This window comes from Nocardia carnea NBRC 14403 (genome assembly GCF_000308515.1).
Taxonomy (GTDB): Bacteria; Actinomycetota; Actinomycetes; order Mycobacteriales; family Mycobacteriaceae; genus Nocardia; species Nocardia carnea.
In genome coordinates this window covers 1-105,128 of sequence record NZ_BAFV01000001.1, presented here as the reverse complement: position 1 = coordinate 105,128, position 105,128 = coordinate 1, and the positions used below count along the sequence as shown (strand labels likewise).

Below are 105,128 nucleotides of genomic sequence, written 5' to 3'. Positions count from 1 at the left end.
GGTGTCCTCAACGGCAGCTCCCAGGTTGCAGAAACGGCGAAGGCCGCCCTGGATCTGCGAGCCGCACTCACTATGGAGACCTACGAGGCGGCCATTACGGCGCTGGTGCTGACACCGGGCGAATTCCTCAACCCGCCGCCGATCGCCAACGGCGCCGGCACGGCCGATCCGGGTCCCGCCGAGGATGCCATGAAGGAAGCCAACGGCGATCCGGTGAAGATGCTGGCCGCGGCGGGTAGTGCGCTGGCCCAGAACCCCGGTGTCGCGAGTGCGGTTACCCAGGCCGCGAATGTAGCAACGTCGGTGGCGGGCACCGGCGTCACCACCGTCGGCAATCTCGGCGCGAATGCCATCGCCGCGGCCACCACCACATCGGCGCCGGCCTCGGTGGCGCCGATGCCCGGCATGGTGACCGGCGCGGCAGCGGCATCCACCGCGGCGGCCGCCACCCGGGCCGGTGGTGTGCCCAGCTCGGCCCTGGGGCTGAACAACGGTGGGCTGAAGGTGCCCGAGGGTTGGGGTGCCCCACCCGCGGGCGGCGGCGCACCCGCCACCGAATCCGTCGCCGTGACGCGTAGCGAGACTGCCCCCGTACGTCCGACCGGCCCCGGCACCGCCGGGAGCCCGCTGATGGGTAACGCCCGTGGCAACGGCGAGGACGAACAGGACCACGACGCGGCCGATTATCTGCGCGGTGATCATTTCGCCGACGGGCGCTACATCGCGGACGGCGTCATCGGCGCCGAACCCCAGCGGACGGACAAGTGACGGTGCTGGGTGGGGGGCGCGGGGCGTCCATGCTCGCGGCAGTGACGCTATCGCTCGACGAAATGCAGTATCTCCTGGAAAAACTGGAGATCGACGAGGTCCCGGTCGTGCTCGACGCACGGGGTCGCTACGACAACGAGGCCGACCACGACAGAGCTATGAAAGCCGCCGAGCAGTTGCTGATCGAACGGGAACTGCTCGACGGCGATCGTATCCACCCGGATCTCGCCGACCGGCTACGCGGCCTGTACCGGCCGCACTGGGAGGTCGCACTGCGACTCTTCGTGGGTGGCCAGGCGAGCCGGATGTGCCTGGCGAAGGGCGACGATTTGGTGACGGTCGCCCTGCGTGGGCCGACCTCCTACATCGTCGATGAGGCAGGCGAAGATCTACCCGGACCGGTGATGGCGGCCCTCGGCCCCGGCCAACCGCTGGAACTGACCGGAATGAATGCGCCCACCGAACAACTCGTGCCGATTTTCGACGACACCGGGGATCCGGCAGCCACCGCCGCTCGGCTGGCGAAGGTCGGCAATCCCACCCGGGATGCGCAGGCCATCGCCTCGGCCATGGCGCATTGTGAATCGCATGCCGAAATCGTCGGGGTCGTCTACGGGGACGCGAGTCGCGATGTTGCCGACAACCATATCGCCGTATTCAATACCCGGGCGGGCCGTTTCATCGGCACCGCCAGCATCGCGGACGACGGAACCAAATGGACGTCGTTCAGCAGCGGTACGGATGCCCGGCTGCGAATCGCCTTGCAGGATCTGATCAATTCACTGCCCGAACGTTCGGAATTCCCGACCAACCCGGCGCTGGCCTGACGGCCCGACCGGTCGAAGCCGATTCACCCCTGTGCGTTGCCTACGCACAGGGGATCGGTGAGTAACAAGGACAGAGTTCTGGGCGTCTCCGGACACGGCCGGGGCTGGGCCCATGGCAGTGAGCACCCGAGGCTCGCTCGCTACCCCATGGGATCGTCGGCGCCGAATTCGGCTTTACCGCCGAACGGCGGAGCGAACCGGCCCCAGCGGACACATTCCCAGCCACCGCCGGGCCGGGCGACCAGTTCGATCGTCTCGGTGTTGTCCAGATGATTATTGGTGGTGAAAGGCGGGGCCACCCCGGCCAGTTCGCGGCCCAGCAGCCGCATGGCCGCGCCGTGGGTAACCACCAGAACATCGCCGCTGTCGCCGGCTTCCAGCAGGTATTCCGCACGCAGATCGGCGATTGCGGGCAGGAAGCGGTCGAGTACATCGCGACCCGATTCTCCGCCGGGAACACGCTCGGTCAACCTGCCCTCGTGCCAGGACCGGTAGACCGCCTGGAAATGTTCGTGGGCTTCGGGACTGGCCGATCCGTCCAGGTCACCGAGCTGCACCTCGTGGACATCGTCGCGGGCTATCGCCCGCACTCCGGTGGCCGCCTCGATATAACCGGCCGTTTGGCGGGCCCGTAGCGCATGCGAATGGAAGAGGGCGCGCGGCGGGGTCAGTAATCCCTCGCCGAAGGCCTTGGCCTGGGCGGCGCCGCGTTCGGTGAGCGGCAGGCCGGGCAGTTTAGTGTCCAGGATCTTGGCGACGTTTCCTTCGGTTTCGCCGTGCCGGACCAGGATGAGTTTGGCGGTCACAGGTCGGCCACCCCTTTGCGTAGCTGGGTCAACCAGAGCGCTGCATCCTCATCCGACGGCGGCGGTGTGCCGTTCGCGGAGGTGGCCGGCCAGGAGCCGAGGAATCGGATATGCGCCGTGCGGTGCAGCGCCTTCAATGCCTCGGCCACCGCGGCGTCTTCGATATGGCCGACGCAGTCGAGGTAGAAGCGGTAGGTGCCCATACCGGTCCGGGTGGGGCGGGATTCGATCCGGGTGAGATCGATTCCGCGGGTGGAGAATTCGGCGAAGGCCCGCATGAGGGAGCCGGGCATGTTCGGCAGTTCCTCGATCACGATCGAGGTGCGGTCGCTGCCGGTGGGGGCCGGTGCCACGCGCGGCGCGGTGACCAGTACGAAGCGGGTGACGGCCTGGTCGTGGTCGGCGACCCCGGCGGCGAGCACCGTCAAGCCGAGCCGTTCTCCCGCCAGTGCGGTGGACACCGCGGCGTCCGCCAGGCCGTCCCGGACATCTTCCGCGGCCGCGGCATTGGAGTTGGAGGTGTGGATCGAGATATCGGTCCAGGTATCGGCCACCCAGTTGCGGACCTGCGCCAATGCGACCGGGTACGCGGCCAGTGACCGGACGGCGGCGATATCGGTTCCGGGCCGGGCGAGGATGGTGAACGTCACTTCCAGTTCGGTTTCGGCGACGATCTGCAACCGCGGCCCGATGGCCAGCGAGTCCAGGGTCGCCGAGATGGAACCTTCCACCGAGCTCTCGATCGGCACCACTGCCGCGGCCGCGGAACCCGCACGCACCAGGTCCAGGGCGGCTGCCTGGCTGGGAGCGGCGATCCGCTCGACCGGCCCGTCGAAGGACCCCGAGCTCTCGAATTCGGCGAGGGCCATCTCGGTGAATGTTCCGGACGGACCGAAATAGGCGATACGCGGCACGTCTACGAGGGTACTTGTGCGGGCGGTGTGCTCGCCCCCGGTATCGGGTACCCGGATGCGCGGACGCGGAACGCCACACGGAGGCACCCGCGGGTCAGTCTCCCGTCTCCGCGGGGCGTAGCGCCGCACGTAGCGCGCGCTCTGTCTCCACCGGCGTATCACTCTCGATCCCGAGCAATATTTCCCGGACGGCGTCGGCTGCGCCACTGGAAAGACCGGCCAGGAATACGATATCCGGGCTGTTCAGCGCCTTACGGATATCTTCGCCGCACAGTGCGGCAACCGTGCCGGCAAGAACCGCCAGGGCCTGTGTGCCGTCCTCGGCGCGGGCTACGAAACCATCCGGGCGGTGCGCGGCCTCGGCCAGGAAGTCGGCGATGCGTTCGTCCGGCAGGGCCGGGTCCAGCCGGCGTTCGCCGGTGAATTGCCCCGCCGGTACGACCAGGCCGTCCACCAGTCCGCGTTCGACCACGCGTTTGGGAACGCTCAGTTCCACCAGTACCGGTTCGGACTCGCCTGCGACCACTCTTCGATCGTAGGCAGGGCGGCGGCGTAGCCACCGGGCACCCGGCCCTGCCGCCTGCTTACGCGGCGATCCTCTTGCGCCGCACCCGACTTTAACTTAGCTTAGGTTTACCTAATTCTCGATCGTGAAGCCGGGTCCGCCCGCACTGGAGGTACCGATGGCGCCGACCGCCCCTGCCCCGTCCACCGCCGAACGCGTCCGCAGCGCCTGCGCACACGCCGAAGAGGCCGTTCTCGCGCTGCCCGGCGCCGATCCGACCCCTGTACCGGTGCACTATCTGCGCCAGTGCGGCGATGTGGTGATCGCGGTACCGAACGAGAGCGCCGCGGTCTACGCCGCTCGGGAACAGGTCGCCGGCGCCCCCGCCGTTCTCGAACTCACCGATCACGCCCCGCTGCCGCTGCGCGAACCGGTCCGGGCGCTGGTCTGGCTGCGCGGCTGGATCCGTGCGGTGCCCGCCCGCGCCCAGCGCACCCTGGTCACTGCGGTCGCGGAGGAATATCCACATCCCGGTCTGCTCGATATCGGCCACACCACCACCCTGCTCCGGTTGGTGCTGAACTCGGCGGTCGTCGCAGATTCGGCCGGCGCGGAATCGGTCTGCGTCGACGATCTACGACTCGCCACCCCCGACCCGTTCTGCGGGATGGAATCGGCATGGCTGCAGCATCTGGACGCCGATCACGCCGATGTGGTCGCACAGTTGGCCCGGCACCTGCCGGCCCGGCTGCGCCACGGCCGGATCCACCCGCTGGCCATCGACCGCTACGGCCTCACCCTGCGCATCGAAGGAATCGAAGGCGATCACGATTTCCGTCTGCCCTTCGCCACACCCGCCGAAGATGTCGAGGCGCTGAGCCGGGCGGTCCGCACCCTCGCCGGCTGCCCATTTCTCAACGGTTTGCGTTCCATCTGAACCCGGCGGCCCGCGCATCGGCCGGTCCGTGCACCTCGGACCGCGCGTCCGGACACTGGGCCATAAGTTCGGTACATGAGCGAAAGCGGTTGGACGGTCGGTGACCGGCTACGGGAGCAGCGGGCTGTCCGGCTCGAAATTCTCGTTGTCCTCGGTGTCACGTTCGGCCTGAGCGGGATGAATGCCGCGCTGTCGCTGCTGGAGAGCGCGCTGGCGCCGGGCGGTGTCGGCGAGCAGACCGTCGCGTTGAATTCGTCACGGACGAGTCAGTCGGTGCTGGACCTGCTGTTCCAGCTGCTCGGTGTGGCGCGTTTGGCCGCGTGGGCGGGGCTCGGGCTCTACCTGCTGTGGCGCAGCGGGCTGGGGCCCCGGGCGATCGGTCTGGCCCGGATGCGTTTCCGGCCCGATGTACTGCACGGGCTGGTGCTCGCCGCGGTGATCGGGCTTCCCGGTTTGGGGCTGTATCTCATCGCCCAGAGCCTGGGGATCAATGTGACGATCGTGCCGGACGCACTGGCCGACCATTGGTGGCGGATGCCGGCGCTGGTGCTTTCCGCCTGCGCCAATTCGGGCGCCGAGGAGATCGTGGTGGTCGCCTATCTGCTGACCAGGCTGCGCACGCTGGGCTGGTCGGATAATTCGGCCCTGGCGGCTTCGGCGCTGCTGCGTGGCAGCTATCACCTTTACCAGGGGCTCGGTGGCGGGATCGGCAACGTGGTGATGGGCGTGATCTTCGGGCGGTATTGGCAGCGCACGGGCCGGCTGTGGCCGTTGGTGATCGCGCACGCGGTGATCGATGTGGTGGCCTACATCGGCTACGGAGTGTTACGTGGGCGGGTGTCGTGGCTGCCGTGAGGTCCGCCGCGTAACCCGGCTGGACACGATCGGCGCCCTCACCTGGGATGCAGTCCGGCCGGTCCGGCGCTAACGAACAACGGCGACAACGATAAGTACAGTCTGATGATGATGAACGGCGACGACCCACGGATGCGCCGGGTGCCGCCGCAGAACGGAGCACCCGGACGAGGCCCCGCGCGCCGGCCCGCCCCACCCCCGCCGCCCGGCGGGCGCCCACCGGCCGAACCGCCGCAGGTCATCCGCCGCGGTCCGGGCCCGGCCCGGGGCGGCCGGCCCACAGAACGCTATGAACCGCCCCGGGCGTACTCCCAGGCCCCCGAGGGAAGGCAAGCTGCGCCCGCGCGCCCGCCGGCGCCGGGACGTGGCGGCAAACCCGGTCCGCACACGCATGCACCCACGCAACGTCCGGTGCCCTACCGCGAATCCGAGTACGCACCCAGCCGGCGTCCGGCTCCGGACCGCGGAGGTCGCAGGCGGCCACCGCCCCCGGGCCGGGATGCACCGTACGGCGGTGCCGCCCCGCGGCCGCGAAGCCGCCGGAAACGCCATATCGGCCGGTGGGTTCTCGTTTTCCTGCTGGTACTGGTCACCGCGCTGGTGTACGCCGTCGTGAAACTCGACGGTTCACTCACCAGAATCGACGCGCTCGGCGATTATGAGGACCGGGTCGGCAATACCGCGGGTACGAACTGGCTGCTGGTCGGATCGGACAGCCGGGCCGGGCTGTCCGACGACGAGGCGCAGGGCCTGGCCACCGGCGGTGACGTCGGCGACCCGCGCACCGATACCATCATCCTGGTGCATATCCCGCCCTCGGGGCGCACCACTTTGGTGAGCCTGCCGCGCGATTCCTATGTCGGTATCCCGGGCTACGGCCAGGACAAACTCAATGCCGCATTCGCTTTCGGCGGGGCGCCCCTGCTCACCCAAACCGTGGAGATCGCTACCGGATTGCATATCGATCATTACGCCGAGATCGGTTTCGCCGGTTTCGCGGGTGTGGTGGACGGGCTGGGCGGTATCGATGTGTGCGTACCGCAGGCCATCAACGATCCGCTGGCCGGGATCGATATTCCCGCGGGCTGTCAGGAATTGAACGGTCCCCAGGCGCTGGGCTTCGTGCGCAGCCGGGCCACCGCACTCGCCGATATCGATCGCATGAACAATCAGCGACTGTTCCTCTCGGCCCTGCTGGAGAAGGCGACCAGCCCGGCCACCCTGGCCAACCCGTTCGCGCTGTGGCCCATGGCCAGTAATACCGCGCGCTCGCTGACCGTCGATTCCGACGACCATATCTGGGACCTCGCCCGGCTGGGCTGGTCGTTACGGGGCGATACCCTGGCGACGAGCGTGCCGGTAGGTGGATTCACCGATACCGCCAGCGGCAACGTCGTGTTGTGGGCGAAGCCCGATGCCAGTCGGTTCTTCGAAGCGCTGGCCAACGGCGATCCGGTCCCGGCGGAGCTCACCACCGAGTGAGCCCGCCTGGCCCGGCGACGACCACTCGTCGCAGCCCGGGCGCCCAGCCTGTCTTCGAACGCGCGATAATCGATATATGCACGACAGCGACCTGGCTCAGCCGTTCACCGCCCTGCTGCGGGCCCAGGTGCAGCACGGGCTCACCGCTTCGCAGCAGTATCTGGCCGCGGCGGTGTACTTCGATATCCAGCGGTTGCCACGGTTGGCCGCGCATTGCTACGGCCGGTCGGAACAGCAGCGCGGACATGCGCTGCGGATCGTCCAGTATCTGATCGACCGAGATCTCGAGATCAGCATCGGCGGCCTCGGCGAAGTGCGCCAGACCTTCGAATCACCTCATGCCGCAGTGGCTTTCCTGCTCGCCCGCGAGCAGACTCTGACCGATCAGGTCACCGAACTCGCCAAGGTGGCCCGGGAATGGGCGGATTTCCTCGGTGAGCAATTCATGAGCTGGCTGCTCGAGTGCCAGCAACAGGATGTGGCCGGTATGTCGACCTTGCTGGCTGTGATCGATCGCTCAGCCGGGAATTTGTTCGATGTCGAAGACTTCGTGGCCCGGGAGCTGCCCACGGTCGCACCGCAAACGAACAGCTCGGTGCCGAAAATGGCCGGAGCCGGCCGAAATAAATAAGGCAATACTATCCTCATTCGAATAAGGCAACACTAGCCTCAATAAGGCTGCACTTGGATGACATAGCCCCTTTCCGGCGTTAATGTCAAGGCATGTCCAATCATCCGGAGAGCCCCCGCAGCAAATTCCACGGTTTGCTGCACGATCAAATTCGGCACGAGTTCAACGCCGAGCATCAGTACATCGCCATCGCCGTGTGGTACGACAACGCCGACCTGCCTCAACTCGCGAAACGGTTCTACGCGCAGGCCGTCGAGGAACGCAATCACGCGATGATGATCGTCCAGTATTTCCTGGATCGGGATATCAGCGTCGACATTTCCGGCGTCGATGCAGCAAAGTCGCATTTCGAGAATTCCCGCGAGCCGATCGCGCTGGCACTCGATCAGGAGAAGACCGTTACCGACCAGATTGTCCAGCTGGCGAGTACCGCCCGCGAAGAAGGCGATTATCTGGGCGAACAGTTCATGCAGTGGTTCCTCAAGGAGCAGGTCGAGGAAGTTGCGAAGATGACCACGCTGCTCACTGTCGCCGACCGCGCCGGTTCGAACCTGTTCGATCTCGAGGAGTTCATCGCCCGCGAGATGAGCGATGACCCGACCTATGCGCCGGGCTCGCCCTCGGTGGCCGGCGGCCATATCTGATAACTGGACAGTCCGCCCCGCCGAGTAACCGCCGCAATGCGGACGGCTCGGACGAGGCTCGTGGACTGTTTCCCGGGTGATGAATAGGAGCATCGGCCGTCCCGGCCTACTGCGCCGAGGTCGGGCGGCCGATGCTCCAGCACGTCAGCCGGCGCCGGGTCGTGTGTCGGCTGACGTTCGTCGCCGGGGGGTTCCAGAAACGGCGACCTCTGAAACCTAGCGGAGATCAGCTTCGGAAAGAAGGGTTTTTCGGAAATTTCTCCGTTTTATTCAGCGGAGGGTCACCTGACGTGACCGCAGCCCGTCCCGTGAGCGCCGCTGATCCGAGGTCAGCGGCGCATCGACCGCCAGCGCCTCGGCCAAACGTTCGCCGAATTCCGTTGCCGGTGTAGCCCATTCGCTCACATGGCGCTCCGGATCGAGATCGAAGACCGGAACCAGCAGCCCGTGCGTACGGAACGAACCGGCAAACCGCGACCCCTCACCGAGATGCAACCCACCCGCCGCGTGCAACCGGGCCAGCGCCAGCATCAGATCATCTTCCGACTCCGGCCGGACCCAGCGCAGATGGGCCTTCTCACCGGCATCCACCCACCAGGGCGCACCGATCGCCGCGGGCCCGAGATCCAGCCGATCCGACGGCATGATGGCCTCTTTGGCCTGCTCGATGGTGGCGGCGATCTGCGGATCGGGTTGCACCCCTTCCGGCACCCACCAATCGAAATCCTGGTGCACCACCAGATCCAGCGCCGCATCCGCCACGATCACATCGGAAAGCGCGGGCCCGCCCGGCGCGGCATGCGCCACGGCCAGCGAATCACCGGGTTCGGCGGATTGCGCCCACAGAACCGACGCCGCGATATCCGCGGCCGGGTCCACCGTCGGGGCCTGTACCTGCACACCGATATATCCGGTCGGTGTATCGACGGCGCGTACCAGCGCGGCCACCGCACCCGGCAGCACAGTCGCCAGGACTACCGGTCGCTCGGCGGCGATACCGGGAGCAAGCGTCAATTCGGCAGTCGCCGACGGGACGAACTCGCGCAGCGCGACCAGATCGCATTCCGCGGCCAGCCCCTCGAAAGGACGGGCGACGGCAGATTCGGCCTCCTGCAATGCCGCTCGCCGCTCGGCCAGACGCTGGGCCCGGTTGCCTCCGGGTTTCGGACTATTGCGTTTGCTCTTACCCACGGCTGGTCAAATTACACGGCATACCGGTCCACCGGCGGCAGGCCACTCGGTTCGGAGCCCGGCGAGTAGCCGCTTCAGCGGTTGGCGAGGACAGCCTTCGCCCGCCCCGGGTGGTTCGTCGCCACCCAGCTCACCCCGAGATCCGCGCACAGCGCGATATCGTCGGGTTCGTCGACCGTCCAGCAGTAGGTCGCCCGGCCGGCCGCCGCAGCCTTGTCCACCAGCTCCGGATGTTCGCGCAGAGTTTTCACCGAGGGCCCCACCGCGGTCGCACCCACGGTCGTCGCCGCACTTCCGCCCAGGTAGCGGGAGGATTCGCCGAGCAGCACGGTCGGCAGCAACGGCGCCGCCCGGCGGATCCGCCAGACCGCGGTGGCCGCGAACGACATCACCACCGCCCGCGAATGGGCCGCCGACGCCGGGGTGGCGATCCCGAAACGCTGCAGTTCGGCCAGGACTTTGTTCTCCACCAGCGACCCGTATCGGACCGGGTGCTTGGTCTCGATGAACAGTTTCGTCGGGCGGCTACGCCAATCCAGCACCAGTCCGATGAGTTCGCTCAGCGTGAGCACACCGGCCGGGGAGCCGTCACCGAAGTCCAGTTCCTTCAGCTCGGCCAGCGTCAGCTCGCTGACCAATCCGGTACCACTCGAGGTGCGGTCCACCGTACGGTCGTGCACGCAGACCAGATGACCGTCGCGGGTGAGCCGCACATCGCATTCGACCCCGTCGGCGCCCTCTTCCAGCGCAAGTTCGTAGGCCGCCAGCGTATGTTCCGGACGCGCGGCCGAGGCGCCGCGGTGCGCGACCACGAACGGCGCACGCGGGCCCTGGACCGACTGGTCGCTGTGCTCGCTCACTGGGCCACAACCTCCTGTGCTGCTCGGCCGGCACCGTCCCGGGACTCTGCCGACCCGGCGTCCGGCGCCGTGCTCACCGTAGCGGCACCGCCGGGATGCACCGGTTCGATCAGCGGGGTGGCCGGATCGACGGCCACCACCCAGCGGTGGGCGAGCCGGTCGCGGCCGCGCAGATCGCGGCCCTCGACCGTGCGCACGACCCAGAGTGTCAGTACGGCGACAGCGGCCGCGGCCAGATCGGTCAACGCGGTGAACAGCACGCCGTCGGCCTGGGCCTGCAGCGAATCGGCGGTCCGCCAGTACAGCGCCGCCACCGCGAGCAGGCCGCCGAGAACCCAGACCGCCCACCAGATCCGCACCGCCCGCAACGGGCGCGGATCACCGCGTTCGGCCAGGATTTCCGAGAGGAATACACCGGGCCAGATCAGGTTCACCACCGGAATCAGGCAGCCCAGCGCAAGTATGCGCGGTGACCGCGGGTCCCGGCGACCGGTCGCGGCGAAGGTGGCGCGACGCGCCTCGATCAGCCAGCCCAGCGCGGCCACCGCGGCGACCAGCGCCATGATCAACGCGAATAGCGCGGCGGTGTTCACGAGTGCGTCGGAGAACCACAGCAGCGGCGGTTCGATCAGCCGGGTGCGATTGCGCAGCAGAAGCAGGTATCGGCCGAGTTCGGCCACGGCGGCCAGACCGAACAGCACGGCGGTGGCCGGCAGCGCGGTGTACACCCAGCGGGTGAGCGTGCTCAGCGGACGGGGTTGGTCGCGGTCGTGCGCGGCTACCGGGCGGTCCTGTAACCCCCAGCGCGGAATCTCGGTGTATCGGGGCGTCGCCGCGGATACCCGGCCCGTTCCGGCGGTACGGCCGGAACGGTCGAGACGACCGGGCCGGCGGGCGACCCAGCGGTAATTACGGCGCTGCGGCGGGGCGTCGATCGGGCCCGGGGACAGCAGAACGCCGCGGCACCGCGGGCACCAGTGCATCGGCGTACCCTGCACCGCCCAGCGTGTACCGCAGCGGGCACAAGGCTGCACCACCGTACTCACCGCGCACCTCGCAATTCGTCAGTAGATCGTCGCGGGCCCGGGGCCCTCGCCGGCCAGCGGACGGCCGAGCTGCTGCCAGGCCACCATGCCGCCGGCCACGTTGACCGCAACGCATCCGATGTTCACCAGATACTTGACCGCCTCCATCGAGCGGCCGCCCTGCCGGCAGATGACATACAGGTCGGCGTCCGGATCCAGTTCGCCGTAGCGCGCCGGGATATCGGACAGTGGGATGTGCACGGCGCCCGGCGCATGGCCGAGCTGCCACTCGTCGTCTTCACGCACATCGAGCAGGACGACGGCAGCCGCCTCCGCCTGCCCGGGCGGCTGATCGAATTCGGCCGGTACGGCCTCGACCGATACCGACGGGACCCCGAAGCTCGTCACGTTACTGATCCTGCCACAACCGCCGGTACTGCCGCCGGGTCCGGGGCGAGCGTCCGCAGGCACGCCCGGTCACTGCCGGCCGGCGGTCCACAACTGTCCGGACCGGACCGACACGCCGGGCGCTGCCGAAGATTCGCCGGATCGGGATACCGCTGCGATCCGATCGTGCGCCGGCCATATCCATGGATGGCCCCGTGATGAGTAATATGCATAATTCGCACCGTGTTCCGGCGCAATCAGCTACCATTCAGCGCACCATTATCCCAGGTTCCCCGGATCGACGGCTCGACCTGCGGTAACGGTGGACCCGAACGGCCGATCCGGTACTCCCCTCCAAAAAATCCCGGAGCGGCCGTCCGGCCACTGCATCGCGCCGCGCCCCGTCGCGACCCGATAACCAGTTGGACGCCGCCGGTGCCGAATCGGTTCCACCGGAACCGGAAAAATCGAAAATCCCCTGATCCCCGTGCTGATCTCGGTAATCTGGCGCCATGACATCGACCAGGGGGTTACTCGAAGAATTGGACAAGGCCGGTCTCGACAAAGCACTTTCGGAGGCCGGCTGCCTGGGATCGACAGTCGATTCCGAGGCCAAACGACTGATACTCGACCTCGAGGTACTGAGCCTGCCGGAGCAAACCACCGGCATCGCCACCGGCGACGCCACACCGGGCACCCATACGGAACGGGTGCAGCTCATCTTCCACGGGGTCACAAGAATTGCCGCATCGTTGCGGATGCAGCGGTGGGACGATCTGGAACCGCGAATCCTGCCGTTGGAGCTCACCGGCCTCGACGCCGCGATCGCCAGTTTCGGCGGTAGCCGGCTACACGGCTGGGAATTCGTCGACCTGGACGACAGCAGCTGGACGCTGTGGAGCGAACTGCTCAGCTTCGACACCACCATCGATACCCGGATCTCCCGCCATGTCCTGGAGTTCTCCCAGGAAGAAGGAGTCGATCCGCGCGAACTCGATATCCGGGTCTGGTTCGATTCGGTCACCGCACAGCGCGCCGACGGGGCACCCGTACCGCTACCGGAGCTGGTCTCCGGTTCTCAGCGCTGGTGGGCGGCCCACGACAAGGGTGACCCGCGCGCATCGCATCCGGGTATCGCACCGCCGTTGTGAACCATCGCCGAGCGGTCCGCAGCGGCGGCCGCCGGTAAACGTCTGCTGCGCCGCTGCTTCCGCTGCTCGGGTAGCGCGGTGGATGGTCGAGGGCCGGCGCCGATGGCCCCGGTGCCGAGTCCGGTGACCGTGCTCGCCTTCCGCGCGAGACGGGCCGCCGACTCGCATCCGGCCAGGTCGGACCGGGCAGGCGGCGGCGGATGTATCACAGGACCGGAACAAAAATGGTCGGTTTCGCCTCCGTGTGGAATGGTGGGGTGTCGGGGCGAGTTGGACCGATCGGGTGTACGAATGGTCGGGAGCCTCCCGTAAAGGACGCGCTCGACCCGACAAGGAAGGGACATCGTGGCTGAGTACACGCTGCCAGATCTGGATTACGACTACGGCGCCCTGGAGCCGCATATCTCCGGGCAGATCAACGAGATTCACCACTCGAAGCACCACGCGACCTATGTCGCCGGGGTGAACACCGCACTGGAGAAGCTCGAAGCCGCGCGCGAAGCGGGCGATCACGGCGCCATCTTCCTGCACGAGAAGAACCTCGCATTCCACCTGGGCGGTCACGTCAACCACTCCATCTGGTGGAAGAACCTCTCCCCCAACGGCGGCGACAAGCCGACCGGTGAGCTGGCCGCCGCCATCGACGACCAGTTCGGTTCGTTCGACAAGTTCCGCGCGCAGTTCACCGCCGCGGCCAACGGTCTGCAGGGCTCCGGCTGGGCGGTGCTCGGCTACGACACCCTCGGCCAGAAGCTGCTGACCTTCCAGCTCTACGACCAGCAGGCCAATGTTCCGCTGGGCATCATCCCGCTGCTGCAGGTCGATATGTGGGAGCACGCGTTCTACCTGCAGTACAAGAACGTCAAGGCCGACTACGTGAAGGCCTTCTGGAACGTGGTCAACTGGGCCGACGTCCAGGAGCGTTTCGCCAAGGCCACCAGCCAGGCGAAGGGCCTCATCTTCGGCTGATCGCCGCGTCGAGATCACCGGCCGAACTCTGGCCGGAAACGACGTAGCCCACCGAGCCCGCGGACCTCGAGGTCCGCGGGCATTTCGGCGTTTGCCGGTGAACTGGCACTCTCTGGTACTTGTGTGCCAGACAACTTCTGGGAGATGCTCGAACTTCACACAACTTGCGGTATGAGCGAGTCAGGCCCGAAGGCGGTAGCGAAGCGTAACCACGCAGGGCCCTCGCTCATGCCGAGTAGATACAGACGGGCAAGGCCGCCCCGGTATCCGTACGGGAGGCATCATGCGCGGCAACGGTCAAATCGGCGTGACGCCGTTCCACGCCGGCGGAACACTGCGCGGTTTCGTGATCTCCGGCCGCTGGCCGGATACGACCAAGGAATGGTCCCAACTGCTGGTGCTCGCGGTACGCGTGGCCTCCATGCCCGGCCTCCTCACCACCTCGACGGTTTTCGGAGTGCGCGAGGACCTACCCGATGATCCGGCACCCGATACGGTCGGGCTGGTGATCGCAGAAGGCCCGGTACTGGGCGAGGAAAGTGTGCAACCGGGACTTTTCGGCGAACACACACCGCCTGCCCTGTTCATGCTGCATCCCCCGGCGGAAACCAATCCCTCACTACCGGAGTGCACGGGCGCTGCTTCCGGGTGCGTACTGCTGCCAGGGCTGCCGCACCTCGGCCTGGAACACCGGGCCGCCTGGGCCGAAGCCGAGGCGGACGGGACGGTCACTTCCCTGGTCAGCAGGGTGGGACTGGACCCGATCAGCGATCCCGACACCGCCGTGCTGGCCATGTTGCTGGCCGCCTGATCCGGTGCCGAGCCCGGCGGTTCCCGGGCTCGCGTCGATAGCGCTATCAGCCTGTCGAAACCGACGAGGGCACCACTCAGCTGGTTACTGCAGCTTCGACAAGATCTGCGCGAGCTTGTCCATGACAGCTTGCTGGCCTTGTTGCAAGGTGGCAACGTCGGCGCGCAACTCCGCCTGCCCGGTTTCGAGCTGAGCCTGGCCGGTTTCGAGCCGAGCCTGGCCGGTTTCGAGCCGAGCCTGCCCCGCCCGCAGCTCCTGAACATCGGCACGCAGCTTGGTCTGCCCGGCTTCGAGCCGAGCTTGACCGGTCCGCAGATCCTGGACGTCCGCATGCAGGCTGCCGAGCTCCCCCACGACCGCATTGTGGTTGCTATCGATGCGAGCTCGGAGACTCCGGACCGATTCCGGTTCCCGATCGCGCTCGTTGATTGTCTGCACAACCTGGGCTTCCAGTACAGCCAAGCGGTTCTCGATCGACATCTGACGTGATCCTCTCGTTGGTCGGTAGTGTACCGATCGACCGGACCCATCAGGCTCACGTTCGGTCACACGGCTCACGGTTCTCGGTGATCCGGCCGCTCACCGGCCGGAAGCATTTCCCACAACTCGCAAGGACCCACACCCCCGGTCCGACCTTCGAGCACCCCCCGTTTCGGTTCAGGGCTCGCGATCTGATTGCTGGAGCGATGCCGTCGAACCATTCCGGATGACCGGACAATGGTTATCAGGGTCCCCTAACTATGCTGCTACCTTACCCAAACTTATTGCTGTAAGCCATATTTCACTGTTGCGCAATTGCGACACCGGCAGAGGTGCGATAAGGTTGCCAACAGCGAAGGGGAGTAGCCCCCAATTACGCGGTCGACATACTGATCACGCCGCCCCGGCGGTGGATCCGGTCGCGTGAACCGGTACCCCGGTGGGCGAGACCTTCGGCCGGACAGCTATTGCGGTGCCGGCCGGAGGCATCCTGTCTCCGGCCGGTGAACCGGAGGATCGGGAGCCCCTCGGATGATCGCCACCATCGGACTCGCCATCGGTATCGTTTTTCTTGCCGAACTGGGTGATAAGTCCCAGCTCATGGCGTTGACCTTCGCTCTGCGTTATCGCTGGTGGGTGGTGCTCGGCGGGATCACCGTGGCCACCGCCGCCGTGCACGTACTCTCGGTCGCCATCGGACATTTCCTGGGTGCCGCCCTGCCCACGACGGCCATCGCCTGGGTCGCGGCGGTGACCTTCCTCGCAGTCGGTGTCTGGACACTGCGCGAACTCGTCGGCGACGACGACGGTGAACCTTCACCACCCAGGTTCGCCGCCGCCGCGCCCTTCTTCGTCGTCCTCTCCGCCTTCCTACTGGCCGAACTCGGCGACCGCACCATGTTCGCCACAGCCGCGCTCGCCACCGACAACAACTGGGCGGGGGTCTGGCTGGGATCGACCATCGGCATGGTCGCGGCCGACGCGCTGGCTATCGCCGCGGGCATTCTGCTGGGCAAGCACCTCCCCGAACGGGCCATCGGATTCGGTTCGGGGCTGCTGTTCCTGTTCATCGGCGCACTGACCGCACTGAACACCGCGGCCCCGGCCCTCGGCCTGCTACCGGGAATCGGCCTCGCCCTGGCGGCGCCCGCCGTGGCAGCGGTGACGCTGTGGTGGCTGCGTACCCGCCGGATGGCCCGGGAAATGGCGGTGACCTCGGCAGACACCGCGGATATCGGCGACCGCCCGGTTGGTGGGCAGCACTAGCATCCGGTGACCGATCCGCGCAAGGGGACCGTCCACGACCCCGGTGTATCCACGGGCTAGGGTGCAATTGACGTTAGGCCAACTGGCTTGTCACGAACGAGAGGACCATCGTGGAGATTTCGGGTTCCGCCGCCATCGTCACCGGGGGCGCGTCCGGTCTGGGCGCCGCCACCGCCAAGCGTTTCGCCGATCTGGGCGCCACCGTCTTCGGGCTCGACGTACCGCAGTCGATCGAGCGCGCCGGCGACAATGTCCCCGACGGGGTCACCCTGCTCGCCGCCGATGTCACCAGCCACGACGAGGTCGCCGCCGCCGTCGCCAAGGTGGTCGAATCGGGTATCCCGCTGCGTATCGTGGTCAACTGCGCCGGTGTCGGCTGGGCCGGGCGCATCCTGTCCAAGAACGGCCCGCACGATCTCGAACTGTTCCGCACGGTGATCACCGTCAACCTGCTGGGCAGCTTCAACGTCATGCGGCTGGCCGCCGATGCCATCGCCAAGACCGACGCGGTCGACGAATCCGGACAGCGCGGTGTCGTGATCAACACCGCTTCCGTCGCGGCGTTCGAGGGCCAGATCGGCCAGATCGCCTACTCGGCGTCGAAGGGCGGCGTACACGGTATGACCGTTCCGGCCGCACGTGACCTCGCGCAGTTCGGTATCCGCGTCAACACCATCGCCCCCGGCATCATCGATACCCCGATGCTGGCCGGTGTCACCGAGGAATACCGCCAGGGCCTCGAGGCCGGCGTGCCGTTCCCGTCGCGGCTGGGCCGCCCGGACGAGTACGCGCAGCTCTCGCAGTACATCGTCGAGCACGACTACCTCAACGGCGAGACCATCCGCATGGACGGCGCGCTGCGCATGGCGCCGCGGTAACCACCTCCCCTGACGACACGACGCCCGCCCTCCGAAGCCGGAGGGCGGGCGTTCGTCCTGCCGCGGCAGCGGAGAGCTAGCCGGCGCTCCCCGTCGGGAGCCGGAGCCCGTTCGCACGCTCGGCCCGCCATGCGTCGCAGATCGCGCGATCGGCCCATTCCCGATCCACACCGTCTGCACGGCAACCCTGGCGCGTGTAACCGTCACGGTCGAGGCCGAGCCGGTCGTATCCTCCCCGGTCGTATCCCTGCCGGTCGTAACCCCACCGGTCGTAACCGAAGCGATCGAAACCGTTGCGGTCATAACCGAAGTCGTCGTAGCCGTCGGCATCGTAGGGATCGTCCGGGCCGTTTCCGACACAGTGTGGGGCGTGCTCAGGTATGCCGTCGGGACAATCGGCGGGTAGTGGCGGCCGCACCGGCGTCGTGGTCGGCGGCACCGGCGTCGTGGTCGGCGGCACCGGCGTCGTAGTCGGCGGCACCGGCGTCGTAGTCGGCGGCACCGGCGTCGTAGTCGGCGGCACCGGCGTGCCAGTGGGAGCAGGCGGCAGGGTCGGCGTGTTCTGGGTCGGCACCGGCGGTTCTGCGGCATCCGGCACCGCATAAGCGGAGGCGGCCAGAATTACGGGCGCGACCACGGCGCTCAACAGTGCGGCCCTGATGGCGGTACGGCGCCGGCTCCTGCCACTCGTAACGGCTGTCGACATCCTCGATCTCCAATCCGAGCGCTCTCCCGCGCTTCGACCGGACTATCGCCGCTCCGCACGATTCCTGTACAAACTGCAGGTCCATGTAGACGAGGGCCGGCCGACTGCCCCGAGGCGGAGCGGAACACACTGCCGCACAGCCGAACCCGGTAACGGATATCTTGCCGCCCCATCAGCTCTGCCCCCTTCGGCCGAATTCACGGTGCTGCACAGGCGTTCGGTGGATTCGGGAACCTTACCCGTTCGACATTCCTATTTCGGTTGTCGTAGGTATCCCGCAGTCCCGCTACAACCGCTCCCGCCGGCCGGCCGGAAAGCCGGGCGGCGGGCGTGCGCCTTCCAGGTGCGCCTATTACAGGAGGCCGGTTCGATCGGCGAAGGGTCCGGCAGCCGCCACGCGTGCCCGCCAGGCATCGCAGATCCGGCGGATTGCCCACTTCTCATCGTTGCCGTCGATACGGCATCCGTCGCGCGTGGAGTCCCACCGGTCGTAACCGTCCTCGTCGTAACCGTCCTCGTCGTAACCCCACGTGTCAAAGCCGTCGCGGTCATAGCCGTCACGGTCATAACCCCACCGGTCGAAACCCTCCTTGTCGTAACCGCGCTTATCGCGACCGGATCGGTCATAGCCGTCACGGTCATAGCCCCACCGGTCGTAGCCGGAGGAGTCATAGTCATCGGAGACGGGGGCGAGGTGCGTCGTGATCGGACCTATCCCTGGTTCCGCCGACGCCGGTGCCACTGCCAGGACGGGGGCCGCGAGCAGCGCCCCGAGCAGCGCGATCCGAAGCGAGGTGGAGCGCAATCCACGGCGCGCCGCAGTGGTAGTCGACATGATCGATCTCCTATCCGGAACACGATTCGCGTATTCCGGATGATCCATCGGCCGTACCCCTTGACGAATTACAAACCGCAGGTCAAAGTCCTGGCGAAAACCTTTGCGTCCAAAGAGGGTTCGGATGGTACGCCGGTCAACCCATACTGCGTACCGGCCGAGCACGACCTGCCGGTGCCCCGGCCTCGGGCATGCGGTGGCCGCAGCAGCGAAATCGTGGAAGCCGCGTACTCCTCGGCCACCTCGTCCCACAGGTGACCGAGGCGGTTCGGGCCTCCGTTCTGCGGCCGGCACCGACGGGGCCGGGAGGAGGCCGCGGGGCAAGCCGCGGCCTCCGGAGCAGTCAGAGCGTACGCGTCAGCCGGTCGGCGAGGATCTGCGCGAATTTGGCCGGATCCTTCAGTTCCCCGCCTTCGGCCAGCACAGCCGTCCCGTACAAGAGCTCGGCCGTCTCGATCAGCTCGGGGACCTTACCCTCGTCCGCATCGTCCTTGCGGGTGTCGTAGGCATCGCGCAGCCCGGTCACCAGCGGATGGGTGGGGTTGAGCTCGAGGATCCGCTTGAACTGGGGCAGTTCCTGACCCGAAGCCCGATACATACGTTCCAGCATCGGGGTCATATCGAAGACATCGCCGACCAGGCAGACCGGCGAGGAGGTGAGCCGGGAGCTGAGGCGGACCTCCTTGACGCTGCCCTCGAGGGTTTTACCCAGCCAGGTCAGCACCTCGGCGAAATCCTTGTCCTGCTGTTCGCGCAGGGCCTCGGATTCCTTCTTCTCCTCCTCGGTTTCCAGATCGACCTCGCCCTTGGCGATCGACTGCAACGGTTTGCCGTCGAACTCCGTCACCGATCCGACCCACATCTCGTCGACGGGATCGGTGAGGATCAGCACCTCGCGGCCCTTGGCTCGGAACGCCTCCAGGTGCGGTGATTTCTCCACCTGTTCCCGGGATTCGCCGGTCATGTAGTAGATCGCGTCCTGGCCCTCGGGCATCCGCTCCACGTACTGCGCCAGTGTGGTGGCCTCGGTATCGGAGTGGGTGGAGGCGAACGACGACACCTCCAGGATCGTCGCCTGGTTGTCGAAATCGGAGAGCAGGCCCTCTTTGAGGACCCGGCCGAATTCCTGCCAGAAGGTGCGGTACTTGGTCTGATCCTCGGCGCCCTGCAGCTCCTTGACGGTGCTCAGCACCTTCTTGACCAGGCGTTTACGGATCATCTGGATCTGCCGGTCCTGCTGCAGGATTTCGCGGGACACGTTCAGCGACAGATCCTGTGCGTCCACCACCCCCTTGACGAAACGCAGATACTCCGGCATCAGCTCTTCGCAGTTGTCCATGATGAACACGCGCTTCACGTAGAGCTGCACACCGCGTTTGTGCTCCCGGGTGAACAGGTCGAACGGCGCCTGCGACGGCAGGAACAGCAGCGCCTGATATTCGAAGGTGCCCTCGGCCTTGAGCGGGATGGTCTCCAGCGGCTCGTCCCAGGCATGGCTGACATGCTTGTAGAACTCGTGGTACTCCTCCTCGGAGACCTCGCCCTTGGGGCGGGTCCAGAGGGCCTTCATCGAGTTGAGCGTCTGCTCCTCGACAACGGTCTTCTCCTGCTTGTCTTCGCCTTCGCCCTCGGTGACGGTCCGCTCGACCTGCATCCGGATCGGCCAGGCGATGAAATCGGAGTACTTCTTGACGATCTCGCGGAGCTTGTGCTCCTGCGTGTAGTCGAAGAGGTGATCCTCGGTGTCGGCCGGTTTCAGATGCAGCGTGACCGCGCTGCCCTGCGGCGCCTCGTCGAGGGTTTCGATGGTGTAGGAACCCGAGCCGGCCTCGGACTGCCAACGGGTCGCGGTGGTCTCACCCGCGCGGCGGGTGGTCAGCTCGACCTTGTCGGCCACCATGAACGTCGAATAGAAGCCGATACCGAACTGGCCGATCAGCTCCTCGGCGGCGGCATCGGATTTGGCCTCGTTGAGTTTGCGACGCAGTTCGGCGGTACCGGACTTCGCCAGGGTTCCGATCAGATCCACCACTTCGGCACGCGACATGCCGATGCCGTTGTCCCGGACCGTGAGGATCCGCCGATCGGCGTCGACCTCCAGCTCGATATGCAGGTCGTCGGTGTCGACGTGCAGATCCTTGTCCCGATAGGACTCCAGCCGCAGCTTGTCCAGCGCGTCGGAAGCGTTCGAGATCAGCTCCCGCAGGAACGTGTCTTTGTTGGAGTAGACCGAGTGGATCATCAGCTCGAGCAGCTGATGGGTCTCGGCCTGGAACTCGAGTTGTTCGACGTGCTCTGTCACGCTGTCACATGGTAATCAAGCCTGCGCCGGGCTGGGGCTCAGGTCGGTCGGAGCAGTCGGTGCCTGCGCGAAATCCGCGAGTGTGGGCACCTCCCGGTCGGCGCAATGCTCGGTCGGGGTCCGCGGATTCATCCATTCGCGCAGGACAGCTGTCGCGCGGACATCGTCTTCGTTGTATTCGAAAAGGCGGGTGCGCTGGGTGAGATCGGGCGCGGCGTCGTAACCGACCGCCCGCCGATACCAGCTCATCGACGCCTCACCCCCGGCCTCCGGATCGCGCCAGGCGAATCCGGCGACGGGCGCGATCTTCTTCAACCCCTTACCGCTCGGGCAGATGAACTGATCGGTGACGGCCTGGAACATATCCACCCACTGCGCCGAATCCACGAACTGTGTCACCTGCGCCGCGGTGGGCACCCCCGGCCGGCCGGCGAACCGGCGTGCGGACTCGTAGAGCCATTTGTCCTCGGCCGAGCGCGAATAGCAGTAGGCGGCAAACGTTTTACCGGCGGCCATGGCCTGTTCGCGGACCCCCATCAACCAGGTCCAGAATTCGGCGAAGGACCGGCCCTCGTCCTCGGTCGGCAGCGGATCCCAGGTGACGAACGGCCGGTACCTGCCGTCGAGCAACGTGCCCCAGAGGTAGGCGCCGTCCTCCTGATAACTCTCCAGATCCACATCCACCTCGACATCGGCGCGGCGCACCCACACGCGGTCGGACCGGCGTACCAGCGGCGCGTCCACCAGCCAGGCCCGCGCGGTGACCACGGCCTCTTCGAACGGCCCGTGCTGCCAATCCTCCGGTTCGGGTTCGGCCCAAGCGGCGAGTTCGTCGATTGTCCGCACACCGTGCGCACGCAGCACCTCGGCCCGCGACCCCGGCGCCACCACACTCACATCGCGGTGCTCGTTGAGCCATGCCTGGCAGCCACCGGCGGCGCCGCGCGTCCACCACGGGCACTGGCGGCATTCGGGAACCTTCGAGGGAACGGTGGCGACCTCGCCACGCAGCACCGCGATCCGGTCCGCGTAGCGGTTGTCGTAATCGGTGAGCACGGCGGACAGATCGTGCACCAGGATCCGGTCGAAGTGGAAGCCGATAACGCCGCCGACCGGGGTGGCGGTCGCCAGGCCGCGGCGTTGCAGCATCCGGTACACGTGGGCCAGGCGCTGCTGATCGCGGGGTTGCTGGCGGAGTTTCCGGGCCCGGTCGGGTTCGGGGCGCCAATGCAGCAGATCGGAGGTCAGCGGGTGGAATTCGGCCGGTTCGGGACGGCGTGGATCAGTGACCTTGTGGTTGACCACGATCACCGGGATATAGCCGCCGCCCACGTCCCGCAGCAGGATCTCGGCGCCGCCCCGGCGGCCGGTATCGGATTCCTGGGGAAGCAGCCCACCCCAGATCCGGGCCGCCCCCGCCGCGCACGCCCGCAACGTGGCCTCGGCGCGGGCACGGGCGGGCTGCGCCGGATCGATGATGACCCAACTATCCGGGTCCTCGGCGACGAGGGTGTCGCGAACCCGGTCGCGATGGGCCTGCGCGGCCGCACGCCGCTGCTGCACCCCGGGGTCCTCCCGGACTTCGGCCAGTTGTTCCGGATAAGTGGCGTCGAGCCCGAGCCGATGCCGGCAACCGATCAGGCCGCGGGCATCGAGAAATACGGTGCGGCCGCGGTCCGCAGCATCTCCGGCAGGCACACTGCCATCGTCGGCACCTGCTACGGTGCCGTTCCCGGCACCCACGCGGGCATCGGCGGCGCCTATGGCGGCGTCGCTTTCGGCACCCACGCCGGCGCCGGTTTCGGCACCCGCGCCGGCGGGGTCTTCGCGGTCGATACTGCCCGGTTGCACGCAAGCAGTATGGTCTCTACCCCCGACAGTCCGACTAATCGAGTCCCGTTCGACCCCGCTCACCCACATCCGCCACGACACCATTCCGCGGTAACCCGGGTGGCGTGTCTCGCCGGTTGGGCGGGGAACCCGATAGGGTGTCGGCGAACCGTGTGACACGGGTGGACGATGCGGTTTCCGTGTCGTATCGCCGCAGCGAACCAGCATGACGGAGGGCCTTCGATGGGGTTGTTCACCAAGCGCAAGCGGCGGCCGAATCGGCGGGCCGAGGCAAAGGCCCTCAAGCACAAGGCCGCAATGGAGGCCAAGCTCGGCGCCAAGAACGAGCGCAAACGGCACCGCACCGAGGCCCGCGCCCAGCGCAAGGTCGCCAAAGCGCAGGTCGCGACGCTGCAGGCCGAGGAGAAGGCCGCCCAGAAGACCGCCGCGCGCGCGGAACGTGACCCGTTCAGCCCGGGACAGGTCAAGAAGTACATCGGGGTGGCGCGGGTGCTGGTTCCGGTACTCGCTCCGCTGGCCTACCGCGGCGCCACCTATGTGCGCGGACAGCTGGACGCCCGGAAGGCGAAGCAGCTCGGGGTGGGTGTGAATCAGCTCGGCGACTACGCCGGCCACGGGGGCCGGCTGCAGGCCCGGATCACCAATACCCGAGCCGCTCTCGACAAGATCGCGAACGGCGACGCGGGCAAGGACACCCAGCAGTTCTTGACCAGTGCCCGCAACCGGCTCGAGGCGCTCGATTCGGCCGTCCGCACCGCCGATCAGATGCCCGCGGCGCGCCGGCGTTCGGTGCACGCGTCGATCGCCACCGAACTCTCCAAGATCGAGGCGGACGTCCTGGCCCGCCTCGGCGTCGCCTGAGCCCGGACGCCCAGCGCGCCACCGCGGGGGCGGCGTCGAGGCCGGACGGGCCGCCGACGATGATGGACGCCGACCAGCCGTCCCGCCGCGACCTCCCGAAAGTGCTCGATGTCCAGCAACCCGTACACCGGCCCCGCACAGTTGCGGGGTTGCGTGGTGGGCGTGGCGACCGGAGCGCTGGCCGTGGCCGCCCACGGCGCGGCGGGTGGCGGGTATCCCACGTCGGCCGGTACGGCCCTGCTGTTGCTGACCACACTGGTCACCGGGTGGGTCTCCGGATCCGTCGTGACCGGGGCACGCGGCCGGTTCGCACATCGGGCCGCCGTACCGGGGTTGAGTATTTTCCTGCCGCTGGCATCGGGCCAGTTCATCGGTCACTGGGCGCTGGCCGGGCTCACCGGTCACCACACCGGTACGGGTAGCGCGGTCGGTGAATCACCGACCGGCGGCCCGCTCTCCGCGGCGATGTTCGCCGCCCATCTGCTCGCGGTGCTGCTGTGCACCCTGATGATCACCGTGGCCGAACGGCTGTATCGGGCGGCCTCGGCGGTGTTGCGCGTGCTGCTCATGCCGGTGCGCCGCTTTCCACCGGCACCCCGGGTCTGTATCGCGGCGATCGTCACGACTCCGCGGAATCACGCTCCGAACGGGGCGTCGGGTCCACGCGCGCCACCGCGCCGTGTGATCGGCGACGTTCCCACATCCTTCGGAGAGAAAGTCTTCCGCCCATGTCCCACGGGTTTTCCCCACCCCTGCGCCGCGGTCTGACCGCCGCCGTCACCGCCGGTTTCCTGCTGGCCGGTGCCGGTACGGCCGCCGCGCATGTCAGCGTATCGGCGCCGAACGCGACCCCCGGCCGGTCCACCGTCGCGACGTTCAGTGTGCCCACCGAATCCGATACCGCCGCCACCACCGCGCTGCGGGTCACCGTGCCGGAGATCGCGACGGCACGCACCGAACCGGTCCCCGGCTGGACCGCGAAGATCGAACGCGACGACGAAGACCGCGTAGTGGCCGTGACCTGGACCGCGAATCCCGGCGGGCCCGGTATCCGACCGGGTGAGTTCCAGCGTTTCGTGGTGTCGCTGGGCCCGCTGCCCGAAACCGATTCGATCAGCTTCCCGGCCGAACAGTCCTACAGCGACGGCACCGTGGTGCGCTGGAACGACACCGGCGACCACGATTCGGCGGAACATCCGGCACCCGTCCTGACTCTCGGCGCGGAGAACGGCGACCAGCCCGGCCACGAACACGGCGAACAAGCCGCGGCCGAGCCGGGCGAGGGTACCGATACCACCGCCCGCTGGCTCGGCGGCCTGGGCCTGGCGCTGGCGGCGCTGGCCCTGGGGGCCGGTGTGGGCGCCGTGGTCAGGGGGCGGCGATGAACCGCCGGACGCCCCTGGTCGCCCTGGTCACCGCACTGCTGTGGCTGTTGCTCGGACCGATCGCCGGTACCGCCGGCGCGCATTCCACCGTGGTGGGCAGCGATCCGGCCGACGGCGCCACTGTCGATACCGGCCCCGCTCGGGTGACGGTCAGCTTCAACGAACCCCTGCAACCGAACTTCCCGGCCATGACCGTGGTGGGTCCGGACGGGAACCTGTGGTCCAAGGGCGATCCGGTCGTCGAGGGCCGCGATCTCAGTGTGGCGGTCGGCGAACTCGGTCCGGCCGGGGTCTACCGGGTCGCCTTCCGGGTCACCTCGGCGGACGGCCATGTCGTCGACGGCGAACGGACCTTCACGCTGAGCACCGCAGGCCAGGGCACTCCCGGTCCGGCGGTGGGCGCACAGGAGTCCGGGGACGAGTCGGGCGGCGGAGTCCCGGTGTGGGTCTATATCGCCGGTGCGGTGGTCCTGTTCGGCGCCGGTCTCGCATTCGCGCTGTTCGGTTCGAACCTGGGCAAGGGTAAGAACGAGCGGTGAGAAGTGGTCTCCCGGGCGGGCTCGACCGCCGGGTCGCGTTCGGACTCGCTGTTCCGGCGGGCCTGCTCGGGGTACTGGTGGCCTGGGCGCTCGGCGATATCCCGGCCGCCGCGACGGTGCGGTTGTGTGCGGATCTCGCCGGGGCCTCCGTGCTCGGCCTGGCCGCCCTGCCGCGGCTGAACGACCGGCTCGATATCCCGTGGCGCATGCTGGCAGTGCTGGCCGGGCTCTGGTGCTGCCTCGAATTCGCGGTGGTGGTATTCGCCGCGGGCGATGTGGTCGGCTCGGGCGTGACCGCGCTGAGCCCGGCGGATTTCGGCACCTATCTGGTGCGGATCAGCGGGGGTCAGATCGGCTTGGCCATCCTGGCCGGTACGGCGGTTGTCGCAGGCTACAGCACGCTCGCCTTCCGCCGGCCCGGCGGGCACACGGCCGATCTGGTGCTGGTGTTCGCCGCGGTTACCGTGACCCTGCGCCCCATCACCGGGCATATGTCGCAGCAGGTGTTCGGTTCGGTTCTGGCCGGGGTGCACGCGCTGGCCGCGGCGATGTGGCTGGGGCTGCTGCTCGCGCTGGGGCTGGTGGTCCGCGGACGCCGCGATTGGGCCGAGACCCTGCCCCGATACTCCGCGGTCGCTGTACCGATGGTGGCGGCGGTGGCGGTCACCGGAGTGATCAACGGTTCGGTCCGGCTGGGCGGGCTCACCCCGTTCTTCACAACCGGTTACGGCCTGATCATGGTGGCCAAATCGGTCCTGCTGATCGTGTTGCTGGCGCTCGGCTGGTGGTGGCGGCGGAGCTGGGTCGCGGCGGCGGCAGCACATCGGATGAGCGCCGAGGCGTCACTGCGGCGCGCGGTACTGGAGGTCGCGGTGATGGCGGCGGTGTTCGGGCTCGCCGCGTCGCTGGCCGTTGCCGGATAGCGGGGCCGATGCGGGCTGCCATGATCCGAACGGCACAATCAGAAATGTGACTGAATCAGAGCAGCAGGTGGCCACCGCGGATCTCGCCGACGAAATCGGCCCCGATATCCGCAGTTGCGATACCCAGTTCATCCAGTTCGGCGGCCGGCCGGTGTTCGCCGGGCCGATCACCACGATTCGGTGCTTCCAGGACAACCTGCTGGTCAAACAGACGCTGAGCGAGCCCGGTAACGGCCGGGTGCTGGTGGTCGACGGTGCTGCGAGCGTGCACACCGCACTGGTGGGCGATATCATCGCCGGCCGCGGAGTCGACAACGGCTGGGCCGGGGTCGTGGTCAACGGCGCCGTCCGGGACTCGGCGATTCTGCGCACACTCGATATCGGCCTGAAGGCCCTGGGCACGAACCCGCGCAAGAGCACACAGACCGGGTCGGGCGAGAAGGACGTCCCGGTGGAATTCGGTGGGGTGACCTTCCACCCCGGCGAAATGCTCTACAGCGACCACGACGGCGTCGTGGTCCGCGCCGAGGACTGATCCTGCGGCCGGATCATCCGGTGCTCACCCTGGCCTGATGACCGGCGATCGTCACCACATCGCCCGCTTGGAGCTGGCGACCGCGGCGCAGTTCGACCTCGTCGTTGACCCGTACCAGCCCGGCGGCGATCACTGTCTTGGCTTCCGACCCGGATTCGATCAGATTGGCCAGTTTCAGGAACTGGCCGAGCCGTATGGTGTCATCGTCGATGGGCACATCGATGGGATCCGGCATGGTCTCATGCTTACTCCCCCGGTCAGCGCGCCTTCCGACCGCCCCGGCCGAATCCGCCGGTAACCCGGAACAAACCGGCATACCCGGCATTTCACCGGTATCCGCCCGCCACGCCCGGAACCCGATTACCCATTTCGGTCAACCGCGCCCCCGCACAGGGCAATACGTGCGGATCTCGGGCGATCTGCCACTAACACGCCGGTACACAGCCCGGATTCGGTGCGGTCGGGCGGCAGACTGGAACAGTGATGTCCACGCAGGAACCGCCAGACCCCGAAGTACCCGGCCGAAACGGCACACCCGGACGATTCGCCGCGATACCGCGCGTCCTGGCTCTCGTATCGGGTGTTTTCGCGCTGGCCTGCCTGGTGTGGAGTGTGGTGCCGGGGTTGTCCGGTGCACTGCGTATCCCGCGTGACCATCTGGACCAGTACTACCTGTACGCACCCGCGACGAATCTGCTGTGGGCGGCCGCGGCCGGCCTGCTCGCCGTCGGGCTCTCCCGGCGCAAACGGGTCGCCTGGTGGGCGGCACTGCTCTACCAGGTGAGCTGGCTACCGGTGAATCTGCTCGATATCGTGCGCGAGCAGAGCCCGAACGCCGTGCTGGGCCTGCTCGTACATATCGGCGTATGCACGCTGCTGATAGCCGCGCGCGCACAATTCACCGCCTGGATCCGTCCTTGTTCACCGCGCCCCGCGGCGACCACGTTCGCCGCTGGTCTGGTGGCGGCCGGTGTCGCCGGGGGGTGTGTGGTGCAGCTGTTTCCCGGATCGCTGGCCGCGGGGGCGCCGCGTGCCCTGTTCGTCGTCTCCCAGCTCGGTGCCGGCCTGCTCGTTCGTCCCGGGCAACTCGACGGTGCCGCACCGTTTCCCACGGCGTTTCTGGTCGGCCTGTTCGGCGCACTGGTTTTCGCGGCCACGGTCACGGTGCTGGTGCGGACCCAGCGCGCGGAACATGCACTCACCGAAGCCGACGAGACAGCGCTGCGTGAACTGCTGAACAGCCCGGACCCCACCGGTTCGATCGATTATCTGGCGACCCGCCGCGACCGCGAGATCGTCTTCAGCCCGAACGGCCGCGCGGCCATCGGCTTCCGGGTGGAATCCGGCGTCTGCCTGGCCCTGGGCGATCCCCTCGGTGCCCGGGACTGCTGGCCGCAGGCGGTGGAGGCCTGGCAGCGTTACGCGCGGCAGTTCGGCTGGCCGGTCGCGGTGATCGGGGCCGGGGACGCCGGAATGCCGGTGTATCGCCGGGCCGGGCTCGACGCCGTGGCCGCGGGTGCGGAGGCGCTGCTGGATACCCGGACCTTCGCGCTGACCACCCCGGAACTGCGACCCGTCCGCGACACTCTCACCCGGCTGCGCAAAGAGGGTACGACGGTGCGGATCCGGCGCCACCGCGATCTCGGCACCGCGGAGTTCGCGCGCCTGGCGGTTACCGCCGAACAGTGGCGGCGCACCGAGATCGAACGTGCCTACCCGCTGCCGCTGGGCCGCTTCGGCGACCGGCGCGACGGTGAATGCCTGCTCGTCGAAGCGGTCGACGCCGAAGATCGTGTGCTCGGCATGCTCTCACTGGTGCCGTGGGGCCGGGCCGGCGCAACCTTGGAACTGCTGCGCCGCGAACCGGGCGTCGGCGAGGACATCACCGATCTGCTCATCGCGGAATTCGCGCTGCGCGCCGAACAGCACGGCATCGAACAGGTTTCGCTGAACTTCACCGTGTCGCGGTCGGTCTTCGAAGCGGTGGGCCGCCGAGGCCGGCCGGGGCCCGCCCGCGGTATCCGGGCGGCCGCGATCGCACTGCGCGACGGCCTGCGCGGCCTGCCGCTGTCGTTTTCGCACTGGTGGCAGCTGGACCGGCTGTACCGGTCGGCAATGCGTTATCAACCGCGCTGGTCGACCCGGTACGTCATGTCCGCCGATCCACGAGACCTGCCGCGTATTGCCGTCGCCGCCGCCTTCGCCGAGGGGTTGTTACCGCGACCGGCCGGTGCTGCCGGAGTTTTCACCCACACCGGATGTCATCGCGCCGTTCCCGAGCGCACCGCAGTGGCACCGCCCGTGGCTGCCACGACGGCGGAGGCCGATCCGGCGCCCGCCCACGATCTCCGGCCCGAGCAGGTCCGGGTGCGCACAGACAAACTGGACCGGCTGGTGGGTGCCCATATCGACCCGTATCCCCCGCCTTTCCCGCCGACCCATACCGTAGCTGCGGCCCGGCGGGTTCCGCGCGGCACCACCGTCCGGATCTCCGGCCGGTTGCTCCGGCTGCGGGACTGCGGCGGCGTGCAGTTCGCGGTGATCCGCGACTGGACCAGCGATATCCAGCTCCTGCTCGACCGCGAACGTCTCGGCGCGGCGCGCTGCGCCGAATTCGGCGAACTCTTCGATCTGGGTGATCTGATCTCGGTGAGCGGACAGCTCGGATACAGCCGGCGGGGCGAACTGTCGCTGCTGGTGGCGGATTGGCGAATGCTGGCCAAATGCCTGCATCCCCTGCCCGATAAATGGCACGGCCTCACCGATTCCGAGGCGCGGATGCGGCGCGGCTACCTGGACCTGATGATCGATCGAGAGGCGCGTGAACTGCTGGCCCGCCGTAGCGCGGTACTGCGCGCACTGCGTGATGCCCTGCACGACGGGGGTTTCCTGGAGGTCGGTTCACCGGTGTTGCAGCCCGGCCCCGGTACGGGGACCGCGCGCAGTATGCGCACCCATATCGATGCCGACAACACCGACCTGCATCTGCGCCTCGGCCCGGAATCCGCATTGAAACGATTGTGTGTCGGCGGCGTGGAGAAGATCTTCGAGCTCGGCCCCAGTTTCCGCAATGCGCGCGCGAGTGCCCGGCTCCTGCCCGAATTCACACTCCTGGAAGCCTACGAGGCCCACAGCGACCATCAACGGATGATGACGCTGTGCCGGCAGCTGGTGCAGCAGGCCGCGCTGGCCGCGAACGATTCGATGGTCGCCATGCGGCCACGGCTCGACGGTTCCCTCGAAGCCCTCGACCTTTCCGGTGAGTGGCGGGTGCGTTCGCTCTACGAGGCGCTGGGGCAGGAAACCGGTATCGAGATCACGCCCGACACCGGCCTGCCGGAGCTACGCGACCTGTGCGAGAAAGCCGATATCAGCTATCGGCCGGGCTGGGACCACGGCCGCACGGTCTACGCGCTCTACCAGCGGCTGGTGGCCGAAACCACTCGGGAACCCACCTTCTACACCGATCTGCCCAGTACCGTCGCACCCCTCGCGCGTCCGCACCGCCGCCGGGCCGGGGTGGCCGAACGGTGGGATCTCGTCGCCGGTGGAATCGAATTGGGCACCGGGCGCAGCGAACTGACCGATCCGATGGAACTGCGCCGCCGCTTCACCGCGCAGGCACGTTCCGCCGATGGCGGCCCGGCGATCACGGGACTGGACGAGGAATTACTGTGCGCCCTCGAACACGGTATGCCGCCGACCGGCGGCCTCAGCCTGGGCGTCGAGCGCGTGCTCATGCTGCTCACCGGGCGAACGATCCGGGAAACCCAGACTTTCCCGTTGGTCCGGCAACGGTGACGGTTCACCGGCCAGGTTCGGGAACAAGTGGTTTCCCGGTCGTGCACCGGGGAAGTACCGTGTAGCAACCCGGCGCCAGGAGGAGGGGCCGGACAACATTCTCGAACGGGGACGACTTTGAGTTATCTGGATCTGCTCTCCCACGCGAGTCAGGTGGACTACACCGCCTGGACTCAGACCGATGTGCTGGCCTCCGCGGTCGATCTGGAAGCACGGCGGCGAGGCAAGAGCAAGGGCGGCGGGGGCGGTTTGATCTTCGGACTGATCTGCCTGCTGGTCATCGTGGCCATCGTGGTCGTGGTCGTCGTGATGATGCGGAAGAAGAACTCCGGCGGTGCGCAGGGCGGCCAGTTCCCAGGGCAGCCTCCACAAGGCGGCTACCCGTCGCAAGGCGGCGGTTATCCCCAGCAGGGCGGCTACCCCCAGCAGAGTGGTTTTCCCCAGCAGGGCGGTTATCCGCAAGGGGGTTATCCCCAGCAAGGCACGTACCCCCCGCAAGGTGGCTACCCCAGCAGGGCGGTTTTCCCCAGCAGGGCGGCTACCCGCAGCAAGGCGGCTACCCGTCGGATCCCAACAACCCGAACCCGCCCCAAAACGGCCCGCAGCAGTACCCACCGGCCGGTCACTGACCCCGCAACCTTTCCTGCAACGGCCCGGTTCGCCGCACGGCGGACCGGGCCGTTCCGGTTCTTCGTCGGAGAACCGGGGCGCTCGGGGGTCGCCGGCAGAAAATCCGCCGCGGCGACAGCATGTCGGCGAATCGACAGGGCCGTGCCCTCCGGCTCGTACGACGGTCCGGCCGGTTAGCGTCCCGGCAGCTCCGACCACCCGGTTCGGTTGGTCGGCCGCAGGGTCGATACGGCAGAGTGGAGCCGTGCAATTGATACTCGTTCGCCATGCCCAGCCGCTCCGGGTCGACAATGCGGGGGAAGCCGCCGATCCGGGTTTGGCCCCGATCGGCGTGGAGCAGGCCGAACGGGTGCCGGCCGCGCTGGACCATCACCGGATCGTCCGGGTGATCAGCAGTCCGCAGCGACGAGCCCGGGAGACCGCGGCACCGACGGCCGCAAAACTCGGTCTCGATGTGGAAATCGTGGACGGTCTGGCGGAATACGACCGCGAACTACCGTCCTATATCCCGATCGAGGACGCGAAAACAGAATTCCGCGATACCTACGACCGGATCAAGGAAGGTCATCTGCCGCTGCAGATCGACGCCGATGCCTTCCGGTACCGGGTGCGCGATGCGATCACCGATATCGCCTCCACCACGGCCGCGGCCGATACCGTGGTGATCTTCGCCCATGGCGGGGTCATCAACGTGACCCTTCAGGACATCCTGGGTCTGGCCCGGCCGCTGACCTTTCCCATCGACTACTGCTCGATCACCCGGGTCCTGTTCTCGCGCACCGGCCGCCGCAGCGCGGCGACGGTGAACGAGAACGGCCACGTCTGGGAGTTGCTCCCCCGCAATATTTCGAACAGCTGATCAGGCCATACCGGCAATCCAGTTGTGCATCCAGGTCAGCGCGGTCTGGCCGCCACCGACGCGGTAGCTGCCGTAGGCATGATGTGATTCGGAACGGTAGAACGTTTCGAGTTCCTTGAACCGCTGCTCGTTGGCGCCTTCGGAAAGCTGTGCCTGCAGTGTGGGCACGCCGCCGTATTTCATCAGATCGTTGACGATCGCCGCGGCTTCGAGCTGGTAGCGCCAGAGGTTGGCCGGGTTGGCGTCGGAGCTCTGCGCGAGGAAGCCGGCGAAGCGGGTGACGAAATCGTCCTGCGCGGTCGCGCAATAGAGATCGTTGGGAATGCAGACGGTGCGGGTGCGGTCGCTGAGCCAGCCGAAACCGCCGACCCGCGGCCCGGCGGCGCCGGCGCCGGGCGCATGCGGGCCGACCTGGATATCGGCGGCGGCCCGGCGCGGATCGGAGATCAGCCCGACTCCGGAAATCCGTTCCGGCCGGATCGGGCCGAGTCCGGTACCGATCTCGGCCGCGAGATCGCCTGCGGCGTGCGCACCTTGGCTGTAGCCGACCAGGGCGACATCGGTGTTTCCGCACCGTGCGGTCATATCGGCGATCAGCCCGCGCGCATTGTCGACTGCCTCGTTCTTCGACCGGCCGTAGACATCCCCCTCCCAGGGGAACGCGGTGGCGGCGTAGCTGACGTAATCGACCTTCGCGGAGCTCGGTAGCCCGTCGGTCACATCGGCCAGCATGCCCGGTCCGGGGGATTTCTCGTTTCCGGTTTCCCAGGTCCCCGGAATCGCCACTACGTAGAGGCTGGGGCATCCGGGCGCGGCCGTTGCCGTCGCTCCTGCGGCCACCAGACCCGACGCGACAGCCGCACACGCGCCCAGCGCTGCGGCAACCCTCTTCAACTGCATGCTGCTCCAGTCACCCTGGCCCCGATCAAGGGGCGCTCCCGATTCCGCCGTCGCGAGGTGCCGAACCGGCCGACGGCAGCCGATGCGTAACAGGTGAACAACTACGCGTCACGAGTACACGATCGGATCACGATCAGGCTCCGGATCGCACCGTGGATAACAATAGAGCCACACCACACCGACCGCCAGCCGAACTCGGCCGAGATCACAAACGCGACCCGGACAGGACGACGGCGCGGTACCTCCGATCAGGAGGTACCGCGCCGTCGGGGGTTTCGGTGCCTAACTCAGCGCTGCGCGACCGCGGTCGGCGGAATGGGCGCCGGCAGGGCGGTTTCGCCCTCCAGGTACTCGTCCACCGCCGAGGCCGCCGCGCGACCCTCGGCGATCGCCCACACGATCAGCGACTGGCCGCGGCCCATATCGCCGGCGACGAAGACGCCGGGGATATTGGTGGCCCACTTCTTGTCCCGCTGGACGTTGCCGCGCTGGTCGTAGCCGACACCGAGATCGGTGAGCAGACCCGGCTTGTCCGGCCCGACGAAGCCCATGGCCAGCAGGACCAGATCGGCCTCGAGGGTGAAATCGGTGCCCTCGACCTTCTCGAACCGGCCGTTGACCATCGTGACCTCGTGCGCGTCGAGCCCGGTCACCTTGCCGTCGGAACCGACGAAGCGTTCGGTGTTCACCGAGAACACGCGTTCGCCGCCCTCTTCGTGTGCCGAGGAAACCCGGTACATGAGCGGGTAGGTCGGCCACGGGGTGGAGCCGGCGCGTTCGGCCGGCGGCCGCGGCATGATCTCGAACTGGTGCACGCTGGCCGCGCCCTGGCGGTGCGAGGTGCCCAGACAGTCGGCGCCGGTGTCACCGCCGCCGATGATGACGACCTTCTTGCCGTGCGCGTGGATCGGCGGCAGACCGTTGTCGTCGGTTACCGGATCTCCCTGCTGAACCCGGTTTGCCCAGGGCAGGAACTCCATCGCCTGGTGGATACCGTCCAGCTCACGGCCCGGAATGGGCAGATCGCGGGCCTGGGTGGCGCCGCCGGCGAGGACCACCGCGTCGTACCGCTCACGCAGTTCGTCGGCGGTGATATCCACTCCGACGTTCACCCCGGCCTTGAAGATGGTGCCCTCGGCCTCCATCTGCGCCAGCCGGCGGTCGATGAAACGCTTCTCCATCTTGAATTCCGGGATGCCGTACCGCATCAGGCCGCCGATACGGTCGGCCCGCTCGAATACGGTCACGGTGTGCCCGGCGCGGGTGAGCTGCTGGGCGGCGGCCAGACCCGCAGGTCCGGAACCGACCACGGCGACCTTCTTACCGGTGAGCCGGGTCGGGTACACCGGCGCGACCCAGCCCTCGTCGAAGGCGTTCTCGATGAGTTCGACCTCGACCTGCTTGATGGTCACCGGATCCTGGTTGATCCCGAGCACGCAGGACGCCTCGCACGGGGCCGGGCACAGACGCCCGGTGAACTCCGGGAAGTTGTTGGTCGCGTGCAGCCGGTCGATACCCTCGCGCCAGCGATCGGAATAGACCAGGTCGTTCCACTCGGGAATGAGGTTACCCAGGGGGCAGCCGTTGTGGCAGAAAGGAATACCGCAGTCCATACAGCGGCTTGCCTGTCGCTGCAGGGTTTCGTGCGGAAAACCTTCCTGGTACACCTCTTTCCAGTCCATCAGGCGCAGCGGCACCGGACGACGTTCGGGCAGCTCCCGGGAGGTGTGCTTCAGAAAACCTTGGGTGTCAGCCACGAGCGGCCTCCATAATCGCAGCGTCGACGTCTTTACCGCTCTTCTCGGCCTCGGAGATGGCGAGCAGTACCTTCTTGTACTCGCGCGGCATGACCTTCACAAAGTGGTTCACCTGCTGCGACCAGTCGCCCAGGATCCGTTCGGCCACAGCGGAACCGGTCTGTTCCCGGTGCCGGCCGATGATATCGCGCAGCCAGGTGAAATCGTCACCGGACAGCGCCTCGACGGCGTCCGCCTGTTCCGGGTTGAGCCGGCCGCTGAACGTGTTGTCGGGGTCGTAGACGAACGCGATACCGCCGGACATACCGGCGCCGAAGTTACGTCCGGTGTCGCCGAGGATGACGACACGACCACCGGTCATGTACTCGCAGGCGTGGTCGCCCACGCCCTCGACCACCGCGGTGGCCCCGGAGTTGCGTACGGCGAATCGTTCGCCCACCACACCGTTGATGAACGCCTGGCCGCTGGTCGCGCCGAACAGGATCACGTTGCCCGCGATGATGTTCTCCTCGGCGACGAACTCCGCCGGGGCGTTGGGAGCGGGACGCACCACCAGGTGGCCACCCGAAAGACCCTTACCGACATAGTCGTTCGCGTCACCCTGCACCCGCAGGGTGATACCTGCCGGAACGAAGGCACCGAAGCTGTTACCGGCCGAACCGGTGAGCGTGATGTCGATGGTGTCGTCGGGCAGGCCGGCGCCGCCGTAGAGCTTGGTGACCTCGTGGCCGAGCATGGTGCCGACGGTCCGGTTCACGTTCGTGATCTTGGTGTCGATCTTGACCGGTTTACCGAACTCGAGCGCATCCCGGCTCTGCGCGATCAGCTCGTTGTCCAGCGCCTTGTCCAGGCCGTGGTCCTGTTCCTTGGTCCGGCGGCGGTCCTGGAACATGAACGCCGTCTCGACATCGTCGAGGATCGGCGACAGATCCAGTTTGCTGGCCTTCCAATGCTGCTTGGCCTTGGTGGTGTCGAGCAGATCGACCCGGCCGACAGCCTCGTCCAGGCTGCGGAAACCGAGTTCGGCCAGCAGTTCCCGGACTTCTTCGGCGATGTACATGAAGAAGTTCTCGACGAACTCCGGCTTACCGGTGAACCGGTCCCGCAGTACGGGATTCTGGGTGGCCACACCCACCGGGCAGGTGTCGAGATGGCAGACCCGCATCATGATGCAGCCGGAAACCACCAGCGGCGCGGTCGCGAAACCGTACTCCTCGGCACCGAGCAGTGCGGCGACCACAACATCGCGGCCGGTCTTCATCTGGCCGTCGACCTGCACCACGATCCGGTCGCGCAGGCCGTTGAGCAGCAGAGTCTGCTGCGTTTCGGCCAGACCGAGCTCCCACGGCCCACCCGCATGCTTGAGCGAGGTGAGCGGCGAGGCACCGGTGCCGCCGTCGTGGCCGGAGATCAGCACCACATCGGCGTGCGCTTTCGATACGCCTGCCGCGACGGTGCCGACACCGGGCTCCGCAACGAGTTTCACGTGAATCCGCGCCTGCGGGTTCGCGTTCTTCAGGTCGTGGATGAGCTGCGCCAGATCCTCGATCGAGTAGATATCGTGATGCGGCGGCGGCGAGATCAGGCCCACGCCCGGCGTCGAATGCCGGACCTCGGCGACCCACGGATACACCTTGTGCGCGGGCAACTGGCCGCCCTCGCCCGGCTTGGCGCCCTGGGCCATCTTGATCTGGATATCGGTGCAGTTGGTCAGGTAGTGCGCCGTGACACCGAACCGGCCCGAGGCGACCTGCTTGATCGCGCTGCGCCGCCAATCGCCGTTGTCCTCCGGTTCGAACCGGGCCGGCGATTCGCCGCCCTCACCGGAGTTGGACCGGCCACCCAGCCGGTTCATCGCGATCGCGAGGGTTTCGTGCGCCTCGGCCGAAATCGAGCCGTAGCTCATCGCACCGGTGGAGAAACGCTTGACGATCTCGGAAGCGGGCTCGACCTCCTCGATCGAAATCGGGGACCGTGCACCCTTCTTGAACTTGATCAGGCCGCGCAGCGAGGCCAGCCGCTCGGACTGGTCGTCGACCAGCTTGGTGTACTCCTTGAAGATCGAGTACTGCCCCGTGCGGGTGGCGTGCTGCAGTTTGAACACCGTATCCGGGTTGAACAGGTGGTATTCGCCCTCACGCCGCCACTGGTACTCGCCGCCCACCTCGAGCTCGCGGTGCGCGCGCTCGTTGCGGTTCTCCAGGAACGCGACCGAATGCCGGGTCGCCACATCGGTGGCGATCTCGTCCAGGCCGATACCACCCAGATGCGAGCGCAGACCGGTGAAGTATTCGTCCACCAAATCCTGCGACAGGCCGATCACCTGGAACAACTGCGCACCGTTGTAGGAGGCGACCGTGGAGATGCCCATCTTGGACATCACCTTCAGCACACCCTTGCTCGCGGCCTTGTTGTAGTTCGCGACCGCCTTGCGGTAATCGGCCGCCAGATCGCCGGTGCTGCCGGGAACGGTCAGCGCGCCCCGCTCGAGCATGTCCTCGATCGATTCGAAGGCCATGTACGGGTTGATCGCGGCGGCACCGAAACCGACGAGCGTGGCCATATGGTGCACCTCGCGGGCGTCACCGGCCTCGACCACCAGACCGACCATGGTGCGGGTGCGTTCCCGGACCAGGTGGTGATGCACCGACGCGGTGAGCAGCAGCGACGGGATCGGCGCGAGCTTCTCGTTGGATTCGCGGTCCGACAGCACGATGATGCGGGCACCACCGTCGATCGCGGCCGAGACCTGGGTGTTGATGGCGTCGAGTGCGCGGCGCAGGCCGTCACCGCCGGCCGCGACCTCGTACAGGCCGCGCACCACGACCGAGCGCAGGCCGGGGTGGCTGCCGTCGTCGTTGATATGAACCAGCTTCGACAGTTCGTCGTTATCGATGATCGGCTGCTGGATCGCGATCTGGCGACAGGATTCCGGGCTCGGGTGCAGCAGATCTGCCTCCGGGCCGATATGGCGGCGCAGGCTGGTGACGACCTCTTCCCGGATGGCGTCCAGCGGCGGGTTGGTGACCTGCGCGAACTGCTGGGAGAAGTAGTCGAACAGCAACCGCGGCCGCGCCGAGAGCACGGCGATCGGGGTATCGGTACCCATCGAACCCAGCGCTTCGGCACCGGTTTTCGCCATCGGCGAGATGAGCAGGCTCAGTTCCTCGGTGGTGTACCCGAAGATCTGCTGCCGGATGAGCACCCGGTCGTGCGACATATGTACATGCGGGCGGTCGGGCAGATCGGAGAGATGCTTGATCCCGGCGTCGAGCCATTCCCGGTACGGGTGCTCGGCGGCCAGCTGCGCTTTGATCTCTTCGTCGTCGACGATCCGGCCCTGCGCGGTGTCCACCAGGAACATACGGCCCGGCTGCAGGCGGATCTTGCGCACGACCTTGGACTGGTCGATATCCAGAACGCCGACCTCGGAGGCCATGACCACCAGGCCGTCTTCGGTGACCCAGATCCGGCTCGGCCGCAGGCCGTTGCGGTCCAGCACGGCGCCGATGACGGTGCCGTCGGTGAAGCACACCGAGGCGGGACCGTCCCACGGCTCCATGAGCATGGAGTGGTACTCGTAGAACGCCCGGCGCTGCGAGTCCATGTTCTCGTTACGTTCCCAGGCCTCGGGAATCATCATCAGCACCGCGTGCGGCAGGGTGCGGCCACCCAGGTGCAGCAGTTCGAGGACCTCGTCGAAGCGCGCGGTATCGCTGGCGCCCGGGGTACAGACCGGGAAGATCTTCTCCAGGCGGTTCTTCCCGGCGGAATCCTTGCCGAAGACATCCGAACGCAGGAGCGCCTCGCGGGCCCGCATCCAGTTCTCGTTACCGGCGACGGTGTTGATCTCGCCGTTGTGCGCGACCCGGCGGAACGGGTGAGCCAGCGGCCACGACGGGAAAGTATTGGTGGAGAACCGGGAGTGCACGATGCCCAGGGCGCTTTCCACCCGGTCGTCCTGCAGGTCCAGGTAGAACGCACGCAGCTGCGGCGTGGTGAACATGCCCTTGTAGACGAAGGTCTGCCCGGACAGGCTCGGGAAGTACACCGATTCTCTACCGACCGCGCCTTCGCCGGCGCCGGCCTTGCCCAGTTCGTGCTCCACCCGCTTGCGGATGACATAGGCACGCCGTTCCAGGTCCATCCCGGTCAGCTGCTCGTCGGCACTCGCCGGCGAGCCGATGAAGAGCTGCCGGAACAGCGGCATGGCATCGCGGGAGAGCGCGCCGAGCGACGATTCGTCGATCGGTACCTCGCGCCAGCCGAGTACCGCCAGGCCCTCTTCCTTGACGATCTTCTCGACACCGTAGGACGCCCGCGCTGCCTCGCGCCGGGCCTGCGGCAGGAAGGCGATACCGGTGGCATAGGAGCCCTCCGGCGGCAGCTCGAAATCGACGACTGCACGGAAGAAGCGGTCGGGAACCTGGATCAGGATGCCCGCGCCGTCGCCGGAGTTCGGCTCGGCGCCCGCGGCGCCGCGGTGCTCGAGGTTCAACAGGGCCGTAATGGCCTTGTCGACGATGTCACGGCTGCGGCGGCCGTGCATATCACCGACGAACGCGACACCACATGCGTCGTGCTCGTGCGCCGGGTCATAGAGCCCGATGGGTCCGGGGGACCTGTGGCCAGGTAGTTGCGTCATGCCTCTGCCTTCGAGAAAGTCGACCTCGACGTGGGTGCGGCCTGGGGAGAACGCCCTGTCGAACGCCGGTACTGTCGAACGCTCCCTAAAGGACTGCGTTCGTACGTTGGCCGACACCAGCCGCGCTGATGGTGTTCGGCGTGCAGTCACGTCTGAAGTTGTTTCCACCTGCGGTTGTGCGCCGGTGCCCGCCGGTAACGAAGCGCTTACGCGCTCGGGACCCGGATACGGGTTTCGCCCGCTAGGCCGGCCTTGCCGATAGGTTGCCCGAACGTGCTTTCGGCCGGACATCTGTATGTGCGGCGTAAGAGCAAACGATAAGCCAGGCTCGGAACCCAACCAACCAAGGCTGCCCTAATAAACTGGGCTGCCAGGCCTTGAGCTGGGCTTCTTCATTCATTCCTCCACGTATGCGCGTTTTCTAGTGTAAAGCAGCGTTCCGGCTGAAATCGATTCCGGATCGACCCTCCGAACAGCGGCGATCCACCCGTCCGGCTCATTTCCCGATGCCCCGTCGCATCCGCCGAACCCACGCTCACCTGCATCGAAGATGAATTCCCGGCGGCGGCCATCGGCAAACCCACCCGCCCGCGGCTAACTGTCACACACCGCGGTGAGATGTTCGTGACAGCGTCGTGACAAGCACAGAACATGATCCGACCGTCCGGACTGTTTTACGTTTCCCGCGACACAGCACACGCACAGCAAACGCATCTTTCAGTGGTTCACGCCACATTTACAGCGGCGGGCCGAAGCTCTTTCCTGTTGCGGGAACGCAGAATTCGGCCAGGCCACAAGCTCCGCCGGACCCGGACAGCGCGCCTCGGCACGACATGCTCAGCGGCGCCTGTGAAGATGACCACACCAGCGCGCGAGGGCTCGATGGACTGCCGTGTCGCCTGTCACGCTGAGACAACGAATCGATGACAGCTGCAGAGGTTATGGGTCCCATGAGCGTCACCGGCATGTTCCTCTGGCTCGGCGGCGGACAGCCCACCGAGCCCACCGACGGATACGAGCGCACCGGCTATATCGTCACCGGCACAGGTGTGGCGCTGTTCGCGCTGGTCTCGGCGGGAGTCACCGGGGTCGCGCTGGGCCGCGGCGAGTGGCCGGCCGCAGCGGTGCTGCCCACAGCATTGATCACCGGACTGCTCATGGGCCTGGTGGGCCGCGCACTGGCCGGCGCCCAACCCGCCGCCCGGCCCGACCGGCCCGCGGGCACGACCGATATCGCGGCGGTGGCGACCAGGCTCGCGGTAACCGCGCTGACCGGTCTGATGGTGGCCGAACTGGCCACCACCGTGTTGTTCGACAGCTCGGTCGACAGGATCCTCGACGAACACGCAGTAGCCGCGGCCGCCGCCACTCCGGCAGTACGCACCGCCCAGGACGAGCTGGACCGCGCAATCGCCGACCGCACCGCACTGGACCGCGATATAGCCGGAGCCGAGGCCGATATCGACAACGCGCTCATCGTCGCCCGATGTGAGTTCAATCCCGGCCCGGGCTGCCCGCAGACGAAGATCACCGGTGTACCGGGCCGAGGCCCGGAGGCTCATACCGCCAACGACATGCTCGACGATGCGCGTACTGCCCTCTCGGTGGCGCAGAGCCGTATCGCTCCACTGGATATGCGCGTGGACAACGCCCGGACCGCGCTGGGCGACGCCCGGACAGTGGCCACAGCCGAGGGCGATCGCGGTATCGGAGCCCGCTGGGCAGCCATGCACGAGCACACCACCGGCCAGACCGGTGCATTCCTGTTGCGACTGCTCACCTGGGCTGTCTTCCTCCTGCTGGCCGCCCTCCCACTGATACTGCGCCGATGGCGCGGAGAAACCATGCAGGAGCGTCGTCGCGCCGCCGCGGCGGTAGCCGATCGCGCCGAACGTGCCGCCGACGCCGCCATCGCGGAGAAAGCGGCAGAAGTCCGCGCCGAAACCGCCGCCGTGAAGGCGGACCGGCAGCTGGCCGCGGCCCGGCTCGAAGCCGAGGCCGATACCGCGATCGACCGGGAACGCCAGCGCACCCGGGTGATCGCCGCGCTCGGCGGGCTGGAGATCGGAGTCACCGAGCGCACTCCCGAACCCGCCGCACTGCCGGCCGAACAGCGGTCACTGCCGGCCGGGACGGGGTCCGATCTACCGGTACCGCTCGAGAAGAGCCCCGCGCGACCGTCACGTGGCCTGGAACTGCCGCTGGTCGGCACGGTTCCGTTCACCGATACTGCCGCCCGCTGGATCGGCCCGCTGGTACCGGGTTTCGTGAGCTCGGCGTTCGAGGACGCCCTCGACACCGCGAGCCGGCCACTGCGAACTGCCCGCCACGTATTCACCGAAGCCGAGGAGATCACCTTCACCCTGCGCCGGACTCGCAACATCACGGTCGACGGCGTGACTGCGCAAGCACAGACCGGGCGCGACCGGTCAGGTGACAGCGCAGCGCCGGTGAACACGGTGGTGGACGCCGAGTTGACCCTGGAACCCGAGGCGATCGTCTCGTCGACAACCCGGCTGGAACCCGCAACCGGTACCGCACTGCCGGGACGCGCAACGGGAGAACTGCCGGAAGGACGCACACCCCGGGAACTGCCTCCCGGCAACTGAACGATGTCCGCACGTATCCCGCCGAAGCCCACCGGGGATTGCCGCCGCAGGGGTGCAACCGGCCGCATCCTTTCGAAGACCCCTGTCCATCCGCCGCCGTCACCTCGAAGGGCCGCATAGGAACGATGGCCGGCCCGGTACACGAGCGCGGCCGAATCATGCCCGTCCTGTCGTCCGCGTACCGGTTAGACTCGGCCGCGTGCAGCCTGCCGCCCCTACGGCCGGCTCCGTCGGGGCGGGAGTAGATCCGGAACACCGAGCCCGGAAAGCGACGGTGCCGATCCGTCCGCTGAGTTTCCGGGAACTGCTCGATGAGCCGTTCGCGCTGCTGCAGGCCGATATCCGGGTGATTGCCGGGTGCGCCGCGCCACTGCTGGTGGCCGGTGGCGCGGTGGTGGCTGCGTTCATCGGACTCGTCTCCCACCTGACCGGCGGATCCGATGACGGCACCGCGCTCGCTGCACTGTGCGCCACGCTCGCCGTCGCCTGGATCATCCGGACCGTGCTGCGTGGAGTCACCGTGAGCACGGGTCTCGCCCGCACGGCCGGCGCTCCGGTCGGGGTGCGGACGGCAGTGCGGCAGACCGGACAACGATCGGGTCCGCTGCTGCTGACCCAACTGTCGTTCACCGCGATCGGCCTGGCCGTGCTCGCGCCGAGCATGCTGTTCCTTCCGTTCGGTTTTCTCGGCATCGTCTGGTTCGTGCTCGTCTACCCCTTCTGCTGGTTCGGCCTCGCGTGGTTGCGAGCGCGGCATCTGGTGGCGGCACCCGTTCTTTTCGCCGAACAGACCACGGCCCGCGCGGCACTCGCCCGTTCCGGGATGCTCACCGGCACGCTGCGGATGCAGCGGACCGGTGTCTGGATCTGCCGGCATCTGGTCTACACGGTGCTGACGGCTCCCCTGCTGGGCCTCGCCCTGTTCGTCAGCGATATCTCGGGCACCCATCGCTGGCCCTTCCTCGTCCTGATCACCGGCAGCGGGCTGCTGCTGGCGGCCTTCACCGAGATCGTGGAATCCAGCGCACGGGTGGTCGGCTATCTCGATCTCCGCTGCCGCCGTGAGGGGATGGATATCCGGATTCCGGTCGCGAGCAGAGGTCATCGGTGACCGATCCGCATCGCGCCGTCCCGGACAGGCCGCATCTCGATACCGCGGACGCCCACCGCGTCGCCGCCGAACACGCTGCGGCCCAGGGCGATTACGACACCGCTTTCCGCGAGCGATTCCGTGCGGTGCTACGTGGGCTGGAACAGCACGGTGTGCTCGACGTACGTCGTTCCCGCACTGCCCGCGAGACCTCTCAGGAGGTCGCGGCGGCACTACCGTCCGAGCTCTCCGGCGATATTCCCCCGGCCGCCGGCGCCTTCGACGAGGTCGTCTACGGCGGCCGCCCCGCAGCGCCGGACGAATACGATCGGCTGGCCCGGGCCGATCGGTTCTCCGCCGCGGCGCCGCCCCCGGCGGCAGATCCGGTGGAAGTCGAGGCCGTCGGGCGTAGATCGCGGCCGCGCCGGGGCAGCAGCCGGAAGCTACCCGCGATGGTGCGCGACCCCCGTTTCTGGGCGACGCTGGCATCGACGGCGGTCGTGCTACTGGTGCTCTACGCGATATTGCAGGGCTGTAGCGGGCCCAGCGCACCGGATACCCCGCCGATCGACCCGCCACCGGTCGACCTACCGGACGATTACGATCCCGACCTCCCCCGCCCGACCGGTGACGATTCCGTCTTCACCGGCTCCCGTGCCTGGCTGGTCTTCGGCATCCTGCAGTTCCTGATTGCCGGCGTAGTACTCGTGTGGTGGCGGGCACGCCGCCGCGGGGCGGTGGTCGCCGAACCCCGGCCGGTGGAGGTGGCCGCCGGCGAACTACTGTCCGGGCAGGCCGGCCTGTACCGCCGCTCCGGCGACCACGCATATATCGCGAACGTCCTGCGGGCCGCCACGCTGCGCCGGCTACGCCGGGCCCTCGGCGTCGACGCCGGCATCTCCCCGGATGCCCTGGTGGCCGCCGTGGCCACCCGGATAGGGGCCGACCCGGACACTGTCGGTGCGGCGCTCTACGGACACGTACCGGATGCATCGAGCCTGGAACTCGTTGCGGCGCAACTCGAATGGATCGAAGCGGAGGTCGGATGACCAGCATTGACACCAGTAAGGACGGTCCCGCCGGCCCGGCGGCGCCCACGGCCGGAGAGGCCGCGGCCGCATTCGCCGCCCTGCGCACCGAGATCGGTAAGGCGGTCGTGGGCAACGACAACGCGGTCATGTACCTCGTGCTCGCCCTGCTGTGCCGCGGCCACGTACTCCTCGAGGGCGTACCCGGGGTGGCGAAAACGCTGCTGGTCCGGGCCCTGGCCACCGCCCTGGAACTCGACCACAGCCGAGTCCAGTTCACGCCGGACCTGATGCCCGGCGATGTCACCGGTTCACAGATCTACGATCCGCATTCGGCCGAGTTCACCTTCCGCGACGGCCCGGTCTTCACCAACCTGCTGCTCGCCGACGAGATCAACCGCACGCCACCGAAAACCCAATCCGCGCTCCTGGAATCGATGGAAGAACGCCAGGTCTCCGTCGACGGCCGGCCCCGCCCACTGCCCGACCCTTTCGTGGTGGTCGCCACCCAGAACCCGATCGAACAGGAAGGCACCTACCCGCTACCCGAGGCGCAACTGGACCGTTTCCTGTTCAAGGTCGATATCCATCTGCCCGAACGCGACGACGAATTCCGTATCCTGCAGCGGCATGCCGGGGGTTTCGACCCACGCGACCTCGCCGCCGCTGGATTACGACCGGTGGCGGGACCCGCGCATATCGCCGCGGCCCGGGCCGCGATCGCGGAAGTCGCGATCCGTCCCGAGGTGCTCGCCTACATTGTCGATCTCTGCCGCGCCACCCGGACAGCGGCGGCCGTCGCACACGGCGCCTCCACCCGCGGCGCGACCTCGCTCATGGCCGCCGCCAGAGCCTTGGCTTGGTTGAACGGACGGGATTTCGTAACCCCCGACGATGTGAAGACCGTCGCGATGGCCGTACTGCGGCACCGACTGCAGCTGCGGCCCGAGGCCGAGATAGACGGGATCACCGGCGAGCAAGTACTGGCCGGCCTGCTGCAATCCGTCCCGGTTCCGGTGTAGACCGTGGTCGTCACGGGCCGGTTGTTCGGGATCGCGGTCGCGGCGGCGGTATTCGTCACGGTGGTGTCGCCCTCGTGGTTCGGGGTTCTGTTGACGACCGCCCTACTGTGTGCCCTGGCCGCCACCGACCGCGCTCTCACCGCCGGTAGCGCGGATGTGGTGCTGGAACGGACGGAACTGACGGTGCTACGACTCGGTGCCGCCACCGATATCGAGATCGCAGTAACCAATACGGGCTCCCGCACACTCCGGGGCCGGCTGTGGGACGACTGGCCCGGCAGCGCCGATGCCTCCGGCCGGGAACACCCGCTGAACCTCGCACCCGGCCACCGCGTCCGCGTGCGCACCACACTCACGCCCACCCGCCGCGGTGATCGCGCCGCCGGACCGGTCACCGTACGCCTGTTCGGCCCGCTGGGGCTGACCGGTCACCAGTTCCAGCGAGTGGTGCCTGCGCGGGTCCGGGCGCTGCCGCCGTTCCACAGCGAACGATTGCTCGGCGGCAAGATCAAGCGGCTGCACCATCTGGAAGGCCGGAATCTGGCGGATCTACGCGGCCAGGGCACCGAATTCGATTCGTTCCGCGAATACGTGCCGGGCGACGATGTCCGCACCATCGACTGGCGGGCAACCGCGCGAGCCACCGATGTGCTGGTCCGGACCTGGCGCCCGGAACGCAACCGGCAAGTGCTGATGCTGCTGGACACCGGCCGGATCAGCGCTGCCCGGGTGGGCGCCGGTACCCGCCTCGACGGTGCGATCGAGGCGGCCTTACTGCTGGGCAGTCTGGCCGCAGCAGGCGGCGATATGGTCGGCCTGATCGCCTTCGACCGCGAGGTACGCGCCGAGGTACGCACCGGAGTCGGGCGCGGTGTGCAGCCGAAGCTCATGCACGCGCTGGCAGGGGTCACCCCGGCACTGGTCGATACCGATTCCGAAGGGCTGGTGCGGGCCGCGATCCGCCGGGCTCGCCGCCGCAGTCTCATCGTCTGGTTCACCGGACTGGACAGCGCGGCGGTGACCGAGAATCTACTGCCGGTGCTACCGGTACTCGCCGAACGCCACCGGGTACTGATCGTCTCGGTCACCGATCCGGAGATCACCGCCGCGGCCGCCGACCGCAGCGATCTGCGCGCGCTGTACCGCGCCGCGGCCGCCGAATCCCGGCTCGCCGAACAGGCGGTAGTCCAGGAATCGCTGCGCCGGATGGGGGTTGCCGTGATCGCCGCCGCCGGCCCCGACTTGCCGGGTGCGCTGGCGGACGAGTACCTGGAACTCAAACAGTCCGCGGCCCTGTGATCACCGCACCGCGGCTCACCGCGGCTGCGCGACCGGGGTCTGCGATGGCGCGTACAACATCGGCGGAACCGGTACGTCCGGTAGCGAACGCCGCTGCCGTTCGGCGATCACGCTTCCGAGTATCTGCACAGGCGGATAACCACCCGGGGCCGCGACCCGTAGCCGGGCGCACACCGCCGAAACCAGCGCCTGCCCGATCTCGTGCTGCGCGCCCGGAGTGAGCGAGTCGATACGGGTCAGGTACTGACGCACGGCCAGCGCCAGATCCTCGGGCAACCCGGTGAGATCGAGTCCGGCCGACCAGCCGGTGAGCCAGGCCGGTGGTATCGCCAGCGCCGGCAGGGATAGCTGCTGCCGAATATGCACGACCACCGTTCCGGCCAGGACATCACCCACCCGCCGCGCGCCGGGTGAGCACATAGAACTCGCCACCGCGATCAAGCCGAAGAGACCGAGTATCCAGAAATCGACGATCGCGCCGGTCAGGCCACGGGTGAGCGCATGCCGGAAATCCACCGGGCCACCGTCGGCGCGCACCACGCGTAGCCCCAGAGCGAGTTTGCCCGGTGTCGCACCGCGCAGCACGGTTTCCCAGAACACGGGATAGCCGACCAGTACGGTGACCAGCGAAACCAGCATCAGTGCAGCGAACCAGGGACTGCTGTCGTCCCCCTGCATCACGAGCATCACCACGATGAGCAGCACGATCCCGAGCACGATCTGCAGGACCAGGTCGAGCACGAATGCCGCGACACGGGTCGGGATACGGGCGACCGGCAGCTCGAGCGCCACCGCTTCCCCCGTCGTGAATTCAGCCATATCGAATAGCATTCTTTCACGGCGACCGGGGCCGTGACCGGCTTCGCCGAACGCGGGGGTACAGCACCGGGTGCAGCGGCAGAACGGCGGAGCGGGAGGTAAGCCGATGGATGTGGACGCCTACAGCACGAGGCATCGGCAAGCCTGGACCAGGCTGAACTATCTGACCGGCCGGCGAACCTTGACCGGGGCCGAGGCCGATGAACTGGTACGGCTCTACCGGCAGACCTCCCAGCAGCTGGCGCGGTTGCAGACGCACAGTCCTGAACCGGAACTCGTCGCCGGATTGAGTGCCGTGCTGGCCCGGGCGCGCGGCAGAATCATCGTCGGCAGCTCGCCCGATACCTGGGCCGAGGTCCGGCGATTCTTCACTCATCGGTTTCCGGCCGCCGTCTACCGGGCCTGCGGCTGGTGGCTGGCCGTGGCCGTCGTATTTCTCACCGTGGTGGCGGGCTTCACGACGTGGATCTCGGCGGACCCTTCGGCGCGCAGAACCCTTGGGCTGCAAGAAGACACTCGGGCACTCACCGCACCCGGCGGGGCCTTCGAAACCTATTACACCGAACATCCGAACGACGCATTCGCCGCATTGGTCTGGACCAACAATGCCTGGGTCTCCGCCCTGGCACTGTTTCTCGGCGTTCTGATCCTGCCTGTGTTGTACCTGCTGTTCATGAACGCGCTGAATATCGGCGTAACGGCCGGCCTCATGGCCGATGCCGGCCGGCTGGATTCCCTGTTCGGCTTTCTGCTGCCCCACGGGATGCTGGAGTTGACAGCGATTTTCATCGCCGGTGGCGCCGGACTGAAACTCGGTTGGACCCTCGTCGATCCGGGACGCGCGAGCCGCGCCGAAGCGGTGGCCCGGCAGGGCCGGGCCACCGCCACTATCGCGCTGGGCCTGGTGCCGACGCTGCTGGTAGCGGGACTTCTCGAAGGTTTCGTCACTCCGAGCGCATTACCCACGCCCGTTCGGATTGCCTGTGGCCTGCTCGCCGAGACACTGTTCCTCGCCTACATCTTCACTGCCGGACGCCGGGCGAGCGCCGAATCCGAGACCGTAGCGGGCCTGCCGGCCGGCGGCGGGCAACGGAACCACGAATAGACAACGCCGAGCACACAACAGCGGACACCGCTTTGTGAGGTGACAGCAACGTGGACTCGATGATCAGTGCGAATTCCCCCATTGAATTCCGCTGGCCGCAGCGAGTCGCCGCTCTAGCTGCGGCCAGCGTTACCGTCGACTCTACACAATCGTTATGCCTACGCAACCCATTGCATAAGAGGTCACAGGTATAAGTTCGAACCCAGCAAACCCGCAGACAACCACCCCGCGACCCCACTCCAGCTAACTTCCAGCAGCACCACACGGCCTTACAGCGGCGCTTTCATTTGCAAGTACATTTGGTTTTTACTGGTCACGGCCATATCCGTTACCGGGGTTACACGCAACCGGAAAGCGGCTCGCGAGGCCCACAACACGAACCGCCGTTAACTCGGTCACTCCATCGGCGACCAGGGCATTCGCGAAGGGTTAACACGGTTTCCAGACCGGTCGCCGAAGCAAAAGAAACCCCAGGTCGGTTTCTTCCCAACAAACCTTCACGGTCCCCCGTATTTACCCGCAAGGTAGACCCGCGCATTGTTAACCAGGGTGGTTCCAGGACGTGAACTGGGTCACCGGAGGCTACAAATAAGGCGACCCTCAGCAGTGGTACCGCAACCAAAAATAGGTTATGTGACCTTGGTCTCATTTCGGCATATGGCGGCTACGACACCTGGAAGCGGCCGCGAATCAGCCCGTTCCATATGACTGGACTCGCCTGCGCTCACGGAGGCCACATCGCTACTACAGAACGGACCGAAGGAGCAGCGGCCGCGGCAAGCTTCCGCCGACGCCTTCGACACTGATGCGGTTCGTATGCGGTCGGCCCGGCCGGATCCCGAGCCCGGGCGTCGGAAACAAAAAAGCCGTGAACCCTATGGTCCACGGCTTTCAGTGGGCGAAGGGGGACTTGAACCCCCACGTCCCGAAGGACACTGGCACCTGAAGCCAGCGCGTCTGCCATTCCGCCACTCGCCCGAGCGACGGAAAAGACACTAGCACGGAGCAGACCACTGTACGAAATCACGTGGTCAGAGGCCCGCCGGACAGTCCGGTGACGTGGATTTCGAGGCCGGTTTCACACGCGCGGGGAACTCCATCGGCATTACGGTAGTTACAGGTATAGCCGATCGTGGATATCATGCAGAGAACGTGCTCGTAGAACGACACGCCGCATTCGCGTGTCGTCGTAAAGAATGAGGAGAGACTCACCGAAGGGAGGGCCCAGATGGGGATCGTCTCGAGATTCGAGCGCCGCCTCCAGGGCGCCGTCGGTGACGTCTTCGCCCGGGTCTTCGGCGGGAACGTCGTTCCGCAGGAGGTCGAGGCCGCGCTGCAGCGTGAAGCCGCCGATAGTGTCCAAGATCTCGGCGGTGGGCATCTGCTCGCACCCAACAGCTATGTGATCACCATCAACTCGTCGGACCACCGGCAATTCGATGCCGATCACGACCTCACGACCCGCGCATTCGCCAAACATCTGCAGGATTACATCCGTGAACAAGGATGGCAGACCTACGGCGAAGTACACGTGGTCTTCGAGGCATCCCCTACGCTGCACACCGGAATGTTCAGGACGAGCGGCCGCGTCGACCCCGACGCCGGCCGTGGAGCTGCCTCGGCTCACCGCCCCGAACCGCTACAACGACCCGCTAACCCGCAACCAGGAGCTGGCCCCATGACGCAGAACTCTGGCTACGACCCGAGCCGTGAGCACGCGGAGTCCGATCCACGCAATCGCGGGTACGCTCCCGGACCCGCGGGACGCGGGCCGCAGAACGGCGCGTACCCCGAGGACTACGGTCCCGGCGCGCAGTACAACGGCGCCCCCGATTATCAGAACGGCTACGAGTACCAGCAGGGCGGCGCCGGCTACGACCAGCAGGGGTACGGCGGTCAGCAGGGTTACGACCAGGGCGGGTACGCCCCGCAGCCCGGTTACGACCAGGGTTACGACCAGCAGGGGTACGCCCAGCAGCCCGGCTACGACCAGCAGGGGTATGCCCAGCAGCCCGGCTACGACCAGGGCGGGTATGCACAGCCCGGTTACGACCAGGGGTACCAGGGCCAGCCGGGTTACGACCAGGGCTACGACCAGCAGGGGTATGCCCAGCAGGGCGGTTACGACCAGCAGGGATACGCACAGCCCGGCTATGACCAGGGCTATGACCAGCAGGGGTATGCCCCGCAGCCCGGTTACGACCAGGGTTACGACCAACAGGGGTACGCGCAGCAAGGTGCGCAGGGGTACGCGCAGGGTGCCGCCCAGCAGGCCCCCTACGGCGCCCAGGGCGGGTACGCACCGGCGGCCGGCCCCGGATTCTCTGCCACGCTGGCGCTCGACGACGGCAGCGGCCGCACCTACCAACTCCGCGAAGGCAGCAATATCATCGGCCGTGGCCAGGACGCCCATTTCCGGCTGCCGGACACCGGTGTCTCCCGCCGCCATATCGAGGTGCGCTGGGACGGCCAGACCGCGATGCTCTCCGACCTCGGCTCCACAAACGGGACCCTCGTCAACGGTTCACCGGTACAGGATTGGCAGTTGGCCGACGGTGATGTGATCCGTGCCGGGCATTCCGAGATCCTCATCCGTATTGTCTGATGCCGTAGGCTCGCCGTGCGGATCACGGGAACGCTCTCGCATAATAGGGCGGTCCAATCGTGATCGGTCTCGTCCGACGGTCCTATGATGTGCCGACACACGCGCGGCGCCGCAAGGCGGGCCGCCGGGACGAGCACGGCCAAGGGGTGGGTCACCACTCCGACGGCACCGGCACACGGTCGAACAGGAGGTGGAGCGCCGTGCAGGGATTGGTTCTGCAGTTGACCCGTGCCGGGTTCCTCCTGCTGTTGTGGCTGTTCGTGTGGGCAATCCTGCGTACCCTCCGCAGTGATATCTACGCGGCCTCCGGCATACGGCTCCAGAACCGGGGACCGCGCGGTTCCGCGGTACTGCCGTCGATGCGCCGAGGCCAGAAGGGCGCCAAATATCTTGTGGTGACTCAAGGTTCTCTTGCCGGTACCCGTATCACACTGGGTACCCAACCGGTATTGATCGGCCGTGCGGACGATTCGACGCTGGTCCTTACCGACGATTACGCCTCAACCCGACATGCCCGCCTGTCCCTACGCGGTGACGACTGGTACGTCGAAGACCTCGGCTCGACCAACGGTACCTACCTCGATCGCGCCAAAGTCACCACCGCAGTCCGCGTTCCGCTCGGCACACCTGTCCGGGTCGGCAAGACAGTGATCGAGCTCCGATCGTGACACTTGTTCTCCGCTACGCAGCGCGCAGCGACCGCGGCTTGGTCCGCGCAAACAACGAAGATTCCGTCTACGCGGGTGCCCGGCTGTTGGCACTCGCCGACGGTATGGGCGGGCATGCCGCCGGTGAAGTCGCGTCCCAGCTGATGATCGCCGCACTGGCGCATCTGGACGACGACGAGCCCGGCGAAGACCTGCTGGGCAAATTGAACCGGGCCACCCATGCCGGTAATTCCGCGATCGCCGAACAGGTCGAGGAAGAACCCGAACTGGACGGGATGGGCACCACGCTCACCGCCATCCTGTTCGCGGGCAAGAAACTCGGCATGGTCCATATCGGCGATTCACGCGCCTATATGCTGCGCGACAGCGAACTCGCCCAGATCACCCGCGACGATACGTTCGTCCAATCGCTGGTCGACGAAGGCCGGATCACCCCGGAACAGGCGCATACCCATCCGCAGCGCTCGCTGATCATGCGTGCCCTCACCGGCAACGAGATCGAGCCCACGCTGGTGATGCGGGAGGCACGCGCCGGAGACCGCTATCTGCTGTGCTCGGACGGCCTCTCCGATGTGGTCAGCGACGAGACCATCGCCAACACCATGCGCGAGGGCAGTACCGACGAATGCGCCGACCGGCTCATCGAACTCGCGCTGCGCAGCGGTGGACCGGACAATGTCACCGTTGTCGTCGCCGATGTGATCGATCTCGACTACGGGCAGAGCCATCCGATCGTCGCCGGTGCCGCCTCCGGTGAGGCCGAGGACAATCCGCCGCCGAATACCGCCGCCGGCCGTGCCGCCGCCATGCGCCCACCGGCCGCCGCGCCGCGGCGTACCGCGAACGAACCCGAGCCGCCGCCGAAGAAATCGCACAAACTGCGCTGGTTGCTGCTCGCGGTGGCGCTGGTGTTCGCGGTGGTCGTCGGGCTGGTCGTGGGCTACAAGATGATCCGGTCCAACTACTATGTGGGCGCGGACAACGACAGTGTCGTGGTCATGCAGGGCCTGCCGGGGTCGATCCTGGGTTACTCCATCCACGAGGTGAACCTGGTCGGCTGTGTCACCGCCCAGGGCGAGCTCACTCTCGCCGACAACGGTGCTCCCCTGCCGCAGGGTTGCCGCCCCTTGAAGGTCAGCGATCTCGAGCAGACCGGACGCGATCAGGTCGAGCGCGGCCTGCCGCCGGGCACCTTGGACAAGGCGCGGGAACAGATGCGTGTCCTGGCCGACCGCGAACTGCTGCCGGTGTGCAAGAAGAACGGTTCCGCCGCCCAGCCGGGCGTCGTGACCACCACTCCCGCACCGCCGCCGCCACCGGCCCCGCCCATGCCCACCGAAGCAGCCCCGCCGGCGCCCGCCACGCAAGCACCCGGCCCCAACGGTGAGAATCCGGCACCGCCGGCGCCGCCGACCACCTCCGCGCCGGCGCCGACCACCACCGCTGTGCCCCAGACGCCGGGGGAGAACTGCCGGGTGACGGACTGATGTCCGCACCGGCAGCACCGTCCGCCGGGGCTTTTCCGAGTCCCCCGGGCGGTTTCGCGGCAACGCCGCCACCGACATCGCGGCGCAACACCGAGCTCCTGCTGCTCGGTTTCGCGGCACTGATAACCACGGCGGCGTTGTTCCTGGTGGAAGCCAGCCAGGAACAGTCCGTGACCTGGGATATCGCGAAGTACGGGCTGGCCTATCTGGGTCTGTTCGCCGTAGCGCACCTGGCGGTACGGCGGTTCGCGCCCTACACCGATCCCCTGCTGCTGCCGATCGTGGCGCTGCTCAACGGGCTCGGCCTGGTACTCATCCACCGGCTGGACCTCGCCGACCAGCAGACCGCCGCCTACAACTCCTGGGATATCCCCTCCCCCGACGCCAACTCCCAGATCTTGTGGACCGCACTGGGAATCATGCTGTTCGTCGGAATCCTGGTGGCGTTGCGCGATTACCGGACCCTGGCCAAATACTCCTACACACTCGGACTCGTGGGGCTGGTCGCGCTGGCGATCCCGGCGCTGCTGCCCAGCGCGTTCTCCGAGGTCAACGGCGCAAAGATCTGGATCCGGCTCCCCGGTGTGAGTCTGCAGCCCGGTGAGTTCGCCAAGATTCTGCTGATCATCTTCTTCGCCTCGGTCCTCGTCTCCAAACGGGAGCTGTTCACCGCGGCCGGCCGGCATTTCCTGGGGATGGAATTTCCGCGCGCCCGGGACCTGGGCCCGATCCTCGCCGTCTGGATCGTCTGTATCGGCGTACTGGTCTTCGAGAAGGATCTCGGTACCTCGCTGCTCATCTTCGGCACCGTGCTGGTGATGCTCTACATCGCCACCGAACGGGTGGGCTGGCTGCTGATCGGCGGCGGCCTGCTCATGGTGGGCTTCTTCTTCGCCTACCAGATGTTCGGGCATGTCCGGGTCCGGGTCGAGACCTGGCTGCACCCCTTCGACGACTACAACAACACCGGTTACCAGATCGTGCAGTCGCTGTTCGGTCTGGCCACAGGCGGGCTGGCAGGTACGGGGCTGGGCAGTGGCCGGCCTTCGCAGGTGCCGTTCGCGAAAACCGACTTCGTCGTCACCACCATCGGCGAGGAACTCGGGCTCATCGGCCTGACCGCCGTCCTGCTCCTGTTCCTGATGCTCATCCTGCGCGGTATGCGGACCGCCCTGGCGATCCGCGACAGTTTCGGCAAACTGCTCGCGGCCGGGCTGGCGTTCACGCTCGCCATCCAAATCTTCGTGGTCGTCGGCGGGGTGACGAAACTGATCCCGCTCACCGGCCTCACCACGCCGTTCGTCTCCTACGGCGGTTCTTCCCTGCTGGCGAACTATATTCTCCTGGCCCTGCTCATCAAGATCTCCGATGCGGCGCGCGCACCCGCCCCGGCCCGGCGCCGGGAACCCGCGCCCGCCCCGCTGGCAGAAGCACAGACGGTGATGGTGTCACGACGGCAAGGGGGTCAGCATCGATGAACACACCACTACGCCGAGTGGCCATGGCGGTCATGGCGATGATCGTGGCCCTGCTGCTCAATGCCACCTATATCCAGGTGATCAAGGCCGACGACTACCGTGCAGATCCGCGTAACTCCCGGGTCCTGCTCGACGAATACTCCCGCCAGCGCGGGCAGATCTCCGCGGATGGTGCGGTACTTGCCAGTTCCGTCGAAACCGACGACCGATACAAGTACCTGCGCGTCTACCCCACCGACCCGGCCGCGTTCGCCCCGGTCACCGGCTTTTATTCGATGCAGTACGGCAGTACCGGGCTCGAACGCGCGGAGGATCCCGTCCTCAACGGTTCGGATGCGCAGTTGTTCGGCAGCCGGCTGGTCGACCTGGTCTCCGGGCGCGACCCGCGCGGCGGCAATGTCGTCACCACGATCGACCCGATGATGCAGCAGGTGGCCTACAACGAGCTCACCAGCAAGGGCTACACCGGCTCCGTCGTGGCCATCGAACCCAGTACGGGCAAAATCCTCACCATGGTGTCCACGCCCAGCTACGACCCGAACCAGCTGTCCGGGCACGACGGCGCCCAGGGCACCCAGGCCTGGGAGAGTCTGAGCGCCGACGAGGACCAGCCCATGCTCAACCGGGCAATTTCGCAGACCTACCCGCCCGGTTCCACCTTCAAGGTAGTGGTCACCGCGGCCGCACTGTCCAACGGCGTGGCCGACCCGCAGTCCCAGTTCACTGCGGCACCGAACATCACCCTGCCCGGCACCAGCACCACCCTGGAGAACTACAACGGCACCAACTGCGGGTCCGGTGCCACCGCAACTCTGCACGAGGCCTTCCGCCGGTCCTGCAACACCGCGTTCGTCGAACTCGGGGTCGATGTCGGCACAGCGGCGCTGGAAGACGAGGCTGCCGCGTTCGGTATCGGCCCGCATCGCGGTATCCCGATGCCGGTCGCCGAGAGCACCATCGGCAACATCCCCGACGACGCGGCGCTCGCCCAGAGCAGCATCGGCCAGCGTGATGTGGCGCTCACCCCCCTCGACAATGCCGTGATCGCGGCTACCGTGGCCAACGGCGGTGTACGGATGGAACCGTATCTGGTCGACCAGTTGCAGAACCCGGACCTGAGCGAGCTGGCCACCACCGAACCGGTGTCCGTAGGGCAGGCCGTGAGCGCCGATGTAGCGTCTACCCTGACCGATCTGATGGTCGCCTCGGAGGAGAACACCGCGGGTAGCGGCGGATCGGGCTATCGGATCGCGTCCAAGACCGGTACCGCCGAACACGGCTCCGATCCGCGCAATACACCACCGCACGCCTGGTACATAGCGTTCGCGCCGGCCGAGAACCCGAAGATCGCCATCGCGGTCATCGTGGAGAACGGCGGCGACCGCGCGCTGGCGGCAACCGGTGGATCGGTCGCCGCGCCGGTTGCCCGGGCGGTTCTGGACGCGGGTCTGCGAGGTCGGTGAACGAGATGGATATGCGAGTGAATCTGCGGGGAACCCGATGCTGACAAACGGCGCGTTGATCGCGGACCGCTACCGGCTGCAGCGCCTGATCGCCACCGGTGGGATGGGTCAGGTCTGGGAAGCCCTGGACACCCGGCTCGATCGCCGGGTGGCGGTGAAGGTACTCAAATCGGAGTTCTCCGCCGATCCCACGTTCCGGCACCGGTTCCGTACCGAGGCCAAGACCACCGCGCAGCTCAACCATCCCGGTATCGCGGGAATCTACGACTACGGCGAAACCTACGACCCGCAGGGCGGGGAAACCGCCTACCTGGTGATGGAACTGGTGCAGGGCGAGCCGCTGAACACCGTGCTGAACCGGCTCGGCCGCTTGTCGGTCGTGCAGGGGCTGGATCTGCTGGAGCAGACCGGTCGCGCCCTGCAGGTCGCGCACCGGGCCGGTGTGGTGCACCGCGATGTGAAACCGGGAAATATCCTGGTCACCCCTACCGGACAGGTGAAGATCACCGATTTCGGTATCGCGAAGGCGGTCGACGCCTCGCCGGTCACCAAAACCGGGATGGTGATGGGCACCGCCCAGTACATCGCGCCGGAACAGGCGGTCGGCGAGGATGCCACGGCGGCCAGCGACGTGTATTCGCTCGGTGTGGTCGGCTACGAGGCGCTGGCCGGTCAGCGCCCGTTCACCGGTGACGGCGCACTCACCGTCGCGATGAAACATGTGCGCGACGTACCGCCGCCGATGCCGACGGATCTCCCGCCGAATGTGCGCGAACTCGTCGAGATCACCCTGGCCAAGGATCCGAACCACCGTTACACCGACGGCGGCGAATTCGCCGAGGCGGTCGCCGCGGTGCGGTCGGGCCGGCGCCCACCGCCACCTCGTAATCTCGCCGCGGCCGGTGCCACCAGTGTTATCGCGGCGCCGCCGCCGCCGGCGTACGACGATCCGGCGACCGTCCGCTACACCACTCCGGCCACTGCCATGGCCGGGCCGGCGACGGCCATGGACCACCACGGCGCGCACGAGGTCGACCCGGGCGATTACCGCGACGGTACCGGTGGGGGCGGTCTCGGAAAGAACCAGAAATGGATGATCGCGCTGGGTATCGGTGCGCTGGTGCTCGGCGGGGCCGTGCTGTGGCTGCTCTTCGGCGGTGATACCAATCCGGCGGGCACGCCCGGCGAGACCTCCTCCACAGCGCCGACCACACGGCCGGCGCCGCCCCCGATCACCACCACCTACGAGGTGACCGAACCACCCGTCTGGACACCCACGCAGGAATACACGACCACCCGGCCGCCGGCGACCACCACCACCGAGTCGCCCGCGCCGACCACCACAACGACCCAACCGCCGACCACCACCACCGAGACCACCACTGCGCCGCCGACCACCACGGAATCGACGGGCAGCGAGGAAACCGACACCACCACCACGCCGCGTTTCCCGGTACCGGAAATCGATCTGCCGGGGATCGGCAACAGCTCCCGTGACGACGACAGCTCTCCCGACGTGCCGAGCCACCATCAAGGACAGCCATGACGACCCCGAAGAATCTCTCCTCTCGTTACGAGCTGGGCGAGATCATCGGATTCGGTGGGATGTCGGAAGTCCACCGGGCACGCGATCTGCGGCTCAACCGCGATGTCGCGATCAAGGTACTGCGGGCCGATCTGGCACGCGATCCCACCTTCTACCTGCGTTTCAAACGCGAAGCCCAGAACGCGGCGGCTCTGAACCATCCCGCGATCGTGGCGGTGTACGACACCGGTGAGGCCGAGGTGGACGGCGGACCGCTGCCGTTCATCGTGATGGAGTACGTCGACGGCGATACGTTGCGCGATATCGTGCGCAACGAGGGGCCCCTGCCGCCGCGCCGGGCGATGGAAGTCATCGCCGATGTGTGCGCGGCACTCGAATTCAGCCATCAGGCCGGGATCGTGCACCGGGATATGAAGCCCGCCAACATCATGATCAACCGCGCAGGCGCGGTGAAGGTGATGGATTTCGGTATCGCCCGGGCGATCGCCGACGCCGCCAACCCGATGACCGCGACCGCAGCGGTGATCGGCACCGCCCAGTATCTGTCGCCTGAGCAGGCACGCGGCGAAACCGTGGACGCGCGATCGGATGTCTACTCGGTCGGTTGCGTACTGTTCGAAATCCTCACCGGGGAACCGCCGTTCACCGGTGATTCCCCGGTCGCGGTCGCCTACCAGCATGTTCGCGAGGATCCACGGCTGCCTTCGCTCGTCCACGACGGTGTTCCGCGGGAGCTGGATTCGATCGTGCTCGAGGCCATGGCCAAGAACCCGGCGAACCGTTATCAGAGCGCGGCCGAGATGCGCGCCGATCTGATCCGCGTGCTGGGCGGCCAGAAGCCCGGCGCGCCGATGGTGATGACCGACGAGGACCGCACCACCATGTTGGGGCCGACGGAACCGTCGGCGCGCGGCTATCACCGCCGGGACGACGACGATATCGACGACTACGGCGCCGGAGCCGGTGGGAATCGCCGCCGGGCATATATTGCCGCCGGTGTCGTGGCCGCGGTGGCCGTCGCCTTCGGCCTGTTCTGGATGCTGCTCGGTCCGGGTAGCCGGCCCGATCAGGTCGCGGTACCCGATCTGTCGAATCTCTCGGCCGGCGAGGCGGAGCAGAAACTGGATTCGCTCGGCTTCGATGTCGCCATCCAGGAGAAGCCCGACGGCCGGATCGGCGCCGGCAACGTCATCGCGACCCAGCCACTCGGCGGATCGCGGGCAGACGAGGGCAGCACGATCACCATGCAGGTTTCCACCGGCCCACAGCAGGTGCCTATCCCGCGCGTCGTCGGGCTGAGCCAGCAGGACGCCGCGCAAGAGCTCACCAATGCCGGGCTGCAGGTCCATCCTGATATCAAGCGCGGTGCGTCCAGTCCCGAGGACAAGGACAAGGTCATCGCCCAGGATCCGTCCCCGGGATTCGAACTGGATGCAGGCAGTCAGGTCACGCTGACCCTGGGGTCCGGTCCGGAGCAGGTGTTCGTGCCGGATGTCGTCGGTCAGCTGATCGACCGTGCCCAGCCGAATCTGGAAGGTGCCGGGTTCAAGATCGAGATCCGCGAGGTGCAATCCGCGCGGCCCCGGGGCGAGGTGCTCTCCACCAGCCCCTCCGGCGGTTCGAACGCCGACAAGGGGTCGACGATCACCGTGCAGGTCGCGCAGAGCGATCGGATCTCCATGCCGAACCTCGTCGGCCTCGCCCCGGGTGAGGTCGTGGATACGCTGCGCGACAGCGGCTGGCAGGGCAGCGTCAACCAGGTCCGTCAGATCACCCAGATCACCCTGAACTCCGATCAGGCGGGCAAGGTGCTCAGCCAGCAGCCGTCGGCCGGTACCACCGTGCCCTCGTCGACGACGGTCACGGTCAACACCGGCGTCCTACCGCTCGGCCCGCCCTGACCCCGCGAGATCCGGGACAGCCGTCACATAGGCCCCTCACCACAGTGCTGGTGAGGGGCCTATGTGGTCCGGAAGTGGTTCCGTCGGGCACCGGTGCACATTGTTTCGGGCCCCCGCACCCTCGGACCGCTCGGCGTCCGAGCCTCGGCCGGACGAGTTCGCGCGGACGGCCCGGGCTCGTGGAAGTGCCGGCAAAGGCTCAGTGCCACCCCGTGAGGCCGTCTCAGTGGATCGAAAGCCCCGCGACTTCCGCCTCGAGCATCTCCACAAGGCCCTCGGCAGGCCGCTCACCACAGATTTCCAGCCAGTTCGCGAGCATCCGGTGCCCGCCCTGGGTCAGCACCGATTCCGGATGGAACTGCACACCGTGAATGGGCAGTTCGTGATGGCGCAGCGCCATGACGATGCCGCTCTCGGTACGTCCGATCACATCGAAACCGGCCGGCAGCGTGCTCTCGACGACGGTCAGCGAATGGTATCGGGTGGCGGTGAACGGGTCGGGCAAGCCCGCCAGGACGCCCGACCCGATATGGAACACCGAACTCGTCTTACCGTGCAGCAGTTCGGGGGCCCGGGTCACGGTGGCCCCGAACGCCGCGCCGATGGCCTGATGGCCGAGGCAGACGCCGAGGAGCGGGGTGGCCTGTTCGGCGCAGGAGCGCACGATATCCATGCTCTTGCCCGCACGATCCGGAGTACCGGGGCCGGGGCTGATGAGGATCCCGTCGAAATCCCGGGCAACAGCATCGGTATCGGCGAGTTCCGGATCGTCGTTGCGCCAGACGACCGCCTCGACGCCGAGCTGACCCAGGTACTGGACCAGGTTGAACACGAAGCTGTCGTAGTTGTCGACGACCAGAACTCGCATGCACAAAGACTACGTGGCCGATCACCGGATACGGGGACATCCCCCCTGATCACCTGGTGGGATAGCCTTGGAACACGACCTGCACGCTGAACACGAGGACATCATGCCCAAGTCGAAGGTCCGCAAGAAGACCGACTACACGATCAACCCCGCCAGCCGCACTCCGGTGAAGGTGAAGGCGGTGGGGCCATCGCCTGTCTGGTACGTCACCATCATGCTCGGCTTCATGCTGGCCGGGCTGATCTGGCTGCTGGTCTACTACCTGGCGGCTGATCAGATCAGCTGGATGAGTGATCTCAATGCCTGGAACTTCCTCATCGGATTCGGGCTGATGGTGATCGGGCTCATCATGACCATGCGGTGGCGCTGACCAGGGGATTACACGGGTGTAATTAATGCACACCTGTGGATAGACCTGTGGATAACTCTCGAGACGGATTGGGGAAAACCGCGTGCAGCCCGAGAGCACACAACCACGCCTGGCCTGGTCGACCCCGCTGCCCGCGCTGATCGCGGTCGCCATCGGGGGTGTGGTTCTCGCAGTCGCGGCGCTACTGACCGCCGAGGTGCCCGGTAAATTCCTGCTCGGTGTTGCCGCCCTGGCGCTCCTGGCCATGGCCGCACTGGGTGTCCGGCAACGACCACGGTTGTCGGTTCTCCCGGGTGAGCAGCCACGGCTGGTTCTGCGCGGTCTCACCGGCGCCACCGAATACACCCGGGAGCAGATAATGCGGGCACGGATCGTCGGGTACCGCCGCCTCGGCCGCAAATCGCCCATGCTCGAGATCGATGTCGACCACCTGGGCACCGAGCGATTGCTGATCTTCGGCCGGTGGGATCTGGGTACCAGCCCCGAAGACGTCTACGAAACACTGCGATCGGAAATGCGCCTGCGCGGCGAATCGGCCCGCTGAACTCACTGCCGCGCTGCGGGTCTCCATCCCGGTAGATGTTTCACGTAAAACATCGGGGTCGGCCGCCGGCGAGTAGCCGCCTGCTCCCCGCGCCAGGGACGCTCTCAGCGCAAGGACATCGCCGCGGCCATGACCACCGCGAAGGCGGCCAACGCCAAAACCACCAGCGAGATCACGCCGATCGTCCGGGCCTGTTCCGGAGTTCGAGCCCGCAGCCACGCCGGTAGGAACATCACGCCGAGCGTGGCGAGTGTGCCCGCGGCCAGCCCACCGAGATGACCCCACAGCGAGATACCGGGCAGCGAGAAGCTGATGAACACATTGATCCCGATCAGGATCAGCATGCTGTTCGGATTCTGCCGCAGCCGGATGAGTATTACGGTAATGGCTCCGAACAGGCCGTATACGGCCCCGGATGCGCCGGCAGTCAGGTTGTCCTGCGCCAGCAGCATCACCGCGGCCGAACCGCCCAGCAACGAAATCAGGTAAACCGCGAGGTAGCGCGCCCGGCCGAGGACCAGTTCGATATCCCGTCCGACGATATAGAGCGCGAACATGTTCAACAGCAGGTGGATCAGGCCGTAGTGCAGGAAGCCCGAGCCCAGCACCCGCCACCATTCCCCGGCAGCGACCGCCGGTGGATACATGACCCAGTCGATGAACAGGGCCGAGCCCTGCTCATTGGCCATCAGGCTGCGCGACTGCGCCGCGGTGATCGCGTACACCACGACGTTGAGGGCGATCAGCGCATAGGTGACGAACGGCGTGGCCGAGCGCGAGGCCACCGCCCCCGACGCGGTGCGCACCTGGCGGGTACTGCGCTGATCGGACCGGACACAGTCGACACAGTGCTGACCGACCGATGCCGGACGCAGGCACTCCGGGCACGCCGGGCGGCCGCAGCGGGTACAGGACAGGCCGGTGGGACGGTCGGTATGCCGTACGCATACCTGGGCCGGCGGCGAGGACGGCTGCGGGTTCACCGGAAATCCCGGTTCGGGGACGGCTGAATGGTCCGGCCGAGTGCTTCCGGCCCGGTACGACGTGTCGCGCTCACCAACCCATCGTGCCATGTGCCGCATTTGTCCGGTGTCTGCCGCCGGGTTCCACGCCGAGGCCGGGCAGCCTGTTGACCTGCCGGTCTGCGCAGAAGACGCGGCTGTGCCAGAGTTGAGCCATGAGCTCGAACCCACTGCGTCCGTCCGGTCGTTCGCGCTATCGGCTGCTCGCCGCCGCCGCGGTAGCCGCGGCAGGCGGTACCGCTTGGCTGGTGCGCAGTAAACGCCCCCAGCCGCCCGAGCCGGCTCCCGCTCCGCCGCGAATCGGCCAGACGCGTACCGGTGCCGCAGTAGCCGGCACGAACGGCGCCGCCGCGACTCCGGAGAGCTGACCTCGCGCCGTCAGCGGCTGACGGTCTTGCGGTACTGCCGCAGCGCCAGCGGGACGAAAACCGCCAGGATGATCACGACCCAGATCAGGGTCGTCGCCACCGGATGCTGCAGCGACCACGCGTTCGATTCGTCGACCACCGGCGAGGAGTTGCCGAACAGGTCGCGGGTCGCCTGGGCCAGCGCCGATACCGGGTTCCATTCGGCAAAGATGCGCAGCGGTGTCGGCAGATCCTGCAACGGTACGAAGGTGTTGGCGAGGAAGGTGAGCGGGAAGATCACCATGAAACTCGCGTTGTTGAACACCTCGGGCGTGTGCACCAGCAGGCCCACCACGGCCATGATCCACGAGATCGCGTACGCGAAAAGCAGCAGGAGCGCATAGGCCAATACCGCGTCCAGTAGCGAACCGCGGATGCGCCAGCCGACCACCAGGCCGGTCAGCGACATGACCACCAGGCTCACCACATTGATCACCACATCGCTGACGGTGCGGCCGATCAGCACCGACGACGGAGCCATCGGTAGTGAGCGGAACCGGTCGATGATGCCTTTCTGCATATCCTCGGCGAGGCTCAGGCCGGTGAACGTGGATCCGAATACGACGGTCTGCACGAAAATGCCCGCGATGAGGAATTCCCGATAGCCGCCCTCGAGGCCCGGGACCTGGATCGCGGTACCGAAGATATAGGCGAACAACAGTACGAACATGATCGGCGAGAGCGTGCTGAAGATCAGCACATCGGGTACTCGCTTTATCTTGATCACATTGCGCTTCGTGACGGTCAGGCTGTCGCTGACCACCATGGACAGCCGCTCACCCACACCGAGGGATTCCGCCGGAACGCCGGCCGTTGCCACCGCGGTCATCTGCTCTTTCCTTTCATGACTTCGAGTTCGCCGGTATCGCGCGACACTCCTGCCGCCGAGTCCGGGGAGCCGGAGCCGTCGTTCCGATCGCCGGATTCCTTATCCGTCTCGTTCGGCTCGCCGGCCTCGTGACCGGTGAGCGAGAGGAAGACATCGTCGAGCGAAGGACGGCGCAATCCCACATCCTGGATCTTCACCCCCTGTTCGGTGAGCCTGCCGATGGCGGCGACCAAGGCCTGCGATCCGTCACTCACCGGCACCACCACGCGCCGCAGGCCCGGCTCGATATGGATATCCCCGTCGGCCAGCGGACTCAACGCCTGCTGTGCGATTGCGAGATTGTCGATATGGTCGACCGTCAGCTCGATCCGATCGCCCCCGACAGTGCTCTTCAATTCGTCCGCCGTACCGCGGGCGATCACCTGACCGCGGTCGATCACCGCTATGGCATCGGCCAGCCGGTCGGCCTCCTCCATGTACTGGGTGGTCAGCAACAGCGTGGTGCCGGCGGCGACCAGTTCCTCGATGACATCCCACAGATCCAGCCGGGCCCGCGGATCCAGGCCGGTGGTCGGTTCGTCGAGGAACAGCACCGGTGGGTTGGCGACCAGGGCCCCGGCCAGGTCCAGTCGCCGGCGCATACCGCCCGAGTAGCCGCGCACCGGCCGATCGGCGGCCTCGCTGAGCCGGAAACGTTCCAGCAGTTCACGGGCGCGTTCCTTACTGCGCCGCGTACCCATGTGATACAGCCGCCCGACCATTTCGAGATTCTCGAAACCTGTCAGATACTCGTCGACGGCCGCGTACTGACCCGACGCGCCGATCCGGGAACGCAGTGCGCGCGGCTGGGCGAGCACATCGATCCCGGCCACCGTCGCCCGCCCGGCATCGGGTACGAGCAGGGTGGTGAGTACCCGCACGGTGGTGGTTTTCCCGGCGCCGTTGGGCCCGAGCAGAGCGGTCACCGTACCCTCGGGCACCGTCAGATCGAGGCCGTCGAGGGCGCGCACCCGCGGACCGTAATGTTTGACGAGACCCTCGGCGACGATTGCGTCGGGCATGATTCTCCTGATTTCGAGTGATTGTGCGAGGTGGAATCGGTGTATCGCCGATGGCGGCAGCGGACCATCGACCTGAGCACATTCGGCAAAGGGCCGTATATCGGGCCAGTATTGTCCCGGGCGGCGGGGTTTTCATCCGATTTATCCGGTTGCCCTGTTCCGTCCGGGGTCCGGCGGTGTCTGTGACCGAACCGGCGGTGCCCGCATGAAAAGAGCCGCACCCCGGCCCGGCTGTGCTCGGGGTAGCCGGTACGGGGTGCGACCGATTCAGATACTCGTCGCCCCGGCCGTCGCGGTCGCGCGTAGCGGACTACCCGATTCGGCGCGCAGCGGTACTCACATCCGCGCGGCGTCGGGGACGCAGCCGGGGTGTGGGAACTCACGACCGGAGGCACAGCCGCATAGTGGCATCGACCTCCGACAGCTTCGGCAACTCCGGCGGTCGCGCGTCCGGCCGATCAGCGAACCGGGCGGTTGGGGCGGCATTGCAGTCTTCGCCGCAAAATCCTGCGTAGCAGCGCTTTCGACACCTTCCGGCATACCGTGCAGCGGCGGATGTGACGCGCCGTCACCGCGGGTGGGAAGGTTGTGATCCGCACCAAAAAATCTCGGAAACTACTAGGCCTCTTGTACGCGCAAATGCGGATCATCGCGTAGGATCGAACGCGTCGGCCCCTCCCCCCCGGGCCGGCCTTACGCGGGCCTCGGCTAACTCCCCCCCTTCGCCGAGGCCCGCTCTCATGTCCGGGCCCGCTGTCATATCGCGCGACATCCGGGTTTTCCGAAAAGAATCCACTTTCCGGGCACCCTTCCGAGCGCACTGCACGATCACCAGCGCCGCAATGGTGAGAGATTTGGAGTATCATCGTCTCATTAGATCGATGCAGTAGATCAAGGGAGATCCGCATGACCGCGTCCGTAGACGTCGCAGCCATCGACACCCATGCTCCGGCCGAGCGCCGGCCGTTCGGTCCCGGCACCCGCACCTGGGAAGAAGTCGGACTGATCACCTTCTCGCTGACTGCGGGCTCGGCTTTCCTGTTGCAGACCATGGAGCCCTCGATCTCCGCGGTGGTCGATGCCCACTCCACCTTCCGCACCGACCCCATCGGCCGCGCGCTGCGCAGCCTGTCCGCGGTGATGATGTGGACCTACGGCGGCGAGGAATCTCTCGGCGAAACCGACCGGTTACGCAAGATGCACGCCACCCTCAACACCACCGACGCCGACGGGAAACGGCACACCGCCCTGTCCAGCGGCCCCTGGGCCTGGGTGCTGCACACCGGGACCTTCGCCTTCGCCGAGAATGCCGAATACTTCGCGAAACGGCCGCTGACCGGCGCGGAGAAGGAAGACTACTATCGCGAGACTCTGCAGCTGATGCGGAACTTCTACGTACCGCCCAAGGAGCTGCCGGCGTCCTACGCCGACTTCGAGAAGTTCTTCGCGGACCAGGTGGAAAACCATCTGGAAGCCACCCAGACCGCAAAGGACTACCTGAAGGTCATCCGGACGATCGCCCCACCGACCCAGCTACCCCGCGCCCTACGTCCGGTGTGGCGCGCGGTGACCGGTCCGTTCGGCCGGATGCAGCACTTCGTCACCGTCGGCACCACGCCCGAGGCGGCACGGCGCAAACTGGGACTCACCTGGACCGAATCCGATGAGCGCAAACTGCGTATCCTCGGCTGGTTCATCGCCCGGCTGGTCCCGTTGCTGCCGGAGCGGTTGCGCTACTTCCCGATCGCCTACGAAGCCCGCAAACTCGAACGCGATAAGGCCCGGCTCCGCAAGATCATCGATATCCGGCCGCTCTGATCGACGGCGAAAGGCCCCCGGAGGAGAACCTCATCCGGGGGCCTGCTGCTGCATCGATACACTTCGGAACGAGCCGAGTTCGACAGGAGCACCGACCGTGACCAGCAGTACGACCACACTTCCCGACTACGAACAGGTGGTCCGGCTGCCGCGCGAACTCGGCCCGATCAGCGTCCCCGAGAGTTTCCGGGACGAGAACGACCATATGAATATCAGGCACTATTTCGATCTGTGTGTCGAAGCCGGTGGACAGGTTTTCGAACGTATCGGCATCACCGACGAATACCGCGCGAGCCGCGGCACCGGCTTCTTCACCGCCGAGCATCACATCCGCTACTACGCCGAAACCCGGATCGGCGAAGAAGTTTCGGTCTATGTGCGGGGCGTGGATCGATCCGACAAGGTGGTGCATGTGGTCGCCATGCTGGTGAACGACACCACCCGGCGCCTCAGTTGCACACTCGAGATCACCGCGATCCATGTGGATCTGCGCACTAGAGCGGCCACCGCTTTCGCGGCCGATATCGCCACCGCCATCGATCGTGAACTCGCAGCCGATGTGGCCGAATGGCCCGTCCCTGTCTGCGGCGCCATGGGGATACGCCGCTGAGCGCCGTCCGGCACTTTCAGGCCGATTCGGCTTCGACGCCGGGATCGGGTAGGCCGGCGGCCGGACGAACCGTCACCGCTTCATGGCCGCGGGGCCGGGCCATGCTCACGAACATCACCGGTTGGCCGGCGTGCAGGGTCCGGTAGCCGTCGGTTTCGATGCACCGGTACTCCACGAAGACCTGTTCGGTCCCGTCGTCGGGCTTGATATAGCCGAACCCTTTCTCGGAGTCGAACCAGAAGACTCTCCCCCGTCTCCAATCCGATCGGTCGATGCCGGGCGCGGCAGACTCCGAAGGGGTCATTACCAGGTCTTCTCCACTCGTGATGTCTTGGTCGACACCATCAAACGTACGCGCCGTGTCCGTTGACGTCACGAAGGGCGCCATCGGCACGCCGGTACGGTGCCTCTGTGCCAGAAGCATCTTTCCTCACCGACACTCGCACCGGCTACGACGCCATCGCGGCGGCATACGCCGAAAATTTCGCCGGAGAGCTCGAAGCGAGCCCTTGGCAGCGAGCGATACTCGCGGCCTTCGCCGAGGTGGTCGGGCCGGGCGAACCGGTCATCGATATCGGCTGCGGCCCCGGCCGGGTCACCGGTTTCCTTTCCGAGCACGGTGTGTCGATACGCGGAATCGACCTGTCCCCGGTCATGGTCGAGCTGGCCCGGCGCCACCGTCCCGATATCCGATTCGACGTCGGTTCCATGACCGCGCTCGACATCCCCGATGGCTCGCTGGCGGCTGTGGTCGCCTGGTACTCCCTGATCCACATCCCCCCTGCCGCGCGCCCCGGGGTCCTGGCCGAATTCCACCGGGTACTGCGGCCGGGCGGACGTGTGCTGCTCGGGTTCCAAGCGGGCACCGAGATCGAGCATTACGACGAGGGGTTCGGGTTCCCGGTCTCGCTGGATTTCCACCGGATCGTTCCCGAGGAGGCGGCCGCGGCTGCGGAAGCCGCCGGTTTCACCGTCGATATGCGTTTCGTCCGGGCACCCGCCGGATGGGAACCGACCCCGCAGGCTGCTCTGCTGTTGATCCGCTCGAGTTGACGGCAGTTCTTAAGGCTATCGAAAGGATCTTGCTTCCTATCATTTCGATGCGATCGAAGTGATAGGGGCGCTCGACCGGCGGCGCGCGGATGCCGATCGAGCGACCTATCGAACTGATTCTTGACGCGATCATTTCGATAGATAACCCTGGTCAGGTGGTGATCAAGAAGAACCCGCTCGGCCCCACAGGGGATACTGTCCGGGAGAACATCCTCCGCTACCGCACTCTGATGAACCTGGGGTATGCCGATCTCGCGCGCAGGCTCGAGGCCCTCGACCGGCCCATCCCAGTACTGGGGCTGTCGCGGATCGAGCGTGGCGAACGCCGGGTCGATGTGGACGACCTGATGGCGCTCGCGGTCGCACTCGGGGTCTCCCCCACCAGTCTGCTGCTCCCGGATACCGGCGATTCGGACGACCCTGTCACCGCCACCGGAATCGACGGCACCGCCGGGGATCTCCTCGGCTGGTTCCGCCTGCACACCCCCTCCGCGCATATCGGCAAGCCGGCCGGCCGGCGGTTCGTGCGCGATGCCATCCGTTTCATCGCCGACGCTCGCCCCCGGTGGGATATCGAAGGTCTCACCCTCGAACAACTCCCCGGGGTCGGTCATCAGGAGTACGCCGCGGAGATCACGCAGAAGGCACGGCGAGCGGACGGCAACGACAGCCGCTGAGACCCGGCCCGCAGCCGGGTCGTACTCGCAGCGAGTCGAAACCGCGTACCGCGCCCGGAATCAGGAGGCCGAACCCGTCATCAACTCGAAAACCGAGACCGGGCGCCCGGCTTCGGCACTGGCCGTCCGCGCCCGGCGCCAGAGGCCCTGCGCGGTACGGGACAGTGTGGCGTCCACACCGGCCTCCTCGCTGGCATCGATGATGTGTTGCGCGCCGGCATCCATCATCGCGAAGGCTGCGAGATCGCCCCACCCGCCCTTCCGGGCGGCCGCCGCGTACTCGGCCATGAAGAACGGATAAGCCTCCGCAGACCGCAGCGCATACGGCAGGAATCGGTCGATATCGTTGCCGGAGCGCTGGATCAAGGCCAGAGCCTGATCGAAGGCAAGCATCCACGGATGGAAAACGATCAGCAGCGCCTGGTAGAACACCTGCGCCAACCCGTCATCCTCCCCCAGATACTCCTGCGGACTCAGCGGCCGCAACAGTTCGGCGTGGGCATCGAAAACATCCCGCGGCCCGCTGTAGAAGATGTACGACGCCGGGTGGGCGATATTGTCGCCCGCCGACATGAAACCCCCGGAGAGGAACCGGGCTCCGTGCGAACGCACCCACTGTCCGCCCTCGCGGGCGTTCTCCGGTGAATCCGACGACAGATTCACGATCACCTTCCCCCGCAATGCGCCGGTCGCCTGACCGAGTACGTCGTACATCGCGGCGTAATGCGTCAAACTCAGGACGGTCACCTCGCCCGCGGCCAGCGCCTCGGCCACCGTCGCGGCCCGGCGCGCACCCGCCTCGACCATGGCTTCGGCCTTCTCGGGGCTGCGATTCCATACGGTGACCTCGATACCCGCCGCCAGGAAAGCCCGCACCATGGCCTGCCCCATCGGGCCCAAGCCGATCACGCTGACCGACCGAGTGTTCTGCTGAGACATCGGATTCCCTCTTCCATCGAGTGGTCGAACAACTTGTCGGCGCCGGAACCGATACTCGTTCCCGCAGGTAATGTGGACAAGAACGTACGCTCGGGTGGGGTTACTCACCTCGAGGTCCGTAACGAGGCCGGGAGGTCGCAATGGCCGAAGTGAGTGACGCAGATCACGATGTGTGTGGTATGTCGGTGGCGATCGACGTGGTCGGCGGTAAGTGGAAGCTGCACCTGATGTGGGTCCTGGGGGCGGGCCCGCGGCGCTTCGGGCAGATCCACCGCGCCCTGACCGGGGTCAGCGAAAAGGTGCTGACCGAGAACCTCCGTCAACTGGAAGCGGCCGGAGTCGTGCACCGCGAGGTGTATCCGGAGGTCCCGCCCCGGGTCGAATACGCGCTCACCGCGCTGGGCGAAGACCTCGCCCGCGCCTTGCGTCCATTGGAAGAATGGGGCGATCGGCACCGCGTCCACCTGATGAGCGCCGCCAGTTGACGCGCACCGCAACGATGTTGCGCGACAACGGCCGGGCGTCCACGCCGGCCTGAAGGGTAAGCAAGGGATCCGGGCGGTTTCGCCTCGAAAGAAAACGCTCCCCACCTGAACTTGCAGGTAGGGAGCGTTCGCTGTGGAGCCTAGGGGAATCGAACCCCTAACCCCTGCCTTGCAAAGGCAGTGCTCTGCCAATTGAGCTAAGGCCCCGGGCATGCCTGCGACCACGATGTGTCGCCTGCGAAACAGTAGCGTTCCGGCACGTACACCGTCAAACAAGCCTACCCGGCGAGAACCGGTCGCTCACCGGCGCAGGGCACCGGTGGCCTCGAACTCCGCCTCGCGGCCCTGCATCTGTTCGCGGTACCAGTTCTCCCGATGCCAGAGCATCGCCTTTTCGTGCAGACGTCCGATCGGTGGTACTCGCCGCGCCAATTCCACCGCGGTGACCAGTGGAATCCGGGCGATCGGCAGCAGCACCCAGGGCAAGGCCGCCGGCATCCGGTACTTCCGGCGGGTGGTGGGCAGCATGTACAGGGCAGAGTAGGCGGAGTTGATCCGATAGTTGTAGTGCGCTCGCAGCCGGGCGAATCCGCGCTGCTCCGGGCGGGGCGCGAAGGCCGCCGGATAGGACTCGATGAGTTCGGCGCCCTGCTCGCCGGAGTCGTGGGCACGGGCGACCAAGGTCATCGCCATGACCCGCAGGGTGTCGGGCACGGTTTCCGGATGCCAGGTGAGCCGGACGCCGAGCAGATAACCCATGTACTTCTGGAAGTGCAGCAGCGCCCGGAACTCCGCCGGAGTGGTTTGGTAACCGAGCGCCCACAACCCCAATCCGGGGATGGTGCTACCGGCGATCAGTGTCAGCAGTTGGTAGGTCTGGCTGATCGGCAGACCCCACCGTTCGGTATCCCATTCAGGGTGCCGTTCTACGCCCGCACGCACCGAAACGTGCATGATCCGCACCTTCAAGGCGGTGGCCCGGCCCTGCGAACCGGGCGTCAGCAGAGCGCCGGGCTGGGATACATCCATCCAGAACCGGCAGGTTTCCAGGAATCGGCGCAGCGCGCTGTCGCCGGCGTAGCCACCGGCCAGGGAAAGCGGGGTGGCGACGGCGGATTCGGTGTACATCTCCAGGGTTTCCGCGCCCGCGAAGCTGAACAGCATGGTGCCCCACCGGCGCCAGACCGCCGCCCCGCGTTCGACCAGTTCCGGACGCACCCAATCGGGCACGGTTTCGAATTCGTCGAACAGCGCGCGCATCGACGGCGGTGGATCGGTGATGCTGTCGATACCGTCGCGCAGTGCGGTCTCGAGCAGTCGCCGCCCGTTCTCGCGGTCGTCGCCGGCGCGCATGACCTCGGCGACGAACCGTTCCGCCACCGGGTCTCCGGCGAACATATCCGCGCACAGCGCCTTCGCCTGTTCATCGGCCGGGAAGAGGTCGGTACCGGTCACAGCGCGTACCAGCCGTTCCACCGCCCGTACCCGCGGGTTCGCCCGTGCCTGCCAGTAGCGGAAGCCCTCGGGGCATCGAACGGCCGCGTCTTCGGTATCCGGTGTCACCACTGGTATCGACATCTCTGTCCTCCCTGCCGAGCCGGCCCGTGGCAGCGCCCTGACCGTTGCCACGAGCCGGCTCCCGCCACAGACCATACTTCAATGTATGGAGTAACAGTACTCAACCGTATGGAACACCGGAAGGTCATATTGCCCCGGAATTACACCCCCGGCGATATGCGGTGGACTGCCCGCGGCAACGTAATCACCCGATCCTCCGAGCCCGCCGAACGCCTCCCCTACCATCGGTGTATGGGACTCAGCGGCGAACGGTCGGAGAAGATAACGGCGGGCTCCGACGCCGCAGAACCGCCCGCTGCCCGAGCCACGCCGCGTCGGCCGAAATCCAAAAAAGCCCAGGCGCAGCAGCGGCAACGCCGGCGCACCGCACGGCTCTCCTACGACGACTGGGTCGACGGCGCCCTGAATCTGCTCTCGCGCGAGGGGATCGGCGCCATCAAGATTCAGCGGCTGTGCCAGGAACTGGGCGTCACAAAAGGCAGCTTCTACTGGCATTTCGACGATATCGAGCAACTCATGACGGCCATGGCGGACCGTTGGAGTGCGATACAGAGCCGAACCGTACGCGATATGGCCGCCTTCGCGGAGATCCCAGTGGAGGAACGGATCGAAAAAATGGCGGCCATGCTGGTGGATCAACGCCACTGGATCGTCGAGACCAGTGTGCGGGAATGGTCGCGCAGCAATCCGAAGGTGGCGGCCGCGGTACGCAACCTGGATCAGCGCGTTTTCGAAACCGTCAAACGGACCATGCTGGACCTGGGTTTCGACGAAAACCAGGCCGGGATACGCGCGGGCGCGATGGTCTATATCGGCCTCGGATTGATCCACGGCCGGGACAATCTGCCGACACCGTCCACCGCACAGGTGTCCTCGGTTATCGAGCTGCTGGCCCGGCCGTGATCAACGGCGGGCGATCGGCCCGCCGGAAACGACGTCAGCGAGTGGTGACCTCGTGCCACATATCGGCCTCATCCCGCTTACGCAGCTTGCTGATGCCGATGAGAACCGCAGCGATAATTCCGATGGTGAGAACGTATTTCATTTCTTCAGCCTAACTCTGTGGGACGGCGCCGGCTCATCCAGGACCGGTGATTCCGGTACCGAGGACGAGCCGGTTTCGGAGGGAAAGGAAAACGACCTCCGAACCGTTTCCGGTGGAGGTCGTCGATGTATTGCAGAGAGTGGGTCTAGGAGGACTTGAACCTCCGACCTCTTCGTTATCAGCGAAGCGCTCTAACCGCCTGAGCTATAGACCCGTGGTTTCGACCGCCGATAGAAGGTGACTTTTCCTACCGGAACCGGCCGAGAACAGAGACTACCCGAACGACCGCCTTACAACCAAAACTGCTGGTCATAGCCCCGGTGGGATTCCACCAATCCTGTCCGGCGGCCGGTGCCCGCATCCGGGCACCGGCCGCCGCGTCGACCGGATTCAGTCGGGGTCGGCCAGGGTGACCTGGATACCGCCGACCATATCGCAGCACTGGTTGTAGATGAACGTTCCGACGGTCGCCAGCGCGGTGAACAGCACCACGTTGATCAGCCCGATCACGCCGGCATAACCGAAGACCGTCCCGGCGTCGATGAGCCCGACCGAGCCGCTGTCCGGCGACACCATATCGGTGAAGGTGCTGTTGAGCCGCTCCCAGACACCCATACCCGCCAGCACCATGTACAGCAGCGCAACCGCGATCATCCAGACGAAGAACATGGCGATACTGATCACCAGGGTGATCTTCAGCGTCGACCACGGATCGATCCGCCGGACCTGCACCGTGGCCCGCAACGGTTCGCCACCGAGCACCGCCTGCGGTAGCCCCCGAGGGGCCGCCGCCGAGGCCGTGGGCCCCGACGACACCGGTGGGGTGTAGGCGGGCGGCGGGGTGTGCTGCTCGGGCGGCAGCGGATGCCGGATCTCGGAGAGATCGGGCATATCCTTGGCCAGCTCGGGCCGGGCGATACTGCGAGTAGGCCCGTCCAGGCCAACGGATTTGGCCATCGCGGCTTCCTTGCGGGCCGCCTTGGCCGCCAGATCGCTGGTGGTGCGGGCATTGGTCACCCCGCCGCTCAACCCGACCGAACGCGGCTGGGCCCCACCCACCGGGGTATGCCCCGGTCGCGGCAGATTGGACTGGGGCTCGCGCTGCGGCAACTGCGACCAGCCCTCCTGGAACCGGCCCTGGTCGCCACCGTTACCGCCACCGGACTGCTGCTTCTGGTCGCCGGACCCCTGAGGGCCGGGGTTCGGCGATCCGGAATTACGCGATTCGGACGCGAATCCGCCCTGCTGCTCCTGATTTTCGGGCGCGGAACCATCGGTGGGCGCGCCGCCGGATGCATTACCGCCCGGCTGCCCACCGCCGGCCTGGTCGTTGTCTGCGGCATCGCCCGCCCGCTGGGTCGGGCGCGGCGAAATCGGGGACGGGGTGACCCTCTCGGTCACACCGTTCGTCTGCTGCCGCTCGTCGCTCGGCTGTTTCGGAGTGGTCAATGGGAATCCTCGGATCCGTTCTTTGCCGCCGATATGGGTTTACTGCTCGGGGGAATCGCCACCGTCGATCTGCTCGGGCTCGTCGGCGTTACGTGCGATCGCAAGCAAGGTATCGCCCTCGCCGAGGTTCATCAATCGCACGCCCTTGGTCTGCCTACCGGCCTTACGCACCTGCCGGGCGGCAGTGCGGATAACCCCACCGCTGGACGTGATCGCATACAACTCGTCGTCGTCGTCGACGATGAGCGCTCCCACCAGGGTGCCACGCCGGGCGTCGAACTGGATGGTCAATACACCTTTTCCGCCGCGTCCCTGGGCTGTGTACTCCTCGATGGCGGTGCGCTTGGCATAACCACCGGACGTCGCGACCAGCAGGTATGTCCCGTCGCGGACGACATTCAGCGATAGCAGCGCGTCCTCGGCGTTGAACCGCATGCCCTGCACCCCCGAGGTGGCCCGGCCCATCGGGCGCAACGCCTCATCGGTGGCGGAGAAACGGATCGACTGTCCCTGCGCCGATACCAGCAGCAGATCGTCCTCGGCGGAACACAGTACGGCGCCGACCAATTCGTCGTTGTCGCGGAGATTCACCGCCACGATGCCACCGCTGCGGTTGGAATCGAAGTCCACCAGCCGCGACTTCTTGACCAGGCCCTTCTGCGTGGCCAGCACCAGGTAGGCCGCATCCTCGTAGGACTTGATCCGGATCACCTGAGCGATCTTCTCGTCCGGCTGGAAAGCCAGCAGATTCGCCACGTGCTGCCCGCGAGCTGTGCGGTTGGCCTCCGGCAATTCATATGCTTTGGCCCGGTACACCCGGCCTTTGTTGGTGAAGAACAACAACCAGTCGTGGGTGGAGGTCACGAAGAAGTGCCGGACGATATCGTCCTGTTTCAGGCCCGCGCCCTGCACACCCTTGCCGCCCCGCTTCTGGCTGCGGTACAGATCGGTCTTCGTGCGTTTCGCGTACCCGGTCTCGGTGATCGTGACGACCACGTCCTCACGGGCGATCAGATCCTCGTCGGCGACATCGCCGTCGGCGGAAACGATCACTGTCCGGCGGTCGTCGCCGTAGCGTTCGACGATCTCGGCGAGTTCGTCGCGGACGATCGCGCGCTGACGTTCCGGCTTTTCCAGAATGTCCTTCAGATCGGCGATTTCGGCCTCGAGCTTGGCCAGTTCGTCGACGATCTTCTGCCGCTCCAGCGCCGACAGCCGACGCAACTGCATATCCAGGATGGCGGTCGCCTGGGTTTCGTCGATATCCAGCAGTTCCATCAGGCCGGTACGCGCGGTCTCGGTATTGGCCGACCGCCGGATCAGCGCGATAACGGCGTCGAGCTGATCCAGCGCCTTGACCAGGCCGCGCAGGATATGAGCCCGCTCCTCGGCCTTGCGCAGCAGGTAACGGGTGCGCCGGATGATCACTTCGAGCTGGTGGGCGACGTACAGCCGGATCATCTGGTCCAGCCGCAGCGTCCGGGGCACGCCCTCGACGATGGAGAGCATATTCGCGCCGAAACTGGTCTGCAGCTGGGTGTGCTTGTACAGGTTGTTCAGCACGACCTTCGCGATCGCGTCCCGTTTGACCGTGACCACGATGCGCAGACCGGCCCGATCCGACGATTCGTCGTGGATATCGGAGACCCCGGCGATCCGGCCGTCCTTGACCTGCTCGGCGATCGCGTTGATGAAGTTATCGGTATTGACCTGGTACGGCAGCTCGGTGATGACGATGGTGGTGCGGCCGCGGGCGTCCTCTTCGATCTCCACCACACCGCGCATCTTGATGGAACCGCGTCCGGTGGTGTAGGCGTCGTGGATGCCCTGGGTCCCGACGATCAGGCCGGAGGTCGGGAAGTCCGGACCCTTCACCCGCTCCATACAGGCCGCCAGCGTGGCTTCTTCGTCGGCTTCGTGGTTGTCCAGCGCCCAATAGATGGCCTCGGCCAGCTCGTTGAGGTTGTGCGGCGGAATATTGGTCGCCATGCCGACCGCGATGCCGTTGCTGCCGTTCATCAGCATATTCGGCACACGGCTGGGCAGAACGACCGGTTCCTGGGTCTTACCGTCGTAGTTCGCGATGAAATCGACGGTGTCGTGGTCGATTTCGCGCAGCAGTTCCATCGCGAGCGGCGTGAGCCGGCACTCGGTGTAACGCATGGCGGCCGCACCGTCGTTACCGCGGCTGCCGAAGTTGCCCTGGCCGTCGACCAGCGGGTACCGCATCGCCCACGGCTGCGCCATCCGCACCAGGGTGTCGTAGATGGCCGAGTCGCCGTGCGGATGGTAATTACCCATGGTGTCGGCGACCGGGCGCGCGGATTTCACGTAACTACGGTCGGGCCGGTATCCGTTGTCGTGCATCGCGTACAGGATTCGGCGGTGCACCGGTTTGAGGCCGTCGCGGACCTCGGGCAGGGCGCGGCCCACGATCACGCTCATCGCGTAATCGATATAGCTGTTCTGCATCTCCTGCTGGATATCGACCGGCTCGATCCGGTCGCCCGCGCTCTCCGGCGGCAAGGTTGTATCGGTCATTCGATCTCCTAGGTACTGGCGATATACGGCGGAAGCCGCGCGTGGTGTGCGCTGCGGGCGAAACCGCCGGGCCTACACGTCGAGGAAGCGGACGTCCTTGGCATTACGAGTGATGAAGCTGCGACGAGCGGCGACATCCTCACCCATCAGGACGCTGAACAGCTCGTCGGCGGCTGCCGCATCGTCCAGCGTCACCTGACGCAGGACCCGGACCGAGGGATCCATGGTGGTTTCCCACAGCTCCTTCGGATTCATCTCGCCGAGGCCTTTGTACCGCTGGATACCGTCGTCTTTGTTGATCTTCTTCCCGGACGCCAGACCCGCTTCCAGCAGGCCGTCGCGTTCCCGGTCCGAATACGCGAATTCGGGCTCGGAGCGCTGCCATTTCAGCTTGTACAGCGGCGGCTGGGCCAAGTACACATGCCCCTGTTCGATCAGCGGACGCATGAAACGGAACAGCAGAGTCAGCAGCAGCGTCGAAATATGCTGGCCGTCGACATCGGCATCGGCCATCAGCACGATCTTGTGATAGCGCAGTTTGGCGATATCGAATTCGTCGTGGATACCGGTGCCGAAGGCAGTGATGATCGCCTGGACCTCGGCGTTCTTGAGGACCTTGTCGATCCGGGCCTTCTCGACATTGATGATCTTGCCGCGCAGCGGGAGGATCGCCTGATACATCGAGTCGCGGCCGGATTTGGCCGACCCGCCGGCGGAATCACCCTCGACGATGTAGATCTCGGACTTGCTCGGATCCTTGGACCGGCAGTCGGCCAGCTTGCCCGGCAGGCCACCGATATCGGTGGCGCTCTTACGCCGCACCAGCTCCCGCGCCTTACGGGCGGCGAGCCGGGCCTGCGCCGAGGACACCGCCTTGTTGACGATGGTCTTGGCATCCGCCGGGTTCGCCTCGAACCAGTGCGCGAGATGTTCGTTGCAGGCACGCTGCACGAACGACTTCACCTCGGTATTACCCAGCTTGGTCTTCGTCTGGCCCTCGAACTGGGGCTCACTGACCTTCACGCTGACAATCGCGGCCAGACCTTCACGGATATCGTCACCGGTGAGGTTGCCGTCCTTGTCCTTGAGGAGTTTCTTCTCCTTGGCGTACCGGTTGACCACGGTCGTCAGCGCCGCCCGGAAACCCTCTTCGTGGGTGCCGCCCTCATGGGTGTTGATCGTGTTGGCGAAGGTGTGGACCGATTCGGAGTACCCCGAGTTCCACTGCATCGCGACCTCGAGTTCGTGCCCGGGGCCCTTACCGTTGAACGAGACGGCCGAATTGTGAATCGGCTGCTTCGTCCGGTTGATATGCCGGACGAAATCTTCGAGGCCGCCGGGGTAGTGGTATGTCCGGGCCTTCACCTTGTGCTCGACCGCCGGCTTTTCGCCGCCCTCGTCGTGCTTGGGTGCTTCCGCGGTCTCGCTCACCATTTCGTCGGTGACCTCGGTGGCGCTGACCCGCTCGTCGGTCAGCACAATGGTCAGGCCCTTGTTCAAGAAGGCCATTTCCTGCAGGCGCCGCGAGATCGTCTCGAAGTTGTAGGTGGTGGTCTCGAATATTGCGGGATCGGCCCAGAACCGGATGGTGGTTCCCGTGGCCTTGGTCGGTTCTCCCTGTACCAGCGGGCCGGGAACGGCGTCCTTGTAGGTCTGGCTCCAGTGGTAGCCGTCGGTATCGACCTCGGCCTCGAGCCGGCTCGACAGCGCGTTGACGACCGAGATACCGACACCGTGCAGACCGCCGGACACGGCGTAGGAATCGGAGTCGAATTTGCCGCCGGCATGCAGCTGGGTCATGACGACCTCGATGGTCGGGATGCCCTGGTCGTGCATGGCCACCGGGATTCCGCGACCGTCGTCGACGACTTGGACGCCACCGTCGGCGAGGAGCGTGACCTCGATCTTGGTCGCGTATCCGGCCATCGCCTCGTCGACCGAGTTGTCCACAACCTCCTGGATCAGGTGGTGCAGGCCACGCTCGCCGGTGGAGCCGATGTACATGCCCGGGCGCAGCCGCACCGCCTCGAGGCCTTCCAGGACCTTGATGGAGGAGGCACCGTAATCTTGTTTGTTCGATGCACTCGAACCTGATGCTTTGGAGTCTTTGGCAGCCACTGGTCGGTAGCTCTCCTTACTTGCTGTTCCCCGGGACGGCGGTGGGACAGCGCACGTGGGCCCGGCACAGATAAGAGGGCTGCACACAACGCGCCGAAGGTATCGCCGCTGATTTACGTTTCCATCTTACTTCGCAGCCCAACTTACAGTGCATCTGCGACACCCCTGACAGCTCCCAGGATGGGAGAAATCGGACCGGCACGGGTCCCCTCGCGAAGCGACCGTTTTCGGACCATCAGATTCGTCCTCAGAGTTCACTGAAGGCATCCGGCTCGCGCGGCCCACGGTGCAGGCGAAACAGGGCTACCCGTAGGTGTCACGCGGACCCCGGCCGCGGATATGCCGTTCGCCTTTACGCCAGCTCGGTGCGGTCGGCCCCGAGATACGCAATGAGCGGACCACCCCGGGCCCGACGGCCGCGGTGATCTTCGCGAGCAACTGCGCCTGCAGCAACCGCAGCTGGGTGGCCCAGGCCGTGGACTCGGCCGCCACGCTCAGCACACCGTTCTCGAGTTTCACCGGTTTCGCATGCGCGGCGATATCCTCGCCCACCACACCGGACCAGTGCCCGAATACCGTCCCCTCGGCCACCTTGGTGGACCAGCCACGGCTACGCGCGATGGAGGTCGCGAGTTTGGACAACGGTTGCGGATCGCGTTCGTCGGGACGCGGCCCCGACCAACCACTACGCCGGCGGGCTCCGCTGCGGGAGCTCCGGCGGGGTGACGACCGCCCCTGGCCCACGGATTTGCCACTCGCTCGCGCGGCGGCGCGAGCCTCTTCGAGCGCACGGCGGGCCAGGTCGATTCCGCGCAACTCCGGTTCGGCCGGCGGTACGGCGCCACCGGGATTTCCGGGCCGGTCGGTCATCGTTGCGCTCCGCTCACCAGCCGAGTTATCCCCAGGGTCGGCCGGCATCTGCTCGAGTTGTGCACATCCGGAGGTGCTACCTCGGGATCGCCTCTCCATAATCGGACATACGCCCTATCCCAGGACATAATCCCTGTTCAGGGCGGGTATTTCGATTGCCGGCGCATGTTGCCGCCGATCACACCGAGTCGAGACCCGGGTGCGGGCCGACGACCTGGGCCGACAAGTTATCCACAGGCTGTGGATAACTGTGCACTAGGAGCCGGACGGGGGATAACGGCCCGGCGTATCGGCTCACTCTACGAATGCCCCGGCCCGGGTGCAAGGTACCGGCCGCTGCGTGTTCACTGTGCTCACCGTTCGCCGGCAACCGGCTGCGGCGGGTTCTCCCCGCCAGGCTGCGCAGACTCCGGTACAGGTTCATCGGCGACTGCGGAGATCCGGTGTTCGGGGTCACCGGTGGTCGTCACCCGCAGGGTGGTCCCGGCCAGCTCGCCGGGCACATCCTCGGGCACAGCGGCGGTGATCAGTACCTGCTCCGCATCGGCCGCGACCGCGGCGAGGGCGGTCCGGCGGCGGCGGTCGAGTTCGGCGAAGACATCGTCCAGCAGCAGCACGGGTTCGGATCCACCGGCCCGCAGCAATTCGAACGCCGCGAGGCGCAGAGCCAGCGCGAACGACCAGGACTCCCCGTGGCTGGCGAACCCCTTGGCGGCCGTCTCGCCGAGCAGGAGATCCAGGTCGTCGCGGTGCGGGCCGACCAGGCAGACACCTCGGTCGAGTTCCTTGGAACGCGCCCGGGCGATCTCCTCGAGCAGCACCTGTTCGAGTAACGCAGGATCGTCGGTGTGCGGCTCACGCGCCGGATCGAGTAGTCCGGCCGGAAGCGCGGCGCTGCGATACCCAACGGTCGCCGGGCGCGATTCGGGGGCCAGCGCTGCATAGGCGCGAGTGACATACGGGTGCAGATCGTGCACCAGGCGTAGCCGTTCGGCGAGCAGAACCGATGCGTGTCCGGCCAGGTGGCCGTCCCACACATCGAGTGTGCCGAGATCGGCCCTGCCCGGCCGGCCCGCGGTTTTCAGCAGCGCCGACCGCTGCCGTAGTACCCGGTCGTAATCGGCGCGGACACCGGCCAGGCCGGGCCGGCGCGCGGTGCACAACTCGTCGAGGAAGCGGCGGCGCTCCCCCGGGTCGCCGCGCACCAGCGCCAGGTCTTCCGGGGCGAACAGCACCGTGTGCAGGATGCCCAGGATTTCGCGTGGCCGGCGCACGGGCGACCGGTTGATCTGCGCCCGGTTCGCGGTGCCGCGGTTGAGCTCTACATCGACGCGCAACTCCCGGCCCAGGTTGATCACATTGGCGCCGATCCGAGCCCGTTCGGCGCCGGTACGGATGAGCGGGGTGTCGGCGGATACCCGGTGTGACCCGAGCGTCGACAGATAGCCGAGGGCCTCCAGGAGGTTGGTCTTACCGTTGCCGTTTGCCCCCAGGAAAACCGTAGGGCCTGTGGATAACTCGATCTCAGCATGTTCCCAGGAACGGAAGTCATACAAGGTCAGAGCACGAATATGCACCAGTTCACACCATCCAGCAGGCACTCGCGAAGTTATCCACAGCTGTGGATAACTTGCGTCGACGCAGGTCGCGGCGCGGGTTTGCGGAGATATCGCTCTGCCCGGGCCTCGCGATCGAGGCGGTCACGGGCACCCCGGCGGCCGGCGTGGATCGGCGCCGGCGAAGCGCTGCCGAACCCACGCCCGCTCAGCCCGGCAACCGGACCGGCATCAGCAGGTAGATGTAATCACTGTCCAGGGCCGGATACGCACCGCTCTCGAGCGGTTCCGGCTCCTCCTCACGGGCCGGGAGCAGGACAGCGGGCCGGCTCGGCGTGGTGAACCCGAAGGTGACCCGGTCCGAGCGCAGGGCGGACAGGCCGTCGATGAGATACCCGGGGTTGAAGGCGATGGTCAACGGCTCGCCCCGGAAGTCGGCGGTCAGCCATTCCTCGGCCCGGCCGGCATCGTCGCCACCCGCCGACAACTGCAAACCCTCGGGGGAGAACTCCAGCCGCACCTGGGCACCGCGCTCGGCCACCAGCGCGACACGTTTGATCGCCTCGGTGAGACCGGCCACCGCCAGGGTGGCGATCGACGTGTGCTCCTTGGGCAGCAGCTGACGGAACTTCGGGAATTCGGCGTCGAGCAGCCGGGTGGTGGTCCGGCGGCCACCGTTGACGATGCCCAGGAGGCCGTCTGCGCCCGCACCGGAGCCCAGCGAGAGCTGAACCGGCTGATCGGAGGCACCGAGCGTTTTGGCGGCTTCGGAGAGGGTACGGGCAGGGATCAGCACTGCGGTTTCGATATCGGTACGGGCGGGCTGCCACTGGATATGGCGCACGGCAAGCCGGAACCGGTCGGTCGCCGCCAGCACCACCTGCGGGCCCTCGATCTCGACCCGGATACCGGTCAGCATGGGCAACGTATCGTCGCGCCCGGCCGCGATGGCGACCTGGCCCACGGCCTCGGCGAACACATCCACTACCAGCTGCCCGCTGGACTGCGGGACCTCGGGCAACTGGGGATAATCCTCGACCGGCATCGTGGGCAGGGAGAACTTGGCACTACCGCACTGGATCAGCACGCGGCTGCCGTCGACGGAGACGTCCACCGGCTTGTTCGACAGCGCCTTGGTGATATCGGCCAGCAGCTTGCCGGAGACCAGCACTTTGCCCGGTCCGGCGACCTCGGCGGCCACCCGCATCTGAGCCGATACCTCGTAGTCGAATCCGGAGACGGTCAGCCCGTCGTCGTCCGCAACCAGCAGGACTCCGCCGAGAACCGGGACCGGCGGGCGAGACGGCAGACTGCGCGCCACCCATGCGACCGATTCCGCGAAATCCTCACGCGCGACCCGAAACTTCATGCCTGCAAGGTCCATCGCCCGAGGTGTCCTCTCCCGTTCAGTGTGGATCGGTGGCTGTGCTGCCCCGTGTATCCCGCCGCGCCGATTCCGCCGCACGGCGATGTTACGGCGGCCGCGGCGCCGGCCGACCGCCGGAGAATTCTGGCACACGACCGACTTAAGACCGTACCCCGTTTCGCCGCACTGGATCGGCCGCCCCTCCGTGTGGAGGATACGTCGTCGCACCGGCACCGGACCAGCCCACAACGGGTCCGGGTAACTCGCGGGCGTGTTGCGCGCCGCTGTGCACAGTCTGCTGATCGGCGAAGTACGGGTTCGTCCACAGATGTACCGGAGCAGAGCTGTGAACAACTCCGGAGTACGTGTTCCGCCCGCGGTGTGCACTGACGGGGAAGCTCGGCGGGTGGTGGTCGCGCGTGACCGGTTGGTGCCGCTCGGCGCTCGGGCCTGGAGCGCGAGAAGGCGCATGCGCCCCAGGGGCAGTGAGGGACGTGCCGAGTGTCCCGGAGTCCGCTCCCGCCCGTCCGTGTGTGGTTCCGGGACCGACTTCGTTCGTGCGGTGCGTTCGAGACTTGTCCACACATCCTGTTTTCAAGAGAAATTTTCTAGATGAAGAACAGGGGTAGTAATAGGCCCTGTGGAAACTGTGGATTTCCGTCGTTTGACCAGCTCAGACGGCGTGTCTGCCTGTGGACTGCCATGGGATAACTCGAGGATGAATCGGGGCAGCCTGTGGACAGGATTTGTTGTCCACACAGCGTCCACAGTTCATCCCCACGTTGGTCCCCAGAATCCGGGCAGTTGTACACACTGTGTACGAATCGGTGGATAACCTGTGGATTCCTCGAGGAATCCTCGAGGAATCCACAGGCTGTCCCCAGGCCTCTGACCGGAAGAGCGCTGTTCAGTGGGTGTGGATGAAATCGCCTGTGGAAACTGTGGATAAACAGGCTGTGGACAACTTACGCACCCGACGGCCCCAACACTGTGGATGGAGCAGTGGATAACCTGTGGATTCCACAGCCGATTGCATCCCAAAGCCGCTGGTCAAAGCGTTAACAGGGTGTTAGCGACACACCTGTGAGTATTTCCGACACGCCCGCGATGCGCCCAGACCGCCCCGCGGCCCCTTTTGACCACTCTCGGCACGGTCTCGCGAAGCCGCCTGCGACAGCGGAACTTCCACCATCGAAAGCCTCCGGGAGTGCCGGGCGGGCTGCGGTCGGCTCGGCACCCGGGACATGGAACGGTTCGGATACCCCCATACCCCCCATATCTGCCTGGAGGGCAACTGGACTCCGGTTTCCGGGCTGATACCGGCGGCCACACACCTTCCGGCCCTAACAGCACCGCACAGTCGGCGCCTACGTGCGGCGGGAGCCTTCTCAGCCGCAGGTCGGGTCGCCGGGTTCGGGTTCGGGAGTGTGCGCCCTCTGCGTGTACGGGCTCGGGTTCGGCGCTATCTCACCGGTCTGGTCGGTGGATCGGCGCCACCGTGGCGCGAGTCCCGCTCGACCGCGAAGCTCCCGCCGCGCCCGCATCACAGCGGTCCGGAGGATGCGGTGTGGACCGGGGCCGCGGCGAACCGAGTTGCCTCGCCACAGTGTGCACACGGCTGGAGAGGATCGCGCTCGAGTCGGCACCCGCGCCGCGTAGTGAGCAGAGGACGAGTTACCGCCGCAGCGGGGCGACAGTACCCGCCACCCGCAGGCGAATCAGCGGGAGCGCTGTTTGATACGGGCGGTGAGTTCCTGAACCTGGTCGTAGACCCGGCGCCGCTCCGACATCTCCTTGCGGACCTTCTTCTCCGCGTACATGACCGTCGTGTGGTCACGGCCGAAAGCTTGGCCGATCTTCGGCAGGGAGAGATCGGTGAGTTCCCGGCACAGATACATCGCGATCTGGCGGGCCTGAGCCAGCGGGCGAGCCTTACCCGGCCCGGTCAGCTCCTCCATCGACGTATTGAAGTACTCGGCGGTGACGCCCATGATCGTCGACGCGGTGATCTCGACGTCCTGCGATTCGGGCATCAGATCACGCAGCACCACCTCGGCCACCGACTGATCCAATGGCTGGCCGTTCAACGAGGCGAACGCCGTGACCCGGATCAACGCGCCCTCGAGTTCGCGGATATTGCGTTCGACCCGGCTGGCGATCAACTCCAGCACATCGTGCGGTACGTCCAGGCGGTCCATCCGCGCCTTCTTGCGCAGGATCGCGATACGGGTTTCCAGTTCCGGTGGTTGTACATCGGTGATCAGGCCCCATTCGAACCGGGTCCGCAGCCGCTCCTCGAGGGTTGCCAGCTGCTTCGGCGGCCGATCCGAGGACACCACGATCTGCTTGTTCGCGTTGTGCAGCGTGTTGAAGGTATGGAAGAACTCCTCCTGGATACCTTCCTTGCCCTCGATGAACTGGATATCGTCGACCAGCAGGATGTCGGTTTCGCGGTAACGGCGTTTGAACGCCACCTTCCGGTCGTCACGCAGACTGTTGATGAAGTCGTTGGTGAATTCCTCGGTGGAGACGTACTTGACCCGCATTCCCGGGAACAACCGCTGCGCGTAATGGCCGGCGGCATGCAGCAGATGGGTCTTACCCAAGCCGGACGCACCCCAGACGAACAACGGGTTGTAGGCGCGGGCGGGCGCCTCGGCGATGGCAACCGCCGCGGCGTGGGCGAAACGATTGGACGCGCCGATGACGAACGTTTCGAAGGTGTACTTGGCGTTCAGGCTCGCCGACGGTTTGGCCGTATCACCGGCATCGGACGACTTGGCGAAGAAAGTCGGCCAGGAATCCCGGACATTGACCACCGTTTCGTCGTCGCGGTGGTTGTCCGGTGCCGGATCGATACCCGAATCGCGGACGCTTTCCCGCAGGCTGTCGCGGTCGGGGTCGCGCAGCGGATCCCGCGGCGCGGTATCGGCGGCCGGGATATCGGGTGCGAAAAGTGTTTCCTGAGCCGGTCGGGCTGTTCGGCGCGGCGGCAGGGTCGGGTCGATATCGGCTACCGGCTCCCGGGCCGCGACGCCCGGTTCCCGGCCGTTGCCCACAGTTTCGCCGAGGTCGGTGCGGGCGGACGCGTAGCTGTCGGGATAGTCGGCGCGTGGATACTCGCGTTCCCGTTCGTACTCCGGTTCCCGGGTGTACTCGGCCGCGGGCGGATAGTCGCGGGGGTATGCCCGGGGCGTGGCATAGGTTTCCACGGTCGGCGGGTCCGACTCGTGCGAGTCGGCCGAACCGCGGGCGAAGTCGTTGTCGTGCGTGCGGTACTCGGCGCCCGGTGCGGAATCCGCACCGTGTGGCAACTCGGGCAGTGTCGAACGCCGCACGGGGTCGGCACCGGCGGGTTCCGGACCGCGTGGGCGGGTGGGATTACGGGGCAGTTCACCGGTCAACGGCAGTTCGGCTTCGTGCGAGAACTCCGCGGCCGGGAAGCGGGACTCGTCGGGCTGCCTCGGCCCACCCGGAAAATCGGGACCGCGCGCGAGGCCACGCGCGGGATAAGCACCGGCCTCGGGCTCCCGGATCGGTTCGGGGCGCCACGGCGGTTCGGTCGCCGCGGGGGTGAAACCGGTCGGCGCCCGGCCCGGACCGTTGCCGCCGAAGGGCTCCGGCCGGGGGGTGACGGGCTCGGGGCGACTGGTCATCCGGGCATGCCGCGGTGGGCCGGGTTCGGACCCGGCGGTGGGTAACGGCGCGGCGATCCGAACGCCGAGGCCTTCCACCTGCGGGCCGAGCCTGCGACCCAGCGAGCGCAGGATGGGCTCACGTAGATCGCGTTCGATTGCTTCCTGGGCGATCGAGGACGGAACCGAGAGCAGTGCGAAACCCTGGACGACCATCAGCGGTTTCACCAATTTGAGCCAGGCCTGCTGGGCCCGGGTCACCGCGCCGATGGCACCGTCGGGCGAGCCGGTGGTCAACTCGGTGACCACCTCCGGCCACACGGTGGCCAGTACGTTCTGCTCGTCGTCCATCCAGTGTCCTCCCCGGGAGTCGGTTGCTCGGCGCAGACGTCCGGGGCTCGCGGTGCGTCTACTGTACTGGTTCGTTCCAGTGACACCGCATACGTCGCTCACCGAACCTGCCGCATCCGACGGATACGGCGCCCGGGGCGCTGCCCGGAACCCCCTCTTCCGGCTGCGGCGTGGCACCGTCGGCCCTACGAATATGCCATTCACAGGGTATTTCCACACAATTATCCACAGATGTGGACAATCTCCCGGGACCGCCGTTGCGGTCGCGCGCTGCGCCGGACCGAGCGCGAGTGCTCCACCTGCGGCCCGTCCGGGGCGCGGGTGGTGAGGGTGACTATCGCCACCGCCGCCGGTGACCGGGCCGGACGGCGAACGTGACCCCGATCGGGCCCGGAGGGCCGAGTTTGACCCGGTAGAACTGGATAAGTACCCTCATACAGTCACCCTCGGCGTGGTGACCGCCCTGTGCTGACCACCTTCCGGGGCGGTGACGCCGAACCGACATCGAGAGAATCACCGAAAGCTTCGGGTGCCGTCGGGTGCCCACCAATTCGAGGAGTGTTGACCGTGGCCAAGGGCAAGCGGACGTTCCAGCCGAACAACCGTCGTCGGGCGCGGGTCCACGGTTTCCGTCTCCGGATGCGGACCCGTGCGGGCCGCGCCATCGTCTCCGGGCGGCGCCGTAAGGGCCGCGCCGGCCTCACCGCCTGATTTCCGACCGAGCTCGATGCCCGGTCCGCCGAACCTCGTGGCCTACGCCGCCGGTAATAGTGCCGGTTCGGCGGCTTCGATGATGTCCGGGTGCCCGGGTGCTTCCTGAGCCGCACCGGCTGCATCAGCGTGCCGATTTCTCCCGGACGGTGCGACGCGGTCGGCGCGCGGGAAAGCGGGACCTGGTCGTTCATGTTCTGGTGGATGACCCGGATCCGGGAGATCCCGGCGTCCGGGTCCGATTCGGTGGCCCGCGATTCGGGCTGATCGTCAGCAAGGCGGTGGGTCCCGCGGTCGTCCGGCACCGCGTGGCCCGCCGCCTGCGTCATATCTGTGCCGAACTGACCGCGGATATCTCCGCCGAGGTGGATATCGTGATTCGCGCTCTCCCCGGCGCCGCCGGCGCCGACAGCGACGAGCTGCGCCGCCAGCTGCGTAGCGGACTACGCAGGCTGGACCTCCCGGCGGCGGCCGATTCGGGCGCCTCGCGATGAGCCTCCGTACTTCACCTATCGCCGCCGTCACTCGATGGCCGGCAAATATTCTGATCTTCTCGATCGAGCTGTATCGGACCTACGTCTCCCCCACCCGGATGCCGGTCTGCCGGTTCACTCCCACCTGTAGCGAGTACGCGGTGACCGCCCTGCGGACCCGTGGACTGATTGTCGGCGTCGGACTGACGGTCGTGCGATTGGCCAAATGTGCGCCCTGGCACCCTGGTGGATGGGATCCCGTGCCGGAGCGGCAGCGCAGTGTCGGCCACGACGACCCGCGGCCCAAAGCTTGTAAGGGATCACCGCACGCGGTGATCGGTGACACTACCGACGGGAGTGCATAGAGCCGTGCTCGATTTCATCTACTACCCGGTGTCCTGGATCCTCTGGTTCTGGCATCGGGTATTCGGCTTCGCGTTCGGGGCCGATAACGGCCTGTCCTGGGCGCTGTCCGTGGTTTTCCTCGTCTTCACGCTGCGTCTGGTGCTCTACAAGCCATTCGTGAAGCAGGTTCGTACCACCAAACAGATGCAGGAACTGCAGCCCCAGATCAAGGAGCTGCAGAAGAAGTACAAGAACGACCGCCAGAAGATGGCGCTGGAGATGCAGAAGCTCCAGAAAGACCATGGCTTCAACCCGCTTATGGGATGTCTGCCGATCCTGGCCCAGGTGCCGGTCTTCCTCGGCTTGTTCCACGTATTGCGCTCGTTCAACCGGACCGGTCACGGCTTCGGCCAGCTCGGTATGGATCCGTACACCAACGCTCATACGCCGAACTACGTCTTCAACGTCGAGGATGTGCAGTCGTTCCTGAGTGCCCGTATCTTCGGCGCCCCGATTTCCGCGTTCATCACCGCGCCGGTCGAGGAGTTGCAGGCCTTCGCCGATTACGGTGGTACCCCGAGCCGGCTGAGTATTGCCCTGGTCTCGATTCCCCTCATGGTGATCGCCGCGGTCGCGACCCACTTCAACGCACGCGCGTCGGTTGCCCGGCAGAGCGCGGAGGCTGCGGCCAACCCGCAGGCCGCGATCATGAACAAGCTGGCGCTGTGGGTTTTCCCGTTCGGTGTCCTGATCGGTGGTCCGTTCCTGCCTATCGCCGTCCTGCTGTACTGGGTGTCCAACAACATCTGGACCTACGGCCAGCAGCATCTCGTCTTCGGCCGGATGGCCAAGGAAGACGAAGCCAAGAAACAGGCCAAGCTGGAGAAGCAGGCGCAGAACGCCCCCAAGCCCGGCGCGAAGCCGGTCGACACCCGGAAGAAGCAGCCGGCCAAACCGGCCGACGGTTCCGAGGAGGCGGCCGCCGACGGTACGGCCGAGGCGAACGGTTCGAGTCCTGCCAAGACGAATGCCAAACCCAAACAGTCGGGCCAGCGCCGGCCGGGTGGTCAGAAACGGTCCGGCAACCGCGGTCGCGCGAACCAGAAGCGGCGCCGCTGACCCTTTCCCCGCAGACCCCTTGTGATCGGGACACCGGCCGACGGGCGGTCGGTGTCCCGGCGAGCAGATAAAGGAAACATATGACACTCGAGACCGAAGGTGGCGACGCCACCGCCAGCGCAACCTCGACCGTGGTGGAGCCGGACGCCGTGGATTCGGCGGGCGACGCCGAGGAAGCGCTCATCGAAGAGGGCGAGATCGCCGGCGACTATCTCGAACAGCTTCTCGATGTACTCGACTTCGACGGTGATATCGACCTCGACGTCGAAGGTGATCGCGCGGTGGTCAGTATCGACGGCGGCAAGGATCTGACGAGACTGGTCGGGCACAGCGGTGAGGTACTCGACGCACTCCAGGAACTGACCCGGCTCGCCGTGCAGCAGGCGACCGGCGTTCGGAGTCGGTTGATGCTCGACGTGGCCGGCTGGCGGGCGAAGCGGCGTGCGGATCTGAGCGCCTTGGGCGCGGCAGCCGCGCAGCGTGTACTGGATACCGGATCGCCCGAGCAGCTCGCCCCGATGACGCCGTTCGAACGCAAGATCGTGCACGACGCGGTCGCCGCGATCGACGGGGTTGCCAGCGAGAGCGAGGGCGTGGAGCCGAACCGGCGCGTTGTTGTCATACCGGACTGACTCTCCCGGACCGGCCGAGTAGCCGGAAGTCCGGTGGATGCGAAGGGCCCGAGTCCCCGTGACTCGGGCCCTTCGCACATCCAGGTCCGGCTGGTCGAGAACGATCGGGTGCTAGGGGGCTACGGTGAGAGACCGTAGTTGGTATATCCGCTCGAGCTCGTCGATCACGATCGAACAGAAGGGTGTTTCACGTGAAACCAGAACTCGGCGATTCGGCGGCCACGGTGCCGCAGTCGCCGCCGCCGGCGGAAGCGGAATCCGTCTTCGGCGAGCGCCTGGGATCGGCGTGTGACTACTGGACCGCGCTCGCCACCGCCGGGGTGGAGCGCGGACTGATCGGCCCGCGGGAAGTGCCCCGCCTGTGGGAGCGGCATATCCTCAACTGCGCGGTCGTCGGCGAACTGATCGGCGAGGGAGCCTCGGTGGTCGATATCGGTAGCGGCGCGGGGCTGCCCGGAATCCCGTTGGCCCTCGCCCGCCCGGACCTCCGGATCACGCTCGTCGAGCCGCTGCTGCGCCGGACGGTCTTTCTCAAGGAGTTCATCGATGCGGCGGGACTCGAGATCACGGTGGTGCGGGGGCGCGCCGAACAGCCCGGGGTGATCCAGGAGGCGGGCGGAGCAGATGTGGTGACCTCGCGAGCCGTCGCGCCCCTGGCGAAGCTGGCGGAATGGTCTGTCCCGCTGCTGCATGAGCACGGACATATGCTCGCGCTCAAGGGGTCGAGTGTCGCTGAGGAACTGGAACGTGATCGCCTGGCGGTCGAACGAGTGGGGGCCGGTAACTTCGCCGTGCTGGAATGCGGTGCCGGAATCATCGATCCCCCGACGGTAGTTCTTTCGGCCGAACGCATGCGCCGTTCGGAGCGGCCGTCCAAACGCCCGAAGAAACGCACCCGAGCGCAGCGCCGGGAAACAGGTCAAACCTGATCCTGCCCGCCTCCCCCACTCCCCCGCTGTGGCACCGATGTTTCCCGTGAAACATCCGCTTGCGTGTAACGGGCATCCGGGGATTTTCAAGTCAGAGCCGGGCCCGGGACTTCGTCCCCGCTACTCGGGACCGCATCTCCGCCGCCGCCGACGTGCCGCAGCACCGGACCCTGCGGCCGCATAGGCAACCGCAGCAGCCGCGCGCATTTACGGTCAGCCACCACCACCGTCGCAGCGACAGTCACCGCCGCAGCCGCCGCCGGAGCGACAGCCACGGCCACGGCCGGAGCGACAGCCACGGCCGCGGCCGCAGCCGTAGGCCGGCAGTCACGGCTGCAGCCGCAGACCGGCAGCAGCTGGGGGGTAGGCCAGCCGGGACAGTAGCTACTGCTGCAGTAGCCCACTGCCTCAGCAGTCGCAGTCGTGGCCGCAGCAGTACGCACGGGCCGCAGTCGTAGTCGTAATTGCAGACCAGGCGCAGCTCCAGGCGGGCCGGCCGGTCGGCGGTCAACTGGGCTCCGGCCTGGCTGGTGACGCCGCTTGCGCGTTCTGCGGAATTCCGGTGGCCAGCCGACGCGCCGACGGAGGCAGGCCGTCCCCCGCTTCGCTTCGTACGGAGCACGGGACACTATAGGGCCGCACGGTACGTCGGAGGCCCACCGGTCTGGCAAAGGGGTGAGTTTGCGCCGACGAGCTTCTGGACTCTCCGCAAGCGCAGGAGGGGCGGCGATGCTGCTGCGTGCTGCGGCGGGCTTCGGTGATGGTGACGGGCCGCGAGTCGAACCACTGCCCAGCGAGCTGCCGTCCATAGGCCGGCCGCCTCCGGCCCGGCAGGCGAGCTCGCGTACCTGTGGTGTCGGTCGATGCGTCGAGTCGTGGATGAGCTGCCGCAAGTGTTCGCTCAGAGAAGACCGATGTTTCACGGGAAACATCGATGAATTCGAGAGCGGATCGGTCTGCAGCGACAGCTCTCGCAGGGCTGCTCGGAGGAGTCGCTTCGGTTGGACGTGTATGTGTCGAGCAGGCCGTCACGGTGACGAAGGGACCGTGACCGCCAGGTCGAACCTGGGCACAGAACCGCACCGCGACCGTCGTTTGGTTCGCACCGGCCCACGCGAGGGATTTCACCCAGTTGGAGAGCAGCTGGGCGCCCGCGTCACTCGACTTCTCGGGGTTGGTGCCGGGTGGTCGAGCGTGCATCAGTGATGGCAGGGAGGTCGCTCGGAGATTCCTTCGATGAGTCGGTATGGGCGAACAGGATGTTGTGTTGGTAACTCGGCGCCGGAGCACTTACGCAACTGGCGGTTCTGCGTCGGTCTTCGGGCGAGGGGGCTCTGAGTGGACGTCGCGGCTGCCGGCGCGTGTTGCAAGATGAGCGCCGGGGTTATGGATGAGTCGATGTTTCCCGTGAAACATCGACTCAGGGGTACCGGTGAGGCGCCGAACGTGTTTCCGGGCCATGAATTCAGGAGAGTTCTGTGTGTCGCGGGCGCGTCGCAGCGATTCAGCTTTCTTCTCGGGCTCGCTGCTGGCAAGCTATTGGACGTCGGGCGTGAGCGTCGGTGCCACGAAGGAATCTTGGTGTTGCAGCGGTGCAGCTCCGTTCGACCGACCGGTGGCTCGGTGTCCGCGTCGGAGGAGGTAGCTTCGCGTGACCACGCAATGTAGCGAAGTCACCCGTCCCGCATGGATGTCGCAGTCCTGGTCGTGGATCGTCGTTCGATCCGGCACGGCTTGTTTCGACGACACGGCGCCGGCGTCCGTCAGGCCACGTGATCTTGCAGTTCTCGCGTTAGGAGCGGTCTATGTCGAACGGTTCAGCGAATGTTTCACGGGAAACATCGCGCGTGCCGGGAATGCTGGATGGTAGCAATATCGGCCCGGAGGCATTCGGAAGCACACCGTATGGCCATATATCCCCCACCGAGACGCCGATCGCTGCCGAGGCCCACCGGGCGAGCCAGTTAATGCATCCAGGAAAGGTGACAGTGCCGAAACCTCATGAGCAACGCATCATCACTGTAGCCAACCAGAAAGGCGGAGTCGGCAAGACTACGACAACGGTCAATCTGGCCGCGGCCCTGGCGCATCAGGGGATGAAGGTGCTTGTGATCGATCTCGATCCGCAGGGCAACGCCAGCACCGCGCTCGGCGTCGAGCATCACTCCGGTATCCCGTCGACCTACGAACTGTTGATCGGCGAGATCAAGGTTCAGGACGCGATCCAGCAGAGCCCGCACAGCGACAATCTCCTCTGCATCCCGGCAACGATCGATCTCGCCGGCGCCGAAATCGAACTGGTCTCTATGGTGGCTCGGGAAGCGCGGCTCAAAGGCGCTATCCAGGAAGCCAATCTCGCCGGCTACGACATCGATTACGTGCTGATCGATTGCCCGCCGTCGCTGGGCCTGCTCACGATCAACGCCATGGTCGCGGCCCGGGAAGTCCTGATCCCGATCCAATGCGAGTACTACGCCCTGGAGGGCGTGGGCCAGTTGATCCGGAATATCGGGTTGGTCCAATCCCACCTGAACCCCGAACTCCATGTATCCACCGTGGTTCTCACGATGTACGACGGCCGGACCAAACTGGCCGATCAGGTGGCCGAAGAGGTGCGCAGCCACTTCGGGGATGTCGTACTGCGATCGGTTATTCCGCGTAGCGTCAAGGTCTCCGAGGCACCCGGATACGGTATGACAGTGCTCGATTACGACCCGGGTTCCCGTGGTGCCCTCAGCTATTTGGATGCCGGTCGGGAAATGGCCGCGCGTGGCGCGGCGCGGCCGGCGGCGCTTACGGAAGGCGCTCAGTGAACGGACCGGGCATGGCTGTGGATGCGGGCAATGGAAAGGGTAGGCCGGTGAGTCAGTCGAAAAAAGGTGGGCTGGGACGCGGTCTGGCGGCATTGATTCCGACCGGCCCGGCTCCGGTGGCGACCGGGCTGGGGGCCGAGGCGGCTGATGCGGTGATCGGTCTGGATCCGGGGCCGCGCCCCGCCTCCACCTATCTGCATCAGGTTCCCGAACCCGTGGAGAGCTCCGATCTGACCTCCGCCGGGGACGCGGTGTACCGGGAAATCGAGCCCGGAAAGATCGAGGCCAATCCGAAGCAGCCCCGGCAGTATTTCGACGATGAGGCGCTCGCCGAACTGGTCCACTCGATTCGCGAGTTCGGTTTGATGCAGCCGATCGTGGTCCGGGAACTGGAGCCGGGCGGCGACCGCTATCAGCTCATCATGGGTGAGCGGCGCTGGCGGGCCTGCCAGGAGGCGGGGCTGGATGTTATTCCCGCCATCGTCAGGGAGACCAACGATGACGCGATGCTGCGCGACGCGCTGCTGGAGAATATCCATCGCGTGCAGCTCAACCCGCTCGAGGAGGCGGCGGCCTATCAGCAGCTGCTGGAGGAGTTCGGGGTTACCCAGGAGGAATTGGCATCGCGACTGGGACGCTCGCGGCCCGTGGTAACCAATATGATCCGCTTGCTGAAGCTACCGATCCCGGTGCAGCGCCGGGTTGCGGCCGGAGTGTTGTCCGCCGGGCACGCGCGGGCACTGCTCGGTCTGGAGGGCGGTGCCGACACACAGGAGGTTCTGGCCGCCCGGATCGTCGCCGAGGGGCTTTCGGTTCGGTCCACCGAAGAAGCGGTGAAGCTGGCGAACCGGGAACAGGAACCGGCCAAGCCGCCCGCGCCGCGCCGGCCGCCCATCCACTCCCCCGGTTTACAGGATGTCGCCGACCGGCTGTCGTCATCTTTCGATACGCAGGTTTCGGTGAGTCTCGGGAAGCGGAAGGGCAAAATTGTCGTCGAGTTCGGGTCGGTGGACGATCTGGAGCGGATCGTCGGAATGATGATGCAAACATCGCTGAACAGTTGAAATTTCGGCTTGTGGTCCGCATAACCTCTACCTCGGACAGGAAACGTCACTGTGACAGTGGCGGATCATGGGGGCCGATGCGCAGAGGCAGTCCTTGACCGAAGACTTAGTGACGCGGAATGAGGCGGGTTCGCTTGATCGCATATTCTTGCTGGCGAGAAACCATTGATGCGGCGTGAGCATAGACGAATCGGATAGCTGGAGGCTGAGCAGAGCGGTGTCGACCAGCGTCACAGGATTAACCCTGGAAAGTATCAGCCGGCTACCGGCGCATGCCCGCCGTTGTGTGTTCTGGGAGATCGACCCGGCGGTGGCTGCGGACTCCAGTGGTTTCAGCGATCCGGTCTTCGAGAAGGAAGCCTGGATCTCGACGGTGATGCTCGAATGGGGTTCGTGCGGGCAGCTCGCGACGATCGATGACAAAACCGTCGGTTGTGCGCTCTACGCGCCGCCCCGAGTGGTGCCCCGTGCCGGCCTCTTCCCCACCTCCCCGGTGAGCCCCGACGCTATCTTGCTGACCACTCTCGGCACCGAGTATCCCGATCTGGACGGCGATATCGCTTACCGGATGGTGCAGGGCGTCGTCACCGATCTGGTCCACCGCGGTGTGCGCGCGCTGGAAGCGTTCGGCATCCGCGGAGCGCATGCAAGCACCGCGCTCTCCGACCGTCCGACGGGAACCATGCGTCTCATGGAACGGATCGGTGTTCCCGGGCGCGGAGCCCGGCGTTCGGTACTGGAGTGCAGCCCGGAGAACTGCATGATCGACGCCGATTTCCTGCAGGAGGTCGGGTTCGAGGTAGTGCAACCGCATCACCGTTTTCCCCGGTTGCGGCTGGAACTCGATACCGATCACGGCTGGAAAGAGGATGTCGAACGAGCCCTCGACCAGCTGCTGGCTGCCGCGTCGATGACCGTGCCGACCCGGATCCTCACTCTTTGAGGCCGACCGGCCGAGGGATTCGCTAACCGCTGTCGGCGGCGGCGAGTTCCTCGGCCAGCAACTCGGCGAAAGTGTATGTACCGGTGGGCTGATCGTCCTGCCCCAGCAGGTAGAGCCGCTTCACCGAGATCAGGATCGCTTCCGCGATGACATCGCGCATCCGCGGATCGGCCAGCACCGACGCATCGTACTGGTTGGTGACGTAACCAAGATCTACCTGCACTGTCGGCATCTTGGTGAGGCGCAGCAGATCCCAGGTACGCGGATGGGTTCGGCAGTCCTGCAGCGAGGTCCGGGCCACCACTTCACGCTGGATGAACCCCGCCAGCACCTGGCCGATCATGGAGACCGACCCATGCGAATTGCCGAAATAGAATCCGGCCACACCATTGGCCATGGGGCTGGAATTGGACGCGCACCGCAGGGAGATCATCAGATCCGCGTCGAAGGCATTGGAGGTTTCGGCGCGTTCCGCATCGGTGGGGTTGCTCCCCCACGGGCGGGACAGGAAGGTTTCCATCCCGGTGGCGGCCATCCGGCCTTCCAGCCGGCTGGCCAGATCCCACAGGATTTCCTGTTCGTACACATCGCCGAACTCGGTGGGAACGCCACGGCCACGATCGGGCCCACCCAGACCCGGATCGATGACGATACGTTTACCGGTGAGCTGTGGACCGGCCCGATGCACCACTTCTTCCTCGGCGATCCGATGCGGATTACCGCCGGTGACCCGGGCGCCGAGCAATTCGAGCGAACGCAGCGTATCCGGACCGCAGATACCGTCGGCGGCCAGACCTATCTCCCGCTGGAACGAGGTCAGACCCTCGTGGGTGTGCGGGCCGAAGAAACCGTCCACCCGGTGGACATAGAAACCGAGGTCCTGCAACCGGCGCTGCAGGGTGGCCACATCGTCGCCGTACAGCGGCGCCGAGAGCTGGTAGATGAGAGTACGGGCACCCAGCCGATAGGACGCTTCTTTCAGCGCACGGTAGGTTGCGGGACCGATCTCACCGTCGACCAGGAGTCCGCGGTGCTGCTGGAAGGCACGCACCGCGGAGTCGAGCTGATAATCGAAGGTGGCTTCGGTGTCTTTCCAGTACTCGTCCGAACCATTGGTCTGCGCGCCGTTGTGCGCGTGCAGGAACCCCAGACTCGCCAGGGTGCTCCGAACCTCTGCTACGGCTGGACCGGTGTCGCCGTGACGAAGTCGGTGCATGCGTGAGGGCCCTTCCTTCCGTCAATCCCGGGTACCCACTCATGCGATGGCGTACACCCTCGCACGACGGAGCGTGGTCGATTCTGTCAGACCCGGACCGGAATTCGACAATCTTGGTCAGGGCATACTACGGCGCGTCGCCGTGTGACGGCCGCCGGATGGCCTATTCGAGACGTCAGATGACGTCTTCGATTTCCCGCAGGAGTGCGGCCTTCCCCTTGGCTCCGACGATCTGCTTCACCGGCTTGCCACCGGCAAACAGGATCATAGTCGGCACGCTCATGACCTGGTAATCGCGGGCGGTATCGGGATTGGCGTCGATATCGAGCTTGGCGACGGTGAGCTTGTCGGCATGCGAGCCCGCGATCTCCTCCAGTACGGGGGCGACCATCTTGCACGGTCCGCACCAGGTGGCCCAGAAATCGACCAGCACCGGCTTCTCGCTCTGCAGGACAGCATCGGCGAACGAGGTATCGGTGACGGTGACCGTGTTGGTGGTCTCGGACATGGCTGTTCTCCTTGGTTCTCCGGACGCCCGTGCGCCCGGGGCTGGGGCGGGCAACCGAACCCCGCGGCTCAGTTGCCCGGTGAGCCCGCCGGACTCAATCGGCTGCCGAAACGGCGACGGGCTGGTCGGCGTGCGGCAGCGTATTGCTGGTGATATCGCCCTTTTCGGCCAGCCAGCGTTCGGCGTCGATAGCGGCCCGGCAGCCGGTGCCGGCCGCGGTGATGGCCTGCATATAGGTGTGGTCCACGAGGTCACCCGCGGCGTAGACGCCCTCGACCGAGGTCGCGGTACCCGGATCACGCACCAGGACATAGCCTTCCGCGTTCAGGTCCACCTGGCCGCGGACGAGTTCGCTGCGCGGATCGTGACCGATGGCGACGAACAGACCGGTGACGGGCAGATCGGAGGTTTCCCCGGTGCGGGTATCGCGCAGGGTCAGCGAGGTGACACTGGTCTCACCGTGCACCTGGACCACTTCGGCATTGGTGCGGAACCGGATCTTCTCGTTGTTCTTGGCGCGTTCGAGCATGATGCGCGAGGCCCGGAATTCGTCGCGCCGGTGTACGACGGTGACGCTGGAGGCGAACTTCGTCAGGAAGAGCGCCTCTTCCATCGCCGAATCGCCACCGCCGGCCACCGCGATGTCCTGGCCCTTGAAGAAGAAGCCGTCGCAGGTGGCGCAGGCGCTCACGCCGCGACCGAGGAGTTCCTGCTCACCGGGGATGTTCAGATAGCGGGCGGCCGACCCCATGGCCAGAATCACCGCATGTGCCTCGTAGACATCGTCTCCGACGGTGACCTTCTTCACCGGACCGCTCAGATCGATGGCGTCCACATCTTCGGTGCGGATATCCGCACCGAAGCGTTTGGCCTGCTCCCGCATCTGTTCCATCAGGTCCGGGCCCATGATTCCGTCGCGGAAACCGGGGAAATTCTCGACCTCCGTGGTCGTCATCAGGGCACCGCCGAACTGGGTGCCCTCGAACACCAGCGGCTCGAGTTCGGCGCGGGCGGCGTACACGGCGGCGGTGTAACCGGCCGGCCCCGAGCCGACAATGATCAGGTCGCGAACTGGCGTGCTCATGGGACCCTTCCGGAGAAAGCTGATGGGGACGTTTCGGTCAACAACAGGGTAGACGGGCTTTGTTCCCGGCGACGGCCCGACCGGACCGCGACCCGAGCTCGTGCGCGGCAGGCGACGGGCAGCCCGGGGACAGCGGCTACACAGTCGGGGTACGACCGGAGCGAGCTGGGGTTCTTCAGCCGATATCGGTGATCGGAGTCAGCAAGTCCGGGTTGCCCGGCCCGCACCCGGGGCCGACGACGAGCGCGGTGACCTGCGCACCGTTTCGCCCGCCGACGAGGATCAGCACCGCGTCGTCACGGTCGCGGAACCTCATCTCGGTGGATCCGAGCACGGGGCGATCGACCCCGGCGGCCCGGACACATGCGGCGAGGGCCGCCGGATCGGCCAGTCGGCCGGGCACATCGTGGCGGCCCAGGGCGCGCAGCGCGATCGTCGTATCGAACTCGGCGCCCGATTCCGTGCCTGCGGTGCCGGTGGGCGCGGCAGTCGGCATCGTTTCGCCCTCGGGCCGGAACCCGACGAACAGCGCGGCGCCGGCGCAGATCAGTACCGTCGCGGCTGCGGCGATCGCGGTGGCGATGCGCCGGCGCCGGCGATGGGCGTCCAGCGATATCGGCGCCTCACCGACCGGGCCGGACTCGCCTGCGTCCGCAGCGGCGAATCTGCCGTTGGGCGCCGGTGCCGGGATATCGCCGAGCGGAACAGTTGTCTCCACCGCCCCGGCGGCGCCGTCCTTGCGACCCGCTTCGTTTCCGAGGGATTCGGCGAACGCCTCCAGCCGGGCCGCGATATCCACCGGCATCGGCCGGACCACCCGGTCGGACTCGGCGAGGCCGGTAAGGGAGGTGCGCAGTGCATCGAGCGATTCGAGATAACGCCGGGCGTCCGGATCCTGCCGGACCGCCGGCCAGAGCCGGGCTTCGAGCTCAGGGTCGATATTTCCGGCGTGCAGATCGGCGAGCAACTCCGCAGGGAAAGGAGGTTGCGGAACGGGGCTCATGTCCTTCGCACCTCCAATGCTGCTGCGTCCATTTGGCTCGGGTTTCGATTCCTGGGGTTCTGCGGTTGCACTCCCGGTGAGTACATCCCATTCGGGAGGAAAAATGTGTCACTGGTTTGGACGCGTCGTCCTCACATCCGGTTCCCCTCCCCGTTCAGGGAATCCAATTCGGCTTTGAGCCGCTGCCGCGCCCGCGCACATCGGCTCTTGATCGTGCCCACCGGAACACCCAGTAGATCGGCCGCATCGGCGACGCTGTAACCCTCCACATCCACGGCCACCACCGCCGCGCGCTGATCCGGTGGGAGGGCGAACAGGGCGCGTTCCAGCACGATGGAGATATCGATCCGGCTGTATTCGTCGGCGTAGTCGGATATTTCGGGCCAGACCTCCGGCGGGAGGACCACGGCCCGCTGGGCGCGATTGCGCCGGATCCGGTCCAGGCAGGCGTTGACGACTATGCGATGCAACCACGTACGCACCCCGGATTCACCACGGAAGGAGCCCGCGTTGCGATGCGCCGACAGCAGGGCTTCCTGGAGCGAATCAGCGGCGTCCTCGGGCGTGTAACAGACGCGCGCGGCGGTCTGCCAGAGATGGTCGTTGTGCCGGCGGATCAGTTCGGCGAAGGCGTGCGGCGCCCCGGCCGCGTGCGCCCGCAACAATTCGGTATCCGAGGTGATATCGAACCCGGGTTCTCGCGCCCCTGCCCCAGGAGACGGCACCGTCCCCCCGCGAACCCCCGCATTCAATTCGGACGACAATAGCCAACCCCTTGGACAACCGCCCACGACAGTTTCGGCGCGGCGCGAGCCGGCCTGTGGTGATTACTGCGTGTACTCAGCGAGCGGGACCGTACCCCTGATCCCACCGGCTCCCTCCTGGGAGCGCGGATCGTGATCATATCCCGGCCGCCATTGCGCGGCAACCGGATCCAGGTCCTCCGGATACCCTGACGGGATAACGAAACAGCAGGTCAGGGCTTTGCTTCGAAACTCAGCTCGGCGATCGAGCTCTGGAACTGGGCACCCGAATTGCCCAGACCGGTGACCCAGATCAGAACGTAGCGGGCGGACTGATCGCTTTGCACCGGCACCTCCGTGACCCCGTCGCCGAGCACCGCGGTACCCGCGAGCTGAGTCTGGTCCAGGGTGGGGGCTTCGGTGGGCGAGGTCCGGATCTCGACCGACGTACCCGGGGTCGGCGAAGTGATGGTGACCTTGGTGAGATTCGCCGGGCTGGGCAGAGTCGCCAGCAGGCCGACCCCCTTCTTCAATGCCGGGAACTGCTGGAAGTACTGGTCGGTGCTCCACGAGGTGGCCGGATCGCCGTCCATCGCCGCGGGCCCGCCGTCGGGGTCGTCCGGTGTGCCTTCCGGGGAGAACACCGTTATCCCCGAGATCGGCACCGGTACACCGGCGGCGCCGGCAGGTGTAGTCGACGGGGCCGCCGAGCTCGGCGACTCCTCCGGCGCGCGGCTGGTCGTCAAACCGATCACGCGCTGCTCGTTGAGCGGTTCACTGGAATCGCCCGGCGCGAAAACGCTCACCAGCCACCAGATGACGATCCCGACCACGAGGGCGGTCAGAATGCCCAGGGCCACCATGATCCACATCATCCGCTGCGATTTCTCGCGTTCGGCGGCCAGCAGCTCCGGATCGGCCAGCGATTCGTCGGCCGGAGCCGGGGCGCGCTGCCCCAGCCGCAATACCGGGATGAAATCGGTCTTCTGGTCCACCACCGAGGCCTGTTCCAGGACATGCTGGATGGTGGCGGCGGTGCGGACGCCCTTGTTCGGCTCCAGCGAGCGCACGGCCACCGCCGAGATCTCGAAGGGCACCTCGGGCCGGATCTGGCGGGGTTCCACGGGGGTGCCGTCGGAACCGAAATCGGCCGGGCGCAGCCCGCCCACCGTGGCGGCGTTCCCGCTGACTGCGCCGGTCCGCAGCGGCCACCGGGCGGTGATGAGCGCGTACAGCATCGCGCCCAGGCCGCGGACATCGCTCTGCGGGTCGGCATCGCCGAGGGTGCCGGGGAACGCCAGTACCGCGTCACCGTTGGCACTGATGCGAATCCGGTCCGGATGGTCGATGGACAGCGCGCCGCCGCTGCGGTGCGCCATTTCGGTGGCCGAGGCCAGTACCCGGATGGCGCGCGCGGCGCCGATCGGCGACGGGACGGTTTCGGCCATTTCCCGCAGCGAACGTCCCGGTGTCCATTCGGCCACCACGATGCCGCCGGAACTACCGCGCACCACATCCAGGACGCGGGCCAGGCCGGGTGAATTGATCCGGCCCAAGCGCAGCGTGCGGGACAGGATGGCCTGCGGACCGTCCTGACCGGAGTCGCTGCCCGCCCGCTGATCGGCGTCGACGAAGGTCAGCGCCACTTCCCGATCGAGTTTGATATCCAGTGCCTGCCAGAACTTCAGGCCGCGCGCACCGCCGTGATCGGCGAGCAGCCGATATCGTCCACCGGCGACGGAAGCTCCGGCGATGAGTTTGGGCCCACGCTGCACCCGGCTCGCCTGCGTCATCGGTGGGACGGCGATCATTCCGGTGTCGTAGACCGGATCGGTGGCCGATACCGTGGCGCCGGTTCGCTGGACGCGCTCCTCGGACAGGTGATCGTCGGCGTCGTCCGGTCGCCCGGCAGCCGCGTCGTCGTACTGTGGCCCGCTGTCCGGCGCCTGCTCGGGCGGGTGGGCGGAATCGGCGGAACCGGTATCCACACGCTGGGTGCGCGCCTCACCCGGCTCCGACTGCTCCGGGGGAACATCGGTGGACAAGCGTCCGCTCGCCGGATTCCGCGCAGGATCGGCGGCTGGGACCTTGCCCACCGCGTCGTCGCTCACCCTCGGACCTCCTTCGCCCTGGTATGCCGCAAACTCGGCGGGTCTGTCACTTGTGCCGGTCTGCCGAACAGGGTACGGGAACTGGCCGGGTACGGTGCGATCAACCGAGTCCGGCCGGATCACCGGTAGCACCATTGTGCTCTGTGCGTCCATGGCCGAATCGAAGCCGGAGTACGCGAGATACGGGTCGGGCCGGCGCATGATCCGCGTGGTGTGCTCTTCTTCGACGGGTTCGTCGAGGTCCAGCGGCGGTGCCGGCGGGGTGATGCCGAGCCGCCGCGAAATCGCGACCGTGATGGCGACGACCTCGGGGATCCCGGCCAGCCGCATCAGCCCGAACGCCACCGCGAACATCACGATCGCGGTGATCCCGACCCGGATGAACGAGCCCGGTCCGCCGAGGGATTCGGTGAGCCGGTCCAGACCCATCACCTGGTCGGCGATCAGCATGACGGCGCCGCCGGCCAGCGAGGACAGCAGCACCCGGCTGACCGTACGACCCACATTGGCCATCCGCAGATCGCCCAGACTGCGGTGCAGCAGCCAGCCGCCGATCACCGCGCCGACGGTGAAACCGAGTCCGGTGGCGATACCGAGCACGATCACGACCTGGTCGGGGCTGTCGGCGATCAACGGGGCCAGCGCCGAGAACAGGATCTTGACGGTGGTGATCCCGAGGATGATCCAGGTCGGTGTCCACGCCTGTTCTCGTGCGTAGAACACCCGTAGATGAATCAGTACGAGCGAGTACGGGATCAGGGTGAACGCCGAGAAACTGACCGCAGTACCGAGGCGGGAGGCGTCCTCGGCGAACCGCGCGTAACCGAACAGCGCATCGCCGACCTGCGGCCCCGCAAAGGTCAGGAAGGTGACGATCGGGATCAGCGCGATCATGGTCAGCCTGGTGGCCGCCGACAGATCGTCGACCACCGCGGGGGTGTCGTCGTTGGCGGCGTTACGGCTGAGCCGGGGCATGATCGCGGTGAGCAGGGTGACGCCGATAACGCCGTACGGCAGCTGCAGCAGCAGCCACGCATTCTGGTAGATCGCCGGACCGGCCTCATCGGCGCGCGAGGAGATGTTGTTCGCGAAAATACCGCCGATCTGGCTGATCAGCACGTAGAGGATGATCGCCGCGGCCATGGTGCCGAACTGTTTGAGCCGGTTGTCCAAACCCCAGAGCGGGCGCAGATCGATGCCCTGGCGGCGGATGGCCGGCAGCAGGCTGGTCGCCTGCACGATCACGCCGAGAGTTACACCGCAGCCGAGAACGAGCAGTTTCGGATCGCTCATCCGGACCGGATCCAGGGTGATCTCGCCGGGTGTCAGGGCATAGAGCCCGAGCACCACCAGCACCACCACGTTGTTCAGGACCGGCGCCCACGCACCGGGTTTGAACGCACCTCGCGTGTTGAGGATGGCGGTGAACAGGGCCGACAGCCCATAGAACAGTACGGCCGGGACCAGCAGGAAGGTCAGCGCCGTGGTGAGCGATGTATTGACCTTGCCGTCCGCGGAGACGAAAACATGGGTTGCCAGAACCGGCGCCGCGGCGGTCGCCAGGACGGCCGCGGTACCGAGGATGACGGCAGCGGCGGTGACGAGCCGCCGGATGAACGCGGCGCCGTGGTCTGGGTCCTCCTGTTCGGCCCGGACCAGGGTGGGCACCACGATGGCGGTGAGCACGGCGCCGAGTACCAGTTCGGCGATCATGTTCGGAATCAGGCTGGCCGAGGTGAACGAACTGGCGATGGCCGGACCGAGCACCGCGAGCAGCAGCAGCTGTTTACCGAACCCGGTGATACGGCTGATCAGCGTGGCGATCGCGATCGAACCGGAGTCCTTGAGGAGCTTGGACTGGCTGTTGTCGGGTTTGTCCGCGGTAGCGACCGCCTCCAACGGCTCTGCCACGGCAACTGCGGGCTGCTGACCGGTGCGTGGCCGGTTACCGGCAGGCGCCGGAATTCGGGCGGGCGCGGCGCGTTGCGGTTCGCGTGCGGGCGGGACCTGGTGCAGCGGTTGCGACGGCGGCGCCTGCCGGCGCGGTGGGGTCTGTGGGCGCGGATCCCCGGGCGGCGGTGCCTGCGGCCCCGGGCGGTTCGGCTGCCGCTGCGGACCGGGACCACCCGGGTTCTGCGCGGACGCGGGGCGCTGCCGATCGGCCGGGTGCGGTGGCCGCTCGGGGGCTCGATTCTGCTGGACCGGC

Annotated in this window: 89 protein-coding genes, 3 tRNA genes and 1 pseudogene; 53 read left to right on the top strand and 40 right to left on the bottom strand. The window is 66.7% G+C overall.

The genetic code is table 11. The features are described from left to right. A pseudogene (locus ON22_RS00470) lies at positions 1–768 on the top strand (PPE family protein); the annotation flags it as partial. Positions 769–809: 41 nt separating this feature from the next. After that, positions 810–1,595, top strand: coding sequence for an ESX secretion-associated protein EspG (locus tag ON22_RS00465; RefSeq protein WP_231508522.1), 786 nt, complete (start codon positions 810–812; stop codon positions 1,593–1,595). 140 nt (positions 1,596–1,735) lie between these two features. Here ON22_RS00465 and ON22_RS00460 read toward each other — a convergent pair whose 3' ends face one another. From ON22_RS00460 to ON22_RS00450, 3 genes are all read right to left on the bottom strand, one after another. Then, positions 1,736–2,401 (bottom strand): histidine phosphatase family protein, encoded by a 666-nt coding sequence (locus ON22_RS00460; RefSeq protein ID WP_033243819.1) that lies wholly within the window; start codon positions 2,399–2,401, stop codon positions 1,736–1,738. Next, positions 2,398–3,315 (bottom strand): prephenate dehydratase, encoded by a 918-nt coding sequence (gene pheA / locus ON22_RS00455; RefSeq protein WP_033243818.1) that lies wholly within the window; start codon positions 3,313–3,315, stop codon positions 2,398–2,400. Before pheA ends, ON22_RS00460 begins: the two co-directional genes overlap by 4 nt. A gap of 94 nt (positions 3,316–3,409) precedes the next feature. Beyond that, the gene (locus ON22_RS00450; RefSeq protein ID WP_033243817.1) at positions 3,410–3,841 is read right to left on the bottom strand and encodes a hypothetical protein; all 432 of its coding nucleotides are present in this window, start codon (positions 3,839–3,841) and stop codon (positions 3,410–3,412) included. Positions 3,842–3,998: 157 nt separating this feature from the next. On the opposite strand from ON22_RS00450, the gene ON22_RS00445 reads away from it, so the two are divergent. From ON22_RS00445 to ON22_RS00425, 5 genes are all read left to right on the top strand, one after another. Beyond that, on the top strand, positions 3,999–4,757 hold the full coding sequence (locus tag ON22_RS00445) for a DUF2470 domain-containing protein (RefSeq protein WP_033244429.1): 759 nt from the start codon (positions 3,999–4,001) through the stop codon (positions 4,755–4,757). 75 nt (positions 4,758–4,832) lie between these two features. Then, positions 4,833–5,612: a CPBP family intramembrane glutamic endopeptidase gene (locus ON22_RS00440; RefSeq protein ID WP_051157004.1), complete on the top strand. Its 780-nt coding sequence runs from the start codon at positions 4,833–4,835 to the stop codon at positions 5,610–5,612. A 111-nt stretch (positions 5,613–5,723) separates the two neighbouring features. Next, positions 5,724–7,094, top strand: a complete 1,371-nt coding sequence (locus ON22_RS00435) for an LCP family protein (protein ID WP_033244427.1) — start codon at positions 5,724–5,726, stop codon at positions 7,092–7,094. Between the two features lie 76 nt (positions 7,095–7,170). After that, positions 7,171–7,725, top strand: a complete 555-nt coding sequence (locus tag ON22_RS00430; RefSeq protein WP_033243816.1) for a ferritin — start codon at positions 7,171–7,173, stop codon at positions 7,723–7,725. Between the two features lie 92 nt (positions 7,726–7,817). Next, entirely contained in the window at positions 7,818–8,369 is a 552-nt protein-coding gene (locus ON22_RS00425; RefSeq protein WP_033243815.1) for a ferritin, read from the top strand. Between the two features lie 270 nt (positions 8,370–8,639). Here ON22_RS00425 and ON22_RS00420 read toward each other — a convergent pair whose 3' ends face one another. From ON22_RS00420 to ON22_RS00405, 4 genes are all read right to left on the bottom strand, one after another. Beyond that, the gene (locus tag ON22_RS00420; protein WP_033243814.1) at positions 8,640–9,560 is read right to left on the bottom strand and encodes a DUF5926 family protein; all 921 of its coding nucleotides are present in this window, start codon (positions 9,558–9,560) and stop codon (positions 8,640–8,642) included. 74 nt (positions 9,561–9,634) lie between these two features. Next, entirely contained in the window at positions 9,635–10,420 is a 786-nt protein-coding gene (locus ON22_RS00415; RefSeq protein ID WP_051157003.1) for a glycerophosphodiester phosphodiesterase, read from the bottom strand. Then, complete coding sequence (locus tag ON22_RS00410; RefSeq protein ID WP_033243813.1) at positions 10,417–11,466, bottom strand: DUF4328 domain-containing protein; 1,050 nt, start codon at positions 11,464–11,466, stop codon at positions 10,417–10,419. The genes ON22_RS00415 and ON22_RS00410 overlap by 4 nt, the downstream gene beginning before the upstream one ends. A gap of 18 nt (positions 11,467–11,484) precedes the next feature. Then, positions 11,485–11,853 (bottom strand): rhodanese-like domain-containing protein, encoded by a 369-nt coding sequence (locus ON22_RS00405; protein ID WP_033243812.1) that lies wholly within the window; start codon positions 11,851–11,853, stop codon positions 11,485–11,487. 491 nt (positions 11,854–12,344) lie between these two features. Here ON22_RS00405 and ON22_RS00395 point away from each other — a divergent pair, with 491 nt between their 5' ends. The 3 genes from ON22_RS00395 to ON22_RS00385 all read left to right on the top strand — a co-directional run bounded on the left by ON22_RS00395 (position 12,345) and on the right by ON22_RS00385 (position 14,763). Continuing rightward, on the top strand, positions 12,345–12,983 hold the full coding sequence (locus ON22_RS00395; RefSeq protein WP_033243810.1) for a hypothetical protein: 639 nt from the start codon (positions 12,345–12,347) through the stop codon (positions 12,981–12,983). A gap of 345 nt (positions 12,984–13,328) precedes the next feature. Continuing rightward, positions 13,329–13,952 (top strand): superoxide dismutase, encoded by a 624-nt coding sequence (locus ON22_RS00390; protein WP_033243809.1) that lies wholly within the window; start codon positions 13,329–13,331, stop codon positions 13,950–13,952. 283 nt (positions 13,953–14,235) lie between these two features. Then, the gene (locus ON22_RS00385) at positions 14,236–14,763 is read left to right on the top strand and encodes a hypothetical protein (protein WP_033243808.1); all 528 of its coding nucleotides are present in this window, start codon (positions 14,236–14,238) and stop codon (positions 14,761–14,763) included. An 84-nt stretch (positions 14,764–14,847) separates the two neighbouring features. Here the strand turns inward: ON22_RS00385 and ON22_RS34315 are convergent, their stop codons facing one another. Continuing rightward, complete coding sequence (locus ON22_RS34315) at positions 14,848–15,243, bottom strand: hypothetical protein (RefSeq protein WP_051157001.1); 396 nt, start codon at positions 15,241–15,243, stop codon at positions 14,848–14,850. A 531-nt stretch (positions 15,244–15,774) separates the two neighbouring features. Between ON22_RS34315 and ON22_RS00375 the strand changes: the two genes are divergently transcribed. Together ON22_RS00375 and ON22_RS00370 are read left to right on the top strand one after the other, a co-directional pair. Next, positions 15,775–16,509: a TMEM165/GDT1 family protein gene (locus ON22_RS00375; RefSeq protein WP_033243807.1), complete on the top strand. Its 735-nt coding sequence runs from the start codon at positions 15,775–15,777 to the stop codon at positions 16,507–16,509. A 110-nt stretch (positions 16,510–16,619) separates the two neighbouring features. Next, positions 16,620–17,387 carry an SDR family NAD(P)-dependent oxidoreductase gene (locus tag ON22_RS00370; RefSeq protein ID WP_033243806.1) on the top strand — a complete coding sequence of 256 codons (768 nt, stop codon included), beginning with the start codon at positions 16,620–16,622 and terminating at the stop codon, positions 17,385–17,387. 374 nt (positions 17,388–17,761) lie between these two features. On the opposite strand, the gene ON22_RS36455 is transcribed toward ON22_RS00370, so the two are convergent. From ON22_RS36455 to ON22_RS00340, 4 genes are all read right to left on the bottom strand, one after another. Beyond that, positions 17,762–18,178: a hypothetical protein gene (locus ON22_RS36455; RefSeq protein ID WP_156052271.1), complete on the bottom strand. Its 417-nt coding sequence runs from the start codon at positions 18,176–18,178 to the stop codon at positions 17,762–17,764. 267 nt (positions 18,179–18,445) lie between these two features. Further along, complete coding sequence (locus ON22_RS00355) at positions 18,446–18,928, bottom strand: hypothetical protein (protein ID WP_156052270.1); 483 nt, start codon at positions 18,926–18,928, stop codon at positions 18,446–18,448. 343 nt (positions 18,929–19,271) lie between these two features. After that, entirely contained in the window at positions 19,272–21,230 is a 1,959-nt protein-coding gene (gene htpG, locus ON22_RS00345) for a molecular chaperone HtpG (RefSeq protein WP_033243802.1), read from the bottom strand. A 15-nt stretch (positions 21,231–21,245) separates the two neighbouring features. Further along, on the bottom strand, positions 21,246–22,928 hold the full coding sequence (locus tag ON22_RS00340) for a TM0106 family RecB-like putative nuclease (RefSeq protein WP_051157007.1): 1,683 nt from the start codon (positions 22,926–22,928) through the stop codon (positions 21,246–21,248). Between the two features lie 375 nt (positions 22,929–23,303). On the opposite strand from ON22_RS00340, the gene ON22_RS00335 reads away from it, so the two are divergent. The 6 genes from ON22_RS00335 (at position 23,304) to rraA (ending at position 27,324) form a co-directional block, all read left to right on the top strand. After that, entirely contained in the window at positions 23,304–23,942 is a 639-nt protein-coding gene (locus ON22_RS00335; RefSeq protein ID WP_033243801.1) for a DUF6474 family protein, read from the top strand. Between the two features lie 108 nt (positions 23,943–24,050). After that, positions 24,051–24,710 carry a hypothetical protein gene (locus tag ON22_RS00330; RefSeq protein WP_051156999.1) on the top strand — a complete coding sequence of 220 codons (660 nt, stop codon included), beginning with the start codon at positions 24,051–24,053 and terminating at the stop codon, positions 24,708–24,710. Then, entirely contained in the window at positions 24,671–25,327 is a 657-nt protein-coding gene (locus tag ON22_RS00325) for a YcnI family protein (protein ID WP_033243800.1), read from the top strand. The genes ON22_RS00330 and ON22_RS00325 overlap by 40 nt, the downstream gene beginning before the upstream one ends. Next, positions 25,324–25,866, top strand: a complete 543-nt coding sequence (locus ON22_RS00320) for a copper resistance CopC family protein (protein ID WP_033243799.1) — start codon at positions 25,324–25,326, stop codon at positions 25,864–25,866. The genes ON22_RS00325 and ON22_RS00320 overlap by 4 nt, the downstream gene beginning before the upstream one ends. After that, positions 25,863–26,789: a CopD family protein gene (locus ON22_RS00315; RefSeq protein WP_033243798.1), complete on the top strand. Its 927-nt coding sequence runs from the start codon at positions 25,863–25,865 to the stop codon at positions 26,787–26,789. The genes ON22_RS00320 and ON22_RS00315 overlap by 4 nt, the downstream gene beginning before the upstream one ends. A gap of 46 nt (positions 26,790–26,835) precedes the next feature. Next, the gene (gene rraA / locus ON22_RS00310) at positions 26,836–27,324 is read left to right on the top strand and encodes a ribonuclease E activity regulator RraA (RefSeq protein WP_033243797.1); all 489 of its coding nucleotides are present in this window, start codon (positions 26,836–26,838) and stop codon (positions 27,322–27,324) included. A 13-nt stretch (positions 27,325–27,337) separates the two neighbouring features. On the opposite strand, the gene ON22_RS00305 is transcribed toward rraA, so the two are convergent. Next, positions 27,338–27,559, bottom strand: a complete 222-nt coding sequence (locus ON22_RS00305) for an RNA-binding S4 domain-containing protein (RefSeq protein ID WP_033243796.1) — start codon at positions 27,557–27,559, stop codon at positions 27,338–27,340. 248 nt (positions 27,560–27,807) lie between these two features. Here ON22_RS00305 and lysX point away from each other — a divergent pair, with 248 nt between their 5' ends. The 3 genes from lysX (at position 27,808) to ON22_RS00290 (ending at position 32,614) form a co-directional block, all read left to right on the top strand. After that, positions 27,808–31,125, top strand: a complete 3,318-nt coding sequence (gene lysX / locus ON22_RS00300) for a bifunctional lysylphosphatidylglycerol synthetase/lysine--tRNA ligase LysX (RefSeq protein WP_081595217.1) — start codon at positions 27,808–27,810, stop codon at positions 31,123–31,125. A gap of 117 nt (positions 31,126–31,242) precedes the next feature. Beyond that, positions 31,243–31,932, top strand: a complete 690-nt coding sequence (locus ON22_RS37465; RefSeq protein ID WP_043739691.1) for a hypothetical protein — start codon at positions 31,243–31,245, stop codon at positions 31,930–31,932. Positions 31,933–31,999: 67 nt separating this feature from the next. Continuing rightward, the gene (locus tag ON22_RS00290) at positions 32,000–32,614 is read left to right on the top strand and encodes a histidine phosphatase family protein (protein WP_033243794.1); all 615 of its coding nucleotides are present in this window, start codon (positions 32,000–32,002) and stop codon (positions 32,612–32,614) included. Here the strand turns inward: ON22_RS00290 and ON22_RS00285 are convergent, their stop codons facing one another. The 3 genes from ON22_RS00285 to gltB all read right to left on the bottom strand — a co-directional run bounded on the left by ON22_RS00285 (position 32,615) and on the right by gltB (position 39,916). Then, positions 32,615–33,514: a cutinase family protein gene (locus ON22_RS00285; RefSeq protein ID WP_081595216.1), complete on the bottom strand. Its 900-nt coding sequence runs from the start codon at positions 33,512–33,514 to the stop codon at positions 32,615–32,617. A gap of 287 nt (positions 33,515–33,801) precedes the next feature. Beyond that, positions 33,802–35,271 (bottom strand): glutamate synthase subunit beta, encoded by a 1,470-nt coding sequence (locus ON22_RS00280; RefSeq protein WP_033243793.1) that lies wholly within the window; start codon positions 35,269–35,271, stop codon positions 33,802–33,804. After that, on the bottom strand, positions 35,264–39,916 hold the full coding sequence (gene gltB / locus ON22_RS00275; RefSeq protein WP_033243792.1) for a glutamate synthase large subunit: 4,653 nt from the start codon (positions 39,914–39,916) through the stop codon (positions 35,264–35,266). Before gltB ends, ON22_RS00280 begins: the two co-directional genes overlap by 8 nt. 950 nt (positions 39,917–40,866) lie before the next feature. Between gltB and ON22_RS00270 the strand changes: the two genes are divergently transcribed. From ON22_RS00270 to ON22_RS00250, 5 genes are all read left to right on the top strand, one after another. After that, positions 40,867–42,525, top strand: a complete 1,659-nt coding sequence (locus ON22_RS00270) for a DUF4407 domain-containing protein (RefSeq protein ID WP_051156998.1) — start codon at positions 40,867–40,869, stop codon at positions 42,523–42,525. 274 nt (positions 42,526–42,799) lie between these two features. Then, positions 42,800–43,636, top strand: coding sequence for a hypothetical protein (locus ON22_RS00265; RefSeq protein WP_051156997.1), 837 nt, complete (start codon positions 42,800–42,802; stop codon positions 43,634–43,636). After that, positions 43,633–44,664 carry a DUF4129 domain-containing protein gene (locus ON22_RS00260; RefSeq protein ID WP_033243791.1) on the top strand — a complete coding sequence of 344 codons (1,032 nt, stop codon included), beginning with the start codon at positions 43,633–43,635 and terminating at the stop codon, positions 44,662–44,664. The genes ON22_RS00265 and ON22_RS00260 overlap by 4 nt, the downstream gene beginning before the upstream one ends. After that, positions 44,661–45,665, top strand: a complete 1,005-nt coding sequence (locus tag ON22_RS00255; protein ID WP_033243790.1) for an AAA family ATPase — start codon at positions 44,661–44,663, stop codon at positions 45,663–45,665. The genes ON22_RS00260 and ON22_RS00255 overlap by 4 nt, the downstream gene beginning before the upstream one ends. 3 nt (positions 45,666–45,668) lie before the next feature. Beyond that, complete coding sequence (locus tag ON22_RS00250) at positions 45,669–46,964, top strand: DUF58 domain-containing protein (RefSeq protein WP_033243789.1); 1,296 nt, start codon at positions 45,669–45,671, stop codon at positions 46,962–46,964. A gap of 15 nt (positions 46,965–46,979) precedes the next feature. Here the strand turns inward: ON22_RS00250 and ON22_RS00245 are convergent, their stop codons facing one another. Next, positions 46,980–47,783 (bottom strand): RDD family protein, encoded by an 804-nt coding sequence (locus ON22_RS00245; RefSeq protein ID WP_033244417.1) that lies wholly within the window; start codon positions 47,781–47,783, stop codon positions 46,980–46,982. Positions 47,784–47,889: 106 nt separating this feature from the next. Between ON22_RS00245 and ON22_RS00240 the strand changes: the two genes are divergently transcribed. Further along, positions 47,890–48,888 (top strand): stage II sporulation protein M, encoded by a 999-nt coding sequence (locus tag ON22_RS00240; RefSeq protein WP_033244416.1) that lies wholly within the window; start codon positions 47,890–47,892, stop codon positions 48,886–48,888. 895 nt (positions 48,889–49,783) lie between these two features. On the opposite strand, the gene ON22_RS00235 is transcribed toward ON22_RS00240, so the two are convergent. Beyond that, positions 49,784–49,866, bottom strand: a tRNA-Leu gene (locus ON22_RS00235). A 250-nt stretch (positions 49,867–50,116) separates the two neighbouring features. On the opposite strand from ON22_RS00235, the gene ON22_RS00230 reads away from it, so the two are divergent. From ON22_RS00230 to pknB, 7 genes are all read left to right on the top strand, one after another. Further along, positions 50,117–51,493, top strand: a complete 1,377-nt coding sequence (locus ON22_RS00230; protein ID WP_033243788.1) for an FhaA domain-containing protein — start codon at positions 50,117–50,119, stop codon at positions 51,491–51,493. A gap of 200 nt (positions 51,494–51,693) precedes the next feature. Beyond that, the gene (locus ON22_RS00225; protein WP_033243787.1) at positions 51,694–52,161 is read left to right on the top strand and encodes an FHA domain-containing protein FhaB/FipA; all 468 of its coding nucleotides are present in this window, start codon (positions 51,694–51,696) and stop codon (positions 52,159–52,161) included. After that, a complete protein-coding gene (locus tag ON22_RS00220) occupies positions 52,158–53,648 on the top strand; it encodes a PP2C family protein-serine/threonine phosphatase (protein ID WP_033243786.1) in 1,491 nt (496 codons plus the stop codon). The genes ON22_RS00225 and ON22_RS00220 overlap by 4 nt, the downstream gene beginning before the upstream one ends. Next, positions 53,648–55,126 (top strand): FtsW/RodA/SpoVE family cell cycle protein, encoded by a 1,479-nt coding sequence (locus ON22_RS00215; protein WP_033243785.1) that lies wholly within the window; start codon positions 53,648–53,650, stop codon positions 55,124–55,126. Before ON22_RS00220 ends, ON22_RS00215 begins: the two co-directional genes overlap by 1 nt. Then, positions 55,123–56,589: a peptidoglycan D,D-transpeptidase FtsI family protein gene (locus ON22_RS00210; RefSeq protein WP_033243784.1), complete on the top strand. Its 1,467-nt coding sequence runs from the start codon at positions 55,123–55,125 to the stop codon at positions 56,587–56,589. Before ON22_RS00215 ends, ON22_RS00210 begins: the two co-directional genes overlap by 4 nt. A gap of 37 nt (positions 56,590–56,626) precedes the next feature. Next, entirely contained in the window at positions 56,627–58,135 is a 1,509-nt protein-coding gene (locus ON22_RS00205) for a protein kinase domain-containing protein (RefSeq protein ID WP_033244415.1), read from the top strand. Continuing rightward, on the top strand, positions 58,132–60,036 hold the full coding sequence (gene pknB, locus ON22_RS00200; protein ID WP_033243783.1) for a Stk1 family PASTA domain-containing Ser/Thr kinase: 1,905 nt from the start codon (positions 58,132–58,134) through the stop codon (positions 60,034–60,036). The genes ON22_RS00205 and pknB overlap by 4 nt, the downstream gene beginning before the upstream one ends. Before the next feature lie 223 nt (positions 60,037–60,259). Here the strand turns inward: pknB and ON22_RS00195 are convergent, their stop codons facing one another. Beyond that, positions 60,260–60,904, bottom strand: a complete 645-nt coding sequence (locus ON22_RS00195) for an aminodeoxychorismate/anthranilate synthase component II (protein ID WP_033243782.1) — start codon at positions 60,902–60,904, stop codon at positions 60,260–60,262. A 103-nt stretch (positions 60,905–61,007) separates the two neighbouring features. On the opposite strand from ON22_RS00195, the gene crgA reads away from it, so the two are divergent. Together crgA and ON22_RS00185 are read left to right on the top strand one after the other, a co-directional pair. Continuing rightward, a complete protein-coding gene (gene crgA / locus ON22_RS00190) occupies positions 61,008–61,274 on the top strand; it encodes a cell division protein CrgA (protein ID WP_033244414.1) in 267 nt (88 codons plus the stop codon). An 82-nt stretch (positions 61,275–61,356) separates the two neighbouring features. Next, the gene (locus ON22_RS00185) at positions 61,357–61,818 is read left to right on the top strand and encodes a PH domain-containing protein (protein ID WP_033243781.1); all 462 of its coding nucleotides are present in this window, start codon (positions 61,357–61,359) and stop codon (positions 61,816–61,818) included. A 104-nt stretch (positions 61,819–61,922) separates the two neighbouring features. Here ON22_RS00185 and ON22_RS00180 read toward each other — a convergent pair whose 3' ends face one another. Next, positions 61,923–62,801 carry a rhomboid family intramembrane serine protease gene (locus tag ON22_RS00180; RefSeq protein WP_033243780.1) on the bottom strand — a complete coding sequence of 293 codons (879 nt, stop codon included), beginning with the start codon at positions 62,799–62,801 and terminating at the stop codon, positions 61,923–61,925. Between the two features lie 194 nt (positions 62,802–62,995). On the opposite strand from ON22_RS00180, the gene ON22_RS35385 reads away from it, so the two are divergent. Next, complete coding sequence (locus ON22_RS35385; protein WP_081595214.1) at positions 62,996–63,208, top strand: hypothetical protein; 213 nt, start codon at positions 62,996–62,998, stop codon at positions 63,206–63,208. A gap of 10 nt (positions 63,209–63,218) precedes the next feature. Here ON22_RS35385 and ON22_RS00175 read toward each other — a convergent pair whose 3' ends face one another. Next, positions 63,219–64,013 (bottom strand): ABC transporter permease, encoded by a 795-nt coding sequence (locus ON22_RS00175; protein WP_033244413.1) that lies wholly within the window; start codon positions 64,011–64,013, stop codon positions 63,219–63,221. Between the two features lie 59 nt (positions 64,014–64,072). Continuing rightward, entirely contained in the window at positions 64,073–65,137 is a 1,065-nt protein-coding gene (locus ON22_RS00170) for a daunorubicin resistance protein DrrA family ABC transporter ATP-binding protein (protein ID WP_033243779.1), read from the bottom strand. 906 nt (positions 65,138–66,043) lie between these two features. Here ON22_RS00170 and ON22_RS00165 point away from each other — a divergent pair. Both ON22_RS00165 and ON22_RS00160 read left to right on the top strand, forming a co-directional pair. Next, a complete protein-coding gene (locus ON22_RS00165; protein WP_033243778.1) occupies positions 66,044–66,955 on the top strand; it encodes an oxygenase MpaB family protein in 912 nt (303 codons plus the stop codon). Between the two features lie 97 nt (positions 66,956–67,052). Further along, entirely contained in the window at positions 67,053–67,565 is a 513-nt protein-coding gene (locus ON22_RS00160; RefSeq protein ID WP_033243777.1) for a thioesterase family protein, read from the top strand. Between the two features lie 16 nt (positions 67,566–67,581). Here the strand turns inward: ON22_RS00160 and ON22_RS00155 are convergent, their stop codons facing one another. Beyond that, positions 67,582–67,989 (bottom strand): cold-shock protein, encoded by a 408-nt coding sequence (locus tag ON22_RS00155; protein WP_269322805.1) that lies wholly within the window; start codon positions 67,987–67,989, stop codon positions 67,582–67,584. Here ON22_RS00155 and ON22_RS00150 point away from each other — a divergent pair. Together ON22_RS00150 and ON22_RS34310 are read left to right on the top strand one after the other, a co-directional pair. Next, on the top strand, positions 67,977–68,618 hold the full coding sequence (locus ON22_RS00150) for a class I SAM-dependent methyltransferase (RefSeq protein WP_033243776.1): 642 nt from the start codon (positions 67,977–67,979) through the stop codon (positions 68,616–68,618). The two genes, ON22_RS00155 and ON22_RS00150, sit on opposite strands and share 13 nt — an antisense overlap. 155 nt (positions 68,619–68,773) lie before the next feature. Further along, positions 68,774–69,295, top strand: a complete 522-nt coding sequence (locus tag ON22_RS34310; protein ID WP_197039652.1) for a helix-turn-helix domain-containing protein — start codon at positions 68,774–68,776, stop codon at positions 69,293–69,295. Positions 69,296–69,355: 60 nt separating this feature from the next. Here ON22_RS34310 and ON22_RS00140 read toward each other — a convergent pair whose 3' ends face one another. Beyond that, the gene (locus tag ON22_RS00140) at positions 69,356–70,234 is read right to left on the bottom strand and encodes an NAD(P)-dependent oxidoreductase (protein ID WP_033243775.1); all 879 of its coding nucleotides are present in this window, start codon (positions 70,232–70,234) and stop codon (positions 69,356–69,358) included. 140 nt (positions 70,235–70,374) lie between these two features. Between ON22_RS00140 and ON22_RS00135 the strand changes: the two genes are divergently transcribed. Further along, entirely contained in the window at positions 70,375–70,719 is a 345-nt protein-coding gene (locus ON22_RS00135; RefSeq protein WP_033243774.1) for a winged helix-turn-helix transcriptional regulator, read from the top strand. Between the two features lie 134 nt (positions 70,720–70,853). On the opposite strand, the gene ON22_RS00130 is transcribed toward ON22_RS00135, so the two are convergent. Both ON22_RS00130 and ON22_RS00125 read right to left on the bottom strand, forming a co-directional pair. Beyond that, a tRNA-Ala gene (locus ON22_RS00130) sits at positions 70,854–70,926 on the bottom strand. 93 nt (positions 70,927–71,019) lie between these two features. Next, entirely contained in the window at positions 71,020–72,297 is a 1,278-nt protein-coding gene (locus ON22_RS00125) for an oxygenase MpaB family protein (RefSeq protein WP_051156994.1), read from the bottom strand. 231 nt (positions 72,298–72,528) lie between these two features. Between ON22_RS00125 and ON22_RS00120 the strand changes: the two genes are divergently transcribed. Beyond that, positions 72,529–73,200: a TetR/AcrR family transcriptional regulator gene (locus ON22_RS00120; RefSeq protein WP_063820509.1), complete on the top strand. Its 672-nt coding sequence runs from the start codon at positions 72,529–72,531 to the stop codon at positions 73,198–73,200. Between the two features lie 282 nt (positions 73,201–73,482). Here the strand turns inward: ON22_RS00120 and ON22_RS00115 are convergent. From ON22_RS00115 to dnaA, 8 genes are all read right to left on the bottom strand, one after another. Next, positions 73,483–73,556: transfer RNA gene (locus ON22_RS00115), tRNA-Ile, on the bottom strand. Between the two features lie 176 nt (positions 73,557–73,732). Then, a complete protein-coding gene (locus ON22_RS00110) occupies positions 73,733–74,791 on the bottom strand; it encodes a DUF3566 domain-containing protein (RefSeq protein ID WP_033243773.1) in 1,059 nt (352 codons plus the stop codon). A 39-nt stretch (positions 74,792–74,830) separates the two neighbouring features. Beyond that, on the bottom strand, positions 74,831–77,332 hold the full coding sequence (gene gyrA / locus ON22_RS00105) for a DNA gyrase subunit A (protein WP_033243772.1): 2,502 nt from the start codon (positions 77,330–77,332) through the stop codon (positions 74,831–74,833). A 72-nt stretch (positions 77,333–77,404) separates the two neighbouring features. Beyond that, entirely contained in the window at positions 77,405–79,450 is a 2,046-nt protein-coding gene (gene gyrB, locus ON22_RS00100) for a DNA topoisomerase (ATP-hydrolyzing) subunit B (RefSeq protein WP_033243771.1), read from the bottom strand. A gap of 303 nt (positions 79,451–79,753) precedes the next feature. Further along, positions 79,754–80,320 (bottom strand): DUF721 family protein, encoded by a 567-nt coding sequence (locus tag ON22_RS00095; RefSeq protein ID WP_033243770.1) that lies wholly within the window; start codon positions 80,318–80,320, stop codon positions 79,754–79,756. Positions 80,321–80,673: 353 nt separating this feature from the next. Continuing rightward, on the bottom strand, positions 80,674–81,897 hold the full coding sequence (recF, locus tag ON22_RS00090; RefSeq protein ID WP_081595220.1) for a DNA replication/repair protein RecF: 1,224 nt from the start codon (positions 81,895–81,897) through the stop codon (positions 80,674–80,676). Positions 81,898–82,084: 187 nt separating this feature from the next. After that, positions 82,085–83,260, bottom strand: coding sequence for a DNA polymerase III subunit beta (gene dnaN, locus ON22_RS00085; protein WP_033243769.1), 1,176 nt, complete (start codon positions 83,258–83,260; stop codon positions 82,085–82,087). A gap of 1,700 nt (positions 83,261–84,960) precedes the next feature. Then, a complete protein-coding gene (dnaA, locus tag ON22_RS00080) occupies positions 84,961–86,652 on the bottom strand; it encodes a chromosomal replication initiator protein DnaA (protein ID WP_506329729.1) in 1,692 nt (563 codons plus the stop codon). 1,143 nt (positions 86,653–87,795) lie between these two features. Here dnaA and rpmH point away from each other — a divergent pair. From rpmH to ON22_RS00040, 9 genes are all read left to right on the top strand, one after another. Next, positions 87,796–87,939 carry a 50S ribosomal protein L34 gene (rpmH, locus tag ON22_RS35380; RefSeq protein WP_081595219.1) on the top strand — a complete coding sequence of 48 codons (144 nt, stop codon included), beginning with the start codon at positions 87,796–87,798 and terminating at the stop codon, positions 87,937–87,939. Between the two features lie 98 nt (positions 87,940–88,037). Next, positions 88,038–88,433 carry a ribonuclease P protein component gene (gene rnpA, locus ON22_RS00075; RefSeq protein ID WP_033243767.1) on the top strand — a complete coding sequence of 132 codons (396 nt, stop codon included), beginning with the start codon at positions 88,038–88,040 and terminating at the stop codon, positions 88,431–88,433. Next, positions 88,430–88,777 (top strand): membrane protein insertion efficiency factor YidD, encoded by a 348-nt coding sequence (gene yidD / locus ON22_RS00070; protein WP_051156993.1) that lies wholly within the window; start codon positions 88,430–88,432, stop codon positions 88,775–88,777. Before rnpA ends, yidD begins: the two co-directional genes overlap by 4 nt. Positions 88,778–88,781: 4 nt before the next feature. Then, positions 88,782–89,876, top strand: a complete 1,095-nt coding sequence (gene yidC / locus ON22_RS00065; RefSeq protein ID WP_033243766.1) for a membrane protein insertase YidC — start codon at positions 88,782–88,784, stop codon at positions 89,874–89,876. An 80-nt stretch (positions 89,877–89,956) separates the two neighbouring features. Beyond that, positions 89,957–90,508, top strand: coding sequence for a Jag family protein (locus ON22_RS00060; RefSeq protein WP_033243765.1), 552 nt, complete (start codon positions 89,957–89,959; stop codon positions 90,506–90,508). A 182-nt stretch (positions 90,509–90,690) separates the two neighbouring features. Further along, a complete protein-coding gene (rsmG, locus tag ON22_RS00055) occupies positions 90,691–91,437 on the top strand; it encodes a 16S rRNA (guanine(527)-N(7))-methyltransferase RsmG (RefSeq protein WP_081595212.1) in 747 nt (248 codons plus the stop codon). A 1,856-nt stretch (positions 91,438–93,293) separates the two neighbouring features. Then, positions 93,294–94,250 (top strand): ParA family protein, encoded by a 957-nt coding sequence (locus ON22_RS00050; protein WP_169332438.1) that lies wholly within the window; start codon positions 93,294–93,296, stop codon positions 94,248–94,250. Between the two features lie 47 nt (positions 94,251–94,297). Beyond that, positions 94,298–95,314, top strand: a complete 1,017-nt coding sequence (locus ON22_RS00045; protein ID WP_033244405.1) for a ParB/RepB/Spo0J family partition protein — start codon at positions 94,298–94,300, stop codon at positions 95,312–95,314. Between the two features lie 217 nt (positions 95,315–95,531). Beyond that, positions 95,532–96,257 carry a hypothetical protein gene (locus tag ON22_RS00040; RefSeq protein ID WP_033243763.1) on the top strand — a complete coding sequence of 242 codons (726 nt, stop codon included), beginning with the start codon at positions 95,532–95,534 and terminating at the stop codon, positions 96,255–96,257. Between the two features lie 22 nt (positions 96,258–96,279). On the opposite strand, the gene ON22_RS00035 is transcribed toward ON22_RS00040, so the two are convergent. The 6 genes from ON22_RS00035 to ON22_RS00010 all read right to left on the bottom strand — a co-directional run bounded on the left by ON22_RS00035 (position 96,280) and on the right by ON22_RS00010 (position 104,833). Then, a complete protein-coding gene (locus ON22_RS00035; RefSeq protein ID WP_033243762.1) occupies positions 96,280–97,473 on the bottom strand; it encodes an N-acetylmuramoyl-L-alanine amidase in 1,194 nt (397 codons plus the stop codon). Positions 97,474–97,648: 175 nt separating this feature from the next. Beyond that, positions 97,649–97,981: a thioredoxin gene (gene trxA / locus ON22_RS00030; RefSeq protein WP_033243761.1), complete on the bottom strand. Its 333-nt coding sequence runs from the start codon at positions 97,979–97,981 to the stop codon at positions 97,649–97,651. Positions 97,982–98,075: 94 nt separating this feature from the next. Further along, positions 98,076–99,065 (bottom strand): thioredoxin-disulfide reductase, encoded by a 990-nt coding sequence (gene trxB / locus ON22_RS00025; RefSeq protein ID WP_033243760.1) that lies wholly within the window; start codon positions 99,063–99,065, stop codon positions 98,076–98,078. Positions 99,066–99,240: 175 nt separating this feature from the next. Next, a complete protein-coding gene (locus tag ON22_RS00020; protein WP_156052269.1) occupies positions 99,241–100,068 on the bottom strand; it encodes an RsmA family anti-sigma factor in 828 nt (275 codons plus the stop codon). A gap of 131 nt (positions 100,069–100,199) precedes the next feature. Next, positions 100,200–100,793, bottom strand: coding sequence for an RNA polymerase sigma factor SigM (gene sigM / locus ON22_RS00015; RefSeq protein WP_051156990.1), 594 nt, complete (start codon positions 100,791–100,793; stop codon positions 100,200–100,202). Positions 100,794–101,044: 251 nt separating this feature from the next. Continuing rightward, positions 101,045–104,833: a murein biosynthesis integral membrane protein MurJ gene (locus tag ON22_RS00010; RefSeq protein ID WP_051156989.1), complete on the bottom strand. Its 3,789-nt coding sequence runs from the start codon at positions 104,831–104,833 to the stop codon at positions 101,045–101,047. A 108-nt stretch (positions 104,834–104,941) separates the two neighbouring features. On the opposite strand from ON22_RS00010, the gene ON22_RS37480 reads away from it, so the two are divergent. Beyond that, positions 104,942–105,128: hypothetical protein (locus tag ON22_RS37480; RefSeq protein WP_218000684.1), on the top strand; the 187-nt coding region annotated here is incomplete at its 3' end.

Excerpts from the sequence above, each read along its gene's own strand:
- ON22_RS00175 (WP_033244413.1), bottom strand. The coding sequence starts at position 64,013 with ATGGTGGTCAGCGACAGCCTGACCGTCACGAAGCGCAATGTGATCAAG.
- pknB (WP_033243783.1), top strand. The coding sequence starts at position 58,132 with ATGACGACCCCGAAGAATCTCTCCTCTCGTTACGAGCTGGGCGAGATC.
- ON22_RS00165 (WP_033243778.1), top strand. The coding sequence starts at position 66,044 with ATGACCGCGTCCGTAGACGTCGCAGCCATCGACACCCATGCTCCGGCC.
- ON22_RS34315 (WP_051157001.1), bottom strand. The coding sequence starts at position 15,243 with ATGTCGATCGAGAACCGCTTGGCTGTACTGGAAGCCCAGGTTGTGCAG.
- ON22_RS00230 (WP_033243788.1), top strand. The coding sequence starts at position 50,117 with ATGGGGATCGTCTCGAGATTCGAGCGCCGCCTCCAGGGCGCCGTCGGT.
- ON22_RS00205 (WP_033244415.1), top strand. The coding sequence starts at position 56,627 with ATGCTGACAAACGGCGCGTTGATCGCGGACCGCTACCGGCTGCAGCGC.
- ON22_RS00215 (WP_033243785.1), top strand. The coding sequence starts at position 53,648 with ATGTCCGCACCGGCAGCACCGTCCGCCGGGGCTTTTCCGAGTCCCCCG.
- gyrA (WP_033243772.1), bottom strand. The coding sequence starts at position 77,332 with ATGACCGATACAACCTTGCCGCCGGAGAGCGCGGGCGACCGGATCGAG.
- trxA (WP_033243761.1), bottom strand. The coding sequence starts at position 97,981 with ATGTCCGAGACCACCAACACGGTCACCGTCACCGATACCTCGTTCGCC.
- ON22_RS00395 (WP_033243810.1), top strand. The coding sequence starts at position 12,345 with ATGACATCGACCAGGGGGTTACTCGAAGAATTGGACAAGGCCGGTCTC.
- ON22_RS00020 (WP_156052269.1), bottom strand. The coding sequence starts at position 100,068 with ATGAGCCCCGTTCCGCAACCTCCTTTCCCTGCGGAGTTGCTCGCCGAT.
- crgA (WP_033244414.1), top strand. The coding sequence starts at position 61,008 with ATGCCCAAGTCGAAGGTCCGCAAGAAGACCGACTACACGATCAACCCC.
- ON22_RS00385 (WP_033243808.1), top strand. The coding sequence starts at position 14,236 with ATGCGCGGCAACGGTCAAATCGGCGTGACGCCGTTCCACGCCGGCGGA.
- yidD (WP_051156993.1), top strand. The coding sequence starts at position 88,430 with ATGAGCCTCCGTACTTCACCTATCGCCGCCGTCACTCGATGGCCGGCA.
- ON22_RS00325 (WP_033243800.1), top strand. The coding sequence starts at position 24,671 with ATGTCCCACGGGTTTTCCCCACCCCTGCGCCGCGGTCTGACCGCCGCC.
- ON22_RS00445 (WP_033244429.1), top strand. The coding sequence starts at position 3,999 with ATGGCGCCGACCGCCCCTGCCCCGTCCACCGCCGAACGCGTCCGCAGC.
- ON22_RS00270 (WP_051156998.1), top strand. The coding sequence starts at position 40,867 with ATGAGCGTCACCGGCATGTTCCTCTGGCTCGGCGGCGGACAGCCCACC.
- ON22_RS00425 (WP_033243815.1), top strand. The coding sequence starts at position 7,818 with ATGTCCAATCATCCGGAGAGCCCCCGCAGCAAATTCCACGGTTTGCTG.
- ON22_RS00170 (WP_033243779.1), bottom strand. The coding sequence starts at position 65,137 with ATGCCCGACGCAATCGTCGCCGAGGGTCTCGTCAAACATTACGGTCCG.
- ON22_RS00135 (WP_033243774.1), top strand. The coding sequence starts at position 70,375 with ATGGCCGAAGTGAGTGACGCAGATCACGATGTGTGTGGTATGTCGGTG.
- ON22_RS00305 (WP_033243796.1), bottom strand. The coding sequence starts at position 27,559 with ATGCCGGATCCCATCGATGTGCCCATCGACGATGACACCATACGGCTC.
- ON22_RS00035 (WP_033243762.1), bottom strand. The coding sequence starts at position 97,473 with ATGCACCGACTTCGTCACGGCGACACCGGTCCAGCCGTAGCAGAGGTT.
- ON22_RS00095 (WP_033243770.1), bottom strand. The coding sequence starts at position 80,320 with ATGACCGACCGGCCCGGAAATCCCGGTGGCGCCGTACCGCCGGCCGAA.
- ON22_RS00430 (WP_033243816.1), top strand. The coding sequence starts at position 7,171 with ATGCACGACAGCGACCTGGCTCAGCCGTTCACCGCCCTGCTGCGGGCC.
- ON22_RS00155 (WP_269322805.1), bottom strand. The coding sequence starts at position 67,989 with ATGCTTCTGGCACAGAGGCACCGTACCGGCGTGCCGATGGCGCCCTTC.
- ON22_RS00335 (WP_033243801.1), top strand. The coding sequence starts at position 23,304 with ATGGGGTTGTTCACCAAGCGCAAGCGGCGGCCGAATCGGCGGGCCGAG.
- ON22_RS00320 (WP_033243799.1), top strand. The coding sequence starts at position 25,324 with ATGAACCGCCGGACGCCCCTGGTCGCCCTGGTCACCGCACTGCTGTGG.
- ON22_RS00125 (WP_051156994.1), bottom strand. The coding sequence starts at position 72,297 with ATGTCGATACCAGTGGTGACACCGGATACCGAAGACGCGGCCGTTCGA.
- ON22_RS00060 (WP_033243765.1), top strand. The coding sequence starts at position 89,957 with ATGACACTCGAGACCGAAGGTGGCGACGCCACCGCCAGCGCAACCTCG.
- gltB (WP_033243792.1), bottom strand. The coding sequence starts at position 39,916 with ATGACGCAACTACCTGGCCACAGGTCCCCCGGACCCATCGGGCTCTAT.
- ON22_RS00240 (WP_033244416.1), top strand. The coding sequence starts at position 47,890 with ATGGATGTGGACGCCTACAGCACGAGGCATCGGCAAGCCTGGACCAGG.
- ON22_RS00355 (WP_156052270.1), bottom strand. The coding sequence starts at position 18,928 with ATGTCGACTACCACTGCGGCGCGCCGTGGATTGCGCTCCACCTCGCTT.
- ON22_RS00440 (WP_051157004.1), top strand. The coding sequence starts at position 4,833 with ATGAGCGAAAGCGGTTGGACGGTCGGTGACCGGCTACGGGAGCAGCGG.
- trxB (WP_033243760.1), bottom strand. The coding sequence starts at position 99,065 with ATGAGCACGCCAGTTCGCGACCTGATCATTGTCGGCTCGGGGCCGGCC.
- ON22_RS00255 (WP_033243790.1), top strand. The coding sequence starts at position 44,661 with ATGACCAGCATTGACACCAGTAAGGACGGTCCCGCCGGCCCGGCGGCG.
- ON22_RS00330 (WP_051156999.1), top strand. The coding sequence starts at position 24,051 with ATGTCCAGCAACCCGTACACCGGCCCCGCACAGTTGCGGGGTTGCGTG.
- ON22_RS00245 (WP_033244417.1), bottom strand. The coding sequence starts at position 47,783 with ATGGCTGAATTCACGACGGGGGAAGCGGTGGCGCTCGAGCTGCCGGTC.
- lysX (WP_081595217.1), top strand. The coding sequence starts at position 27,808 with ATGTCCACGCAGGAACCGCCAGACCCCGAAGTACCCGGCCGAAACGGC.
- ON22_RS00195 (WP_033243782.1), bottom strand. The coding sequence starts at position 60,904 with ATGCGAGTTCTGGTCGTCGACAACTACGACAGCTTCGTGTTCAACCTG.
- ON22_RS35385 (WP_081595214.1), top strand. The coding sequence starts at position 62,996 with ATGAGCTCGAACCCACTGCGTCCGTCCGGTCGTTCGCGCTATCGGCTG.
- ON22_RS36455 (WP_156052271.1), bottom strand. The coding sequence starts at position 18,178 with ATGGACCTGCAGTTTGTACAGGAATCGTGCGGAGCGGCGATAGTCCGG.
- ON22_RS00050 (WP_169332438.1), top strand. The coding sequence starts at position 93,294 with ATGCTGGATGGTAGCAATATCGGCCCGGAGGCATTCGGAAGCACACCG.
- ON22_RS00120 (WP_063820509.1), top strand. The coding sequence starts at position 72,529 with ATGGGACTCAGCGGCGAACGGTCGGAGAAGATAACGGCGGGCTCCGAC.
- ON22_RS00140 (WP_033243775.1), bottom strand. The coding sequence starts at position 70,234 with ATGTCTCAGCAGAACACTCGGTCGGTCAGCGTGATCGGCTTGGGCCCG.
- ON22_RS00435 (WP_033244427.1), top strand. The coding sequence starts at position 5,724 with ATGAACGGCGACGACCCACGGATGCGCCGGGTGCCGCCGCAGAACGGA.
- dnaN (WP_033243769.1), bottom strand. The coding sequence starts at position 83,260 with ATGGACCTTGCAGGCATGAAGTTTCGGGTCGCGCGTGAGGATTTCGCG.
- ON22_RS00285 (WP_081595216.1), bottom strand. The coding sequence starts at position 33,514 with ATGCAGTTGAAGAGGGTTGCCGCAGCGCTGGGCGCGTGTGCGGCTGTC.
- ON22_RS00210 (WP_033243784.1), top strand. The coding sequence starts at position 55,123 with ATGAACACACCACTACGCCGAGTGGCCATGGCGGTCATGGCGATGATC.
- ON22_RS00375 (WP_033243807.1), top strand. The coding sequence starts at position 15,775 with ATGATCGCCACCATCGGACTCGCCATCGGTATCGTTTTTCTTGCCGAA.